Here is a 115,343-nt window from a genome sequence, read left to right as displayed (position 1 = left end):
TTGATGGATATGACAAAAACGCCAACCTTCAGCAATGGGACAGGCGCAATGTTTTTCGGGCCATGGCGGAAGGCATAGCGCAGGGTGTTACTGGCCACCGTCCGAAATGGAACGAAAAACACTCCGCATGGAACAAGGTCTTCATTACTTTCCACCCTGATGGGGACGCCCCGGATAATTCTTCCAAATGGTTTCATTCAGATGAATGGCTTACGGCAAATGGCGTTGAAGTGTGGCGCGAACTTGATCAGGTCTATCCAACAATGTTAGGTGATTACCAATTGAACAAACCGGTTAAACCAAGTCTTTTTTTAGAAGGCTCATACGAATACGGTTCCTATCGCCATGTATGTGGTTGGGTTACACCGGTAAAAATTAGACGCCAATTTTATCAAACCTTCTTTGCAGGGGGCGCGGGACATACTTATGGCGCAGGCCCCATCTGGTCCATGCGGGGAAATGAGGGGGATTACAATTGCGGTTATACCTGGCAGCAAGCGTTGGATTTTCCTGGTGCTATACAAATAACCAATGTGGCCAAAAGATTTTTAATGGACCACAAGTGGCACCAATGGATACCCAATGGGAATAGTATCTTAGGAATCGGCGAAGGGGAAAACCTAAAAACTGCCGTGACCACGGAATCGAACGATATGGTAATCGTCTATTTCTCGAACAACTCAAATTGTGAGGTAACCAATATATTAAAAAAGGATGCCGAAGCTTATTGGTTCTATCCTAGAGATGGCCAAAAGGAAAACATAGCCCACTTTAAAGTAAATGAGTCCCGTGATATGATTCCGCCCGACGGGTGGGAAGATGCCATTTTAGTTCTTCGGGTTGATTAGTAAAATATAAAATGAGGAACATGAAACAAATAGTTTTAGCAATAGGGTTTGTATTAATTGGACTTAATGCATGTGCACAACAGCTGGCTTTCCCCACCGCTGAAGGGTACGGAAAGTATACCGTTGGCGGCCGCGGAGGAGATGTATATGAAGTTACTAATCTTAAAGATAGTGGTGAAGGAAGCTTACGTTCCGCCATTGAGGCCAAAGGACCAAGAACCGTAGTATTCAAGGTTTCAGGAACCATAAAACTGGAAAGTGATCTTCGAATTGAAAATCCCAACATTACCATAGCAGGCCAAACAGCACCTGGAGATGGAATTACCTTAAGGGGACGCCCACTGCTGATAGATGCTGATGAGGTTATCATCCGCTATATTAGAGTACGTCTTGGGGATGAATCAGGTGACGAAACAGATGCCATCTCAAGTAGATATACCAATAATCTCATTTTAGATCATGTTTCCGCAAGTTGGAGTATTGATGAAACCATGTCTATCTACCATGGCAAGAACGTTACGGTGCAATGGTGCATAATTGCTGAAAGTCTTTATAAATCCAATCACCAAAAAGGCAATCATGGCTTTGGAGGCATCTGGGGATCCGATTATAGCACCTACCACCACAATTTAATTGCCAATCATTCCAATCGCAACCCGCGTTTTGCTTCGGGATGTGGAAATGTTGACTACAGGAACAATGTAATATACAACTGGGGTTATGAGTCAGCCTACGGGGGGGAAGTGGCCCAAGTGGGCAATACCAAATTCAACTTTTCCAATATTAATATGGTGGCAAATTATTATAAGGCCGGGCCAGCCACAGTACCGGGCGAAATTAGACACCGTATAGTAGCACCATGGTCACGCAACAAGGCGGACGATTACGGGAAATGGTATGTTTCGGGCAATGTGGTTGAGGGCAACCAGTGGGTGTCAGAGAACAATTGGCTTGGAGGTGTTCAGCCACAGGACGGCAGCGAATACATCAAGGGGCTTAAACTAGAACAACCATGGCCGGCAATAGCAATTCAGCAGCAGCTGCCCGAAGAAGCTTATGCGTCGGTTCTACAAAACGCCGGAACAACCTTGCCAAAACGTGATGCAGTAGATCTCCGTATTATTAACGAAGTAAAAAATGGCGCTGCTACTTTTGAAGGATCGACCTATAAAAAAGATCATAAAATTGCAGATCTATTAAATAAAAGTGGCATTATTGATTCCCAAAATGATGTTGGGGGTTGGCCAGAATTAAAAAGTCTGCCTGCCCCAACAGATACCGATCATGATGGTATGCCAGATGTTTGGGAAAAAGAAAACAATCTTGATTACAATAATGCCACTGACAGAAACACCATGACCTCCGATGGTTATACTATGCTGGAAAAATATTTAAATTCCATTAAGTAGAAATTGCACTACCCCAATTTTAAAAATTACAATCAAACAACAATCTATATATTAAAAAAATCAAGTTCTACAAACAGGAGATGTATAGAGCCATCCAAAAAAAGTAGCCCTTATTTTCAAAAAGTTGCCTAAGGACATTGAACTTTTTTAAAACTATTCCTTCTTTTCCTAACTATAAGAAAATCCTTGACTGTAAAAGCCATTCATGATAACGCATTAAATATAAACTTCTAAATTCTTATGTTGACTTTCATTATGATTTTTGACTAGCTGAATTTCAGGGCCAAAATCAAGAACTAAAAGCAAACTAAATTCTATTATGAATAGTTTTTTTTATCTGTTAGGGTTTGAGTTGAAAAATCCTTTTAAGTCTGATATCCTCGGAACTAGCCCCGATCAATACTTCAAATTCTCCCGGTTCCACCGTCCAGTTCATATCCCTGTCAAGCAGTTGTAAGTCTTCTGGTCTTAAGGTAAAATTTACAGTTTTGGTATCACCCGGATTTAAGCTAATACGCTCAAAACCCCTGAGTTGTAGTTCATACACGATCACACTACTCACCAAATCCTTGAAATAGAGTTGTACGACCTCATCGCCCTTTACTTTTCCGGTGTTCGTTACGTCAACGGAAACCGTGATCTGCTGCTGCGTTTTGCCTATCTCTGGGGTTATCTTTAAGTTTTTGTAGTCAAACTGCGTGTAACTCAATCCGAAACCAAATGGGTAAAGCTCACCAACCACTGAGGTATTACCGGTGCCGTTAGGACCCGATGAAGGCTGACCAACTTGCGAACTTGGTTTGTATGGAAAATTTAACTCTAATTGCCCCACAGATCTCGGAAAGGTTATCGGTAACTTTCCTCCCGGGTTGTAATCGCCGAATAAGGTCTGGGCGATCGCATTTGGGCCTTCCACATTTGGGAACCATGCTTCTAGTATGGCCGGGATGTATTGATTCTCCCAATTGATGGTCAAGGGTCTTCCATTTATAAGGACAAGTACTATGGGTTTACCTGTTGCTTTAAGGGCTTGCAACAATTGAAACTGTCTTCCCGGTAGCCCCAGACTTGTTCTGGATCGGCTTTCCCCACAGCGTTTTTCATCCTCGCCCATTACGGCTATAATTACATCAGATAGGTTGGCTTTGGCTACTGCAGCATCTATCATTTGTTGCTCCTTATTAGAAAGTGGGATGGGGATGATTTCACTCTCAGGCCAAGCCTCATCGACTACTTCGCAGCCCAGCGAGAAGTCCACATTAGCTTTACTACCAACATAATTCTGAATGCCTTCCAACACACTTTTTACTTCTAAATTTTGAGGACCATATCGACTCACATAGACAGACTTGTCAACAGCCAAAGGACCTGTGACCAAAATATTGTCCAATTTATTAAGGTTGAGGGGCAAAGCATTATTCTCGTTCTTAAGAAGTACCAATGACTCTTTTGCCATTTGTAGCACAAAGTCTTTGGTATCATTGGCTACAATCTTATCTGCAGCTTTGGTATCCTTTACATAGGGCTCATCAAAAAGTCCCAGTTCAAATTTCACCCTTAAAACATCTTTTACATTACGATCAAGGGTTGCCATTGAAAGTTCCCCATCATTGACCAGTTCCCTTAATGGCAGAATATAATCTTGCGGTGGGGTAAAGTGGGTCCGCACATTTAAGCCTGCTTCTGCAACCTGTCTTACACCTTCTTTATAATCCTCGGCCACATGATGTTTTCTATGAAGAAACTCAACGGCCTCGCTATCAGAAACCACATACCCATTGAAGCCGTACTCCTGACGCAGCAGTTCAGTAAGGAAGTAATAGCTTCCACTTACCGGAATTCCATCCCAGTCGTTGTAGCTACTCATCACTCCTTTCGGATGGGCTATACCAATTAAGCGTTTGTAAGGATATAAATGCATTTGGTGCAGTTCTCTGGGAGCTACATGTGGATCCGTTCGAACCCTACCATCTCTTCCACCTTTTGGTACGCTGTATACCGCATAATGCTTTAATGTAGAAGCCACACCCTGTGACTGAATACCTTTGACCATTTGGATACCGAGTTCGGAAACCAAAAAAGGATCTTCTCCATAACACTCGACTACTCTACCCCATCTTGGGTCTCTGGCTAAATCTAATATTGGAGCATATATATTGGTGTACCCCAAAGCTTTTCCTTCCTTTCCTACTATCCCACCTGCCTGTCTGACCAAATTTTTATTCCAGGTACTACCAATGGCTATTGGGGATGGAAGCGGGGTTGCTTTATCATGGTTGAGTCCGTGAATACCTTCGTTGGTAAAGTCTACTGGTATGCCCAAACGTGTTTCTTCAATAAACCACTTTTGAATGGTATTAATGGCCTCTGCATGTTTGCTGTACGGATAGGAATACTGCGTGGGCTTCAAACCATTGAGCTGTTCGTCTATGTTGGCAATACCATCTTTCCACACCTCGTTTTTCCATCCGGGAGTTGGCAATTCATCTTTTAAAACCCGCTTGTAGCCATAAAGCGTAGCACATTGAGCTGTTTTTTCGTCCACATTCATCTGACTCAATAAGTCCTCGACTCTGGCATCAATTTCAGCTTCCGGATCCTCGAAAATATCTTTCTGACCGTTCTTATTAAAGTCAATCCAGCCTTTTTGGTAAATCGACTTCTTTTGGGCAAGGGACAAGCAGCTTACTAGCAAGCAAATCCCAAAAACAAATAATCTCTTTTGCATTATCATGGGCTTCATATTCTATGTCTATATTTTCATTAAATGAATTGTATTTCCCTCCCAATAGGTCGGCTCTTGATCGCGTAAACGCGTTTGTGCAATGACCTTGGAACAGCTGTATAGGGTTACAAAGAAAGATATCAGTATTTTACTCATAGTTTTTGACCGATTTTTTAGTTTTTAAAAGACAAGGTCCTGGTCTCTAGAGACTGGATATTTATCAATTCACTTTTATCACCAGCAAATACCTCAACTTCACCTGCAACCAGTGAAGTGATTCTTGCAACGGTGACTATTCCATCTTCCCATTCCATATCTACTTCAAAATTACCTCGGGCTTTCAGTCCCTCAACTTTGCCGTTTTTCCATTGCTCGGGCAAGGCAGGTAAAAGGTATATCTTTCCAGGTACGTGAGATTGGATTAGCATCTCAGCGATACCAGCAGTACCCCCAAAATTTCCATCGATCTGAAAAATACCAGGTGGATGTAGGTCGAAGAGGTTTGGGCCCAACTGTTCCCCGATAAGCCCTCTCAAATGGTCGTGTGCCTTTTCCCCGTTGCCAAGTCTGGCATAGAAATTAACGATCCAGGCCCGACTCCAGCCGGTTTGCCCTCCGCCGTCAGATAATCTACGCTCAATAGTTTTCTCGGCTGCTTCAAACAAATCTGGTGTTTCTGGAGAAATTTCTGCCGAAGGATACAGCCCGAATAGGTGTGAAATATGCCGGTGTCCTGGCTCAACTTCTTCATAATCTTCATACCATTCTTGTATGGTTCCGTTTGAACCGACCTTTGTGCGTGGCAGTCGCTTCATTGCAGCACTAATCTGGTCAGAGATTTCATTTATTCCCAATTGTTTCTCCGACTCCAGACATGCTTCAAAAACGCTCCTAATTATTTGCATATCCATCGTTGCAGCTACAGTATTCATCTGTGATTTTCCGGTAGCTGGATTTATGTAGGAGTTTTCAGGAGAGTATGAAGGCGCTGTGACCAATTCACCTTTTTCGTTTTCCTTTAAAAAATCTAAGATAAATCTTGAAGCCCCTGAAAGAATTGGATAAACAGATTCCCTAAGATATTCTTCATCTTTAGTAAACTCATAATGTCTCCAAAGTGATAGTGACATCCATGCGCCTGCAAGTGGAAAGCAGTATCCATTTGCCACCTGCGATTTTTTATGTGAGCCTTTAGGTGTTACCCTACCAAATGGATTTGTTGCATGGTGTGCCATCCACCCCTCTGAGCCAATAAATTTTTTAGCAGGAACTTTACCTCTTTCAGCAATACCCCGCATAAAATTTGAAAGTGGAATTGTGGCTTCAGAAAGGTTACAGGTCTCAACCGGCCAATAATTCATTTGTAAATTGATATTGAGATGAAAATCAGACTCCCAGGGCGCCCACATCTTTTCACTCCATATCCCCTGCAGGCTGGAAGGTAAGACAGCCCGTCGCATCCCGCTCGACATCATCAAATAGCGACCGTATTGAAAGAAAAGTTGCTCTAGCCCCACATCCTCCTTTCCTTGCGATAGTCTTTCTAATCTTTCTTTAGTTGAAAGGCTGTCTGGGGATTTGGCTTCAATCTCTAGTTTTACCCGATTGAAAATCCCAGCATGCTCTGTGATATGGTCTGTTTTAATTTGATCATATGAATCCTGTAGTGCTGACTTGAGTTTGTTGATAGAATTTTTCTTTGCATCAATACTTCTATCAAAATTCATCTCTGCTAAATTATAGTCTGTTGCTGCGCTTGAAATAAGCGTGAAGGAAGTACTATTTTCAATATTTAGCTTATTACCCAAAACCTTCATCTCACCATCCTGTGTAAGCACCCCGATATGACTGGAAAATTTCATGTGATGTCCCCCTTGACCAGACCCTCCTTTATTATCCTCATAACCATTTGGATCATCAAATATTTGACCGGTCACTTCAATAATCTGATCATCAATTACACTAATAGTAACATCCTTTTCTCTCTGAAAATCAATCTGTGTAGAAAGTGGCTCGCCATCAAGACTTTCAAACCGGTAAATCAAGACATCATAATCAGCAGAAATGAAAGACTCCCGTTTAAAACGCTTACCGTCAACTACATATTCAATAGTCAAAATCCCGGTTTCTAGATTAAGGCCTCGTTTATAGGATTCAGATGTCCCGTTATGGTCGAATGTCAATAATAACTTACCCAATGGTTCGTAAGATCTAAAAGCCGTAGGTGAAACAGCTAGATTCTTCATAGCATAATCAAAGGCGTCATCATAGTTCCCCTCAAGGTTTAACTCTTGAAATTTCTGGTAGTGTAAGCCCACATTATCAGGATACGGGTCTTCAGGAATTCCTGCCCATAGGCTTTCTTCATTAAGATATAGTTTCTCATCCTTTACCCCACCAAAAACCATAGCGCCCAATCTACCATTACCCAGAGGAAGTGCTTCAAGCCATTCTGTGGCTGGTTCATTGTACCAAAGTGAGTGCGTATAAACTGCACTGTCGTCTTTTTGATTGGAACATGATGCTAAAAAATAGCAAAATGCCATCAGCGAAGGTTTAAAATATTTTGTAATCATCTTTTTATTCTAGAATATTAATTCTCAATTTCACAGCTGTACATTCAGCCATCTTCAGTGCAGATGTAGTTTAGATCTGCACTCATTAAACAATTCATATCTCAGGGATATTTGCCTGCAAATTATTTTACAACATCTTCCCAGTTGTCAGTTCTAAATGAAGAAGCGGGTATACCATATCGATTATACAAATCCCCTACAACAAAATCCTTAAATGCATATCGCACCGCAACAGGCTTCTTTACCTCTGGACTTGATAGCAGCATTGTTTTTGTTTTCCAATCGTATCTGGCAGATGCCGGGTAAAATTTCCTATTCGCTCCTGCCATTTCAAAAAGGTGAAAACCTTTACCATAATTGGTAATGCCTCCATCGTCATTTTTAAACGTTAGGTGTACTTCAGATCCGTCAATGTTCATTTCATCTAATTCAGGCCCTCTACAAACTATTCCTTTTATACCATACGTTTCCTTTAAAGCGTAATAAGCAAGACGTTGACCCGCCTCAACTTTGTTGGCAGGATGGATGTCTTTTTCTTCGCCAGTATCCATTAATGATACCATTCCCGAATTGGGTATTCGTTTGGAGGCCTTATATTGGGCTTCTCTTAAAAAAGCAGAATTTATTTCCGGTTCCTTATAATCAAAAGGTGCTATCTGGCAGTAATAAAATGGGAACTCACCTATATTCCAACGCTCCCTCCAACGTTTAACCATAAGCTCCATTAAATCCCCATAAATTTCAGGTTCCTTTCTGTTGCTCTCTCCCTGATACCAAATAACTCCTTGTATTTTAAACTGGAGCATTGGGTTTATCATGGCATTGAATAATGCGGATGATCTGTTTTGACTGATTTTCTTATTATGATCTTCCAATATTGAAGGATCGAAGGATTTTAAACCAGCTTCATCAATCCATGCTTGAATACGAGTTCCTCCCCAATTAGATGAAATTAAGCCAATGGGAACATGAAGTGTTTCATACAGCATTTTACCGAAATAATATCCTACGGCACTAAATTCTCCGGCTGATTCAGAACTACATTCCTTCCAGTCTGCCTCGAAATCATCTTCTGGTTCATAGCTCATAGCCTGTTCTACGTTGAATAATCGAATAGAAGGTTGGTTTGCTTGAAGCAACAAATTATTTGGGTTTGGAGAGGTAGGACTTCCTGTCCTAATAAGGTCCCACTCCATATTAGACTGCCCGGAACATACCCAAACTTCCCCTATCAAAACATTTTCAAGACTTACGGTTTCTGTACCATCTGTAATAGTTAGCTGATAAGGCCCTCCGGCTTCCGGGGTTTTAACCTTGAGTTTCCAGTTACCTTCCTTATCTGATTTGGTCGTATACCTGCTTCCATTCCATGAAGTCTTAATAACTATGTCTTTTGTAGCTGGTCCTGTACCCCAAATGGAAACATCACTATTGCGCTGGAGCACCATATTGCTTCCAAAGATTGATGGCAAGTGTACTTGAGCCTGAATCTGGCAGGATATCAATACGTATAAAATGAAGCCCAAGTTTAGCCTTATTTTTAATCGCTTTCCCATGAATCAATTGTTATTATTTTTAATTGTGCTGCGCATCACCTTTGCATATCGCTTTCCCAATATACGCTGTGCTGCAGCATTGAAATGAGAATTATCGCCTTTATGATTCAATCCTTTCGAGGAAATCCAATACGTGTTTTTATCATTTTCAGCCACGTATCTGATTATTTGATTAATTGCCTGAAACCTGAGGGCTTTCTCTTCTGGCTGTGCAAACCGACCCAATTCTCCCATCACGATGGGAAGGTCGGCATCACCTACTTCTGCTCTAAAAATCTCAAATAAGCTATTGACTGCTTTGTTGTAAACGGGTATATCCTTCTCATTAGCATTGCCTTCGCCTTGATGCCATAAAATACCTTTAATCTCACCTCTTGCTTTGGCAAGCTCAACTTTCTGTTTAAAATTGCTCAACAGTTTTACCCCACGATGTTCTGAATCCTCTAGCCATTGATAAATGGAACTTCCGCCAACAGCACAGGGAACTAAACCTATGGTAACGGAATCAGGAACGTGCTTCAACATTTCCTGAGCAAAGCTTAACCCACAGTCCAGGCCGCTATTTTCATAAAAATGAAGCGGTTCTTTAGCTAAAACCCAATTGTCTTGACCGTCTATACTCCAAATTCGAGGATTGCTTATGGTATCCTGAGCCTCAATAGCACCACGACCCGCCATATTGGATTGACCTGCCATTAGGTAGATCCAAACCGTTTGAGCTGGATTTTTTTCCAGGGGCCCCTGTTCTTCCTGGAGGGTGTTCTTTGAAACATTGCACGAACTCAACATCAAGATGAACAAATAAAATGGTATGAGGATTGGGCCAGATTTACACCAATTCCCAGCTTCAATATCGCAAATAACAGGTTTATTTATCCCCATTACTTCAAGCCTGTAAGATCAGAATTTATAGAAATGATGCCTCCTTCATTTTTGATGATTGCTTTAAAATCTTCTGAAATTTCAATGTTATTATCCATTTTCAGAATGATCTCTTTTCCCTCTACTCGATTTTCGATAAGCGTCATTTCCCCTTTCTTATTCAAAGTGTTGCCATAAAAATTGACGAATGTTTTTCCATAATCCGGCACATAGCCTTTCTTCCCGTGAAAGAGAATTCCGGAATTTCTTAAACTACAGTTGGTAATGGTAAATACATCTACGGGCGTGTTGACTTTCACAAAAGGTAATTCACCATCGTGTAACACTTTTACATTATCAAATAATAATTGCTCTTGCTGAGGAATGGTTGCTCCTGGATAATAGGATCTGCTCCAACTGCTATTATCAAAATGTATGGAAAATGAAGATCGGGGTTTTTCCAGAAAAATATCACGATAAACCACGTTTCGTACTCCTGCGGTGTACTGCACATCATCTTGCATCATCACCCATTTGATGCCATCCAGAACCACTGTGCCTTCTTTATGAGTAGGTTGGGTTTTGGTTTTCCAGGTACCTTTAATTATCTTACCATCGTCTCCCAGCGCATCTACACGGTAGATTCTGCCATTAGAGACGACCGCATCAGCATTTTGCAGTTCTAATCCTTCTTCCCAGTCTATCCACGCCCCGGCTAGTATTCGGCAGAAGTAACCCACTATAGGTTGCCCATCTAAAGAAAGGTCATTACAATTTTCTATCACACCATTTTCTATCCAACCGACTTCCGGATTGGAGTTGGCATAATCGTGAGCATTGAGCGCCAGTGCATCGTCCAGGGTTTTAAAGGTAGCGTTGGATATTTTGAAACGATTACCTCTTCCCAGATGAATCCCGTCTTTATCACCTTCCATAATGGTATCATCTATCAGTAGGTCCTCAAAGGTACAAACGTGGATACTGAACTGAACTCCCTCAATATCATAACATCGGAAGCCCTCGATCTTCAGATCTTTTACATAGAAGAAAGCAAGCTGTCCTCTAAGTCCGAAAACTTCATTGTACCGCTTTACCACACCGTTTACACTTATGTGAAGTCCTTTGACCGATATATGTTCGTCCCAGGTTCGAGTAAGCGCACCCTTGTTCAAAAGCACGTGGGAGAATAGTCCTACTTCGTTCACTTTCTGGAGTATGACCCCTTTCCCGAACTCAATCGCAGTATTGCTGCCAATGTAAGTAGTTCCCGCCACTTTATAGACTCCGGGTTGACTTACAATGATCGTTCCTGTTTGGTCAATTGCTTTTTGCAAGGCCTTTACATTTTCCACTCCCGTTGCATTGGGAGAAAAACCAAATTCGGCTGCATCTACAAATCCCCTATTATTAGCAATTAAGGGCAATGTTGTAATAAAAAATAAGCCCAATAGTATTAATTTATGTATTATTTTGATTCGCATTTTCTTTTTTTAATTTCAACTATTCTAATTTTATTGTTTCAAATCCTAATGATTCGATAGGTAGAACTACCCCACTTCTTCGTTTAAGCAGGCTTAGTTTGCCATTGAACATCTTAAGGAGTATCAGGAATTGTGTGGTACGGTCATTTAGATCAACATTATTTTTATACTAATGCCACCCCAAGTCACTTGTGATGGCATTATAAAAAACTAACCCAAATAACTCAAACTAATTTAATACCCGGGATTCTGTGTTAATTCCACTCCCGTATTTAAGTCAATTTCACGTTGTGGAATAGGCCATAGATTATTATGTTGGCCAATTGTGGGTCCTGCCCATGGGTTGAGGTCACGTGTTCTTTCAAACATCAGGTCAAGCCTCATCAAGGTCAATGTTCTAAATTCTTCCATTGTTAGTTCCCTTGCGCGTTCATCCAATATGAAATTAATATCTACATCCCCCTCTGAGATTGGGTCGGCATTAGCTCTTTCCCTTACCTTATTAATATCGGCAGCTGCCAGAGTCCTATTTCCAGAGCCCAAATATGCTTCAGCTCGCAGTAAATATGTTTCAGCCAAGCGCATTACATAACAATCTCGCCAAATTCTGCCTGTGTTGATAACACCTCCGGGATGGTTGAAAGGGGTTGTATTCTTCATGAAATATGGAAACCAGTACCGCAGTTCCTGTGATTCCACTGTTTCCAATTCAGCTGGTTGTCCAAAATAGGCTGAGTTAGGATTGTTATAAATAAAATCTCCCCTTTCAAAACGGTGAATGTTGTTTGAAGAATTTCTCATATCAACATCATAATTTCCATCATTATCTATATCCCAAATATCGTAAGCCACATAATCTGTTAGGGTACACCAACCCACGGGCCTTCCGTACTGATCACTAAGTTCAAATCCATTAACTCCATCAGGGTCTTTCAATGAATGGTACCTGGATCCCCAGGCTCTTTCCATTGTAAATCCACTTGCTCCAGTTTCTATGCCTCCACCTGGTGTTTCATATTCTATCTGAAGAGCCCATATGGTCTCCTTGTTTCCGCTCGACCTATTTTGATTGCCGATCCTAAATAAATCCCAATACACATCACCAGGCTCATCTGATCTTGACCCAAAACGATTGGTCATCAATTCGTAATTAGGATTATCAATGACTGCTGAGGCTGCGTCAATAGAATTCTGCCATTGTTCAACCGCAATATAAGCTTCGGCCAAAAGGTGATAAGCAGCACCTTTCGTTATTCTTCCAGGTTTTAGTTCTGTTTCTCTGAGATTTTCTATTGCAGATAATAAATCATCGATTATAAAATCATACACTTCCTCTTTAGACGCTCGAACAAGATCATTTACATTAGCTTCCACTTCGTAGTCAACAATAGGTACGCCACCGAATAGTTGTACCAGTATTCGATAAGCATATGCTCTAAAAAATTTGGCTTCCGCTATCAATTCGTCTTTCTGAGCATCGTATTCCCAAACAATTTCCGGGTTTTCAGCGCGAGTAATTATAACATTGGCATTCTTTATTATCTTATACATATTGCTCCAAAAAATTCCCGAAAGGCCATCTGTTGAACTTATTGCTTCGTAGTTCATTCTAGCCCCACTAACAAAATTTTCCCCAAAACCTGCCAAATCTGCACCTAATCCTAACAAAACGTGAGGTCTTGTTCCATCGGCTGCAGTATAAATATCCCTTACATTCTTATGAAGATTGGTTACTGCATATTCCACTCCAATAGGTTCCAGAAAAGCATTGCTCGAAGTCAGAAAATCTTTTGGTTCTTCCTCAAGAAACTCATCACTACAACCTATTTGCACACCTGTTATCAGTATAGCAATTACTATTTTTATATATACCTTTTTAATCATTGTCTTAATATTTAGCGTTATTTTTTGGTAATTCACAGTCCAATTTCCAATCCTAGTATAACTGAACTAATTATTGGTGTACCACTAATGGTGGTCCCCAATTCTGGATCGTATCCTGTCCATTTCGTCCATGTTGCCAAATTCTTTCCACTTGCGTAGAGGCGAAACTTATTTAATCCCCACTGTTGTATAAAGTCACTTTTAGAAAAATCATAAGCTATAGTTACATCTTGTAGGCGAACAAAACTTCTGTCTTGGTCGAATCTGTGTCTTATTCTTGGATTATAATCAATTCTTGGGTACTCATTAGTGGGGTTGGTTGGAGTCCAATAAGGTATATTGACCATATTAGCCCTACCTGGAAAAAATGTGTTGGGGTTAAGCATTCTATTATCGGCCAAATACCAATTATTGCCACCCTGAATCGAATTGACAAAAGCGGAGAAAGTAAGTTTTTTATAACTTATTGAGTTGGTTACACCAAACCTATAATTCGGATTTTCATTACCATATATAACTCTATCATCTGGGGTTATACCTTCTTCACCGTCGGTATCCAAGAGCCTAAAATCACCTTCACGATAACGATTTGGTATATTTGGATCCCCAACTTGATAAATACCGTCTGTCTTATAATTATAAATTGCCCCTAGTGATTCGCCAATAAACCATCCTCGGGAAATATCATCATCTTCTTGGCCGTCACCATTCGCATCCTCTCCATACAGCGATACTATCTCATTTCTATTCAAAGAAAATGAAATTCCTGTTTCCCATTTAAAATCTCCCGATTCAACATTCACAGAATTCAAAAATACTTCGACTCCTTTGTTCTGAACTTCACCAAGATTGGTCCAAGTAGTTTGATAGCCAGTATATGATGGCAAAGATCTTTGAACAAGCAAATCAACAGTTTTTGATTTATAAAAATCCAAATCTCCTGAAAATCTACCATCGAATAATTCAAAATTTAATCCTAAATTGAGAGACTTTGTAGACTCCCATTTCAGATCATTATTTGCTATCGAAGTAATTTCGTAGCCATTCTCTGTGTTGGCCCCATCTCCAAAGATATATTGAGTGGTACCAACACGAGCGAGGCTGCTATACGCACCCAACCCTTGATTACCATTTTGACCATAGGACAACCTTAGTTTAAGAAATGATATCCAATCAGCGGAGTCCATAAATTTTTCTTGGGAAAGTACCCAAGCCAATGATGATGAAAAGAAATTTGCGTATTTGTGGTTTGCTGCAAAACCAGAAAACCCATCCCTTCTAAAAGTTCCTGTAAGGAGATACTTGTTATCATACCCATAATTAATACGAGCCATTGCCCCTTCACTTGACTGCTCACTAAACCCGGAATCCACCGTTTGGGAGCCTCCCAACTCCACTGCATGGTACCCGAGTATTTTAGATCCAAAATTAGTAGAGCTAATGTTGGATATTTCAAACATCTGACTATCGCGGGTGTATACCAATGTGGCTCCGACCTGATGAATATTATTGATATCGTTTGAATAACTTAGAATATTATTCATAAGCCAACTGTCCCTAAATTCATTGGACTTGGTGGCAACGCCATTTACTTCTTGAGCCCTTCTATCCCTATCAAAACTCGCTTGTCTCATCCACGTTAGATTTTTAGAATAGCTATGTTTAAAGCTCAACCCCTTTATAGGAAGTTTAATATCTACATTTAATATGGCAAATAAATTATCCTGAGTATCCAAGTTATCATTAAGCAAAGGCAGGAAAGGGTTGGCGATTAATTGATCCGTTTGGGGAAAATTTTCATATAGACCCGGATTATCAACCTGATAAATGGTACCATAAGGACTAGACAGTACACTATTACCAAAATCAACTGCATCGCCGGAATAATCCCTATTGGAATAAGAAGAGTTGAGTCCTATAGTTAGCCAATCCGTAACATCTGTAGAAAAATTGGCCCTAAGGGTCGTTCTATTAAAATCATCTCCTTGTATGATGCCCTCTTGATCAGTAAAAGTTCCCGATAAATAATATTTTGTGCGCTCAGTTCTACCCGAAATACCAAGTTCGTAGTTTTGAATAGTTGCCGTTCTTAAAAGTAAATCATACCAATCAAGCTCACGCCCATTTAGATAATTGTCTACTTCATTGGGCTGCATATAATCGGCTATTGAGTTGGGATCGGCTACTTGTCCAGTGGCCTCTCTAAAATCCAATATTTTTTGCACATATTGATCACCGTCCATTAAATCAAGAAGGTTCCCAGCTTTCTGAATTCCACCATATGTATTTAAAGTGATGCTAGGCTTACCTACCTCACCGGTACCGCTTTTCGTGCTAATCAGGACTACTCCATTGGCAGCCCGAGAGCCATAAACGGCAGCAGCACTAGCATCCTTAAGAAAATCAATATTCTTAATATCCGTAGCACTAAAATCCAACAGTGAGCCTGAATAAATAATACCATCTACCACAATTAATGGACTATTGCTACCTGAAAGTGAATTTTGACCTCTAATGGACAAACTGGGTTCTTCCCCAGCAGCACTTACAGCTCCAATATTAATCCCAGGTACTTTTCCCTGTACCGCTTGCAACACATTTGTATTGGGTGCTATGTTTGCATCTTCAAAATCTACAGAAACAACAGCCCCTGTCAAATCTCTTTTTTTTACAGTTCCATAACCTACAACCACCACTTCGTCAAGCCCAGCGGCACTTTCCTCTAAGGTAACACTTAGGTTAGATTGTCCGTTTAAAGAGATTTCCTTGCTAGCAAAACCTATATAGGAGACCACCAGTATGGCATTTGAATTGGCAACCTCTATTATAAAATTTCCATCAAAATCGGATTGGGTTCCGTTATCGGTTCCTTTTACAACAACGCTTGCCCCTGGCAAGGGCTGGCCGTCCCTATCCTTAACCGTACCTCTTATTTCTGTTTCCTGAGAAGTATGTGCAGTGTTTACCTTTTGTGTCAGAACAATCTGATTCCCATTTATTCTAAAATCAAAATTTGTCTTAACGGATAGTTTATTTAAAACTTCCCTAATTGTTTCCTTCTCTACGTTCAATGAAGTTTTTTGGGTATCGTCTATTTCCTTAACATTATAAAAGAACCGATAGCCCGTCTGGGTCTTAATTTCATTCAGGATACGTTTTAAAGGAACATCGCTATAGTTAAATTCCATTTTTTTCTGCGACATAACCGAATTTGCCGACAACTGAAATAGCATAATGGAAGCAACAAGAAAGCAAAACTTCATTTTAAAATTTAATTTTTTGCAACGCCTTTTTTCAAAAGCGTTATCCACATCACTTTTTTTCATAATTTTGAATGCATTTGATTGTTAATTTATATTAATGGTCTACTAGATAAGGGGAGTGCTGGAACACTTCCCTTTCTTTTTTTTATTTTGTTATAGTGATTATATTTTGGTTTACTTCATAAGAGAATGGTGTACTTAGGGAAATCGTTTTAAGAACAGATTCGATATCCTCGTCCAAAAATTCCCCATTATAGATTTCATTGTCCAAACTTTCCGAATTGTTCACGAATTTCACGGAATATTTTCTTTCGAGTTTGACCAATATTTCAGAAAACTTTAGATGGTCTATTACCAAACGGTTCTGCATCCATGCCGTAAATATGCCCGTATCTACTTTTGCCTTCTTGAATTCGTTACCAAATTTGTTATAATTGGCCTGAAAACTTGGGGTCAAGTTCATGCCATTTTCCGGTGTTCTTGTTTCAAAAACGTTTACCGACCCTTCTATTAAAGTAGTAACAATCTCATCATCCGTATCATAGGAGGAAATATTGAACTTGGTGCCCAGAACCTTAACATCCACTTCTTGTGTATTGACAATGAATGGCTTTTTCTTATTTTTGGCAACATCAAAGTATGCCTCTCCTTCCAAGTAGACAATCCTTTTGTTGTCCGAATTCACGAAACTTTGGGGAAAACGAAGTTTTGAACCCGCATTGAGCCATACCAAAGTACCATCTGAGAGCTTTAGCCTAAAAGTTTGCCCATGTGGAATAAAAACCTCATTATAACGCAGGGTTCTATCCGACACTTCCTTAGCTTCATCAAATGTTAGGGAATTTTCTTCTTTATTGGCAACAATGTTGCCTATGGCATCCGTTATTGTCGTATCCCCTTCTGAGTTCAGAACCCTGGTTGTTCCATCGGACATTTTTAATACGATATTATTCCCTAAGGAAGTTTTTGTTCCATTTTTAACAACTTTTATTGAGGTTTGGGAAGTATTGGGGAGCAATTGCCGTTTGGCCAAGAAACCAATGCCAATTACAAAAGCCAGCACTGCAGCATACTTCCATATTGGCCGCAAAGGACTGGAGATCTTCTGTTTTGAATTGAGGTTTTCCAAAAACCTATGATACGCCAGGTCAGTATCGAAGTCCAGCGACATATTTCGCCTCGATGCTTTAATTTGATTTTTAAAATAGGACATATTAATGTCACTTTCCAGAATCCACTTCTCCAAAATTTCCCGTTCCTCTGGTGATATGGAGCGGTCAATAAATTTATCGATCAACAATTGATATTTAGACATTCGGCATTCCTTTTACCCTAAAGATGCAATAATTGTAAAAAACCCCTATGCATTTTAAATTTTTCTTAAGTTTGTGTTAAAATAGGTTCCTCCATATGAACGAACATGAAATCATTCGAAAACTGCGCAAAGGGAAAACAAAGGCATATCAGTATTTATTTTCCGAATATTATGAATGGCTATGTAATTACGTTTTCAACCTATGCAACGATCGCGTATTGGCTGAAGATCTTGTACAAGAAGCTATTGTAGGTCTATGGGAAAAAAGAAAGACCATAGTTATAACCACATCGCTTAAAAACTACCTCTTTAAAACATGCCACAATCAATTTTTACAACATATCCGCAGCCGAAAAATCCAATTCGACACCTTGGATAAAATAAGATGGGACGTTATCTCAGAGGCAACCTTGGAAGAGGACCTCTATGAACTAAAAATGGAAAAATTAAATACCCTGATAAATCAGTTGCCTCCCCGTTGTAAGGAAATATTTATTCAAAATAAGTTGGAAAAAAGGAAGTATCAAGATATCGCATTAGACATGGGAATATCCGTAAAAACGGTAGAAAACCAAATGTCAAAGGCCCTTCATTTCTTACGGGCCAACGCCCATACTTTTTTATTGTAGGGGTTAATGACATCCGTATAAAGGGTGACTTTTCCTATTTCAACAATTCAATGATGCGGGTTTAAAATCGGGATTAGATTTAATAAGTATGGGTTCCCCAATTGACTTTTACTTTTTATAGTCCTTCTCCGTGAGGCTTAACAACACGGATTGTTGCCATACCCTCATCTGCTTCTCCAAATCGAGGGCAATGTCAGGGTATTCCTCAATAAGGTTTTTGGTTTCCCCTGGATCTTTGTGCACATTATAAAGTGCTTTGACCTCTTTCCCGCTGCGGTCTTCCATAATAAGTTTATATTCATTGTCCAGTATGGAACGGTTTCCCTGATAATCCCTTTCATCGATTTTGGGATGATGAAAGTTCTTAAAGGACCGAGTAAACTTACCTTCCGAAATCTTGGCCAAGGGTGTGGTACCTTCCTGTAATTCTGGAGAGATGTATGGATCTTTATCGTCCAAATGTCCCGTATCAAAATTCCAAAATTGGATTGGTTTTGAGCGTTCCCTCGCTTCACCCCTGATTACGGGCATAAGACTGATACCGTCCATAGGTCTTTTTGGGGGGGCTACGCCTGCCACTTCACAAACCGTCAAGAAAATATCCGTGGTCACTGCATTCAACCCGGATATAAACCCGTTTTTTATTTCTTGGGGCCACTCAATAATTCCCGGCACTTTTGTCCCCCCTTCATAAATGGTGCCCTTTAAACCCTTTAATTGGGAGTTATAGAGCCCACTGGCAGGAATTCCGTTATCGCCACAATACCAAATCAGGGTATTCTCTTTGATCCCTTCCTTCTCCAGATAGGACCTTAGCTTTCCTATGGCCCGATCCATCGCCGTTATTTCCGCATACCGGGCAGAGAGTACCGAATCCAAAGGTCTTTTAACCTGTTTTCCCGTTTTCAATGAAGTGATTTGCACATAGGTATTGCCCAAACTATCCGGAAGTTCTTGATAGCGGGCCAAATCTTCCGGTAAGGCCTCATAAGGTTCGTGGGGAGAGCCAAACCACACTACGGAAAAAAAAGGTTTCCTGCCCTCCTTTGCCGTATCAATAAAGGAAATCGTTTCGTCTATGATAACTTCCGAGCCTTCACCTAATATTTGAATGGGGGGAGCTCCATTTCTAGAAAGTACCGGGTTCATCTCAAAGAAATTATCATGCGATGCCCAAGTATCGAACCCCATGGCTCCTGGATTGGTGGGGGACTCTTTCTTTACCGGCCCAAGATGCCATTTGCCAAAGTGAGCTGTTGTATAGCCTGCATCTTTAAGCAATTGCGCAACGGAAATTTCCTCTGGCCGAATGGACCATCCCGGAGTGTACGTGCCATATCGATTTGGATGTCGACCCGTAATGATGCTGCCCCGCGTTGGGGAACATGTGGGATGTGCAGAATAAAACCGATCCAACACCAATCCATTTTTTGCCATATCGTCCAATACAGGTGTTTGGACAAAAGGGTGATGGTTGTAACCCGTTTCTTCCCATCCATGGTCGTCCCCCATCAACAAGATGATATTGGTCGGCAGTTGTGGACTTTCTTCTTTTACAGTTTTTGACTGTTTTGAGGCGCAACCCACCCCACAAAAAGTTATGCCAAGTAAAAAAAGGAGGATATGTGTTGTCTTTTTCATCGTAAAATCAATTAGCACTATAAATGTGGTTAACCTGAAAATTATTCAATTGAGCCATTCGTGTGCAAAGGCCTAATTTTAATATTTGTGAACCACACTGGGTCGTTGTAATCCTGTAAAACTATGTAATCTTCAGCAGCTTTTGCAAAATCTTCTTTACCGTAAAATTTAGAACCGGTTATCAAAGCTGCCCATTCCATTGTTCCTGTATCGATCTCTTCGATTTTTTTCTTTTCCGCAGACGAAGCGGAAAGAAGTAGGACACGGACCATGAAGAATGGGAATAGCAGTGTTCTAAACAATTTCATCATGCATTATTGTTATAGATTGGGCATTTTACTGATCGGCCCGATTCGAATATTTCTATAGAAAATCTCTGCCCCTTCCGATTGTAACTGAATCTTCCCCTTGGTCAATGGTGTGGATTTATCAGCTTCATAATACCTTATATCTTTCAGGTGCATGTTTTTTATACCGTTCACTACATGAATGCTTTCATCCCCAAAGGCATAAATATCCAAAGTGTTCCATTCGCCATAAGGTTTTTCATAATCAAATGATCGTTGGCAATACCTACTACCTCTCCAGTCAAACTCTTGCAGTGGCCCGGATGGGTTGTATTTAAATTTTCCATCCCCGTCCGTTTCTACATTGACTTTGGCCGTAGTAGCCTGTACACACCATAAATCGCCAGTATCGCCCTCCTGGATCTGGCATTCCACAGAGCTCATCCATACACCGCCCCGGGCGGCTTCCTTGCCAAAAGAATGATAAAGGATTCCACTATCGCGTTTGGCATTTTCCCTGGGCGGATATCTTTTCTCCCCATATTTAAATTCCAGTGTAAGGTGATAATCCTCAAATTCTTCTTCAGTTACCAATATCCCGAATACTTCTCCAGAAATTCGGATGACCTTCCCGCCATCCAATTCTACTACGGTGAACACCCCGAGCGGATCTTTGTTCAACCCAATGGGTTCCACATATTTACCATCTTCCATTTTAAGTCCGACCACTTTAGAGGTTGGCTCCGGTTGTCGCTGATAAGTATACCATCCGGACAGGTCTTTACCGTTAAACAGTTCCTTGTACCCTGATTCGGTTGAATTTTTCTGGGACCATCCATATGGAACCATAAGCATGCTTAACATTGCGAATGCCCAATTCACGGGATTACGGATAAAGTTCATTTTGATCATTTTATGGTGTTTCGTTCCCTTATTCAGAAATCAATTGTTGTATCATGACCTCTGCATATCTCTTGCCCAGTTCCCTTTGCGCGGCCGAATTAAAATGGAGGTTATCCCCCCTATGGTCCAACCCTTCGGAAGAAACAAGGAACAAGCTATCATCCCCTTCTTCAATCTGGGCTAGAATAGTGTTGATATCATCAAAATACGCTGCTTTCTCCTCCGGCCTGGCAAACCTTCCCAATTCTCCCATAACAATCGGAAGATCATCATTTGTAACGGCCACTCTGAATTTTGTGAACAGACCCAGCAGGGCATCTGAATAATTCGGCAGATCCCCGGCATTGGCATTACTTTCCCCCTGATGCCATATTATGCCTTTGATTACACCCTTCTTTCTGGCCAAAGCTACCTTCTGATAGAAGTTGGACAATAGGGCGACCCCTCTGTGTTCTTCATTGTCCACCCATTGAAAAACAGAGCTACCCCCTACTGCACACGGTACCAAGGCAATGGTGACCGAATCCGGGACTTTTGCCAGCAACTCTTGGGCAAAGCTCATCCCGCAATCCAATCCGGCAGCATTGGGCTCGTAAAAATGCAAGGGCTCCTTGGCCCCGACCCATTGATTCCTGCTGTTTATGGCAATGATCCGCTCATAGGAAACCAAGTCTTGTAGTTCTACCCCTCCCCTACCGGCCATATTGGACTGACCGGCCATCAGAAATATCCAAATGTTCGGGTCTTCGGATTTGGTCTCTTTTTCCCCTGTGTCCACAGGGTCTATTTGTTCTGCCCTGCACGAAAGCGTTACCAACAAAAGCAATACGAGCAAAGGCCAATTGTATTTGTTTCTTCTATTTATCATTGCCTGGAAATTGTAATTTCATTAAAACCTGATCCAACATATTGTCCATAATAAAAACCATTGCCAATACTCTTAAAATCGAATTCACTGCTTTTTAGTGATCGATTACCAGAATACAGTACAATGCTGCCAGGTTCTTCCATCCAGATTACCAGTTCCTCTTGGGACGATTTAACAATATCGACCGTGGAAGGACCTAGGTATTTGTCGTTCCGGCCTATTACCGACCATCCTTTCTCTATTGGACTTACAAGAAACAATTTATGGCCAAATCCGCCAATTTCAAAATCGATCCCATCATTGCCGAGTACTTGACCTCTTTGCTCTTTCCAATCATAAATAACCAATCCTTCTTCCGGGAGTTCCCAAAATCCCGGAAAGGGTTGGATCATGGCCGAGGCCTGGGTATAATCTTCCGGGCTTATAGTGCCTCTTAAAGCTCCATCGGTAACGATGCTTAAATTATAGGCCACAATAGCACAAGATTTGTTTTTTAAGGGAGCAATGGTTTGGTAGGCGGCACCGGATTCGTACAGAGCATCGTTAAAGACAGATTTTGGTAGGGGAACCCCGGGTGCCTCTGGCCGAATGAGTTTGCCATTGGCAAAACACAAAGGATCTATTACACCGGACATAAACTCCGCTGGGTCGTCGGACAAGTAAATCGGCCCACCGGATAATGCCTTGGTCACGGACATCGTTTCTCCCACCTGGGTGTCGGAAGAATGAAACATATCATGGTCTGGCCATAGGGTTTGCCCCAACCACAACACATTAAAAACCGACTGTAGAATCTGCGATTTGGAGGTCTTTAAATCGTTCTTTATATAATCGGGGCTTGTACGCATAGTAGCACTATTGCTGGCATTAAGCATATCTATGGTGTTTTGTGCACTACAATTCATTAAACCGATCCCTTCTTCAAGGCAAGCCTTTTCGAGTGCCAGAACATTTTCGCTTTGTGCCCTGACCGCATTTTCGCTCCCATAGTATTCCTCAGTAGACCTTGAAACATTGTCCGTTTTCATAAAATCGAACCCCTGGGCCTTGATCATAGATACGAGATAATCGTAAAAGGCCGTACTGGACTCCATATCATCTTTGGGCAAAAGCCCATCTTCCCTATTGGGGTTCGGCATGAGGTAAGGGGTGAGTTCCTTCATTTTATGGTCTACATGGACTCCCTGCCAATGGGAAAGGAACCCGTGCCAAATACCCATCCACTTAATTCCTTCCTCGGTTTTTCGGGAAACGATGGGATCCCATCCGTTCGGGAATTTTTGTTGGTCGGGCTTAAAGGAAAGCAATTTGAGGTTATTATCGTCCTGATGACCATCATCGATCAAGAACCACCGCACCGGCACTTCTGATTTTTCAATGTTATCAATAGCCTTTACCAGCGTGGGTTCATCTATTTTTTTCTTGTATTGTTCCCAGGTACACCAGCCCAGATACCCCAATGGTTCTGGATATTTCTTTGAATATCGCAAGCTGGCGGTGGCCCCTACGGCCGCATCCTTTAGGGCCAATTCCCAAGTTTTTGCAAGGGACTCATAGAGGTTTTCAGATTCGTACCAGGCCAATAATGGCACTTTGGCATCCAAAGGGACCTTAGCCGTACCAAGGGTGCCATAATCAACTGTGAGTTTACCGTCCTTGGCAACCTCTAACCAGCTTACACTTGCGGCACCTGACAATGGCAAAAGGGTAAGGTAGTTTCCATTTTTTAGTTTGAAAAGCATGGTAAGTGCACGTCTATTGGCATTTGCTATCCTTGGCGGCGCCGGTGACCTGGGCTCGAATATTGACCTTAAATCGTTTGACCCCACCCAGGGAAACATACGATTACTGGCCCCTATCCAACGAAAATGAACGGAATCCGCGGCAACATGACAAAACTTTTCAAACTCCGGCAAAATAATTTGTCGTTGTGAGGTCACATTCGAAGGATCCGGTACTTCGAGCACGATTACATTTTTTTCGACTCCTTGCGCTATATCAATACTTTTTCCCACGGAAGTATCCCTGCCCGGTTCTTCTGAACAGGAAACAAAAATCAACACCATAGATATCATGGTGCAACATGCCTTATATAATGAAATTTTCATATGAATTTTAGTTTAAGGTAGTAAACCTCGATTTTAACCCATCTTGAATTCATCAACTCAAGATGGGTTATTGAAGTGATTTAGTCCATTCCATCCGGTTTGTCCTGTTCCGTATCCGTAAGGGGGAGAATATTCGTCTCCGATCCAGGATATCCAGGTGTCTGATTTAGATGGCCCAAAGAATTTTCCCGGATATGCACTTCCTTTATCGGCCAATATACATGGTACGGCAACATTCTATAAATATTGGCCCCTTGTAAAATCTCTTCAACATAGAAATGGTTCCTGCGCATTACCCGATCATAAAACCAATTGTTGGTGGTCATGTTCTCCAAAGTATACCCATCCCTGTTAAGGGATGCCATTATGTAGGCCACACGGGTAAGTTCTGTTTTTCTAGGGGATTCAAAATACAGTTCGCGTGCCCTTTCGTCAAAAATATAATCCAGATCCACTGCGTCCACCAGTGATGCCTGGGCCCGGGCCCGAACCACATTTACGTCGGCAGTGGCACGGGGAATATCACCTTTCCACCAATATGCTTCCGCCCTCAACAAATAAAGTTCTGCAAGACGATAAATATACTCATCGCTAGTGGACCGATCCGCTTGATTATTCCCTGACTCATCAATGTAGATCAATTTGTTGTACGCTATAGGGTACCACTGTCGAATATCGGTTACCGAAGCCGGATCAAAAGGTTGGCCGTAATATGCCGAACTGGGATCGTTATACACATATCTTTCCATACCAAACCAGTTATTATGCGAATACCTTAGGTCATCGGGATCTTCCCACCTCATATCCCGAAAATACTGGGAGGGTACCATACGTCCTACACCCCTACCCAATTGTTGGATCATGTTCAACCCTTTCCCATAATCAAGATCGGTACATGCACGTGTACCATTTGGATCCCTGGCCTGCCACCAAGTTGGGCTTGTATCCCTACTTTTAGCTGTATTTTGAGACCCAATAGTATTGAATTGATTCTGGGAAACCAGAATCTTCTCCGTGTTTTCAGCCAAACTCTTGTTATTTTTTTGGTGCAGATCCCATAGCACGTCAAAATCATTTGAATCCAAAAATGAGAAGGTAAGAAATTCCGGCTCCGTAGTTCCAAATCGTTCCGTCATTAAAGCATATTTTCCATCATTGATCACCTTTGAAGCTTCTGCAATGGCCTTGTCAAACTCACGAATGGACAGATAACACTTTGTCAACAAAAAGGAACCTGCCGCCTGGTTAACATCCCCGGGCTGTACATCTACAGGTAAATACTGCACCGCAAATTCCATGTCCTTGGTAATTCGTTGAAGAACGGCTTCCCTGGAATGGGTGTAAAAATCCAATTTAGGGGAGGTAACTTCCTCTGCAACAAAGGGAACATCCCCAAATTGGTGTACCAAACGGTAATACCAATAAGATCTGTGGAACAAAGCCTTGGCCATTACTTCATTGAGTTCGGAAGCCGTAAGTTCAATTTCAGGTGCCCTTGAAATAATAACATTGGCATTCTTTATACTCCTAAAAGCCAAATTCCAATAGACAATACATTCATTGTCCTCAGTTGAATTTGGGGTCATTTGCAGTTCAAAGTTATGAAGTACATCTCCAGGAGGGGCTCCATTTACCGTAAAATCCGAATAATTCCATTCCCCCAAAAGAAGATTGCCGTCATTCTGCCCCTTTTCCTCCCTGAGGCTGCTATTTAAGGTTACAATAAGGCCATCCATTCCCGCTTTATCGATAAGGGTGTTTTCTGGGGAAAAGAACGACAGCGGATCCGGTTCCAACCTATCTATGGAACAGCCGGAGACCATAAGTATTGCTATAATTAATAGATATTTATAATTTTTCATCTTGTTGATTTTAAATTAAAAAGTTAGATCAAATCCGATTGCCGTTATGAGCGGGGTTGCCTGGCCGGTTTCTACATCCCAACCGTATTCCCAACCTCCGAGGGAAAAGGCCGGAAGATTTTGAACATTGGCATATAGCCTTAGGGATTGGATCTTGAGCTTATCAGCTAATTTCTGGGGAAAAGTATAGCCCATGGATATATTTTGTATCCTGATAAAGGACTTATCATCATACCAATCGGTAGCCGGTGAAGAATTCTTCGAAGACAATCTTGCCCACTCATTTGTGGGGTTATCGGGCGTCCAATATGGCGTTACTATCTTATTAAGCCTTTGCTGTTGAACCCTAAAATTAAAATGTTCATTATTAGATCCTTTATGGCCCAATAAGGCATTTGCGAAAATGGAGAAATCGAAATTCTTGTAGACAAAATCATTTCTCAAACTCGCACGGTACCTAGGCGTTTTATTCCCTTGAAAGACCTGATCATCAAAATTGATAACGCCGTCGTCATTCACATCCATAAGCTTTACATCCCCTGGTTGGCGGCCATAAACAGTAGCTTCATCCTCTTCCCCCAACTGCCATATCCCTAAAATCTTATAATCGAATATTTCATCAATAGCATGTCCTATATACCAATCGTTGCCGATATCATCCTTTTCTTTTTGGCCGATCACATTGCCTTCGCCATCCAGTACATCTTCCATATCCCCATAAAGGCTTTTGATTTTGTTGCGGTTATGTGATAATACCAGGCCCGATCTCCAGGAGAAATTCCCACTTTCTATATTTACAGTGTTCAATGAAATCTCGAATCCTTTATTTTCAACCTCACCTAGGTTCGCGAACACACCGGTATATCCGGTAAGAATGGGCAAAGACCTGTTGAGCAATAGATCATTGGTTACACCTTGGTAATATTCCAAGGTTCCCGATACCCGTGAACCGAACAAACTAAACTCCAAGGCCACATCATAGGTTTCCGTGGTTTCCCATTTTAGCCCGAGATTGGCCAGATCTGTAGCATTTATACCTACCACCGTGGATCGGTCATAGATATAATTGGTGCCTTCCAATCTTGACAGGGCGGAATATATCCCTATCTCCCTATTGCCATTTTTTCCCCATGAAGCTCTAAGGCTTAAATCGTTCATCGATTCGCTCTTCAGGAAATTTTCATCTGAAAGTCTCCACCTAAGCCCTATGGACGGGAAGGTAGCATATGGGTTATTGGCACCAAAAGCCGAATAGCCATCCCTTCTCACAGCAGCGGTTACATAATAACGGTTGTGGAAATTGTATGCCAATCTCGCCATCATGGCATCTGCAGTAGCGCGTGTATCGTTGGAACCTACAACCGGGTTTTCCCCAATTCCCAAATTATGATATGAAAGATTGTCATTAGGGCTAAAGATGGAGTTGGACTGTGTACTTTCATAGGTTTTGGCCTCTTCAATATTATATAACAAGGTTAGATCAAAGTTATGGTCGTCAAAACTTTTTTTCCAATTAACGATGTTGTCTACCATCCACCGATTTTCAAATTGGTCGCTCCTAGATCCCAGGTCACCACCATCCCCCAGTGTTGCTATGGCAGGCCTAAATCGGTAATCCTGAACGAAATTGGATCGATTGGACCAGTTAACACGGTATGAAAACCCTAAGGGCAATGATAATTTTGCATAGAGATTGGTAAAATACTCGCGTTGTCTAAAATAATTATCCCTATAAGTATACAAGAACGGGTTGGACGACAGCGCATCATCATAGGGCAAATGTTTAATTTCACCATCATCATAGAACAAGCTCCCGAAAGGGCTCTGAACTTCATAACTCCCACTACCCGGTATACCGGTAGGTTGTTTTAAGTGAAGGGTCTGCATATTGAGTCCAATTGTCAATGCATTGCTGATTTTGGACTCTATATTAAGTCTTCCCCTAAGTGATTCACTTTCCTGAAAAAGTATAATTCCTTCGTTTTTCACATGGCCCAGGGATCCATAATAACTTACACGATCCGATTTCCCAGAAACACTAATGGTATTGTTCAACCGAAGACCCGTTTGATAAACAAGATCTTTCCAATCCAATGTATTACCTGCCGCAATATTATCTTTTTCTACCTGGTTCAACTCCAACCTATCGTACCATATTAGATTGGGATCGGTAGAGGTTCCGCCAAGCCCATCATATTCCAACCAATCATTGATGGTAACACCGGAGGGAAGATTGTTCGGGTTACTATAATAACCATTCTCCTTAGGAACCATCTGATCGAACACATCGCCTTTATAATCCAAGAAATTATCGGGACCATACACTTCCTGCATTAGGCCCGCATGTGCAAATCCTGTTGAACTTCTAAGGTTTATGATCGGTTTTCCCTCTTTACCTTTTTTTGTGGTGATAATAATTACCCCGGACGCTGCCCTAGAACCATATATAGATGATGCACTGGCATCTTTCAGCACGTTTACACTCTCAATATCCGCCGGATTGATACTGGAAATATTTCCTTGATAAATTACGTCGTCAACGACCAATAATGGAGAATTATCGGCACCAAGGGATGTGATACCCCTTACCACAATACTGGATTCCCCTGAAGGACCGGTACTGGTACCAACGTTCAATCCTGGCAATGAACCGCGCATAAGCTCTGTTAGATTAGTGGCACTCGGCTGCCTGTCTACGGCTTTTTGATCAAAAGAAGATACGGCCCCGGTCAAATCTTTTTTAACAGCCGTACCGTACCCGATCACTATAACCTCTTCCAAAGAGGCAGTATCTTCGAGCAACTGTACTTTTATGGTTTCATCTTGGGTAATGGTGATGCGTTGGGTCAAAAAACCCACGTAAGAGATCTCCAAAATTCCACCATGGGAAACTGTTATCCCAAAAACACCATCAAAATCGGATTGCGTTCCGTTATCGGTTCCTTTTTCAACAACGCTCGCACCGGGCAACGGCTGGCCGTCCTGATCTGTTATGGTACCGGAAACTTGGTATTCTGCCTGCTCTTCTTCTATAATTTTTTGGGGGTTTTTCTTTATGAGTATGGCATCGTTTGCTGTTACGGTAATATTAAGGTTGCTCTGGGACAGACTTTCCTTTAACAGCTTGTTCGTTCTTATTACGCCTTTTCGCAAATGTACTTTGGGATAGTCCTTAAATATGCCTTCCTCATAAAAGAACCTGTATTCTGTCTGCTCCATAATAAGATCGAATACTTGATCCACACTTAGTATCTTGTCTTCTTCAATTTTTATTTTGGAATTTTGGGAGACAACATCTACGGGTGTTAAAGCAAAAAGGGTAGCGCAAAATAAGAAAATGAATGTACGCATAATGAATATAAAGAGCATTTTCCCATAAGGGAAACCAGCCCTATTAAGATTATTTTTCATAAATTGGTCGCTTATTTATTAGTTAATTATTTTAATTAATTGATAATGATACTAGGGGATAGAGCTTTATACTTTAGTCGGTTAAACTTTATCTCCTTTTTTTGTTTTTTTTTATTTCATTGGCTACATTGTTTTATAGTTAATCCGGGTCTATCCTATTTGGTCTCCTTGGACCAATGATCAATTCCTCTGTTTTGTTCAATGCTATTTGATAATTATGGTCTTATTTTTTATTTCATAATTATTAATGGTACTGGACGTCATAATATTGAGAATCTCCTCAATAGATTGATATTTATCCAAGACTCCTTTGAATTTTAAAGATTCCAGTTCCTTATTTTCAAATACGACATCTACATCGTACCATCTGGATATTACTTTCATTATATTTTTTAAAGGCATGCCTTTAAAGCTGAAAATTCCATTCTTCCATGAAGTCTCCACATTTACATCAACAACTGTTACTTTAATACGATTATTCTCCAGATTTAAGTGCGACTGTTGGTTTGGAGTTAAATATTGTTTTAAGTCCCCACTGCCCACTACCACTTTTCCTTCCACCAAGGTGGTATACACATTGGTATCATCCTTGTATGCCTTTATATTAAATTCGGTTCCCAAAACTTCAACCTCCTGGGCCTTGTTCATCACCCTGAATTTTGAACCTCCATGCTCCGTGCTTGGGGAGACATCAAAATAAGCCTCTCCATAAACCAGCTCCACTTCCCGGACCTTACCTTCCTCAAAATGTACAGGATACTTCAACTGGGTCTCGGAATTTAACCAAACCTCTGTACCATCGGATAGAACAACATTAAATTGTCCTCCCCTTGGTATGGTCAAATAGTTGTAAACCATCTCTTTGGGTTTTCCCCCAACAGCTTTGTAAACTATTTTTTCCCCATCACTGTTTGCATTTTGGGTTTTAACCGCATTCCCCTTTTGCAATGCTACCACAGAACCGTCCCCTAAGGTCAAGGTAGCTTTATCCGTACCAGGTACGACAGTGTTGACCACATTGTTCGGGGTGTTCTCCTGGGGAGTATTGTACTTATTGTCACTTAAAAAATAAGATGTTGCAAGAATGCCGATTAAAACTGCCGCTGCAGCATATTTCAAGATGGAATAGGTCTTTTTGGCCTTAACGGGCAGATGTTCGTCTTTATTCGCTTCCAATATATTATTATAAATACGTTTGGCGACTTCCTCTTCCAGATCCGGATAGTCCTCCAGTAATTTTGAGACCTCTTCATAAGTAGGAACACTGGAAAAATCTTTGGAATTTTTGAAATAAGCAATAATTTGGCGCAGTTCTTCTTCTGAACACTCGCGTCTTATATATTTATTGAACAACTCTTTATTTTCAATTGATTTCATGATAATTATATCAACGTTAACAGATATAATACCCTTGAAACCTTATGGAATACTATTGAAGTTGTATTTTTTTATGGTTATTTTTAATGATATGATAAAAAATGAAATGGCAAATTATCAAAAAACCATTGTTAATGCGCTTATAATGATGATTTTAGCTTATACCCAATCTGTATAAAACAATAAAAGTCCAAGCCCGATTTCCTTATTTTTTAATATAAAATCGCGAAGAATCTCTAAGGAAGTACTCATTTGATTCCGCACCGTACTAATTGAAATACCCAATTCTTCGGCTATTTCTTCATAGCTTTTATTTTCATTTCTGGACATTTCGAAAATTTTCCTCCTTCTCGGCGATAATTTGTCCAACGCCTTTTGCTTTAGGGATTCCAACTCCAATTCCCGCACATAAAGATCTGTAGAGTCGACAAATTTTTGTTTCCCATAAAAAACCGCTTCCCTAAGCTTTCTGTTATTGGCCGCCTTTTTCAGAAATTTTATGGTTTTGTTTCGGGTAATGGTAAAAAGGTAGGACTTGAATGACATTTCAGGCTTTAAGGATCTTCGCTTGATCCAAATTTTCATAAAAACATCCTGAACTATTTCCTCGGCATATTCTTCTGAACAAACCATACTTAAACTGAATTTGTAAAGGTCATTCCGATAAGAATCAAAGAGTTTACGAAAGGCCTTTTCATTGCCTTTAATAAGCTCATTAACTAATAATCTATCGCCTTCTACCCTATTCTTCGTCACTCCTTTTCTTAGTAAAATTTAAATTATTCATGCAAAAAAACCTAATGTCGTAAAGTCAAACTTTGATCAATTAAATCGCTCAATATTAAACAAATTTTATTTATTCCTGACAACATAATGTTGTTAGTATATGTTTTAGTGTTCATTTTTACTTTAGAGGCATTAACGATAAAATTGAAGAAATAAAAAACAAAAACAATGAAAAATCAATTGATTAACAGTGTTTTTACCTACCTATTTCTAGGTGTTTCGCTATGACAGCATACGATGTATTGTTTCAAATAGATGATTACCAGGATTTTGATTATGCCTATCAAAATCCAACCCCTTTATGGACACTCGATTTATAAATAGCTCAAGAACGTACTTATTGTGTGTAATTAACGGGCCGAATTTACAAAGAAAACAAAACGATTTAATGTGATTCAAATTCTAGGATGTCTGGTGTATTTTTATGTTTAACCATTGTAGTCAAAAATAAAAGTGTTCAGCTCAAAATAAAGTGCCCTAAAACGTACTTTTAAGAATACCATTATCTTTCTAAGTAATCCCAAAATCATTCGCCCAATAAATTGTGCCGATCAATTAGCTTAAGGAATTCGTCCCGTTTATTTTTGCTTACTACGGCAGTATGATCTTTCAATTTTACCATATTACCATCAATACTTTCTATATGATTGATATTGACAATGTGCGAACGATGTATCCTGTGAAAATTGGCAGGAAGTAGTTCTTCTAATTTACTCATGGACTGCAACGTCATAATTTTACGATTATGAACGGTAATTAGCTGTACATAGGGACCTTGTCCATTAATGACAATGATGTCCTTAAATGCGACGCTGATGATTTTACTGTTGGCTTTAATAAATAGTTTGTCCGTAGGCTGGGCTTGTGATGTAGTTAAGGGATAATCCACTTTTGGACCTTTAAAGGATATGACTTTCGTAACCGCTTTATAAAACCTATCAAAATCTATTGGTTTTAACAAATAATCTACAACATCCAGTTCATAACTCTGAACTGCATACTCGGAATAAGCAGTAGTAAGTATGGCAGCTGGCCTGTTCGGCAAGATTTTTAGAAAATCAAGACCTGTAAGATCGGGCATTTGTATATCGAGAAACAAAATATCTATTCTATCATTTTTAATATGGTTGAGCGCTTGCAGTGCAGAACTACAGGAAGCCACCAATTCCAACTCCGGAACTTTACCAATATAATCCGAAAGAATTTTTCGCGCGATATGTTCATCATCGACAATTAGACATTTTATTTTCATAAGTTTATCTTTAGGTCTAATTGATACACATTATTTTCCTTGGTGATATTAATTTCATGTTTCCCAGGGTAATTAGCCTCTAAAAGTTTTAATGAATTTCTAAGCCCTATTCCCATATGATCCCTTGCAACATCCTTAACTTCATCCTTGAAGGTATTTTCTGTTCTAAAACTAAGTTCGTTTTTGTCCACTTCCAAACCAATCTTGATCCAACCTAGGGGATTGGTTTCCAAATCAGAGTGTTTAAAACAGTTTTCAATAAAATTGATTAGGATCATAGGCGCAATTTTATTGTTATCCATAATTCCTGCATGATAAAAATCCACATTTCGGGAATCTTCATGCTTTAGTAATTGTATGCTCAAATAGTGTTCTATAAGTTCCTTTTCCTTGGTCAAAAAGACTTTGGGCCGATCACAATCATACAGTAAATACCGTAACAGCTTGGACAGTTTTGAAATCATTTCAGCAGCCCTTTCATCTCTCAGATATGCAAGGCCGTATATGTTATTCAATGTATTGAACAGAAAATGTGGGCTTATCTGACTTTTTAACAATCTAAGTTCGGCCTCTGCTCTTTCCGCTTTATGTTCAACTTTTTGCACTGCATTAAGATAATATACATGTGCTACTCGAATACTGGCCACAAAAATTATCCCTAACAAAACCATTAAAAGCCACAAAGCTATTCGAACGGATTTAGGGGCATATTGGTCACTGATCTGGTTTAACCCCAATATTTCTGCCATCATGGTATGCGCATAGATTCCGATACCAATAAGAATGATATTGGTGGTAATCAACAATCCCAATCTTCGATTGATATTCCCTTCCCTAGCCAAGTATTCGGGAAAGAGTTTATATCCAAAAAGCCAAATAATCAAGGAGCCCAAAAATATATAGGTTACCAAATAGTAAATAGTATCTGCAAGACTTCTTTGATATGCAAGTACCAAACTGATGGCGATATGTATCCCGAACCATAGGATGTAGGGGCCTACTTTAAAAAATCGCTCTGTTTTAGACAATGCGCTGCTCATAGGGACAATATTAGCATCATCTTCTAATTTTTCATAATCAAATGAATGAAATAATGATTTCATGGTACGAATTGTTCATTTTGATAATTAAAAGGCTTGGTTGCCCTCAAAATCCATTTGGTTCATTTATACCGTCATTTGGTAAATTTTTTTTGCTACTGGCCCGCTGTCAAAATAGTTTCGCCGCGTAATTAAAAAATACAATCATGAGAAATATGAATCACTTAATCACAATTGCCTTTTTTGTGCTATCGACCAAGTTCTATGCACAAGATAAGAAAGATCCACAAGATGAAATAGTTGCCGTTTGGATTACAGCAGATGAAACAAAAGTAGAAATCTACAAAGAAGGTAATGTATACCTTGGCAACCTTATAAATTCGGAGGGAGTGCGAAATACGAAAATCGAAGTACTCAACTTGGAGTATAAAAAAGGTAAATGGGTGGGCAAGATTTATTCCAAAAAAAGAGGAAAGTTGTTGGATGTAGAATGTCAAGTGGAAGGTTACAAACTTATTCTTGAGGTAACTGCACGATTTATATCCGCAGATCTAGAATGGAGCAGAGCTAAATTTTAAAACCCGTTACAGATTTCAGTTTCACTTAATCAAGTTCTCAAAACCAACTTTTAATGAAAAAATACATTTTTATATTTATTTTCTCCATAGTCACGACCGTTGTTGGACAAGAAAGCAAGTATTATTTTGGAATTTCCTATGGAAAAAGTTTTCCAATTGGAGATTTTGCGGCCGATGATATCAATAATTCCAAGTCTGGTTTTGCAGAAGGCGGAAACAAGTTGGATTTCTTTGCAGGTAGTACTTTAAGCCTAAAGCTGAATTTTACAATAACTTTTCGTTATCAGCATTTTGCCCCCGATATTGACCAATTGGCCACAGAATTGGAAACATCCGATGAAGCCACTTATTCTGTTGAAACTTCCGATGCATGGAAAATCTATTCCCTTCTTACAGGAATTGAATACAAAATAAATTTGGGCAGAAAATTCAGTATCTATCCACGTATTGGAATGGGTCCTATGCTGGTTACCAACCCTGGGGTTTCAATAACGGATACGGATGAGGATTCCAATACTAGAATGCATCGCCACAGTGAGACAGGTTTAGGGTTAGGCTATGAATTGGGTATTGGCCTTAAGCGTGATTTGGGGAAAAACTTTTGCCTTATGCCCACTTTTACTTTCAGTGGTGGTTTTGTAACAATTTCCGACGTTGATACAACTATTGACCATGTGGGTACCACTTCAGATTACATACCCAAAATCATCACATTCAATTTAGGGCTCTCACTAGCCTATAAATTTTAAACTAACAATAAAATGAAGTCAATGATTACAATTAAACTGCCCATCTTTCTTGCGGTATTATCCTTTACAGTAGGTATTGCCAGTGCCCAAGATATAGCATCCCTTTACAAACAAGTAAATTCATCTGTTGTTACCATTCTGACCGAATCCAGATTATTTGAAGACAGCCATCAAATGAATATTGATGAGGGTATAGGTTCAGGTGTTCTTATTTCCGAGAATGGAGAAATTCTAACTGCCGCCCACGTCGTCAATGATGCGGAAAAAGTGAGCGTTAAATTTATAAATGGGGAAGAAATTCCCGCTAAAGTAATTAGGTCTGCACCCGTAGCAGACATAGCTTTATTGAAACTATCTTGGATGCCCAAAGTGTATAAAGTAGCAAAAATAGGAGATTCGGATACCGTTTCCGTAGGAGAGCAGATTATTATTCTAGGTGCTCCCTACGGTTTGGAACAATCACTTTCTTCCGGCTACATTAGCGGTAAACAAAAGCAAAAAACGAGGACCTCTGGCTTTGTTATCAATGAATACTTTCAAACGGATGCATCGATAAATCAGGGGAATTCCGGTGGACCAATGTTTAATATGCAAGGAGAGGTCATCGGAATTTCAAGCTACATCATTTCAGAATCTGGTGGTTTCCAAGGGTTGGGTTTTGCAGCTACTTCTAATTTAGCCAAAAAATTGGTTGTTGATGGCAATAGAAGATGGAACGGTATTAATGGTTTTATTCTGGATAAAGAATTGGCATGGATGTTAAATGTCCCCATTAATGGCGGCTTGCTGGTTGAATCTGTAGTTCGGTTTTCACCTGCTTATTTTGCCGGAATCAAAGGCGGATTTGAAACTATTACCATAGAAGATGAGCATTTAATTTTAGGAGGGGATATTATACTATCGGTAAATGGATTTCCATTGACCCAAGAGGCTTTTGAAAATGTTAATAATGAAATGGTCAATAAATCGGATTTCTACAAAAAGAAAGAATTCGTGCTAAAAGTACTGAGAGGTGGTAAGGTAGAAGAGCTCACAATCAACTTTAAAATCTAGGTGCTGTGATTTAGAACCTTGAAACACCTATTGGACTATTACTATATATATTCTGAAACTATAACATTCAATAACTTAAATCATACAAAACATGGAATTAAATTCAAATCAATTAAAGTTTTTAAAAATTTACCAATTCAGCGAATCATACAGTGTGTCTTTAGTGGACAATCAAGAATTTGAAATAACAAAAGGGTATGGTACTACGTTAGTTGAAGCTTTGAATGATATGCATGAAAATTTAATCTAGCCGATGCCTCGAATGAAATACCTGTCCTATACACTTGAATCCATACTATTTTGGACGTTGGCTTTTGTGTTTTATATATTCATTAAATTCAATGGCATCGACAACCTTGAGTTAGAAGTAAACAATCACATCACCTTTAAAAAACTTCTATTACACGCCATATATATAGGTGTTTTTTTAGGTTTATTTTTTGCTTTAATTGAAATTGTTTTTCAAAAAACTGTCCTTAATAGGTTGGTGCTTTGGTTACAGCTCCTCATCAAGTCCTCGGCATATTTTGTTATCCTTGTTGTGCTACTCACCATGGCTAGAATGCTTATTTTAAATGATGGCAATGTGCCTTTTTCCTGTGAACGATGGTGGTGGTTCCAAAATAAATTTTTCAGAACTTCCATTGTTTACTTTTTGTTTGCGCTCATTGTATTCTTAATGATACAAATGGCCAACGGAAAGTTTGGGAAAGGAATTTTTATGAAGATGCTTTTAGGTATCTATAAAAAACCTCAGCAAGTAGAACGTATATTTATGTTTTTAGACTTAAAATCATCGACTACCATTGCCGAAAACCTAGGAAATTACAAATACAGTCAGTTTATTCAAGATGCATTTATTGAACTTAACGAAGTGGTAGCGAAACACAGTGCCACCATTTACCAATATGTGGGTGATGAAGCCGTGCTTGAGTGGTCGATGAAAAATGGACTTTATAACAATAACTGTGTAGAAGTCTTTTTCAAGTTCAAAGAACAATTAACAAGCAAGAAAGACTATTTCCAAGAAAAGTATGGGTTTCATCCTGAATTTAAGGCTAGCCTCCATGGTGGAAAAGTCATATTTGCAGAAATAGGCACAATAAAAAAAGAACTGGCATATCATGGCGATGTGATTAATACAACAGCAAGAATCCAATCACTTTGTAATCAATATCAACAACAATTGCTGGTTTCTGAAACTATATGGAATTTAATACATAGTAAGAATCGATATGATAGTCAGGTATACAGGAATGCTTTCTTAAAAGGGAAGGACGAAACACTTACGCTATTTGGGGTTCAAAAAGTTGCCGATTTGGTTTCGTAATCTACTTTTTTTTAATCAAGTGAACTGCCAAAGGTCAGACTAAAATAATAGGACTTACATATAATAGTAGCCCGATAAAAATACCGCTTGCGGGACTACTTTACTATTTAGTCAATGCATTAGCTATGGTGTCCCATTCCTGGTCTTTTTTTAATTGTAGACTTACCCTTTTTGATATCAAATAAAATTGCTAAAAACATAAAACACTGAAAATCAAATGATTAACAGTGTTTTTGATACTACCTATTTCTAGTTTCTAGGTTCGTCGGGATGACAGGATTTACAGAATCCCAATAAACCCTCAGTGCAAATAGAAAAGTGAAGGCTTACGCCTTCCTACTTTTTTGTTCCCCATGTTCACACAAACTGCGTTTGGTCAAATTCTCAAAACAGGATTTACAGAATCCCAATAAACCCTCAGTGCAAATAGAAAAGTGAAGGCTAACGCCTTCCTACTTTTTTGTTCCCCATGTTCACACAAACTGCGTTTGGTCAAATTCTCAAAACAGGATTTACAGAATCCCAATAAACCCTCAGTGCAAATAGAAAAGTGAAGGGCATATTTCTTGTTCCCCATGTACACACAAACTGTGTTTGGCTCCATGGGAAACAAAAAAAGTGATTTGCTATTGCAAATCACTTTTCTGCTTGGTCGGGATGACAGACTTAACCACTTCCTAACAAAGCACTGTATACAAGTGTTTTCTATTGTTTTCTTCAGTAATGCACACCTAATTGCACACTAACAATTAAAAAAGAACTCTAAAGATATTAATTGCTATTCTTTATAACCATAAAAGTACAAATAATTATAAACTTGAATAATTTACATCTTAATATCCTTTCTACAGGTATTATCAGATTTTTCTAGATTATCTACCTGTTAAATTAGTTGGGCATTAATCTTTAGATACAAAAACATATGCAAACCGTAAATTTGGTATCCATTGTCCAAGAATCTTCCTTCAATTTTTTTATAGGCATATTAACTAATAAAAATACCGGAATGGAGAATATGATAGAATTGGGATTTGTGTAGCTACTAATCTCGTAAAAAGCGGTTCAGAGGGCATTATTTCTGTTGTTATGCACATCACCTAAACTATATAAAACATCATGACTTTAACTTCACATTTCTAATTTTCCCTTATGAAAAATATTTACGAAATATAGAACAAGCAACAAAGTTAGATCCTAATTAAGAGTAAAGCTAGATCTTTAACTAATACAAACCAGGTCTCTTAATCAATACTATTTTTTCCATTATTCAAATACTTCTGAACTTCTTTATACGCCTCATCGGCTTCTGCCCTCGTCCTAGTAAGTGGACTTTTGTCCCCAGCTACCACCAGTATTTTCATATCTTCCCAAGGCAAAACATTGGATTTTAAAGCCCAGTTATTGTAAATCCTTTCCAATTTTATTACTTTTTCTGAGTAGATATTAGCCAGGTCGTTTGTTTCAGTTCTATCATCTTTTAGGTTATAAAGTTCCCATTCTCCTTTTTCCAAATTAGAGACCAGCTTCCAATCACCCAATCGGACCGCTTTATTGCCTTGATGCTCCCAAAATAATGTATCCCTTATCTTTTCATCTTTGTATATTATAGGAAGTAAACTTTTACCATCCAAAGGCTTAATTTCGTTATTATTGAACGATGTCGGATAGTCTGTTTCAGCCAATTCTAAACTTGTTGCCATGATATCTATAATATGTGCTGGCTGTCTTCTTAATTCGTTTTTAGCACGGATTCCTTTTGGCCAATGAACTATGAAAGGGGTGGCAATACCTCCCTCATGCATATAGGTTTTGAATTTTTTAAATGGTGTATTACTCAGATTAGCCCACTTTAAACCATATCCCCCATAAGTATTTTCAGGCCCCAAGTGAACACCAGGATAATCACCAGACACAATTATATCACCTTTTTTCGTGTAAAGCGGAACGTAATTCATTACACTCCATGGTTTACCTGAATTTCCGATCATCCCATTGATATGCTCCGTTTTATCACCCCCATTATCTGAAAGGAAAAATATAATTGTATTATCCAATTTACCTTGGTCTTTAAGTGCAGCTACCAACGCCCCCACGCCTTGATCTAAATGCTCGATGCTACCAGCATAGGCTTCCATCCTAGATTGCTCCCAAAGTTTATGCTCCGCTTTGTCCCAGGCTACATTTTGTTCGTCAATCACTGGTAGTTTCCATAAGGGATCGATGATTCCTTGGTTAACTAAACTTCTATAACGCTCTTTTCTCAGTATGTCCCAGCCTTTTTCAAATTTCCCTTTATGCTTTGCAATAGCCTCTTTTCTTGCATGTAACGGCCAATGTGGAGCTGTATAGGCCATGTAAAGAAAAAAAGGCTTATCTGCATCATTAGAACTAATATATTCTATAGACTTTTTTGTTATGGCTTCAGTATAATAAAAATCATTATAGGGCTCCACATAGGAATTCCCTTCCACCAAAGTTAAAGGGTCCCAATAGCTACCCGCGGCAATAAGTGTCCCATAAAATTGATCAAAACCCCTTTGAAGAGGCCAATTATGCTTGGATTCATCTGGTTTAAAGTTATGATTAAGATGCCATTTACCAGCCATATAAGTTTTATAACCAGCCTGTTTCAATACTTCTGCGATAGTTACACATTCATTATTAAGATCGGCACGGTAACCAGGTTTACCATAATCTTGGGCTGTCATATAACCAAGCCCCGTTTTATGTGCATACAGCCCTGTTAGTAAACTTGCCCTACTCGGCACACATCTGCCTGCATTATAGAATTGGGTAAACCTTAATCCGTTGTTTGCCAAATCATCAATATTCGGAGTGTCAATCTCTCCACCATAAGAACTTAAATCGGAAAAACCCATATCATCTGCCATGATGACTATAATGTTGGGCCTAACCTCTTTTTCCGCCTCAGTTCTACTTTTACAAGCACTAAGCGCTAGTGAAAGTGCAACAAGGGTAATGAACTTTTTAATCACAGTCAAAATGCATTATGTTAAACATAATGTAAATATAGTATAAAATTGACACAAATTAAAAATTGCATCTCTTCTGCTAGAATAATTTTACTCTAGAATGAAAAAATTCCAATGACTCAACTAGGCTCTTAAATGTATTCTGCAGACCGTTCTGCTGTATATACCACGTACCTATGGAATACCCCATTTTGAATTATACCATCGTACAACTTTATATTACACCTATAACACTATTCTTCATCATCAACATAATCAAAACGAAATAGAGGAGATTATAAGTCCTCTATATTAGACAGATATTGAAGCCCCATCATTTCTATTTAATATTGAAGGAAGTGCATACATCAACCATGAGAAATTTATATCCATCAATATATATAAGGGAAGAGTAACTAAAAAAGGCAGTGAAAAAATTGGGACAATTTGCATCAACACAAAAAGATCAGTTAATACCAATTAAATAACTGGTATAAACCTGTTAAATTTACCATCAAATTATTCAAAACACGTCGTAAGGATTCTTTGCCCTCACTATTCATTACTAAAAATCGCATCGAAAAGGAGCAAGATAAACACTAACTTTCCCACAACCGTCTCTCACCCCTTTTAGTCACACAAATTTACTAAGTACAAGAAATTTTTCGGCCTTAATTTTTACAAAAAAATCAATATCTACCTTATTTTCAATATGATAACCTAAAACACAACTATTCTTAAAGTATAAAATGGAATATTAATAAAAATAAAATTGTTCGGCTTTATATTTTTACATATCTTCGCCTTATGTAATACATAATACTATAGAAACAAAATGAAAGGACTTATAGCAGCAACCTATGCACCTATGCACCATGATACTTCAATTAATTTAGAAGTAATTCCACAATACGCTGAATTCTTAAAGGGCAATGGAGTTAAAGGAGCGTTTATCAACGGTTCAACAGGAGACTTTGCATCCTTGTCCGTAGCAGAAAGAAAACAGATTACAAGTGCTTGGGGAGAAAATAAATCCTCCGATCTTTTTATAGTGGATCATGTTGGGCATACCAGTCTAAATGAGGCCAAGGAATTGGCCAGAAATGCTGCCGATAAGGTAGATGGTATTGCTGCCTTGGCCCCCTATTACTTCAGACTATCCAATATTGATAAATTGGTGGAATATTGTAAAGAAGTTGCTGCATGTGCCCCTAATATTCCATTTTATTATTACCACATACCCGTTTTGACTGGGGCCAATTTTAATATGGTGGAATTTTTGGAACTGGCAACCCCACAGATTCCAAATCTTGCGGGTATAAAATTTACCAACAATAATCTTGTGGACTATAAGTACTCCAAGGAACTTAACAATGGCTCGGCCAATATTCTATTCGGATTCGATGAAATTTTTCTTGCCAGCCTTCCCTTTGGCGCCGAAGGCTGGGTGGGGAGCACCTACAATCATTTAGCGCCGTTATATTTGGCTATAGTTGAGGCCTTCAACAAAAATGATAATAAGCTGGCTGCTGACCTTCAGCAGAAATCAATGAAATTTGTGGATGTGTTAAATGCCAAAGGTGGTTTTAACGGTGCGGCGAAATCGTTTATGAAGGCGTTGGGCGTAGATCTTGGTCCTAGTAGGTTTCCACATACCACACTTACCAAAGCGCAAATAGAGGAAGCCAAAACGGAACTGGATACATTGGGCATTACCCCATATTTTAGTCAATCCAAACAGGCTTAAGGTAATGTCACGTATAGTTGTGATTGAGCGAAAAATAAAATTATGGTTATGCAATTCCAAATGATTAAGAAAATTTTATTTCTGGCACTTGTATTCACTTTTTCCACACAGGCACAAAAAACAAAAGTAGCTTGTGTCGGCAATAGCGTTACTTATGGGACTGCAATAGAGCAAAGAGAGGTTAATTCCTATCCTTCACAATTGCAAGAGCTTTTAGGAAACCGATTTGAAGTAACCAATTTTGGACATCCTGGCGCTACTGTTTTGAAAAATGGTCACAAACCTTATTGGAATACACTTCATTTCGAGGAATCCAAATCCTTCTTACCTGACCTGGTGATAATACATTTGGGCCTTAATGACCAAGGTAACAATAATTGGCCCATGCATAAAGGGGAATTTGTTTCCGATTATCTAGACTTGATCCAAGAGTACAGAAGCCTACCCTCTTCACCTAAAATCATTATCTGCAAAATGTCACCTTCTTTTTCCGGCCATCATTGGTTTCAAGAAGGCATGCGGGAAAATTATCTGGAAATTCAGGCAAAAATAGACATCATAGGGGAAAAGGCCGGTGTAGACATCATGAACCTACAGGATCCCTTGTACCGCTTCCCCGAATACTATGCCGATGACCTTCATCCCACCAAGGAAGGCGCCAATATCATTGCCGATAAGATTTACCGTTTTGTCAGCGGTAATTACGGAGGGTTAACACTTCCCACTCTGTATGGCGAGAACATGGTATTTCAAAGAAATGTTCCCATAGTCATTAAGGGATCGGCAAATGCCTTGGATGAAATAACCGTCCATTTTAATGGAGAAGCAAAACGAACAAAAGTATCTAAGCATGGACAATGGCAGGTTACCTATCCAGCAAAAGAGGCTGGTGGACCTTATAAATTAAACATAAAGTCAAAGAAATCAGGAGATATCAATATCTTTAAAGTCTATGTTGGGGAAGTATGGCTAGCGTCCGGACAGTCTAACATGGATTTTACATTAAGCAAGGAGTTACACGGATCTACCATTTTAAAGGACTCCATAAATACTAATATCTTTCTGTTTTCAATGGATGGGAAAGCTCACCCGTCAAACCATACTTTTTCAAAGGAAGAGTTGTTAAATTGTAATGCCAAGGATTATTTTAGGTCATCTGGCTGGAGTAACAAGCCTGATTCAATATTGGAAAGTTTCTCCGCTATTGCATATTCTTTTGCTTATAACCTTGAAAAAGAATTAAAAGTGCCAATAGGAATTGTTTGCAACGCCGTAGGCGGCTCTACCACCCAAAGTTGGATCAGTAGAGAAGCAATGGAAGCAACAAACGAAACTATAAGTCTATTAAACGACACCCATTTAAACCCTTTGGTACAACCCTGGGTTTCGGAGCGAAAAGCAAAAAACTTAAGCAATATGACGGACTTTGGAGTTACAGCCAGACATCCCTTTGATCCAACCATGTTGTTTGACGCCGGTATTTATCCAATAAAGGATTTCCCAATAAAGGGAGTGCTATGGTATCAAGGAGAATCGAACGCGGACCGGGAGGAATTACATTCCAAATTGTTCAAAATGCTTGTAGCCGATTGGCGCAATCAATGGAACAACCCCGATCTAGCATTTAACTTTGTCCAATTGAGTAGTATTGAAAGACCTAATTGGGGCGTCTTTAGAGATTCCCAACGGAGATTGTTGTCCATTCCCAATACAGGGATGGCAGTGTCCTCGGATGTGGGCCATCCTACAGATGTACATCCCAATGGGAAGTGGATAATTGGCAAGCGTTTGTCCAACATCGCCTTGGCAAAAAACTATGGCAACAACGTCCCGTACTCAGGACCTTTATTGGATTTCGTCAATGTTAAGAATAATGCTCTGGAAGTGCATTTTTCGCATGCGGAGGGCTTACGGACCAGTGACGGGAAGGCTGTTCTGGATATTGAAATTGCCGGTAAGGATAAAGTGTTTGTAAAGGCCGAAGCCCAAATTGATAACCACGTATTAAGGATTTGGAGCGAACAGATTAAGAATCCTAGATATGTTAGGTACGGATATAGCCCATACACAAATGGGAACTTAATTAATAAGCATGGGTTCCCTGCATCTACATTTTCAAACCTAGGGATGATAGATTAATTCTACCAGTAATTAATGGCGACATCTTCACTCTCCTTGAACTAGAACATCATAAGCCAATAGTCTTATAAACGATAAAAAAATAAAATTGACACATAAATTAATAATTATTTTTGGGTTTTTTGCAATGGCATTTTCGGCCAATTGTCAAAAGTATTCTGATCATTATTATCAACGAAAGAAGCAATTTGAAGCGACGCCCGACACCGAAGATGAAATAATCTTTTTAGGGAACAGTATTACCGAAGGTGGCGATTGGGGAGCTATGTTTCCTAATAAAAATGTATTGAATAGAGGCATAAGTGGAGATGTTACAGCAGGAATCCTTAATCGGTTATCGGAAGTTACCTCCTCCCAACCGACAAAAATATTTATACTCATCGGGACCAATGATCTTGCCAGGGGGAAGACAAAATCGTATGTGATCAACCACCTGACATCAATTTTGCTTGAAATAAAAAAGGAATCGGAGACCACGGAAATAATTTTGCAAAGTATCCTTCCGGTAAATCCGGCAGTAGGCGATAAATTCTCAGGACATAAAAAAAATCAAGAATTGATAGTCTCTGTAAATTGGGAATTAAAAGCGCTTTCCAAAAAAATGAATATAGCTTTTATAGATCTCCATAGAAAATTTAGGAATCCCAAAGGAGTATTAAAACCAATATATACTGATGACGGATTGCATTTGAACATGAAGGGATATCAGAAATGGAAAAAAATATTAACCCCATACGTTGGGTAGGAGTAAAATAATGCAGTTGTTATCAAATCATTGAACAATAGTAAATTTATAAACATGAAAAAAAAAGTTAGTTTATTTGCGGTCTATTCCATTGTGGCAATAGTTATTTTGTCTTGTGGAGAAAAAAAGAATTTGGTGGTTTCGGATTTTACCTATGAAGCTAGTCAACCAGTACTTCCCATACTTACCTTAAAAGATAAGAATAAGGTTATTCAAATGAAATTGACCATCCCACAGGAATCATCCGACATTGTTGTAACCTCTCTGGATTTTAATTTGAAAGGAACTACTGACCTGAATGATATTACCGATATCGAAATATATTCTTCATTTAAAGAACCTCGATTTGAAACTGGGACCAAATTTGGAATAAGTAAAGAAATAGCTTCCCAAGTTCAGATTGAGGGACATCAACCTTTGCAAGCCGGGGATAATTTTTTTTGGTTGTCGATGGCTTTAAAGGACAGCGTTAATTTGACCAATAAAATTATCGCAAACAGTGTATCTATCACCTTGTCCAATGGTCAAGTTCTTAAACCAATTGTATCAGGCACCCAAACCGCACAAAGAATTGGTGTTGCTTTAAGACAGCACAATCAGGACAATATTGATACGTATAGAATTCCGGGCTTGGTAACAACCAATACCGGAACCTTAATCGCTGTTTACGACAACCGTTATGAAAGCAGTGTCGATCTTCAAGCGGACGTGGATGTTGGCATGAGCCGCAGTACGGACGGTGGAACTACTTGGGAACCTATGAAAGTAATAATGGATATGGGTGAATATGGAGGTAAACCACAGAACGAAAATGGTATTGGTGACCCTTCAATTCTTGTAGATAGAAATACCGGTACAATATGGGTTGCAGCAGTTTGGGCCCATGGACATGGAGGAGAGCGGAATTGGCATGCATCTAAGCCAGGGATGACTCCTGAAGAAACAAGTCAGTTTGTATTAGTAAAAAGCGAAGATGATGGGATTACCTGGTCCGACCCTATAAATATTACCTCACAAATAAAAAAGCCAGAATGGCAATTATTATTGCAAGGACCTGGAAAAGGAATTACCCTTAAGGACGGAACATTGGTATTTCCTGCCCAATTTAAAGACAAGGATAGGATGCCACACTCCACCATTATCTATAGTAAAGATAAAGGACTTACATGGAAAATTGGCACAGGCGCGAGATCCAATACTACGGAAGCACAGGTGGTACAATTGGAGGATGAAAGTTTAATGCTAAATATGCGTGATAATCGTGGAGGTTCCAGGGCAGTTGCTATTACCAAAGATTTGGGACAAACTTGGGAAGATCATGTTTCCTCAAGAAAGGCCCTTATAGAACCTGTGTGTATGGCCAGTTTGATTAGTTTTGATCATAGGGAAAAAGGGAAGATACTTTTATTTTTCAACCCTAATAATGAAAAGCGTAGGTCTAACATGACCATAAAAACAAGTTTTGATCAAGGAATTACCTGGCCAACAAAAAATCAATTGGAACTTTACGAGGAGTCCTGCTACGGCTATTCTTGTATGACTGTAATAGATGAAAATCATATTGGAATTCTGTACGAAGGAATTAAAGAACTGTACTTTGAAAGGGTAAACATAAACGAGATGTTTTAAGATGAAAATAATACGAATAGCATCCGTTATATTTATATCCCTTTTTGGGTTCAATTCCTGCAAAACCGCTACTGAAAGTGAACCTAAACAACCTGAGGAGTTACCAAATATCATATTGGTAATGGCCGATGATTTAGGTTGGGGCGATGTCGCTTACAACGGTAATAAAACGGTAAAAACACCTCATTTAGATCAAATGGCCGCTGAAGGTCTAAAATTGAACAGGTTTTATGCTGCTGCTCCGGTATGTTCCCCTACAAGAGCCAGTGCACTTACGGGAAGACATCCTTATAGGGTAAGGATACCTTGGGCTGGAGACGGGTTTATTCATCCAAATGAAGTTACCATCGCTGAAATGTTAAAAATAAAGGGATATGCCACTGGCCATTTTGGCAAATGGCATGTGGGCGGATTGAGCAAGAGTTTTAAACAAAGTTATTTCCCCGGCCCCATAACTACATACTCACCACCATGGGAAAACGGTTTCGATGTCTCATTTTCTACAGAGTCAATGATGCCCACTTACAATCCATATTATCATGTTGGAGGAAACTATGGCGAAGAAGATTATAGAATGATTCAAACAGAGGCCGTAGGCCAATGTCAAATAACTGGAGGACATAAGTGGAGAGACGTCTATTGGACCGGTCCAGGTGAATTTGTGGACAGTAACCCTGGGGGTGACGATGCCGAACTTGTAATGCACCAGGCATTGGAATTCATAAAAGAAAAAACTGTAAAACAAGAAAAATTCTTATCCCTAATTTGGTTTCATAATGTTCATACACCAGTAGTAGCTGGTGATAAGCATCGAGAACTATATAAAGATCTAACCCCTGAAGAACAACATTGGTATGGCGGGATATCCGCTATGGATGAGCAAATAGGCCGATTGAGGGCTGAATTGAAAAAATTAGGAATCAGTGAAAATACCATTATTTGGTTTTGCAGTGACAATGGTCCTTCCTATGTTCACGACCTTAATTCCGCAGGGCCATATAGAGGTAAAAAGTCGGAATTATTGGAAGGAGGAATTATAGTTCCCTCCATTGTGGAATGGCCTGCAAAATTTAAAACTCCTGAGACTGTAAACACCCCAATCGTAACGAGCGATTTCTTTCCTACTATTATGGAGATAAGCGGTGTAGATTGGAAAAATCAAGTGCATTTAGACGGAGAAGATGTATTAGCCATTCTTGAGGGCAAAAAAACGCGTAGAGAACGTCCAATTGGATTTAGGTCCCCATTACCTTCTAGATTAAACCAAGAAAAAACGCTTAATGCGGAACAATGGGCCTATATCGACCATAATTACAAACTTATATCCATGGATAACGGCAAATCCTATCAATTGTACGATCTGTCCACAGATGAGCGGGAAATCAATGATATTTCTAAACAACTCCCAGACATAAAACAAATGTTGTTAGAAGGGTTATTAACCTGGTCACGTTCGATCGACACAGAATTAATAATGCAAAATGACACCTATGAGTAATAAGATAAAACCATACGTTCTAGCTGAAAATAATTGGAAATCTGTAAAGGAAATAAAATACACCGTAGCGGTATTACCTTGGGGGGCTACTGAAGCACACAACTACCATTTACCCTACGCTACAGACAACATATTGTCTGAGAATGCAGCAATTGAAAGTGCTAAATTGGCTTGGGAAAATGGGGCGAAGGTGGTGGTTCTCCCAACCATTCCATTCGGCGTAAACACAGGACAGATGGATTTAAATCTATGTATAAACATGAATCCGAGCACTCAGTACGCTATTCTAAAGGACACCGTGCAGGTATTGGATACGCACGGAATAAACAAATTAGTTATTGTAAATGGCCACGGGGGAAACGATTTTAAACATATCATCAGAGAGTTAAGCTTGCATTTCCCTAAGGTATTTGTATGTGCACTAAATTGGTGGGGCAGTCTGGATTCCAAAGCTTATTTTAATGAACCTGGGGATCATGCTGGCGAATTAGAAACCGCAGTTATGATGCACTTGACCCCTGAATTGGTCTTGCCACTTTCTGAAGCGGGACAAGGATCAGCCAAATCCTTTAAAATAAAAGGACTTAAGCAAGGCTGGGTCAAGGCACAACGTAAATGGAGCCAAGTAACCGAGGATACGGGTGTTGGCAACCCTAAACACGCCAACAAAAACAAGGGAAAGATATTTTTTGAACATTCCGTAAAGAACATAGGGGTGTTTTTAGAAGAACTTCATGAAATAGATTTAGAGGATATTTACGAATAACAAATAATATGAATATTAAGCAATTAAATTATAAAACATGAAAAAAGCTATTATTGCACTATTTTTGATTAACGGGCATTTCGCATTGGCCCAAAACAAGGCACATCAAATGGCCGAAGGCATTAAGGTCCATCAAGACTTATTCAATTCATCCATGGTGGAAGGTGTAGCCTGTTACAGAATACCAGCACTTGTAACCGCCCCTAATGGCGATGTCATTGCGGCCATAGATGAAAGAGTGCCTTCCTGTGGCGATCTTAAATGGAGCAAAGATATCAATATCGTAATAAGAAGAAGTAGTGATAATGGCAACACATGGACACCAATAGAAACGGTAGTGGATTTACCATTTGGGCAATCGGTATCCGATCCCTCAATGATTGTTGATGAGACGACCAAAGAGATATTTATGTTTTACAATTATATGGATTTGGATAAAGAGCGTGATATCTATTACTTTCATGTCATAAAAAGCTCGGATAATGGAAAAACCTGGAGTCAGCCGCAAGACATCACAGATCAGATAGCCAAATCTGATTGGAAGACTGATTTTAAATTCATAACATCCGGACGTGGAATTCAAACCCGGTCGGGGAAATTATTGCATACCATGGTAAATCTCAGTAATGGCCTACATCTGTTTGGAAGTGACGATCATGGAAAATCCTGGTATTTGATCGACACGCCCATACAACCTGCCAATGAATCAAAAGTGGTGGAATTAGTGGATGGGCGTTGGATGATCAATTCTAGGGTGAATAAAAGCGGAATGCGTTATACCCATATCTCCAATGATGAAGGAAAAACATGGACCACTTCCCCTGAACCAGAACTTATGGATCCTGGATGCAATGGCAGCATTATAAGATATACGTCCATTGAGCAAGGATTTAAAAAAAATAGATTACTTTTTTCCAACGCAAAAATGGAAAAAGGAAGAGAGAACATGACTGTTCGAATCAGTTATGATGAAGGTGTAACCTGGTCTGAAGGTAAAACTATCTACACCGGAGGTTCGGCTTATTCCTCTTTAACAGTTTTAGAAAATGGAGATATCGGATTATTTTTTGAAAAAGATGGTTATAAGGAGAATCCATTTATAAGTTTCTCATTAAAATGGCTGACCGATGGTGATGATAAATGGAAAAAACCTTCATCCAAACGAAAACTGTAATAAAAGAAATATTAATTGGGCTTGTATAATGGTTATCAACCACTACAAGCCTGTTTCTTTTTATCATCTTAATTGATTTATATAATCTCTAGGACTACAGCCAACAACCAATTTGAATTGTTTATTAAAGTTGGAAATACTCTGAAATCCACTCTGAAAACCTACTTCGGTGATATTAAACTGGCCCTCACTCAAAAGCCTACAAGCATGGCCTGTACGGTACTCATTTAAATAAACAAAGAAGGTCCGTCTCGTAATTTTTTTAAAATACCTGCAAAATCCCTGATTAGTCATATTTACAAGGTTGGCTACCTCTGATAAGGAAATTGCTCTGTTAAAATTTAAATGGACAAAGTTATAGATCAAATTGATTTTTAAGTAATCATTTTCCCGATAGCTAGGCAAATAGGCAGGACTCGCAATATATTCATAAGATTGACTTCTTCCCAAAGTCTCAAAAACAGATAATAATTCAATGATATTTTTCATGGGGTTTGAACCCCTGGAAATTTGAAACATCTTGTCTGCAACAGCTAAATTGTTCTTATCTCTAAATTTTAGACCTCGTAAAGATTTTTTAAAAAGTACTTTCAATTCCTCAAGTTCCTCTCCTTCCAACCAAGCGCCCTTCCATAAAGCGCTGTTCAATTGTATCACTAATGATTGAGAAGGTTGGTTGATATTAAACATACTTTCCCATGAATGAGGGAGATTGGGCCCCAAAAAGAAAAGATCCCCGCTATTAAAAGTAACCATCCGATCGCCAATAAAGCTTCGTCCGCTACCACTATGTATATAGGTTAGTTCGTATTCGGGATGAAAGTGAAACAGACCATCGAATTGTGGAACCTTGTTGTTTTTCACTATAAACAACCGTTCCTTTTGTATTTCAATCTTTTGATATAAAGGCTTCATAATGCTACAAAAATAACATAGTTTAACCAAAATTTATATCTTAAATGTTCATATAGTAGCATTATATTATCATATTGATGTAGTATAATCCTCCTATTCTGGGCAATTTTACAAACGCAACTTTAATCATAATTTTATGAAACGTATAGATGATTTAAATGATAAAGTCTTTTGTAACAAGCTAAGACAAGATTTTATAAGGGATGGGTATATTCTATTCCCAAATTTCCTTCAGCAAGATGAAACTGACATAGTCAACCAAAAAATTCAAGAATTTATAACTACCAAGGTCCAGGAGATGCCCTCAAAAGAAGTGTATTATGAGGATATAGCAAATAAAGATACACTTAAGCAACTACAGCAATTATTTGCATATGACCCTTTCTTTTTTGATATGATGTTTGGCAGTCGGTTTCAGAAATTGGCAACCATTCTATTGGACGACAATGTAGTCGGTAAAAACATACAGTATTTTAACAAGCCGGCGAAAATCGGAAAACCCACCCCTCCCCATCAAGACGGCTATTATTTTATGCTTTCCCCAAATGAAGCTGTTACCATGTGGATGGCATTGGAACCAGTAGACCAGGAAAATGGCTGTGTCAGATACATTAAAGGTTCGCATAGATATGGTATCCGTAGTCATGGTAGAACGGGTACCTTAGGATTTTCACAGGGAATAACGGATTTTGGTTGTCCCAATGATATTGAAAATGAAGTTTTTTTCCCAACGCGCGCTGGCGACTTACTGGTTCATCATTCATTAACAATCCATTGGGCTGATGGCAACTTAAGTGAACGTTCCAGAAAGGCTATGGGCTTCATTTACTACGCGGAGAAAGCACAAGAAGATAAAGCCGCTCATGAAGAATATGCCAAGAATTTAGCAAATGAATTGGCCAAGGACAAAAAAATATAAGGAACGATCCATTTATAGTTTAGTGATTATATGGAATACAGAACATTTGGAAGGTCGGATTGGAAGGTAAGTGAAATAGGCTTTGGTGGCTGGCAATTGGGAGGCACATGGGGAAAGGTAGACGATAACAACTCAGTAGAAACCCTGTTATATGCCTTTGAAAACGGAGTTAATTTTGTAGACACGGCCTTTGCCTACGGGAATGGACACAGTGAAAGAGTTATAGGAAAAGCACTCAATGAGTGGGGTTCAGGGAAGATCTATGTGGCAACCAAAATTACCCCTATAATGGATAAGGGTAAATCATTAAACCTAGATAATAATCCTTCCATTAAAGACTCCTATCCAAATTGGCATATCCGCGAAATTGTTGAAGGAAGTTTAAAAAGATTAGGAGTTGAACAAATAGATTTAATACAATTACACCTATGGTTTGAAGACGGGATTATAAACCAAGAATGGTTAGAAACGCTTAATGAACTTAAAAAAGAAGGTAAAATAAATAAGATAGGAGTATCATTGGCGGATATTAGGCCTAATCAAGGTTTGGAACTAGCAAAAAAAGGTTTAGTAGACAGCATACAAGTTCTGTTTAACATGTTTGAACAAGAACCTGTCGATTCATTATTTCCCGAAAGTTATAAAACCGGGACTGCCATCATAACCAGAGTACCATTGGATTCTGGAGCATTGACAGGAACTTGGGCCGAAAATACTATTACGCAATGGGCTGAAAACGATAAACGCCGTTTAATGTATAGAGGCAATAGATTTAAAGAAACTTTGGAGAGGGTTGAGAAATTAAAAAGCCTTTGCAAACCATTTTACCCTACACTGGCAGAAGCAGCATTAAGATATTCCCTATACCCAAAGGAAGTAGCCGTAGTCATTCCTGGTATGCGCAATAAACGTGAAGTTGAACTTAATTTAGCCATTTCTGATGGAAATAATTTCAATAATGAACTTGCGGAAATATTAAGGCCATATAGGTGGAAACACGAATTTTACAATTAAGATATTATGGCAAGTAATTCTTTGAAACATTTACAAATTGAAAGGTTGAATCCGTTGGAAATTGACAAAGCATTGGCTCAAAATTCGTTGGTATTTATCCCACTTGGAGCTATCGAATGGCATGGACTACATTTACCGATAGGGCTGGACAGTTTAACTTCCCATGGCATATGCCTAAAGGTTGCCGATAAAAAAGGAGGGCTTGTGATGCCTCCTTTTCATTACGGAATGTCGGGCAGTATATGGCATCACCCCTATACTATACTTATCGAGGAAGAAGAAGTATTCCTAGGGATTCTAAAAACTACTATAACACGGTTAGAAACAATAGGTGTGAAAAAAGTCGTCATTTTCACAGGACATTTTTCTTTAAGACAGTTGAATGCACTGGTTACCTTAAGGAAAGAATGGTTAACTAACCAAAATTCCATGGAATTGTCCATATTTTCTATTAACGATTGTCCAAATATAGAAATGGAAGCTGATCATGGTGCCATTTTTGAAACTTCAGTTTTAGCAGAATTACATCCGGACCTAGTGAAATTGGAAAATTTACTGCAGAAAGACATTTTTCCTGCAAATGATGTTAACGGAAATAGCAAAGGAGACCACAGGCGCGACCCTGACAATGTACTTTTTGGAATATTTGGTGATGACCCTAGGGACTATGATCAACCAAAAGCAGAAATTCTCACTCAAAAAATAATTGACTGGTTGGTGCAATCCATATAAATTGTTAATGTAATTTCTTGAAAATTCTATCAAAATGAGGTTCAAGATGCCTTCTCATAGCTGTTCTAAAGGTTTCTGGGGTGCCGACCTTTAAATTATCCATCAGCATTCTATGAGTTATAAACTGCCCACTTGAGTATTCATAATCTTTTAACATAGAGTGGTTCAAATAAACATATTCAAATATAGGAAGAAGAAGGTCCTGAAATTTCTTTAATGTATTGTTGTTTGACATTTCATAAAGCTTTCCATGAAATGCAATTTCCTTATCCAGCGAGAATACAGCCTTTTTAAAAGAGGTTTCTTCCTCCAAGATTACAATTTCTTCCAATTCCAACATATCCTTCTCAGTTTTGTGCTCAAAAAGAAAGTCAGCCATTCCCATCTCCATAATTAGGCGAAGCTCAAATAAATTCTTGAGGGTAGACGTTGCAAGAAGAGTAGGATCCAACATGCGCTGTATATTGTTCATTATGTCCGGATTGGTCAGAATCATCCCCCTATGTTTTTTGGACTCTATAATACCAATAGTCCTCAGCCTCAACAGTGCCTCCCTAACAACCGTTCTGCTAACCCCGAGGGATTGTGCAAAATCAAGTTCTTTGGGGATTGAATCACCTGCCTGGAGTTTATTCTCCTTTATATATTCCAATAAGCGCGCCTCAACCTTATCAACCAATGAAGATGTTTCAACAGGTTCAATTTTAGTAAGTTTTTTCATAAATTTTAATGTCCCGATTTATTTCTTGCACAACAAGTCACAAATGTAATGATGTTATAAGTTATGTTATACTTTTTTAGAGAAATTGATAATGTTTAGTTTAAAAAACATTCTAATATAATAAAAAAATTCTATATTCGTATTATGTATAACATATATGTATTTTAAATGAAATATTCTGAACTCTATAAAAACACGTTGCTGAACGATGTGATACCCTTTTGGCAAAAACACTCCATAGATACAGAAAACGGAGGATACTTTACTTGCCTGGATATTAAAGGGCAAGTTTACGATAAGGACAAATTTATATGGCTCCAGGGGCGACAGGCTTGGACATTTTCGATGCTTTATAATAAAGTAGACAATAATAAAAATTGGTTAGAAATAGCAAAATCTGGTGTTGATTTTATAAGACAACACGGTATGGACAAGGATGGAAACTTTTATTTTTCCACGACAGAAAATGGAAAACCACTTATTCAGCCCTATAATATTTTCTCTGATTGTTTTGCTGCCATGGCTTTCAGTCAGTATTCAAAGGCTACCGAGGACGAAGAAATAAAATCTCTCGCAAAACAAACCTATTACAACATACTTAAAAAAAAGGACGCACCTAAAGGCCATTACGAAAAACAAACCAACACCAGACCTTTAAAAGGATTTGCATTACCTATGATATTATCCAACTTGGTCTTGGAACTTGAAGATGTTCTTGACCCAATAGAAGTGCAAAGAACCATCGATTATAGTGTACATGAGGTTATGGAGGTATTTCTCCAAAAAGAACTCGGAATTATATATGAATTTGTTACGCCGGACGGTAAGCTCGAAGATAGTTTCAATGGTCGCTTACTAAATCCAGGTCATGGCATAGAAGCTATGTGGTTTATGATAGATATCGGGGTAAGAAACAAAAATAAAGACTTGGTAAAAAAAGCTACACAGGTTATTCTCAACATATTGGAATACAGCTGGGATGAACAACATGGAGGTATTTTCTATTTTATTGATGCAAAGGGCAAACCTATGCAACAATTGGAATGGGATCAAAAGCTCTGGTGGGTACATTTAGAATCATTGGTGGCCTTAGCAAAAGCATACGAGCATACCCAAGATGAAAAAACATGGGAATGGTACCAAAAGGTGCACAAATATGCCTGGAGTCATTTCTCTGACCCTGAGAATGGGGAATGGTTGGGGTACCTAAATAGACAGGGAAAACCTTTGAGTACACTTAAAGGTGGGAAATGGAAGGGATGTTTTCACGTACCAAGGGCAATGTATCAATGTTGGAAAAGCTTAGAACAAATTGAACGTTTCCAAATCACCAAGAAAGTAAAATGAGTTTTAATTAAAGACCATAAATTATTTAAGTGAATTGAATTCATTCTGATGGGACAATTACAGTTACCTATTAATTAAGCCAAAATGACGTTTGCTAATATTTACAATGCGACACTTATTTATACTATAAAATGTAATTAACAATTTACTCAATTAAATTGTATTTCTTTAAATCAAATTAAAAAACTTTTAATGAAAATATATAAGTTATTTTATTGCTCATTTTTCTTTTTACTCCTTTCCTCATTGCTGTTCTCGCAAAACTCCACAAGCATACACGTTACTTATGAGCCCGAAATACCTCCAGTGGCCAATGGCATAGTATCCTTGGGATATGCCGGTATGATGGGTGGTATTCAGGATAACATTGTGATAGCGGCTGGCGGGGCTAATTTCCCAGCCGGAAAACCCTGGGAAGGAGGTTCTAAAGAATGGTATGACTCTATATATTACTTGGAAAATGGAATTTGGACTCTATCAAAAAAAACTTTACCAATACCATTGGCATATGGAGCATCTGTTTCTATCCCTGGGGGAGTACTTATTATTGGAGGCAACAACAAAGACCACATCAGCGACGAGGTGTTTCAAATCTCATTTGACACAACCAAAAAAGAACTAGAACTGGAAAATTATCCCAATTTGCCCGAACCCTTGGCCTATACCAACGCAGTCTATACAGATGGTTATGTATATGTTGCCGGGGGAATGAATGCGCAGACAAGTTCAAATTCCTTCTATCGGATTAATCTAGAGAACAAAGATTACTGGGAACAGCTACATGATTTCCCAGGAGAACCCCGGGCCGTACATTCCATGGCGGTACAGGAAACTTCCACCTCCAAGAGCATTTTCTTAATAGGTGGAAGAAATCAAAAAAAAGGCGAAGTATCTAACCATTTGACCAATTTCCTTTCCTATGATATTAAGAAAGGGCAATGGAAAAATGAAGGAGATTTGGTACTTAATGGCTCTAAAAAAGTAATCATGGGTGCCTCTGCAGAACCATCCGGATCCATGCATATCCTAGTCTATGGAGGATCGGATGAAGTGTTGTTCAAGCAATTGGAATCATTGACTATAGAGATTGAAACAGCAAAAAATGACAGTATTGCGCAATACTTAACTCAGAAAAAAAATCAAATCCTCATAAATCACCCAGGTTTTAGTAATGAAGTATTGGCTTATAATACGATGACCAACAAATGGTTCGTTTTTGATACCTTAAATTTTAAACTTCCTGTTACTTCCCTAGGCATTAAAAAAGAGGACAGTTTTTTGTTAGTATCAGGAGAAGTTTCCCCTGGAATAAGGACTCCAAAAGTTTTTAAATTTCAAGATACCGAGGCAACCCACGTTTTTGGATTTCTTAATTATTTAGTGTTAATTTTATACCTATTAATTTCCTTATTCATAGGGATTTATTTCTCACGTAAACAAAAATCAACCGATGATTACTTTGTTGGCGGCGGTAGAATTCCATGGTGGGCTTCGGGATTAAGTGTATTTGGCACACTTTTGAGCGCAATAACTTTTATGGCCATTCCAGCGAAATCTTTCACAACGGATTGGTCTTTCTTTATGCTGAATATTGCCGCTATTGCAATAACTCCACTTATAGCTTTCATTTTTATTCCATTTTTTAATCAGTTACATATATCAACAGCATACGAATATTTGGAGAAAAGATTCAACTATTTTGCCCGGGCATTTGGCAGTATTTCATTTATCATTTTCCAATTGGGAAGAATAGGAATTGTACTTTTGTTGCCTTCACTGGCCATCTCGATAGTTACAGGTATCTCCGTAGAAACCTGTATTTTACTAATGGGGGTATTATGTATTCTATACACCACTTTTGGTGGTATAGAAGCAGTAATTTGGACCGATGTATTGCAAGTAATTGTACTGTTGGGCGGAAGTATTGTCGCAATAATCTGGATTCTAGTGCATACGGATTCCTCCATCACTGAGATAATAGCCTATGCCTCTGAAAAGGAAAAGTTCAATGTTATCAATTTCGACATTAATTTTACCGAATCCACCTTTTGGGTAGTCTTTATAGGAGGATTAGCTTCTGCAATGGTCACCCAAGGAACCGATCAAACTGTAGTTCAACGATTTTTGACTAGTAGCAATATCAAGGACTCCCAAAAGACACTTTATACCAATGCGTTACTTACGCTTCCCGCAACCATCATATTTTTTGGAATAGGTACATTATTGTATATTTTTTACTCTGAAATGCCTGAAAAGCTTTCTCCAGCTATTTCCAATAATGATTCGCTATTTCCATGGTATATAGTAAAGGAACTGCCTAAGGGCGTATCGGGCCTACTAATTGCAGGTATCTTTTCAGCAGCAATGTCCAGTATCAGCAGCAGTTTAAATTCAGTTTCCACAGCATTTTGCAACGATTTATTCAAACGGTACAATCCAAATATACCGGATATAAAACTATTAAAGGTCGCTAGGATCATAACCGTTATTATAGGGATATTAGGAGTTTTGTTGGCCTTATGGATGGCAAATTCGAGTATTAAATCCTTGTGGGACCAGTTTTATAGATTTCTAGGATTGTTTACTGGAGGATTGGGTGGTATGTTCTTATTAGGGATGCTTACAAAACGAGCTAATTCCACAGGAACAATAATAGGCTTGGTACTAAGTGCCGTATTGCTATGGTATGTGAGTGTCTATACCCCAATAAATTTTCTCTTATACTCTTTAATAGGGGTCGGCTCTTGCTTTATTTTTGGCTATGTATTCAGTTTAATCTTTAAAGATACAAAGTAGTAAATCACCCATTACATTAGACCACACACCCAGATAAAACAACACAACGAGAGAGCCAAAAGTAAAATCTAAATCAAACCCCAAAAGTACCCAATAATAATCAATGAAATCAATCGTAGTAGCAGAAATTCCAGTCATAAAAGGCCTTAACGGTTGCTTTAGTGGCATCCATAATGATGTTATGCTAATCGCCGGAGGAACAAACTTTCCAGATAAAAAACTTTGGGAAGGCGGGAATAAAAAATGGTACAACACCATATTTGCACTCAAGAAACGAAATTTAGAGTTGACATACGAATGGTCTGCCAATCAGACCTCACAATTGCCTGAACCATTAGCCAATGGAGCTTCAGTTTCAACAAAATTGGGTGTCCTATGCATCGGTGGCGAAAACGGCAAGGTTGTTGTCAATACTGTGTTTCTCATGGAATGGGACAAGTCCGTAAGACAGGTATGTCTAAAAGAAATGCCTTTTCTCCCTGTCCCCTTGTGCAATTTGTCCGCATGCGAAATAAATGATGTGGTGTATGTAGTAGGTGGTCAAACTACTATAGGAGGGGAAGCTACAGATTATATATTTTCATTGGATCTTAACGCAGACCCTAGAAGTCAAAAATGGGAGTCCCTAGAAGGTTTTCCTGGTCAAGGCAGAATCCAAGCCGTGATAAGCGGACACAAAAAAGGATCCTGTTCATATTTATATGTTATGAGCGGAACATATTATAACACTATGCTTTGCCCAAGTACAAAAATGCTGTCGGATGTATATGAGTACAACATAACCAATAGTAAGTGGACGCAAAAACAAGATATTCCAAACAATGACACACCATTGATTTCAAACGGCTTTATCGCCGCCGCGCCTGTATTATCTATTGGGAAGGCCAATATATTAATTTTTGGCGGTGCTGGCGGAGAGAACCAGCCCCTAGCAATAAGATTAGAATTGGAACATCAAATTAAAGAAATAAAAAGTGGCCGTGCTGCTAACCAAGCAAATGTGCTTGAAAAAATAAAAACCATGGAAAAAGAGTGTATGTCACTTTTAAGGGAAACTACCTTCTCAAGAATTTTGTGGTCCTATAATTCAATAGAGGATAGCTGGACTAAATTGGCAACACTACCAAAAAATCCACAAATTGTAACGAATGCCTTATTTTGGGATAATGCCATTTTTATTCCAGGTGGAGAAATAAGCCCTGGAGTAAGAACCGCAGGAATTTTAAAATTATCACTCAATAATATAGTTTTAGGTAAAGGTTTTAAAATATAGCTATGGGCAGTTATCATAAACCTACACCCTTCATAAAATAAATTGTATTATTAGAATATTTATCCCAATACCTTCTCTTTCGTCGGTTGAAAATGCTAGAGAAGGTGGGGCAAACTTAGTAGGCTAACGACATTGCTCATGGCATAGGTTTTTCAATCTCAATTAGGTATGAAATAGTCTGGGTAATGCCATTTGAAATCCTTATTCTTGGAATAAGAATGATTTGGTAAATAGATGTTTATTGAATCCATTTCCTTATTAAATCTGGCAAATTTTATAGGATCGGCTAAGGGATCGTTGGTCTCGGCCCGCCAAGTGTCCAAGGCAACAATCATGTTTCCCAAAATATCTTGATACTGCATATCCTCTGCGAGATTATTGAATTCGTAGGGGTCGTTTTGCAAGTCGTACAACTCATATTTTGGAGGATTTTTCCATACTTTATACGCAGCAATTACTTCTGTTGATGAATTATTAATTTCCTCCTCTTCAGTCCCTGCATCAAAATGATCATTTACATGTGTTTCATAAAAGGCATAATGTGGATTTTCCTTACCGTGGAGGATGTTTAATATTAGCTTGTATCTGTCGTCCCTAACGCTTCTTCGCGGATAGTACAATAAACTTGTGGATCCGTTTCCGCCTGCAAATATATATTTCCTATTATTTTTCATATGAGCTCCTTTCAATAAAGGCAATAACGACATACCTGGAAGATTTTTCGGGAAATCCACTTTTGCGATATCAAGGAAGGTCGGTAATAAATCGATGGTATTAACTAATTCGTTTTGACGAATACCCTTTGCTTTTGTGTCAGGATTTTTAATTATGAGAGGAATTCGCAATCCAGCCTCGTAGTTGCTACATTTTCCTCTTGAGAATTGTGCCCCGTGATCACCTAAATATATAATAATTGTATTATCTGCTTTCCCAGAGGCTTGGAGTTCTTTTAACAGCATCCCTACTGATTCATCCAATCTGTTCATACTGTTATAATAGTTAGCCGTATACTCCCTTAACCGTTCACTATCAGCCCCTATAAACGGTAAGGAACCATTCAAATCACTACCATCCAATGGATCTTTGGGCATCCCTTCAACTTGTTTTTGTAACGGGAAATGGGCATCTGGATAATTCACCATTAAAAAAAAAGGTTTATCCGAACCATTAATGAAATTATAGGCTTCCACCGCATATTGCTTAAGATCCTTCTTCCCAAAATTACTGCCTGGAATTGCACTAAAATCAAAAGGAATTTCCTTCTCCGGATTTACATGAAGCTTACCTATAATACCAGTGGAATATCCCGCTTCATTCAAATATTTTGGTAAAGTTTTTATGTTATCGTACATTTTAAACTTATGGGTAGCCAACCCTATCTGTCCATTTTGATGTGGATATAACCCTGTAAAAATCACAGCCCGAGAAGGACTACATACACTATAAGGAACGAATGCCCGTTCGAACAACACTCCTTCCTTAGCCAAATTATCCAAATTGGGCGTGCTTACCTCCTTAATACCATAGCAGCCAAGGTCTGGACCATTGTCCTCGGAAACAATCAATAAAATATTAGGTCTTTGCTTATTTATTTCCTCGCCTGATTTACACCCGAATATAAATAATGAAAAAAAGGATAAAATCAAAATAGTCATTACTGATGTCTTCATCGGTTTATATTTAATGTATTTTAATATAAGGAGCTTCTTCCATAACCTCTTTGTGATAAGTAATCAACGCTTTTTTTAATTTTTTAAATACCCTTGGTTCAGATTTTGAAATATCCATAACTTGATATTGATCATGTTTGATATTGTACAAGCTAAAATCTGTAAGTACTGTACTTTTAATAACACTTACCTCTTTTGGGTGGAACCTCCCACCTTTATGAAAGTCACCGGCATCCCATTGTGCTCCTAAAACAAAATCACCTTCCCGTAATAAAGATTGTGGCCCTCCCCATGGATCATAGAAATGCCAATGCAAAGACTTAATTCTTTTTACTTCCTCATTATGAAAAATTGGACTTATATCCGTACCATCAAGAACGAGTTCTTTAGGTATTTCAATTCCAGCCAATTGGGAAAGTGTTGGAAAAATATCAGTGTTAGAGATTGGTGTTGCGCTGATTTGTCCTGGCGCAATCTTCCCCTTCCACCTAAATATTCCAGGCACTCTTAGACCTCCTTCAAACATATGACGTTTATAGCCCTTGAAAGGACCTGCGGAGCCATGAGACTTATTAAAATAGCCATCGGGAGTATATTGCGCCGGACCATTATCCGAGGTAAATATAATCAAGGTGCTTTCTGACAACCCCAATTCATCCAATTTGTTTAATATTCTTCCAATCGCTCGATCCAAGTTAGTCACATTTGCATAATACTCAGCTTTCTTCCCCTGATCCAAATATTGTTCTATCAGATCTACCGGTGACATTATTGGTTCGTGTGGCTCAAGAAAGGCGATATACTGAAAAAAAGGGCGATCTGGGTCTCTTCTTTGTTCGAGCCAACCTATTGCTTCATTTGCGACAATATCGGCCGCATAACCCTTTGATGTAACAGCTTTCCCATTTCTAAAGAATCCTACCGGGTCAAGGTGCTCTAGACTATACTGGCAACCAAACCAGTAATCAAAACCATGATCATCCGGTTGTGGTTGATTTGGGACATTGAACGTCCCGTTTAAATGCCACTTACCAATACTTGCCGTCTGGTATCCCTTCGTCTTCAAAATTGAAGCAATGGTCGTTTCCTCTATTGGTAAATACATAGTTGAGTCCGGGGCTATCCAATCATATACCCCGGTCCTGTAAGGTACCCTTCCTGTTAGCAATCCTGCCCTTGAAGGAGAACACATTGGAGATGAGGCATAGCAGTCTGTCATTCTTATACCTTCTTCAGCCAATTTATCTAGATTGGGCGTCTTTATCCATGGGTGACCGTAAATTCCAAGATCGCCGTACCCTAAATCATCAGCTAAAATAATCACAAAATTCGGTAAATCGAGAGTTTGAGTGTGAACATTTTGACTGGAAAGACAACAACAAAGAATAATGAATAATATTTTCAAATTTTTCATAAGATGCAAAAAGATATGCATTAAAATTTAAAAAAAAGGAAGGCCATAAACCTTCCTCTTTAACTAACTCAACAACTAAACTAACTCAATATTATTAACTGATTTATTAATAGCCTGGATTTTGTTCAATCAATCCATTCAAACTAATAGTTTCTTGTGATATAGGAAATAACATTTTATGTTCTGGTTCTCCAACCAAACTTGGCACCAATTCGAAGGCCTTACCAAACCTTAACAAATCGTACCATCTTTTACCTTCAAAGGACAATTCAAATAAACGTTCTTGTAATATGGCCGCATCGTTGGCGTCCATTGTTCCACTAACAAATTCATGACCAGGATAGTTTACCCCATAAGCCCTTTGTCTAATCAATGTCATTTCCAGAGTAGGATCTTGACCTAAAGCATTTTTGGCCTCGGCAATCATCAAGAGCACGTCCGCGTAACGGTATAGGATAATATCATCCATATATTTTCTTGTCCCTGCATCAACAAAACCTCTATACTTCAATGCTGCCGATGCGTAAAATTGGTCATAAACACCAGGGTTATTAGGGTTTTCCGTGTTCATCAGAACAAATGTGGCATTCTTTCTCGAATCATCATCAGTCCATTGACTTCTAAAACCTGCTGCCGGAGCCCATCTGTTCAATCCACCGCCTTCTCCTAACAAAGCCTTGGCAGCTGGGTCACCATTGGATGGAATTTGGTCGCCCCGTATATAAATACCATCATTAAAATTATTACCAGATTCCAAATCTTCATAATGAATAGCCATTATAACCTCTTTGTTTTCCTTATTGTCATACCTAAAAATGTCATCATAATTGGATAATAATTCCACGTCGGCGGTCCTAACACTTTCCAATGCAGTCAAAGCCGTAGTTATATCGGAAGTTCCGCCTCCCATAAGCTTCCCTGTCCATAAATATACATCACCTTTAAGTGCATTTACTGCTGGTTTGGACCACTGGGACCTTCCATTGGAAAATGTATTGTCGGGGAATAGTCCCAGAGCTGCATCAATATCAGATTTCACCAAGCTCATAACCTCTGAAACATTGTCCCTTGCTTTAAAACTATTCACAGGATCAAACCCCTCTGTAGGTTCAGTATTTACAGGAGCGTCTCCCCATACCTTAGCAATAATAAAATAACAATATGCTCTCATGGCATGCGCCTGTGCCAAGGCTATATTTTTCTTAGCATCAGAATCAAAGTCAATATCTGGACTATATTTTAAAATTAAATTTGCGTCATGAATGACCGTATAAAGGTTCTTCCAATCCGGTCCGGCAGCATCGGGATCTAAAGTATTTTCAAAATATCTTTCCCTACCCTCAGAAGCTTGTAAACCATAGCTCAAAACTTCTGAACGGGCTTCTCCCCATGAAAATAAATTATTATTTGCATCGGAACGGAATCTAACATACATTCCGTTCACATAAGAATCAACGTCCCCTTGATTTTTCCAATAAGAATTGGCGCCAATAACACTTTCAGGAATGAGGTTAAGGTCCTTTTCGCAAGATGTAGCTACCAACATAAATGGAAGTATTATCATTGCTATTACTCTAAATGTCTTCATAATATTTAAGTTTTTATATTTTCTGTTCATTTTTATAATGACACATTCAACCCTAATAAGAAGGTTTGTGGATTTGGATATCTACCATTATCAATTCCTCCGTCCTCAGGTAATAATCCTCTATAATTGGTGAGGTAACCTAAATTGCTTCCTGTAGCATATAATCTAAGATTGGATATACCCAACTTTGCAACTCCTGGTGTGATAGGTAGATTGTAACTCAATGTAATTTCCCTTAAGGCCAAGTAATCACCTTTTTCATAGAAATCAGAATTCATTGCCTGATTTTGACCTCCTCCAGTTCTAAAATTATTATTTTGTGCCAGCTGATCTGCCCAGTAGTACCTTGGAATATCTGTAACATCTCCTTCGTTTTCCCATGACCTCAACACTTCCTTGGTTATACCTATATCCCCTTGCCATTGTCCCAAAAACACTCCATGCATTTGATTCGCTATAGTGTGGCCTACAGAGAAATCAGTACGAACGGTTAAACTAAGATTTTTATAATTGAAGGTATTGGTAAACCCACCGGTCCAATCTGGATATTCATTACCAACGTATACCCTATCCAAGGTATTGATAATTCCATCATTGTTAACATCTCGAAATATGATATCGCCTCCTTGTTTCCGTTTGTCAGATCCAGCAACCAATTCATCAATAGGTCCGGCCTCTGCTTCAGCGGTGGTTGCATAAACCCCTAAAACTTCATAGGTATAGAGATCCCCAATTGCATGACCCTCTTGTAGTCCGGCCACCCATCTAGTTCCTCCATTTACTGGATCCGCTACTTCATAGCCACCAATTCTATTGTTCTCATTACCATTTTCAGGTAATTTGGTAATGGTGTTTTTATTATGAGATAGGTTTAGTGCAGATGTCCATCCGAAATTTTCACCCTCGATGATATTGGCATTCAATTCCAATTCCACCCCTTCATTGTTCAAGTCTCCCAAATTCGTCAAAATACTTGAAAATCCTGTCACTTTTGGCAAAGTAAAACTGGTTATCAAATTGTGAGTATCCCGATTGTAATAATCGAACAATAAGGTTACTCTATTATTAAAAAGACCTAGATCAAATCCTGCACCAATAGCTTCTGTTTCCTCCCATTGAAGAGCATCATTGGAAAGAGATGAGTTAAGTACCGCAGCCTGTCCATTGTATCTACTACCAACCGCATATTCTCCTTGATATTTATAATCTTCCAATTCACCAATATTTCCTGTCACACCATAACTAACTCTAAACTTTAGAGAACTAAAGGTTGGGGAATTATCACCCCAGAAATCTTCCCTATGCACATTCCAACCTGCCGAAACACCCGGAAACGTTCCCCATTTGAAATCAGCCCCTAGATTTGACGCTCCGTCATGTCTAATACTGGCAGTTATAAGATACTTTCTCTTATAGTCATAATTTAGCCTTCCAAAGAATCCGATAATATTCCTTGAAGAAAACGAACTGGTAACGTTCGTGGGTTCAGCCGAGGCATTTAATGTTGATATAAGATCTGACGATGCTCCCCTGCCGTCTGCACCTAAAATGTAAGCCTCTCTACTAACCCTTGAAAAGCCCGCTTTAGCGTTCATGGAGTGATCATCTCCAATGTTCTTTGCATAGGTAAACACCCCCTCAATCTGGGTTGATATGTCCTGTGCGAAATCTGCACTTGCACCTCTGGAATCATTGAAAGAAGTTGCAGTATTAAAATATGACTTTTGGAATGAATTGTCTAAATCTTGCTCTTGAGAATAAGAAAAAAACGGAGAGAATGTTAAATCAGAGAAAATTTGATAATCTGCACCAATAGAAAGTGCCAATCTATAATCCCTGCGCTCCTTGTCAAACCTACCCAGGTGGTATACTGGATTTCCGATACTTCTATTCTGGCCAGGAGCCAAGGTACCGTCCTCAAAAGTGAATTTGGCAGTTGGAGGCAAACCTAGGGAGCGTTGAAAAATTTGATTGGAACTATAGACTTGATTATTGTTTGAGGTACTGTAGTTTACGCGACCCCATACTTTGAAGTTATCCCTAATGTTGAACCCACCGTACATTTTGGCAGTATATCGCTCATAATCCGTCCTAAGCGCCACCCCCTCACTATTAAGGTACCCAACACTTACGTCGTATTCCGCCCCTTCAGTACTACCAGAAAATGAAAGATGATGGTTAGTGGTAATTCCCGTTCTAAATAATTTTTCTTGCCAATCAGTGCCCTGAAAAATAATTGTTCTGGAGGGGTCTATGGGATCTGGCATACTTTCCCAACCTTCATTCAGCTTATGATCATTAACTCCAGGTTGCAAATATTGCGTTGTAAAACTCGTATTATTCGTTAAATCATTACCAATACCTGCGCCAACTGGTAAGTCTAACCTTGAAAGGCGCTCCGGATGCTTTTCTCCAGTGGCCGCTAAGCCCAATCTTCCATAATAAATGTAGTCTCGCGCAGAAACCAAATCGTAGGTCTTCCCAATCTGCGACATGCCCGTGGTCATATTGTAGCTTATTTTAGGTTTACCTTTACCAGTTTTGGTAGTGACAATGACAACACCATTAGATGCCCTAGACCCATAAATCGATGCTGCAGCAGCATCCTTCAACACCTGTACAGAAGCAATGTCAGCCGAGTTAAGGTCGTCCATATTATCCCTAATTATACCATCAATTACATATAAAGGACCAGCACCATCTGGATTATTGATAGAAGTACCTCCACGTATAATAATACGTGTACCGGCACCAGGCTGTCCAGAAGTCTGCTGAGCCCTGATTCCTGCAACTGATCCCTGCAAGGCTTGTGTTGCGTTGGCAAAAGGAACGTTTTCCAAGACTTTCGTATCTAATTTTGATATAGAGGAGGTAAGTGTTTCCCGAGATTGAGACCCATAGCCCACAACAACTACTTCATCCAATTGCGAAGCATCTTCTGAAAGTGAAATATTTATTAATGTCTGATCACCTACGGAAATTTCTTTTTTGGTAAAACCAAGGTAACTAAATATCAATACATCAGATGATGTTGCATTGATTGAGAAATTACCATCAAAATCACTCTGAACCCCATTTGAGGTGTTTTTCACTAAGACATTGGCCCCAGGCAGAGGCTGCCCAGAATCATCAGAAATGGTTCCAGTTACAGTTTTTTCTTGCGAATAAACCCCTGTAAATAATAGAAGAGCCACAAAAGTGAGCAAAGAACTTAAAAATTTGTTTTTTCGTATCATACTAGTTAGTTATTATGTATTACATAATCCAATATTAAACATTAATTTAATTTTAAACAAATTTTAAGAAAGTTTTTAATGTTAAATCTTTTTCGATAACCAATTTGAACTTTAAATAAACACCAAATCTATTTGGATTTTATTTCTTATAATCTTACAACCCCCGTTAAGATTGAATCTTACAAATACATGATCGTGTATATTAGGAAGTCGGTATTTGTAAAAAATCTACTAAGCCTTCAATTGAATTGGATTAACATCATGATTCAATTGATCTAATTAACACCAGTAATTAATCCCAGTATCATAGAAAATTGTTTTGATTATCCAAATACTTAATGTAAAATTGCATTATGTATAACATTAAATATTATTTATTTCAAATATCATTAGATAAAGGGAAAATTCTAGTTACAGATTAACTAAATTTCGAATTGGCCAAAAGCCAATTAAAAAGCACTCTAATTAATAAGGGTTTTGTTGCTCTTATAGGATAAATCAAAATGTTTCAATAGATGTTCAAAGGAGTTTTGTATATATTTTTATTCCTTATGCTTGGGGAGTTAATAGTTTACCTAGTAAATATTCCTATAGCTGGAAACATTTTTGGCATGATAAGTATTTTTATCGCCTTAAGGTTAAAGGTCATTAAATTGCATGAGGTTAAAACAACTTCCGATCTGTTTATAAAATATATGGTTTTATTTTTTGTGCCCTATGGAGTTGGTTTGATGACCTTATTTGATATTCTGAAGATTCATTGGTTAGCAATTGTTGCGAGTACAATTATAAGCACTGTTCTAACCTTATATATAACCGGTATAATACTACAAAAATTCAAAAAGAATGCGTGAGATCTATCAACAACCTCTATTTGGTATATTTTTAACACTGGTAGTTTTTTACTTGACACAAATAATTAGTCGTAAATGGAAATTTGTACTATGTAATCCAGTTTTACTATCGGTTGTTACTATAATTTGCTTTTTAATATTTTTTAAAATTGATTTTGAAGATTATAATATTGGCGGCCAATATCTAGGTTTTTTATTAGGGCCTGTGGTCGTGTCCTTAGGGGTACTGTTCTATGAAAAATATGAACAGATAAAAGAAAATATAATACCTTTTACATCTGCCGTTTTTATCGGAGGGGTTTTGAGTATTCTTTCTGTTTGCAGCATAGCGGTAGTTTTAAATGCTTCGGAACCAGTTTTAAGATCCTTGGCACCAAAATCGGTCACCACCCCAATAGCACTGGAAATTGTCAAATCCATTGACGGGATACCTTATATTGCTGCTGGTATGGTAATAGCCGTTGGAATATTTGGTAACGCCTTCGGACCTTCCATTTTACGCAGTCTTGGAATAACCGATAAAAAAGCTATTGGTGCGGCCCTTGGAACAGCCGCCCATGGTATTGGCACGGCAAGAGCACTTGAAGAAGGAAAACTATCTGGTGCCTATGGAGGATTGGCCATGTGCATAAATGGGTTATTGACAGCCATTATTACACCTTATATAATAAAATTATTCTTGTAATACACCCATTAATTTATATAAACATGAAAAATTACATTTTAAAAGTGGCTATTCTCTTTTTATATATCTTCTCAACGTACCTTTGGGGACAACAAAACTCATCGGCAAAACAATCTCCGGTTTTTGAAATCAATACAGTATTTAATCCACAGACCGATAATATGGGCTATCATAATTATCGCATCCCTTCCCTTTTCGTTACAAAAAAAGAGTCAGTCTTAGCTATTATGGAAGGCCGTAAAGATATGAACCACGATCATGCCAATACGATATAGCTCTAAAACGAAGCACCGACAGTGGACCTTCGTGGTCTTCTCCTGCTATAATAGTTTCAGCGGGTGATAATGTAATAATGAACCCAGTATTAGTACAATCGGCAAAAGGAACTATTATTTTAACCTAATTTCAATATCAGTGAAAGAATAAAATGAAATTCCCATTAATTATGTTTAGTAATTTAAACATATTTATAATTAGTCAACAAGATATCAGCTATTGTAGTGAATAACAATGTTTGCATATTATGTTTGATTTGCAAACTAATATGTAAAGCAAGAGGGTAACACGCTAAAGCGGTGTTACAGCTTATAAATCATTGATTTTCACCACTGTATTGCCTTATCAATTTTGAGACACTGTCCTATTTTAGTGTAAAGCCGATCGAAACCCCTATAATCATTGAAGTTTTTACAGTAAATAATATCCTAGTAATATTTACTAGACTTAAATGACTTGGCTCCTAATAGTATACAGAGAATTTTAGTCATTCGGTCAAAATCATTGAAAGTTCCTATTAAATCTGGATCATTATGACCCAGTCATCCTATTTGGACACAACAGCTGCTACTTAAATTTAGTAAATTGTCGAATGGAGATTAGTCGTTTATAAACGCTTATTATCGGATATTAGACCAAAATTCTGGTATTGGCATTGTGCTCCTGAACATAAGCACAATGCGCCCTAATTCGATTTTATTAAACGCTTATCCACCCGAACGCTATAAAATCGAATCAGGATCCATGCGCAGTTAAGTTATGGTAAGATTTGGGGTCGATCGTTCCACCCCTTTTTCCACTTTTGTTCTCTTTTTTTTCAATAGCACTTCTATTTTCTTTAGCCTGGAACCGCTCCAATAGATTATCGATATCCTCACTTATTTTTGACTCTACTACTTTAGCATAAATTTGGGTGGTGGTTAATTTTGTATGGCCAAGAAGTTTTGAGACCGTTTCAATAGGTACCCCGTTGGATAGCATTACCGTGGTAGCAAAAGTATGACGTGCCACATGGAAGGTAATGTTCTTATATATTCCACAAGCGCTTGCAATTTCCTTGAGATAGACGTTGACCTTTTGATTGGAACAGATTGGAAGTAAACTATTATAGGTAGGGCAATTTTTATACCTTTCCAGAATTTCCCAAGCTTGGGGCAGAATTGGTATCCTTACCAATTCGTTTGTTTTTTCCCGTTTGGTGTATATCCATTTGCGATTGTCCAGTCCTCTTGTAATCTTCTCTGCGGTGAGTCCTTTTATGTCAATGTATGAAAGACCTGTATAACAAGAAAATAAGAAACAATCCTTAACCTGTTGCAGTCTTTCCTGTTTGAATTCGATGTCCTCTATTAACTGTAATTCCCTTTCCGTTAGGAATACCCTATCAAATTTATTGAACCTTAATTGAAAGCGGTCGAATGGGTTCTTTTTCATCCATTCCAATTTTACTGCAAGATTCACCATCTTCTTGAACCGTTCAAGATGTTTCATTACCCCATTATTGCCAAGACTCCGTTGTTTCTTGCTGTTCAAACTTCTCCTTAAAAACTGTTCAAAATCCAAAATGAAACCATAATTGAGTTGCTTCAGAAAAATATCACCGCGTTTGAGTTTAGTTTTTAAAAATCGCTTTAGGTATTTCTCAGTCGTGTAATAATTCTTCATGGTACCGGGTTTTAAGACATGGACCATGTTCTCATTGTGATATTCGATTAGATCCAATAAACTCTTAGTTACACTATCCTCCCCTAAAAACCTTAATTTTATGGCATTCGAGGATATTATCTTATCTTCCTGGATAAGTTGGTTATGGCATTGCATTAGTTTGCTTCTCACTTGATCCAAATAGGAGTTGAGGATTCGGATTTCCTCGGAATTGCCTTTACCCCTGCCTTTATCCGCGTCCCATTTCACGGTTTCGATATTTCTCTTTAAACTTATTTCTGCTCGTTTGCCCAAAATGGTGATGCGAACATAAATGGATAGCAGGTTTTGAATACTTCTCGATTTCCTAGTAAAGAAAATAACAGTAAAAGTCTGATTTGTTCTCATTTGTAAAAACTTTAGTTAAACAATAATTTGTAAAGACGAAAGTCAAATCTTACTCTAAAGTTCTTTCAATTTACTACAATTCCTGTGAACAGTTGCACACCGATTTGCACACCGAATTAGGTGTGCACATTTGATATCATTTGATATCAAATAAAATTGCTAAAAACAAAAAAACACTGAAAATCAAGTGATTAACAGTGTTTTTGATACTACCTATTTCTAGGTTCGTCGGGATGACAGAATACAACTACTTGTTACAAATGATTGATTATCAGTATTTTGCATGTACTTATCAAAATCAAATCCCTTTAAGGACACTCGATTTATAAATAGCTCAAGAACGTATTGATTATGTGTTATTTACGAGTTAAAATTACAAAGAAAATCAGATATCATCAAATATAGAAAACTCCAAGATTAGCTAGGTGTCTTCATTTTTAGCAAAGATACCCACCAATAGTAATGCTCAAATTAAAAAATGATCCCAATTAAAGTTCTTTTTACAGAACCAGGAAAAGGAATTAAGAACTACCCTAACTATTAAGCTATTAAAAATCATGACACTAGTGTCTTATCTTTAACCATGGTTATCTATCGGCCTTCTCTTTCCTATTATCCTTCATAGCTACAACCGTCACTTTGCCTTTATTGAAAATGTAATAAACAGTTGTGTTTTTGTGAATGACCGCTCGCCTTAAAAGTTTTTGACTTTTTGATTCAGGATATAATGTAGGGAAATTAGATACCGTTAATTCAAATTGCCGAAGCAATCTTTCAAATTTAACGACCTCCTTGACAGTGAACTTTTGAATAAGGTAATTTTTAATGGCAATGGCGTTTATCAGAGACCTTTTTGTCCATTCTACCCTGTAAGGTTTATCCATTGGTCAAACCGTTCCAGAATTCATTGGATTTCATGGTTTCACCTTGTTGATAATCTCTGATACCACTTAGAATATTAACCCTATCACTTTCTGTAAGTTCTTCCCACCAGTCGATGGATTTGCCCTCACTGGATAATTTAACGGAACTAAGCAGACTTAAAATAGAATCATCGGTTAAAGATTGGATCCATCCAACAAGCTCCTTTTTAGTATTGTTCAATTCTGCTGTGCCCATATTATCATTTTAAAGTAAAGTTACAAAAACCGTACAATTATGAATTAATTCAAAGACGAACTTTTTTTTCACCGGGTATGTCCTTGTATTTGAACTTTCAAATTTGCTTTATGAAGATAGAGATAAAATATTTGTGCTATAAATCGTTCATTTATTAAAACTAGGTAAAATTTAGTAGTTTGGTTAATTGAGCTTTTATGGGACACTTTTGGCCATGTATGTAATACGGCGAGATGTCCATACCAACGACATATATGCTGCATATGTCAAAATATTTGAGTTTTATCGACATACTTAACTTGTACAACAACTAGCCATCCATAAATGCCGCTGCCATTAATTGTTGTTCTGATTTTATCCAACCTTTATCATATTCGAAGCTAACGTCTTTTTTTCGCTTGGCATAATGGGCCACAAGAACACCTATCATCTTAGCTTCTGGCATTCCCCGCCAATGTGCATAAACGGATATATCAAATTTACCTTGTGCCATTCTTCCCTGTTATAATAAATCTAAGTCCTGAAGTTTTCTTCCGAATACATCATCTGTTGCCAACTTTAAAAAATCATCTTGCAAACCAAGTGCAATCAGAACATTAAAGTATGAACCAATCGCTACCTTTGAATTCCCCTTTTCTATCTGATACAAAGTCTTTCTATCTATACCTGCCCGTTCGGATACCTGAATAGTGGTAAGCTTTCTTCGTTTACGCGCAAGCTTTATATTCTCTCCTAATTGCCCCATTGTCCTCTGGTATTTTGGAAAAAGGACAGCTCTCTTATTTTTCATAATGGGTAATATTTTCCCCAAATATGGCAATTATGGGGATATTAATACTCTTTTTTAAATAGAATTATTTTCAAGAATCAATGAGTAATCATATCATAAATTGAGCTTACAGGAAAAATTCCACTATTATTTATAACAGTGAAAGCGTAACCCTTTCAATTTATTGTAACAAAGTCAGGGTAATTTTTTTAATTTTTTGTAACAAAGTAAGGGTAAATCGTATTCTAAAGCTCAGATTGAAATGACGTTTTAAAATTATGTTAGCAAGTAGCTCCATTATTATGACTGAATATAAATCATAGAAAAGGAAGGCCAATACACAAAAATTGAATAGTTTTCTTCCTTCCCCTTACTTTCAAAAAATATCCGTTATGACACAAATTGATATTGATAAAACCAGCTTGTTCATCTCTATTTCGATAGTACGTTTTTTATGGTAAGTTAGTCACTATTATAAATTCTTGTAGGCAATATTTAATGTATATGCATGAGTTAATTAATTAAAGGTTTCATAGAGAGGACTTTTGATGATTTTTACTATACCACTAGCCTTCGTAAAAGGCCCTTTAATTTATTTGGATATTCCCGAGGCCTATTAATTCAAAAGTAGCTCTTAAGCCGATTTTATAATGTGGCTAAAAAAAATCAATTTTTAATAATATCTGGTTTAAAAAAAACATATTACATAAACCAATGGTTTACATACAGTTTAAAAAATAAACTATATATTTACTTTGGTTTAAAAAAAATCAATTTTATCAACCATGAGTTTAAAAAAAGAACAAAAAATAAACTCTCTTCTAAAATCAAAGCCATCTTCAATAGTTTATCTGACCGCATGGCTAACTCAAAGAGGGTTTTCTAATCAGCTACTTGACAAGTATAAAAAAAGCAACTGGTTTACCTCAATCGGAACCGGTGCCATGATACGTTCGGGCGATAAGGTCGGTTATGAAGGTGCAATCTATGCACTTCAAGTACAAGCTGGGATGTATATTCATCCTGCGGGCAAGACAGCCCTATCCATACTTGGTAAATCCCATTATTTGGAACTATCACCAAATAAGGTAACACTTTTTGGTGGGCAACAAGAAAAGCTGCCCACCTGGTGTATACAACATGACTGGGGTGTAAAATTGGATTATCACAGTTCTTCATTTCTACCATCTAATATAGGCCTTGTTGAAGTAGAACTAAAAACCTACTCAATAAAAGTGTCCAGTGCCGCAAGGGCCATGTTAGAGTGCCTATTTTTAGCGCCAGAACATCAAGAATTAGTAGAGTGTTACCAACTAATGGAGGGATTAAACAATCTAAGACCCAATCTTGTTCAAGATTTACTGGAAAACTGTACCTCCATCAAGGTAAACCGCCTATTTATGTATCTAGCTGAAAAAGCCAACCATAGTTGGGTAAAACACTTGAATATGGATAAAATAAATTTGGGAAGTGGAAAACGAAGTATTGTAAAGAATGGTGTTTATGACCCAAAATATAAAATAACTGTTCCAGTTGAACTAGCCAATGGAGAATTATAAATCCCAAGTTTCATTGCTGTTAAGTGTACTACCCGAAGTAGCAAAAGAAAATAACTTTGCTCTTCACGGTGGTACTGCTATCAATCTCTTTCTTCGAGAAATGCCTCGACTTTCAGTGGATATTGATTTAACATATATTCCAGTTGAGGATAGGAATACTTCCTTAGTCCATATTTCAGAAGCACTCGCGCGAATCAAATCCAATATTGAAACTATTATACCAAATGCTCGAATATCACATAAAGAAAAAGAACTCAAGCTTTTAATTACCAATAATCAGGCCCAAATAAAACTGGAAGTAAGCCAAGCGATGCGAGGCATAATAGCACCGGTAACAGAAATAGGATTGTGTCATAAAGCACAAACGGCTTTTGATGCGTTTTGCTCCATTCATGTGGTACCTATAGGACAACTCTACGGAGGAAAAATATGCGCCGCACTGGACCGTCAGCACCCGAGGGATTTGTTCGATGTTAAATATCTTTTAGAAAATGAGGGGTTTGCTGATGAAATAAAAAAAGGATTTCTTTTTTGCCTTTTAGCAAGTAAGAGACCTATATATGAAATGTTGTTCCCAAACCTATTGGATCAGCGTTCCGCAATGACCAATCAATTCGACGGAATGAGCAATGAACCATTTACCTATGATGATTTTGAAACCACCCGGAATTTACTAATTCAAAACATCCATAAAAGTTTAACTACTGCCGATAAAGATTTTCTGTTGAATTTTGAAAATGTTACTCCAGATTGGAGTTTATACAATTTTAAAGGATTTCCTGCTGTGCAATGGAAATTGCAAAACTTACAAAAGCTAAAGGAAACAAACCCTGAAAAACACAGCAAGCTAATCAATATATTAAAGGATAGATTATAATTGCCTCCTATACAATTCAAATTATTCAATTGTTACAAGCCACTTAAAATTATATTTTAGCAGAATGCATATGCTGTACGTTGAATATATGAAGTATCTAGTATATCTCTAAAACTCTGATTCCGCATACTTATATTGGTTTAAAACAATTAAAATATATGCCAACAGTCTTTACTCTTTAGGTAGTTTAAGTCCTTTAAATACTTCCTTTAATAATTCACAAGGATCAATGTCTATTGCCAAGGCAATCAAATAGAGCTCATCCGCCCGAAGTTTAGTAGATTCATTAGAACTTAATTGGGAAAGCCTAGCCTGACTAATACCTGTTCGTCTTGAGACCATGGCGCGATTTACCGATTTTTTGGTTAAAAATAATCCTAACGGAGTCATAAATCTATTGAATTTGATTACATAAATATACTTTTCTTAATGAAAAATATAGAATATCTAAAATTTTGTTTGGAATTTCAATAGATTATCTATAGATTTGATTAGATAATCTAAAGATATATTAATGATTCTAACACACTATGTATTATGGGCCACGAAATCAGTAAATCAGAACAAAACATAATTAATACAGAATGCCGAAAGTATTTGGAAAATCGAGATCCAATCAAAGAAAACACGTTTGTTAAGGAGAGTACTTCTCAAGTGGAAAGTCGGGAATCGGAGGAAAAAAGCATCTTGGATAAAATAAGCGAATTGGCCAAAGAACATTTCCATACTTTAAAACGCTACCCCTCCAAAAAGGAACTCTATACCATAAACCTTATCACCGATGGCTATCTGGAAACCTCCTTTATGATTTCCAGTTTATTAAAGGTATGCATCACGGCATTGGATGCGGAACGCACCCCAAATAGTGTCGTTCCAGAACCCGAACAGAACATTCGTGAAGTACTCGGGTATATACTCAATATGATACCCTATGAGGAAATGGAATTCCTTGATAAGATCCGGCATATTTTACCGAATATGGAAACTAAATGACAACCCTAAAAATACAGCCTATGAAAAAGAAAAAATTAAAGACCCTGAACGACATTCACAAACTGCACCAAAATCTAGTTGGTTTATTAAAACAGGATTCTGGTTATTCATCTGAAAATTTTAAGGTATCCATAGAGGTAAGGGACAACAATGATCTGCTGTTGAACATAGCGAGCCTTCTTGAAGTATGTGTATTTGCTCTGGACGGGAACGGAATGCTATTGTCTCCAAACAATCAAAATGTAACCAAACATGACAGCGTTAGCAGGGTGCTGGAATTGGTCCTAAATATACTTCCGCATAGTCAAATGGATTTTATGGACTACGTAACCGAAAAGCTGAACCGTTTGAACAATGCCAAAACAAAATCATCTGAATAAATATGAACTATGAACCCAAACGAAGAAAAACTGATCAATAGCTTAAAACATCAGGCACTGGACCACCACCCTACCTTAAGGCCCCACCCGTTCTTTAATAATAAATATGAAGTAAGTCTCTTTTATGTAGATAATCATGTAGATTTGATGTTGACCGTCCGAGCCATGCTCTACCTGGCCATGAAGACAATCGACCCGGAATTGTACGATAACATCAATGACAGATATGAAAAGGAATATATTCGTCAGGCACTTACAATTGCCAATAGGTTATTACCGCAAGGGGAAGAGGCACTTTTGGACGACCTCAATCTTTATTATAGAGAGGAAAAATTGAGGGAGGGATTAAAATAATACCTTGAGCATGGTCCCTAAATCTTACCATAACTTAACTGCGCGGGGATCCTAATTCGATTTTATAGCGTTCGGGATGATAAGCGTAAAGTAAAATCGAATTAGGGCGCAACCTTACTCCGGATTTAGAACACTATCCTGCTTTTGGACCCACTTTTCAAAATCCTTATAGATGATCGGATGGTCTTCAAAATAGCCTCTTGCCCTACCCAAACTTTCCTTTTTTACTTTTAAAACCTCAGCCTTTTTTTTCCGTTCATAGTTGATAAAATAATAGCCCATGTAGCCAAATGCCGAAGTGTTCATTATTATGAAAAGGTATAGTATCAACATCTCCCATTTTGGTGTCCATCTAGATTTTTCTATATTTTTCAAGACTTCATCCATCCGCTTATTATAAAATTCCAAGTTGATCTTTTGCAGCCTTAAAAAATCTTTTAGTTGAAACTCCAAATGAGAAGTGTCCGCTGTTATTTTTAAGTCGTCAAATTTTGTGGATAGTTCTTCCAGTTTACCAATGGAGTTGTTGAACCCGGATATTTCTTGGGTAAGCACTTCCATAATTTCGTCCAGTTTTGCCATGATATTATATTTCCATTCCCAGTCCAATTGATTTCTTAATCGCAATAGTTACCACCTTTTTGGCAATAGTTGCCGCCAGGTTAGGTGATAGCCCAACGGGCTTGCCCAGTAGTTTTATCCTATTTTCTTTAGCCATCTTTTGGGCTACATTTTTATCCCATCCCATATTTCCAGCTATGTTTCCCATGGACATGGAGCGATGTACTTCGCTCCCCTTTAAATTATGCCCCTTGTATTCAAATCGGAAACCTTGGAGTTGGTTTTGCTTATTGATACTGGGAATCACCTCCACACCGTTCTTGGCCATATCGTTGATGTACTTATCAAAGTTTTTTGGTTTGTCCTTTTCCATAACCTTATCGTGTATCCGTTTGATTTCCGCTCTGACCTGTTGAATCTGGTTCAGTTTTTCCTGCTGCACTTCTTTTACCGTGGTCAGGCCCATTTGCTTGGCCACTTTTTCCGCCGCCTGTTGGCTCCGTTTTCCTATAAAACTATCCTTGTAGGCATTCCCATTGAAATCGATACGGTTTACATATACGTGTACATGGGTATGTTCCTTATCCCTATGCACAAAGCCGATGGCCTGGTGTTCCTGTAGTTTCATTTCCTTAAGGAACCTTTCAACAATTTCATTCAGATTTTCGTTGATCATTCCCTGCCCATCTTCAATTGTTGGGCTGAGTACAAAACTCAAGGTATTCTTTTGGCAAAGATGGTTTTGCTGCTGGATGACCTTGAACTCCTGAGTGATGTCCCTAGGATTGTCTCCCGACAAATGTTCGCGGTAGACGACTTCCGCCTCCTTCTCCCCGTTCCAACCATAACCCATGGAAGCTCCGGTATGCGATATGGATTTTCCCATGCCTATCATTTCCTAAAGGATAAAAGATGTCGTCGTATCTCACTGGCCAATTGAACTACTTCATCTGCCAATTTCGGATTGCGTTTCCGGAACATATTCCCGATTAGCTTAAAATTTGTTTCATACCTAGACAGCATCTTGAACATCTCTATTTGTTCTTGGGTCAAACGTTCTATTATCCGGTCATCAAAAGCCGCACGACGACAATATTCACTTATGGAAAGTCCACTCCTATCGGCCTTGACCCTTAGCAATTTCTTCTCATAAATAGAACATCTAAACTGTACAAACTCGTTCTTCATTTTTGCATTTCTGAATCCTTACCCTCTAACCCTTTATAAAATACCCATTGAAACTCCATCCATCATCTTATATCGAAAATCAAGTTATTGGTTCCTATTCTTTTGCGACCCATCGGGAGCAAAAGCAAGATTTGTCATGACAATGACACATCTTGAATTCTCACTCAATCGGATTTTTTACGGCTACATTCCGTTTCATCATTTTCTACCTATCCACATACTTCTTACTTATTAGCGCTACTACTAATTAGCGTGTATTTACAGAACTACTACTTCTTTTTTCGTGGTAAGTGCTTATTAAATTCCCGATCCAAATAGTCATCTGATAAATTAGGTTCGCCCATTAACCAAGCATCAATAATATCCTTATCAAAGAATTTTTGGCGGATGTGTTTGTTACCTCCCATGGGGATTAATCGTAACTGGGTCAGTTTGTAAATCTTGCTTTTGGAGAGTCCCGTGTAGGCAACAAGATCATCTACGTTCATCACTTTTTTTTGATGCGAAAGAAGTCCCTTGATATCCCTTAAGAGATCTACCATGTCATTTTCTATTTCCATAATTCTCGCTTTAAAATAGCCGCAGTGCGGTCTACCTGTGTTACAAATGTTCGAAGCAAAGAAAGGAGATGCAAGCGGGTGAAAAGAAAAAAAAGGGGAAATCTACCCCATAAAATATTCAAATATCCCCCAAGAAATGGAAGAATGAATCTATCTGTTGTTCAAATTCATGATTGGGAGGAAACTCATTGTACTTTTTTGAAAGTATCTCCGCTGATATCAAGTTACCCTTATGGTAAATTTTTTGGGATCTCTCAAAGGATTTTAAGCTAATCCCCTTTTTAAGTTGTTTGAACTTATCCAGAATATATTTTAATTGCGGTTGGGTACAGTTAAAATGCAGCACCGAATCGTGGTCCTCAAAATCCAGAACCATAACTTCATAAAAATTGGAGAAGCTTGTTAAGTTCTCGTCCAGATATTCATATTGGGTCAAGGAACCATAGATCCTTCTAAGGACACGCTCATTGAAATCCATATTGAAACCGACTAGTTTCATTCGTGAACTTCGGCTTTGGTACTTCACTTTCTCTTTATAAGCATCAGATACCAAAATACCAAATATTAAAATCACGAAAAACCATATCGGAAGCAATGCCAACCAAAGGTTTTCGTAGGTTTCATAAAGATCGAACGAAAAGTAGACCATAAGTATTCCAAAAAGAATAAGCCCAAAAATCAGTCCATTATAACCTCTTCTCATAAAGGCATTAAAGTTCTGGTGAATTTTGTCTTTTCTCACCTTCAAGGCGACCAACCAATTGGCGATATTTTCGATTATCTTTTCCATTTTACAAAAAGCTGATTTCAAGATAATTAAAAGAATTTAGACCTTTTTACATTTTCGATGTTATGGTTCAAAAAATGGATAGCGATTTACCAGATTTTGTGGGTAGGGAGAAGAAAGGTCAAGCGGCCCTTCGCCGTTTGTTCTTTCGTGCGCCAGAGGAGGTCGAAAAAACCTACCTATGGCGGCAGGCCAGAACGGAAAAACTTCCCATGCGGACTGTCGTAGTATGTCCGCGTAGGGAGGATTGGATCGGAAGGGATTTTCGACTTCCGCAGGCTTGGAAAATAAAAAGTTACAGAAACACTGATTTCTCAATTCATGATAAGAAAAATTATGGACCAAATGTATTGTGCGCAATTTCCGTATATCTGAGAAAATTAAACTACTAGCTTTCCATTTTGTTAATCCTATCTCTTAAACCTCTCAATTTATTCATTAGTTCGTCGAATGGTTCTGTTTTTCCATAAAACATACTTTCTTGCATTGCCACATAATCCCTTTCCCAATCCTTCATTGCCCGATCAGGCGGTATAAAATCCAATGTTCTTTTAGCGTGTTTGGAATAATCTACCCAAGATACTTTAGTAAAAATTTTGCGATGTTGAATGATATTGGAGTATAAATGACTGTCAATTAAAGCACTTTCTCCAAATGGAGTATCCATCAACCTAGAAATATCATATAGATGCCTTGTCATTCGTTCACTAAATATTTCTCTATTTTCAGGCTTTTGAAACTCTTCATGTAAAAGAAAAAGTTTTTCTAAAAATGTTCTTGTGGGGAGGACTGTTGGTATATAAATTATTTCATCAGCAAAAGGTTGTCCATTGTACTTTGCACCAATGAAAGAGATGATACCCTTCTTTTCAAATGGGTCTCTTAACGACCTTGAACTAATTTCCACTAGAATTCTCGGTGCCAAATAGTCTATATGCTCAACAAGCGATTTGTAATGTATTTCTATTGCTAAGGGATCAGTATCAGATAGTACAAATTCACGAACTTCTATTGAAAATTCTCCCACATTTTGTGCATGAAGAGTTTTGGCTAATTCCTTGGGAAACACTTCGCTTGCAAATTTACAAGAAGCCTTTCTCAGGTGAGAAACTTTAGTGCGATTAAGTGTACCACTAAAGCCAAAAAATGATCTGTCCATCGCCAAATCAATATCTTCAGAGAACCTTTCAATTACACCCCAGGCCTTACTTAAAGATGTCCCGCCTTTAAAGACAAGGTGTTCAGTATAGACAGTACTGAAAATGGCACGTAAAACCGTTACAACCCACCAATCCTTTTCAATGGCTGCGGCCGGTAGACCTTTATCTATACTCGTTTGTATTATAGCTTCTCTCCGGTCGCTTACTGACAGGCTAAACCACTCCTTCATTTATTCTTTATTTTTTAGTATCTCTTCCATTATTTTTGAAATCCATACAGGTGCCAATTTCATGTCATGTTTGATAAGATCTTTATCGACCGTTTTTAGTATGTTCTTAATTTTTTCAAGCTGATTTCCATCCAAGTTTTTTTGCCCTATTTCTCGCAATGCCTGTATCACCAAAATATTTGTCTCACTTTTGGCCGAAAGAATTTTAGGAGATGCGATTTTATACTTTATAGTGTTATTTTTAATTTTAACAGTTCTAGGAGATCCATCGGTTAAGTATACAAGATTCATAGGAACTTGTGTAGATAATCCCAGTTTATTAAGGGCTTGGATTCCCGTTGGAATTATTCTTGCTTTATCCCTTTTTGAAATCGCCAAAGCAATTTCCTCTAATGATGGGTAAAGCAGCCCCAATTGCTTATGCTCCTTGGGATATAAGTAAATACCTTGTGCCAGTCGAACCAAAAGCCCTTTTTCCTCTAAACGTATTAAAGCTTGCCTGATTGCTGTAGAAGACCCAAATTTAACAAAATTATTCGGGAAAAATATTTTTCCACGCTTGTGATTTAAAATTGCATTTTTTATAAATTTTTCAGTAGGTACAAGCATTTTAAAATATATATTTCGTCACAAATTTAATGAATATTTGTGACGAAATTACATTGAGATAATAAATAAGATTTTATGAGTACAAAAAGGCATTATACTGATGAGTCGACAGGGGCAGTAATTACTGCCCCTGTCGACTCATCAAAAGTTTTTACCTTACTGCTTCTACACGGAATACCAAAAAATAATTAAAAATAAAAAATTCCGTGTAGAAGCAGTAAGGCGTAAAGTTAGTTTTTCAAAAACTGAAAGTCAATAATTTTCGTGGTATTCAAAGCTATGATATGAACAAAATAATTAACAACTTAATATCGGAACCTTCCTGGAAAAAAAGTACCATCAGAAATTAAAGACATCACAGATGAGCTAAATTATCACGAGTCTGCAATAAAATAGGAATGACATACCATTATCAAACTTCCGAAATATATCACTTAATAGTTAACTTAAAATACCAAGTATAATAATATGTTTAAAGAAAAAAAATATTATGGAGAAGTGTGGTTTCCAAAAGAAGAAACTAGGTGTTTTTGTGTTTTGTTGATAAATGATAACGACATTCTACTTGAAACAAACCTCCTAACCACAAAACCAGTTCATAAGGAGCCGCTAATTAATGGCATTTTTACTGGTTTAGGACATCTTACTTTTGTGGATTGTAAAATAAGAAAATCAGAGTCCGGCATTTCTCAAATGAAAATTTATGCCCCCAAGTATTCATTTATCAGCGCCCACCACCCAATAAATGCATTAAATTTAAAATTTCAAGAATTTAATGTCACCAATGATGCTATAGTCAGCTGGGTTAATCACGGAACATGGTACAATTCTACAGATCAAAAATTGATCAAGGAGGACGATATCTCTCAAGAAATCAGAATTGATGATGCAGGTCTTACAGTTACGATAAATCACTCTTTGAATATTAATTCTAAACGAACAGAACTACTAATTCGAAATTTTGGTTATGTTAAATTCAAATTGGACAATCCAGTAGATACTCTCGAAGCAAGTATCCATCCGAGCAACTACATTAGCTATTGATCTTCATATTCTGTAGTGAATTCAATATCTTTTCCTTCCGCTCTTGCCTGGAGCACCATTTGTTGTATGTTTTCGGGAAGGTTGCCCAGGGGCAGTATTAGTCCGTCAACCATTACCATATTATTAAAAGGGCTGTTCTCCTGCATGGCGTTTGTAGAAAATTCAGGGCTATAATACCATAGGTCGAACATATCCTTTATGGCCCGGGCCTTATTCGAGACCGTAGTCCCCTTGGTCCCGAAGTATTCGTTGACCTGTTTGGAACTCATATAAGGTTGGAACGATCTGTCGAACAAAAAATTTATCGAACCTATGGCATGGACCACGGCTGCCGCCCATATCTCCAATTTTCCCCTTGCGAAGGGGACATCCCTTTTTCTCCCCATCTTTTTGATGAGCTTTTCGCAAAGCCCGAAGTATTCATCGTTAAGTTTCTGCGCGCAGAAGGCCCCTGTTATTTCCAATAGTTGTTTTTCCTTTTCTTTTATCAGCTCTTTGGTCATATGCTGTTCTGTTTTTGATATCCGGGCAGGAGATCTTCGAGTTTTTGTATGCTATGATCAGGTATCCGCTCTAGTGTGCTGGCCAGCCATTCCCTTGGATTGATATTCTGCATCTTGCAGCTACCGAAGAATGAATATAGCATGGCGGCATTTTGCGCTGCATCGTGCGATCCGCAGAAAAGATAGTTTTTTCTGCCAATGGCCATGGGCCGGATGGCATTTTCGATCAGGTTGTTGTCGAGTTCTATACGTCCATCTTCAAAGATCGCTTCCAGTTTTGGGTATTGATTGATGTAATAGGTCATCGCCTTGCCGATGGGGCTTTGTGGCAGCACCTTGAACTGTTGTCCTTCGATCCACGTTTTTATCTGTGCCAATAACGGCCTGATCCTTATGTCGCGCTGTGTTTTCCTCGCTTTAAGGTCATCTTGGGCCTCTTCCTTGATCTTGCGTTCTTCCAAATAGATCTCCCTAAAGATGGCCAATGCTTTTTGTCACTGTCCAGCGCATCATGGAACTTGCGCCTGGCATGTACCAGGCATCCGGCAAGGGTGATCTTGGGATCGGTCCCTATTTTGTCGTACACGGTATAGCCATCGCATTGCAGATAGCCATGATAATCGGCAAGCAATTCTTTGGGTCCGTTCTGTCCACGGCCTTTGCGGTAATTAAAAAGTACGAGCTTTTGAACGGGATCGTGATAGACCCATTGATATCCCTGGTGCGTACTGCCCTTTTTGTCGGAATCCAATACCTTGATCGGACTCTCATCGGCCTGGATATAATCAGAGGCCAGTATTTTCTGTTTCAGTGTATTGTAGAGCGGTTCCAGCAACTGGCAACAACTGGCCATCCAGTCGCCCATAGTGCTCTGGGCAGGTTCCCACCCAAAATCCCGTTTGAACATCTGGATCTGGCGGAAGAACGGGAGATGATCGATATATTTGCCAACCAGGATGTGCGCCAGCAAACAGGCTTCGGCTATCGATTTGTCGATGGGGCGGGTCGGGAGCGGTGCGATCAGCACGCCCTGTCCGTCCGCCTTGGCGTACTTGGGCCGGATCGTCCTTCTTTTGATAAGGCTTGCGGGAGTGTATTCCAGGGTCTCTGTCACTTCTTCCCCGATCTTCTTCAGTCCCGCGGTATCCTCTTCGGGCTCGATGATTATTTCCCTGACCGGTAGATGTTCCGGTAGCGCATTGCGCCCATTGTGCTTTTTCTTGTCCCTGGTATAGGTAATGGTCTCTTGCGGGGCTTCTTCTACGGTTTCCGACGGATCCCCTGAAAAGAGCGATAACTGATCGACCATGGTTTGGGAAACGAAACTCTCGGACCTGAACCCGCCAATGAGCTTGTAGAGCTGTGGACTTGCTATATTTAACTGGACTTAAAGTTAAGAGCGTGTTCGTTGTTTAAATTAACTTTGAAAAATGTCAAGAGAAAAAAGAAATTACACCGTAGAGTTTAAGGAAAAAGCTGTGGAACTTAGCTACGCACGTGGGAGCGTTGTGGAAATATGCAGGGAATTGGATATACCTACATCCGTATTGAGCCGCTGGCGCAGAGAATCGGATGCTTATGGCAAGAACAGTTTTCCGGGCAAGGGAAATCCGAAACTGACGGACGAGCAACGTGAGATTGCCGAGTTGAAGAAAAGATTAAGGGATGCCGAGCTGGAACGTGATATCCTAAAAAAGGCGATAGCCATCTTCTCCTAGGGCGACAGGAAAAATATAGGTTCATAAAACACCACAAATTTAAATTTCCAGTTGAGAAGATGTGCAAAATGTTCAAGTTAAGTAAAAGTAGCTATTATCATTGGTTGGGTAGGGGACCATCCAAAAGATGGTTGGAAAACCAAACAATATCCTCGGTCATTCGGGATATTTTCAAAGATAGCTTTGAGAGTTATGGGGCACCAAGGATCAAAGAGGAGCTCTCAAAAAAGGGATATCATGTTTCCAGACCAAGAGTTGCCAGGATAATGAGGGCCAATAATCTGTTTGCCAGAAGAAAGCGTAGGTTCAAGATTACAACGGATAGTGAACACAACTATCCATTGGCCCGTAATATTTTGAACCAGAACTTTACGGTCTTCAGAAAGAACCAGGTCTGGGTGTCCGATATTACCTATATAGAGACTAAACAGGGATGGATGTATCTGACCGTAATCATCGATCTGTTCCATAGAAAGGTCGTGGGGTGGTCGATGAGCGAAACCTTAAATACAAGCGATACTATAATACCTGCTTGGAATATGGCTGTTAAATCAAACGATATCACAAAAGAACTCATATTTCATTCCGATAGAGGATCTCAATATGCCAGTTATGGATTTGCCGATATCCTGAAAAATCACAATGCCCTTATAAAACAAAGTATGAGCAGAAAAGGTAATTGTTGGGATAATGCGGTGGCAGAATCATTTTTTAAGAGCTTAAAGGTAGAATGGGTCTACAAACATAGCTATACCCTTAGATCGGAAGCCGAGCTATCCGTCTTTCAATGGATAGAAACTTGGTACAACAGAAGAAGAATGCACTCCACTTTGGGGTATAAAACTATAGAGGAATTTGAAATAGAAATGTACAATCAAAAAACAGCAGCATGACTCTTATCTAATTGTCCACTTTTTTGTTGCAAGTCCAATAATTTTGAGATCCAATAATGGAATTTGCCCTCCTTGATCCCATGGGCGGAAGCAAACTCTTTTTGGCTCCGGCCGGAGAGCCGAAACTCCTTTACCAATTTACGCATCCGCAAAGCATTATCCTTTTTTGTCATAACTCAAATAGTTTATGCCAAAGGTAAAAAGCCACATCACGTCATAAAAGACGCAGTTGCTCGGAGGGATACCAAAAAACGCACATAGCCGTAGCTACGTAAGGATTTTTGCAACGCAGGAGCGGCTCAAGAGACACATTAAATTACCCGTAGGTTTAGGCTTGACTGGACACTAACTATTTATTATGGATCCTTTTTATTTCTTACCAATTTAGGGAATTTTGGTTTGTGCAAGGAGTTTTTTTCTTTTTTACCTTAAGTGGTACAGGTTAAAAGGGAATGACTGGCACTAACCACCAAGAAATATTATGAATTGGCGGGCCACATGGTGTATATGTTGGACCTTGCAGACCACCTGAACGCTTCTTAGTTACTTGGCACAGCTTTTTTTTACGGCTGTAACCAATCTCTATCAGGTCTAGCAATTTGCCGCGCATTATTAATTGCCATATCTAAAGTCAGACAAGTTGAAGCTCTATACATCAATCCATAATCTTCAACGACCAACGCTAAATCCGCAATTTTGGGATCATTTAAGCAAAGCGGAACTAAAAGCTGAATATTATTCCGATAATATTGAGGTACGGCAGTTTTGTAACTTCTTTTTACACGTTCTTTTGCGCTATTTATTGAACCGTGAATTGAATTTTGAAGTTGATAATTATTCATTGAACAATATGGTTCGGGAAATCGGTTTTTATTGTCTTCAATAATGTGCTCTACGTTTGCAACTAATTCTTTTTTTACATCATAAACTAATTTAGCTGGGTCATCAAAATAAAATGCCATTTCAGGTAGCTTGGGAAATTTGCTCAATTCATATTCACCTTTCCTTAAAAATTTGTAAAAATGCCAATAAGGTTCAACATCCTCGATTTTGTTTTCATCAAATACCATAAATATGGCTTCTTGATTTCTTGTTACAAGTCCCGTATTTATACAGCAATGTGTTCCTTCCCTTGAGTAACTTATTTTCTTCTCCTCTGCAAGTCGTCTGTAAGTATATTTTATATAGTTTTCCAAAATCGGGAAATCCGATTCTGATTCTGTATGATGATATTTCCAATCTTCATCTTCGGACAAATTTGCTAAAAATTCAATATTTTCAGAAAACCGTGGTAAAAAAGCAAATTGGTGTAAATTTTCGGGAAGATCAAGTTTGTCGTTTCTCATTGCTCATGGGTTTGTTTAAGTTTAATTTCTATAATGAATTATGTTGTGTAAGTTTTGCGCTATCCTTGTTATTTGTTTTGTATCCTTTTTATTTCATACCAATTTAGGGATTTTTACTTTTTGCATGGGGAAGAAATAGCTTGGAAACTGCCTGTCAAACCGTTACGCAGTTTTTAATTTAGTTGATATAATATAGCTTAAAATTGGTCGTTTTGTATCCTCTTCATTTTCTAAACGAATCAATCCGCCTTCAAAGTTCCAGTCAAATATTGTCTTCGTATCTTCATGTATAAATTCATATTTCTTAGATTTTAATTCTTCTTTATTTTCGTATCCAAAATAATTACATACAGAATCGATTAAAGTTTCTGACTCTGTAAAATAAACAAATCGTGAAAAATTCTTAAACACCTTGCGAAAAGTCATGACGAATCCACCTTGTTCAGGATAATTAGTATAGACCACGTAATTAAAAAAGTTGAAATAAAACCGTGGTAACTTATATGCAATTGATTCAACACCATCACCATTCTCATCCACATAAGATTCAATGATACTTTCTTTTTTGCAGAAGTCTATTTCTTCTTCTATAAAATTGATGTTGTTTGTTAAAGGGTCAATTACTTTACTCAATTCTGAAATAAAGTCTTTTGGTTCAATTATTTTAGTGTCAATGTTAAATTCATTATATAACACCTTAGATTTCACTCCTAGCTTTTTATCCATTGACACAAAATAATCACAATGACCTCCATAAAATGAGTGTTCACCATCTGCTTGAATATTTTGCAAATTATCGGTTGCCTTTGGTAACTTATCAGTTTTATAACCAATCATGTCAAGCATTAGATATGCCGTTGTATAGAATTCAAATTGTGTAATAGGGGACTTTTTATATTTTAATGATGTCTCAACGTACTCTAAATATGACATTTTCACACCAAGCTTTAATAAAAATTCATCAATGTTCTTTATTACTGCATCATAACTCCAATTAGCAGAATTTGCTTCTAATTTAAACCCCTGTTCTGCTAATAAGTTTCTAAAATCTTTGTAATATTCTCTGTCCTTGAGCAACTTAGAAGAGAAGGGACCAATGTCTTTCATTAAATCCCACATTGAAGAACCTGGCTTAATATTTGGGAACATTTTCTTCAAAACATCTCTGTTCTCTTCAGTTATTTCAATACCAGATGGTTGAAGTTCAAACAATGACTTCATTAAAATTCCTACTTTAGATAATCCGATGTCATTTAAAGACTCGTCAAGGTTCATAAATATTTTCTCCATATCCATTAAATCAGATATGTCTTCGTTATCTTTTACACCTTCAAAAAATTCTTTTGGTTGGCCAAACAATGGTTTAACTCTATCTTTTTCCCATCTGATATGATGCTTTCCCGATAAGTTCTCTAATGTTTCTAAATCTGAATTGAAGAATGTATTGTCTGGATTATAGCTTTTCATCAAATCGGTAAAATGAGCTGGCGAATATGGAAATTGCATATATTGCTTATACTTATCAATAAACTCATTAATCTCTTGAAAATCAGATCTTTTAAGACTACTTATTACATTCCAATCCAAGTATATTCTAATCATTGTTATAATGATATTTTTAAATTACAACTAGGGGTTTCGGCTTCGAGTAGTCAAGGGGAATTCCATCCAATACCTTTCTTCAAGATTTTTTTTATGAAATCACAGAATCTATTTCTCTTCAACTCGATAATAAATTACCACATACGAAGGGGATAATGCCAAAAGTTCATTGGTATCCTTTCCATTGTCCGTTAGATACAAAACTCCACAAAATCGATCAAAACCATATTCTTCATCTTTCCAAGAGGACGCAAATACCATTAATGGAATTTTTTTATCCAATTCCCATTCCGTCTTCTTGTATCGTCTCCAATTGAAAAAGGAATTTATGCTTGTCCGTTTCAATTCAACTTTTGCCTCGCTGCTAAAGGAATATGATTTGATAAACAACTTGCTTTCAGTATCGTTATCTTTAGTGATAATCTTTATTTTGTCGATAAAGTCAAAGTAAGGCTTACCCTTCTTGTAGTAGTGATAGGTACTCTCAAATTGGCTTAATGTATCTGTTTTTATAAAATCTCCGTTTTCATATTGATCCGAAAGTAGTATTATATTATATTGCTTGTTGAATTTCCCAAATTCAAATTTATTTATAGTTATGCCCTGAATTTCAATAACCTCAAGCAGGTCTAACATAGAGGTTTTTTCTGGATGAAATCTATTCATTGGGTTTTCCTTCTCCAATTGGGTACGATGGTCAACCTTAAATTCCTGCCCAAATGAGACCCTAATTGTTAGTAGACAAATGAAAAGAATTAAATAATATTTCTTCATGATTCATTTTTAGTTTGCTCAGAGCCAGGGTATATTTTCGAAACCTTAGTCCACATATTATTCATTACATTGATTGTCAACCGTTAACTACTAATATAGTTTAAATTTTAAATTGGCGATGATAACTTACAGCAAGCTTACTTGAAAGTACCACATGAGTACGTTATAGTAAAGGTTTGGTGTTATGACTATGTAGCTTTCCCAATAAAAGGAAAAATTTCAACTACACCTCCTTACTATATCATTTACGAGTTTATACCATTGAGCTTTTTGTATTTATCCACTCCTTACTGATTCTAATAATCGTATTAGAAATGCCTGTCATTCGTTCATAAAATGCATTTTTTTCATCTTTATTTAAAATATCAGAATCTCCTACAACAATTCGAAAATTTGCCTTTTGATTAAGAGGAGCTGATTTTGTTGCTTCAAAATGATTTTCGCTAAAATGAACAAATTTGCACAAATATTCATATAAATCTAGAGTACCGGGTACATCTTTGTTTAACTTACTTGCTAAGAATTTATCACTAAACTTTTCTTTTCCTTCCTTGTAACTGTTTATTCCTTTTCCCTGAAAAAAATGACTCAAGAAATCATCCCTATTTTGAACAATTTTAATTGCATTTAACCTTAAAGCGTTATCAAGCTGCATCCTTACTAAAGAAATTGCAGTTAGTGAATTTCTATCCCTTAATAAATGGGTAAACGCCTTATTTAAGGAAATAGCCCTGTTAAGTATTGATAAAATGTAAAAATCTAATTCATAGACTTTAGAGTCTCCTGCCTTTATTATACCCTCGGCCATATTTAGAAAACACTTGTTAATCTTGTCTAATTTATCTTTTTTGTTTATTGTAAGTCTCATTATAATCTTCCTTAAATGCTATAAAAAATCTGATTTATCATATTCTTTCTTTTGTGGTCTTCAATTTTTAATATTTCCCGATCTTTTTCCCGCAGAAAATCATAAAAAATTATGCCAACGGGAACAATTATAACAAGGATTACTTCTTACCAATATAGTTGTTTTTGTTTAATATATAGATTAAAGGGGAATGGGTGGCAATGACCACCGAAAGAGCTTTTGAGGGGTCAGCATGCACCAGAATATCCAAACGGTTCTAAAAGGCCGCTTTTATCATAGATAATTTTTAATTTATAAGGTTGTGCAGCGGTTACCATTGTTGTGCAACGTATTTTATTCATTCTTCTCATTAAGTCCAACAATGTCTTTTCGAATTTTTTTCCTCCATTTCTTTCCGTATTTTTTATCCAAATACTCAAAAACTGTTCTGTTATATTCATAGAGACTTTCCTCTGCAATTGCTTCACAACCATATTCAACAAAATTGACGTTATATTTTTCCGCAAATTTTGAGTCTGATTTATAAAATATAGGTGCGATTCCACTTGATTCCAATATATTTATTTCTCCATTTTTGATGTCGGCAAGTGCTTTTTCTTGGTTAAGTCCAAATCTTGGTTTCATAACAAATTCAAACACATATTCTTTTGGCTTGTCAACTCGGATTATTGTATCAAGGTTTTCATATCCTAAAGCTGTTAATTCAATCGTTTCCAAACTGTCTCTTTCTCGAATTTTGTATCGATATTCAAATTCTCCTTTTTCGTTTGTCATTGAATACCTATATCTCGATTTATAACTTACATAAGCATTCTCAAGAGGTTTTCCGTTGACTTCAGACATTACAATTCCTTTAATCAAAACTTCCTTTTTTTCTTGAGAAAATCCGATTATAGAATAAAGAAATAATATTGTCAGTATGAGTTTTTTCATATGTTGCACAACGTTTCTTGGCTATTGTTTGTTGCTAGCCAAGAACTAAAGAAAATAAATTATTAATTAGCACAACAAGTTATTAGTAGTTATTCCAAAAGGTAAACTACCACGCAATAAATAATAGCCGGTGTTGAACTAAACCTAAAGGTAGCTTCAAGCAAGAGTTACCTTACCGTTCACTACCTTTAGGATAGGTTTAATCATAAAATTTAAAGTTATGAAAAAAAAGTAGTACCCTCATTGAGAGGGCCTGTAATTCTGTATCCGGGTTCAACGAACTCTACCATAAATTAAAACGGTCGGTAGAACTGGCCGGCAAAAGCCAAAGTACCCTTACCAACTACGCCAGATGTCTGGCGCACATTGCGATCCACTTCAAATGCAGTCCTTTGGACCTTTACGAGGAACAGATCCTTGATTACCTTCATATCTTAAAATCGCAGCACAGGACCCCATCGGACAGTTTCTTCAAGCATACCGTCTATGGTCTGAGATATGCCTACCGTATCTCGGGAATGAAGGAGATGCGCGTGGTGCTGCCTTCGATCGAACGGCCCAAGAAACTACCGGTTGTATTGGGCCGCAACGAGGTAAGGCGGCTTCTCAGGGCCCCGAAACTGCTGAAGCACCGTTTGGTCCTGGCCATGCTCTATGGCTGCGGCCTTCGCAACTTTGAACTCTGCAACCTACAGCTGAAGGATCTGGATCTTGAGAGGATGATGCTGCACATCCGCCAGGGGAAGGGGAGGAAGGACCGCTATGTCCCATTGTGCGCGATGCAGGTCCGGGGCCTAAGGAAATACATCTCGGCGGAAAGGCCCGTTACCTGGTGCTTTAACGGCAATGACAGCAAGGGCGGTCCTGTCGCGCTCTCCGCCAGGGGAGTGCAATGGATCGTTAAGGAAGCACGGAAACACAGCGGTATCCAAAAAGAGGTCACCACCCATAGCCTGCGCCACAGTTATGCCACCCATCTGTTGGAAATGGGGCTGGACATCATGAGCGTAAAGGACCTGTTGGGACATGCGGATATACAGACCACGCTTACCTACCTGCACGTGGCACAATTGGGCAGGCAAAGGCCGTTCAGTCCGTTGGAGCGGCTTTACGATAAATAGGCATGGAACGCGCCGCTTACGAAGTGGCCCAGGTATTGGAACGCAACAGGGAACACCTGGCCGGCCTTTGTGCCAATAGCTGGCCGCTAAGGACCCTGCACGCCCTGCGCAAATGCCGTACCGCAGCATTGGGCGGGCATATCGACCGTTGCGACAACCCGGACTGCCATAGGCTGCACCTTAGCTACAACAGTTGCCGGAACCGCCACTGTCCCAAGTGCCAGGGACACAAACGGGAACAATGGATCAGGGCAAGGGAGGCCGAACTGCTGAACGTCCCTTACTTCCATGTGGTCTTTACCCTTCCATCGGAACTTAACAGGATATGCCTTTATGACCCCAAAACGATCTATAACCTTTTGTTCGCGACGGCCTGGCAGGTGATCAAGGGGTTTTCGTCCAACCCCAATTTTCTGGGGGCCGACCCGGGAATGGTCGCCATCCTGCATACCTGGGGCCAAAATCTGTCCCTTCACCCGCACCTGCACTGCATTGTACCGGGAGGTGGGATCTCAAGATCGGGCAAATGGAAACCCGCTAGGAACAAAGGGAAATATCTGTTCCCTGTAAAGGCAATGAGCAATGTATTTAGAGCCCGGTTCGTGGCAGGGCTGCGAAAAAGTCTGAAAAAAGAACTGCCCTGCGGATTTTGTGAAAGCCTTTTTAGAAATGAATGGGTAGTCTATTGCAAGCGTCCATTTTTAGGGCCGGCACAAGTGGTAGAATATCTTGGCCGATATACCCACAAGATTGCCATCGGTAACCATCGGATAAAGAATTTGGACGGTCAGGGCATTACTTTTTCCGTAAAGGATTACCGCCATGCAGGAAAGAAGTCCCTAATGCTGTTATCCGACAAAGAGTTCATCAGGCGGTTTGCAATGCATGTGCTCCCGAAAGGGTTCGTGCGGATACGGCATTATGGGATCCTGAGCAGTTCCAAGAAAAAAGAGTTGCTCCCAATACTGCAAAAGGTCCTGGGCGGTCAGGTGCCCAATGGACGGCCTCCCTTGAAACATCGCCGATGTCCTTACTGCCAGATCGGGATTATGGCGACCGTAGCGGTCTTCGACAGCCGTGGCCCGCCCAAAGCATGGTCGGACCGTTTGAAAAAAAGTGCCCCAAGGACAACGCTACAAGAAGCGTAAGGGGAGGCCCATGGCCAAAATTAAAATAACAGGAGGGAAAGGCCGCTCCGGAGAGTAAAATGGGCCAAGGAAATTAAAAAAGGCACCAGGACAGACCAGGAAAAGGGGCGACCACCAAATTATGGGAACCGCTCCGGCCTCAAGATCCATCTGAAAAACTCCATCAAACCATAGCAATCCCCATAGTAAGGGACAAACGGACCCGGTTCAGTCAACACTGCGTTCATGTTTGGCCGTACCGGCCACACGAACGCTTAGTTATTGTACCCAGTTTTTATTTTAAATATTCTATTAATAAATTCAGTTCTTTTTCTGTGTAATTAAATTTATGCATTGTTCCGTTATTGCCCCAAAAACCTTTAAGTTTTAATGCGTATTCATCTTTTGCTTTGAGTAAAGAATCTTGTTTGGTCAAATAAGTTTTTAAGTAAGTGGTTCCGACTTTTTCCACAACTCCAGCTAGATAGTTATGTCTCATTTCTTTTGACACGTGACATTTTCGACAATCTTCCATAAAAATTTTTTTTCCGAGTTCAAATTCAGGCGTTGTCTTTTCGGCTTGGACTACTGTTGGCTCATAATCAATTGTCTTTTGGTAAAATTCCGTAATTCCGGTTTTTTTAACCACAAAAATGAAAAGTCCGATGAGTAAAATCAGAATTATACTTGAAGCAATTAAAATCCGAAGTATAAGTTTTTTCGGGTTTTTCATTCAGATTACGGTTTTTCTCAAATTGGGTACAACTTGTTTATATAACTGTATGATACATCTTTATACCTCCAAAATGGAATAAAACTGAAGTAATAGTTCATTGTTTATTAACAGTATATAGGGTTATCCTTAAATGAATATATACCAAGTAGTGGGGGGAAGTACTTGTAGATCAAGTCCCTAAAATAGGTGTTAATTATCGTATTTTCTACGCTTTTCCATAAGATTTAGGCCCAAGCCTTATCATTTCTACGAAGTGCTATAATAATCCGATAAAATACGCAACTATTATGAGAATGGTTAATGGGTTATCTTATGAAGTTATTTGGCGGTGTTACCCACAATCATTTAAATATAGTTGATGGCTACTGATAGGTAAACCTCCTTGGGCTAACATCGAAACCTTGGTCACGGATATAAAGAAATCGCTTGCAACAGTTGCTTTAAAGATTGGTCCCCACTTGTGCAAACCGGCTACATTTTTTCATCACAAGCTACATGTTCCCACAACAATTAGGGTATAGCAACCGTTCTATACATGGTTTGCCATAACGTATAAAAAAGGGCGTGGGGATCCATTCGGCAAGCAGCATTGCATAACCATCCACACGCTACTGTCGGTAATTTACTTGTCATGACGGTCATCCACGGGCAAATAGGGACTTTAAAACAGATCAGGAAAACATTGGACGTCCATGGGATCAGTAGGTTCAATTCTACTGCCGACATCAATAGGTTCCTTAAAAACTTCGACAATGAAAGAGAGGAACTCTTCTTTAAGATCGAGCGCGATTTTGATCTGGAACTGGACAAAATGCAGGCCCAGGGGTACCACCTGGAAAAAGATTTTGATCTTTTAAAGACCACTGCCAAAGCTAATCTCAAAAACTATATAAGACGGCTGCATTCCAAATGTGACGTCTTAAGAAAACCTGCCAAGAATGCAGTTATGGAACTGCTATATTGGTATGGGTTACAATTCCTCCTCCTTATAAAGTACATCCTAGAAAAAAACTTTGACCGCATTGTAGGTCTGCGGGTACGTGGGAGTAAAAAACGGCTGGAAGTGGTCCTAAAGGCCATCAATGGGTATAGTGCCGATCGGCATGCCCTGATTTCCACACGTTGCGATGATCAATTTAGGAAGCTTCTCCATATGCGTTCGGTGGCCACCGATCTATTGCCCATGATTGCAGGGGCCGTTGGGGAAGATATGGTGGTAGGGGAACTGAAAAAATTATCCGGCAACCAGGTGTTGATCAATGATTTTTCCATTGTATTTGAAAACCCCCGCTATCATAAACAAACTAATTCGCGCATTCGTAGTATCCAAATAGACCACTTACTGATCAATACTTCCGGTATCTTTATCATCGAGACCAAAAATTGGAGCAAGGCATCCATTGCAAGCTTGGACCTTTGGTCCCCTTTACAACAGGTGCAAAGGGCAAATTTTGCGCTCTAAACCATGCTCCATGGTCATAGTACAAACACGGATCGTCTTCTAAGGGAGCACCATTGGGGAACCAAAAAAGTTCCCATTAGGAATATTTTGGCGATGATCCGTCACAGGCCCAGGGAAAAGTTCAGCAATGTCGCCGTAAAAACCCTCCAGGAACTCAATGCCTATATTGGGTATCATGAGCCCATTTTTGCGCCCGATGAGGTCCACCGGATTGCCGAATACCTACTAAAGATCAACAATAAAGGGTGTTTCACTTTCCCCGCGGGCAACCGAAAGTGATGTGTGCCCACCTAAATATGACATCGAACTCCATGCCTAAAAAGCCGCCGCCAAGCCTACTTGGAAGCGCAGCCTATAATCATGCAAAGAGGATCGGTAAGGACGATTGTTAAAACGCTAGTGCCCATGGGGGAAACTGGGGGATGGGTTTAGTTAACTGGGTGTTTTATTTCCATTCCTGTTTTAAGATACTATACACATAAGTTCCTGCACTTTCTCCATAGGATTGAACATTATAATTTCTCAACAATCCTTCTTTGACAGCTCCGAGTTGGTCTTTTCCATTTCGTTTTTTAATTCCACCCTAGTAAAAAATCCGGCAACGCAACAGTTGCATCCGAGTAAAAAGTCCATCGTACGGTTTGCATTATTTCAGCTGATTCTTCTTGTATTTTTGGATAAGTTTTTCCGCCCCTTTTAGCATAATCATATGTGAACTCGGATTTATTGTAGGTAAATTTTTATCATCAGGAAAAATAGGGTCTTGATGTTCCGTCTTTCCATAAACCTGAGAAGAAGAGATTAAAATTTGTGAATTTAAGTCATATATTGAAATTGAAACAGAAGCGCTATTACTGGAATTTTCTATTTGATTCGGGAAAGATATAGAACCAGCACCGTCACTAATAACATTTCCTCCAATATTGATAATGTAATCACAACCAGTGTCTCTTTTTAATTCTTTCAAATCCGAGTCCGATAAATCAAATTTAATTTTTGGTGCCACCAGTTTGGTACTTCGCAAATCGTTCATTTCAATCAAAGAGTCCCCAAGAATTTTTTTGAAATCTTTAAGTGAATGGTGATAGAGTTCAGTATCGAATATTTTCGAGTTTGATTGTGTTCTGTTGAGAATCCATTTCCCATTGCTAAAGTCCAATTGCTTTCCGGTATCGAAGAAATAATTGTATTTCGCACCGGCACAAGAATAAAGGGTAGAAATTATGAGTATTAAGTATATTTTTTTCATTGAAAATTTATATGCCATAATAGTTGGCAACATTATAGGATTAAATAATGTAAGACAAGGGCGCAGTTTTTTTGGTTCGCCGTTGAATTTTGAGATTTCGGTTTTGCGCTATCCTAGTGTCAAGTCAACGTTTAAATGACGGGTAAGGAATGATGGATCTTGAGTTGGGCCAAGGCGCAAAAAACGCACATAGCCGCCCGCGTGTCGCAGAAGCTTTAGCGGAGGCACTAGCTACGTAAGGATTTTTGCAACGCAGGAGCGGCTCAAGAGACACTTTAAATTACCCGTAGGTTTAGGCTTGACTGGACACTAACTATTGATTTGGATCCTTTTTATTTCTTACCAATTTAGGGAATTTTGGTTTGTGTATGGAGGATTTTTCTTTGCTTTCCTTAAGTGGTAATGATTAAATAGGAATGGCTGGCATTAATAACCGGGATATATTATTAACTGGCAGGCCACTTGGTAAGGGGAAACTAGGCTAAGGTTCAGTCAACACGGCGTTCATGTTTGGCTCCCGCAAATTTCGCGGGACAGGCCGTACCGACCACACGAACGCTTAGATATCAGCTGTAGTTATTTATTTTTCTTTGATATTGCTATTATAGTTTTCAATAATCAGTTTTGCTACCAATTCTGGATTTTGATAATATATGCCGTGGCTGTATTTTGGCAACAAAATAATTCTACTGTTATCATTGTCCTTTATCAAATCCGTGAAATGCTGTATTCTCAAATTATCGTATTCTTTCCACCAAGGCTTGAAATTAATTCCTAGATTAAGGTTCTTATTTAATTCTTCGTCTGGTTGTTCGATAGGTTTGTTATATGAAATAATTACCGTTGCAGCAATATTCCTATTCAATTCAGGTAAGTGTTGATATTCTTGAAAGTAACCCGATACACTAGATTTCAAAGCCCTTGTGGCATCATTCCTTGCTCCTTGGCCAAAACTATCATTTTCGGACATCATTTTCTGAATTAACAAAGACGTTTCCCGATAACCAGTAGCACTTTTAGATTTTATTCTTGCTTCTTCATCCTCTTCAACAGTCAACATAAAGTCGGTTGGGTCCGAAAAAACGAGCCCACAAACTTCGTTTGGGAACTTAGATGCGAATAATCTTATGTACGGTCCACCTATGGAATGCCCAACCAATAAATATGGTGGTTCAATGTTCAAGGTTGTTAATAAATTATGTAGTCGATCGGCAAGTTGAGAATCAGATGTTATTTCAGTATCTAGCTCTGATTTTCCAACTCCATTTCTAGCGTATTGAATACCCGAAATATTACTAGGTAGAAAAGGAAGAATAGGGCCAAAAGTTCCGCCACCTAATCCCGTTTCGAAAACAAGAATTGGTTCCCCTTTTTTTCTGTTTTCAATATTGAAGGATTTGTACGCTATTCTTTTGCCATCGACAACAACTAATTCGTTATCGTTATTTTGAGCATGATTTGACGGATTTAAGGCAATTACAAATAAAATGCTCAGAATTATTTTAAGTTCACTTCTCATATTTAGTGATTCAGATGTTTGTATTTTCTCCTGATGCAAAATTATTGGAGTAAATAGGAGAGAATTGAAAAAGACGTATGTCATTTTTACGCCATCTGTATGACAATGTAGGATTTAAAGAACATTTGGGACGAAGCTTAATACTTCCTTTTCTTTATTTATCTGAACTGATATATGTATTGTAATGATGATATTTGCTAACCCATAAGTTAAATAAGAGACTATTAAAATTATAGGAAATCCTCCATACCCTTTTCCTGCTAACAGGAATAGAATAACTAGGAAAAAAGGTAGTGCTAACATACTTAAAATTTGAAAATTCAAAATTTTCTTTCCAATAGTATTCATCTTTCTATCATTTCTATTCTTGAAAAATATAATTGATGGGAAAATAATATTACCAAATGGGATTACCAACATTGTTAAAACACTAAAATTCATAAGTTTCAATGTTTTTATGTTGTTTTTTACAAATAATTTGGGGTTACCTTCATCATGAAATATATCTGAGCTTTCAATGGATAAAGTTTTCGCTAAAGTTTTGAGGGTATGAGAACTTCCCGTTGACAATCCTTTTTCGATTCGCTGAATAGTTCTAATGGATATTCCAGAAGACTTTGATAACTCTTCTTGAGTCAGGTTTTTAAGTCTTCTATGCTCCTTTAAGCTATTCTTCATTGTGGTTTTCAAATTACCGTTAACATTATAGGATTAAATCAGGTAAGCCAAGGGCGCAGTTCTTTAATGTAACTATGCGGTCTCGGTTTTGCGCTATCCTTGCTACAGGGATTGGATCCTTTTTATTTTTTCCAATTTAGGGATTTTTAGTCAATAATATGCAAAGAGGTTGGACAGGAGCGGTGTTTGGCCAGCCAATTTAAGGGAAGGCACGAGCCAGTGGGGAATTTTATTTGTTTTCTTTAAAGTGGTACAATTTAAAACGGGATGGCTGGCACTGATGCATTAAAGAAAGCCTGTAAAGCGGTTTAAATAAGCTGGATTTTCTAAAAATTAGGACTTGTACAACGGCTGCCCGTGTTGGTTTTGTTGAAAGCTGGTTTGCAAAGGCCTCCAAAAATATCCGGTTACTTGCTGACCTAAAAAGAGAAACTGCCTTAAAAGGGAGTTATAGAAGTTTGTTTTTTTTATAATTTATTTGCTTGTGCAACGGTTACGTTCGTTTTATGGGACTTTAAAAAACTAGAATTTAACGTCTCACCAAACGCAGTTTCTTTTAACGAGGTGATGTACTTCATTTATTTGAACTCACTTTTCTGATACAACATAATGCTTCTTTCCATAACCGACGCGCCCGTCCCTTGAAATAGCCTCTACAACAATTATATAGTCGCCCGGAACGTCTCCATTATAAAAACGAGCCGATGCGCTTCCTGACTTATCAGTGCTCAGATGGGGTTGCCAGTGGATAAGTGCCCTAAGATCCGGCTTTTGTTCTTTGGTGGGAATCGGACTGTCGTATTTTGGGGTGTAGAATTCCATGACCGGGGAAAAGACCTCGACAGACGTATTAAAGGTGCCAGGTGTCGGCCTTATGGAAGTATTGATACCTAAACCGCCTTTGGTAACCACAGAAATGATATGTCCAAGAGATGGCGTATTCATGGGACTTACCTCTGGAAAAACACTCTGGTACAAGCTCCTAAAGGAACTGGCGTACTGGATAAGTTCTACCCGCTCTATAATTTCGGGGGACATATTGGACACCTGACCATATTGGTGTTTGTCAAGCGGTTTACCGTCGACGATCAATAAAGTCCCCTCCTTTTTTGGATTTCCCGGTACGATACCGCGTCCGGATTGATATCTTACGGCTCCATACTGTCCCGCTCTGACATGCGCAAGCATAAACCCGTCGCTATATTTTTCAATAAATACCTGATCTCCGTAATTGAAAAGAAGGATACTGTATAGCCCATAGGACCATTTTTTCTCCTTTGCCCTTAAATCATCTCCATTGACGATCCCATCTGGTTCTCCGTATTTGTCGTAAAGTTTTTTGCGCTCGGGACTTAAGAGGTTGTCGGTAACAATCACCTCGTCCAGTTGCGTAACCCCATAGAGGGAATCTAATATGGCTTCTGTTCGGACACGTTCCATTCCCGCCACGGCCACACTTCTGATCAGGGTATCCAGTTGACGAAAGGCCGGCCTACGATCATAGGTTACTTTTGGAGGCTTTGGGTTATTCAAATTGATCCTATAATCAAGTTTATTCCCCTTTTTTCCATCATCTACCGTAAGTAGGACCCGCATGGGTGGGCCATAGGTATCCTCCATCATGAACCTGAAGTTACCCAGACTATCGGTGGTTCCTGAGTAGAAGACCGGTGACTTTGAGAAGGAAGATAAGGTAAGCCCCACGCCTTCCTTAGAGAGTTTGCTCCTTCCGGGGGCCTGTACCGAGCCCCTGACCTCGAGGCGAGACTGAGGCCAATAAAGGGTCTTCTCGATGCGTTTTGCAGGATATTTGTAACGGCGCCAGCCCTGGGAGAGCATAAGGGCGTCGAGGTCCTGGGCACGTCCGGTATTCTGGGAATTAAAGTAGTAATCGGGATCCTCGATCGTTCCCCGCAGTTCCGAACTTAAAAGAAAGTAGGATTTAATGTTCCCAAACGTATGCTGGCCCTGTACTGAATTGATGGCCAAAACGGACAATTCTACGGGGCCCTGAACGGAATCTTGTCCCGTGATAAGGATATCCAATTGGGTAGGTTGGCGCCGTGCATACGTTTCCCTGTCCGTAGCCAGGTCCACCTTCAAATGGTCTTCGGTCTTTTCATTGAAGAACAGCCGCTCCGCAACGGTATTTTTGTTCTGGTCCATCAGGGTAAAGACGAGTATGCCCTCTGGCAATGCCTCCGATAAAAGGCTCTTGGACAGATATCCGTCTCGCAACGGACCCTCTATCATAATAAGATCCTGCCCCCGGCAAGAGACCTTGATATACACATTGCCGGAAAGGACATTTGAGTATACCCCCGCCCAAATATTTTTGCCAGTTCGTTGAACAGAGATAATACTTCCATTGGATGCCGATTTGGGCAAAGGGAATTTTACGATGGTTTTCGGTCCGTTCGTGGAACGAATTTCGGCATGGTAGGTACGGGAACTTTCGGCGTAAATTGAAAAATAGCCCATTCCCAAACGGTTTGACACAAAATCAATGATATGTTTCCCCCTGTCGTCGAAAACGGTTCCCTGGACCCTGCTTCCCTTGCCGTCGATGCCTATGGCCTTGTACGCTATCTTGTTGCTGTACCCCTCAATTAACGTACCGCTTTCAGGAAAGAATTGCAGGTCTACCTCGTTTTGATCCAGGACGACCGTTTCGGATAGCCCCTCTACTGTCACGGTCACCCAGCTAGGGTCTTCCAGCATCTCGTATTCAAATGCATAAGCTCCATGGCCATTTCTTTTTATAAGCAGGGTGTCGCTCCCCTTATCTCTTTCTATGGCGACCTGTACCTGCTTGGCCCCGGTCGATTCTATGGCGTCTGACCTAACCTTAGCGCTCAAAAGGAACCGCCCGTCACCTACTTTCTCCAGTTTTAGGGAATCCAATAATTTCGGGTTGTTTGAGGGCCAAGGAGCTACAATGTCCACGTAGCGCTTATAAATGAAATCATCCCCAAAGTTTCTGTTCCATTGGGTATAGGCCTGTACCAGATAGCGGCCCTCCGGCAAGCCCTTTTCGGGTTCAAAAGACCCCCTCCCTACCCCTTTGGACAACTTGACCAATTTACGCGACACGATTTTCCCGTCTGGACCAATCAATTCAACATGAAGTACACCGCTAATTTCCGTGAAACGGTGGGAAATTGCATCGGTTACGATGGCCTTGAACCAGATAGTTTGGTCGGTAGCGAACACTTCGGAGGCAAGCTGCAAATAGATCTTTTCGGGCGACCACCTATCTTGTGAAAAAACGGAGGTTGAAATCGACAATAATAGCAGAATGATAAACTTTCTTGACATTTTTATTTCGAATAGTAAACTTCTAACCAAACGCACACTTTAATATCTAGATATCTAGAGTTTGTACTTAAGTTAGTCATTTGAATTTATTTAAAATGAAATACCATCCTATTGGAAGGTATTAATGCTTTAAAAAATTTACTCTTTAAACATTAGCGACCTAAATACTTAAAGAAGAGAAAGCTTGTTTTATATTTTGAATATTACTTTTCCGATAATATTCTTTTGGGCAACAGGGCCAAATGACCTAGAGTCAATAGACTTGTTTCTGTTGTCCCCAATCATAAAATAGTAATCGTTTTTGAAAATATAAAATTCACTTTCTTTATTATCATAATAAAAAGAACATTCTTCTCCAATTTCACCCCCTTCTTCCCATTCCATAATATCACGATAATCCTTTATTTTGTTTGACTCAAAGCTAATCTTTAATCCTTTGTAGGGAATTACAAATTTATCCATGTTGTTTTCCGAATAGGGTGGGAATTGAATCATTGAGTTATTATGTTTGGCGTCTGGCTCGATTGCCCCGATCGAATCGACGCTTTTACAACCCATAAGCAATTTTTCCTGGTTCAAATCAAGATTGATTATAACGTAACCGGAATATTTCTGTATAATACTGCTTGAGTCCTTATTCATACACTCTTTTAAGTCATTAAAATTTCGGTACCAAACCTTTCGAAAATGACACGAGGTACGGGGAGGGTGTGCGTATCGCCCATTAATAAAAATATCCGTGTCTTTTATTTCAATTATGTCACCTGGCAGACCAACACATCTCTTCACGTATATCGTTGATTCTTTACCTACGCTGAAGACTAAAAGATCGTTTATTTTTGGTTTTTGCTTAAATTTCAGCTCTTTTAAGATTTTTGCTAGGGGGCTGCCGTAAAAAATCTTGCTAACAATTATAAAATCGTTTTTTTGTAAGGTGTTCTCCATCGAAGAACTTGGTATATGGAAAACATCAAAAAAAAATAACCTTAAAACAATCGTACTCAAAAAAAACCAAAATAAGACATTTAATAGCTTAAGAAAAAAAAAGCGAGCTATCTTTAGTCGTAAATTCAAACGCTTTTCCATAATTACAGTTATAATGATTTCATTTTTAATTGATTGTGCCTGCCGCAACCATAAACAACAGGTATTGTCGAATCAATCAACATAGTTCACACCTTGAAGTTTTAGAAAATTTTTTGCTCCATTTATTATTTCAAACGTTGTCTCGGAAGGAACTGTAACCTTTAAATTCAATATTCTATTAGCAACATTCACAGCATTTTCCATTTGATTGTTGTCGGAATACATTTTAAGCAATAAGTAATGGCTCCTAAAACTTCCTGGAACCATATTAATGGAACGTTGATAACATATTTCAGCATTTTTGTAATCTTCTATTTCCTTATAGCAATTCCCCAACACATTTTCTATTACGGAATTATTAGAATAATTCTTGGCTTTGCTCAATATATTAATGGCAGCATATGTATCCTTTGCACTATATAAAGCCAGACCATAGTCGGTAAGGAACTTCCCGTCGGTATCAAAAAACGGGTATATTAACCTGTAACCCTTAACTGCCAAATTAAAATCTTTATCCAAATAATTTTCGTGGGAATTATTCCAAACATAATAAGCTTTTGCTAGTTTCAGTGTCTTATAAAACAGTAAGCAAGAGATAGATAGACTAATCAATAGTATGTAAAATGATCTTGATTTTGATTTATTTTGGGGTTTAAAACGGTTGCAAAAGGAACTAGCCTGGTTTGCAGATAAAATTGCCACGTAAAGGATTAACACCAATTTAATAGGCAGAATTTTAGAAGGATACGAGAATAGTGAGAAGATAATTATCGACAAAATTCCGGCCATTGCCATCTCGTACAATGGTTCATTTTCTTTTAAAGTCCCTCTTCTAATAATTAAAAAATATAGCACTAGCAACAAAATTGACAATCCTAATATTCCATTTTCTACGGAAAACTGTAATGGTTCGTTAAAGGCATAAGCTGTATTCCCTGCCCTTAGCGCCATTTTTATGTTATTGTGTTTTTCAAAATATTCTGACTGATAAAGCATATAGTTACTATGGAACCTGTCATAGCCAAAACCCATAACAGGCCTATCTTTCAACATTTCCACAGTAGTTTTCAATATCAACAACCTCCCTTCAGTTGACCCTTTTTTAAAATTATATATAAAAATAATGGAAGTAATCATGCAACATATTGCCCCCAAAACCAACAAAACCTTTACAACCCTTTTCTTTGTGTTTTTTTCAAAAAAGGACTGAATATTCTTGCGATAGATATATCCTACAGTAAAGAAAATAACAATAAAGGCGGCTCTCGATCTTAATGCAGGAATTATTGTCACACACCCAATAATGTTTAAAACAACAGCAAAGTGAACGATTGCTTTTCGTATATTAATATATTTTTTCCCATCTTCAATTAGGAAATTACCATTCTTTAAGAACTGTAGGCCAATTGGAAAAACGGCTACCAAGTAACCACTGTAGGGGCCACTGTTAAAAAAACCACCTGTTACCTTTAAAACCGAACTGTTAGATTCTATCAAGCCGTATAATTGTAACCATCCTATAATGATTTGGATATTGGCACCGATAATGGCCGCAATAAGTAGCCAAGAATGATGTTTAGGTGTAAGCGATTTTATCACAAAATACAATGCCAGCAACCCCAGCAATTCGTAGAACCTTATTGAAAAACCGTAAGTGGGTTGAAAAAAATATCTATTGAACGTTATATAAACCACGAGTAGAAGAATTGAAATATCTATCCGGCCAATAGAAAAGGATTCATCAGAAACTTTCAGCTTTCCCAAAAATAAGCAGACGATTAATAGGGTTGCGAGTAAGAATATAATAAATTTTCCGGTCACTGGGGAGCGTCGAAATGGCAAGAAATCAATCGATGGCAAAAATACGTATAGAGAGAATAACAACAGCACTATCAATAAGTTAATACTATGTTCTAATCTTAATATTCTAATTTTGGTACAATCTATCTTAAGTGTCATTTCAATGTCCTTTTGCAAAATAACTTTCAGGATTCAAGGGGCTAAGGCTTTTTCAAATTTTATAGAAAGTGAGTATTACAATAATCGGAAATTATCCACATCTCCATATAGTCCATGTAAAATGAAAAAAATATTCACAAACTCCGAAACCTGTTAAACTAACGTTCGTTTACGAATATTTGCTTACCGTCCCTATAAACAAAGGGTAATTCTTCCTTACCGTGGTCCTTGTTTCTTAACCAGTATATCGTATTCTCGGGTACATTCTCAAATTTTAAAAAGTTATACTCTGCAATTTTGGAGCCTCCACTTTTCCATCTCTTATCGTAATATAAAAGCTCGTAATTATCCCCAATCACTATTCCATTGTTGGCATTTCTGGGGGCAAACCTTACTTGTGAAATGTGCTGAGGGCTTCCAAAATCGATACCTATGGAAAAAGTTGTAACGTATGTTTCTAGGTTGCCATCCAAGGCCCGCTCTACATCTTGGCTTGAAGGTAAAAGGTTACCATTCAATTTTGTATAAAGACCAACATCCACGTTTCTTAATTTTTCCTCAGACAAGATAGAAGGTTCCGACCCTTTGACAATATTCATGTTTTGATTTACTGAAGAGAACACCTCAAAAGTTGCAATATTAAGCGGTTTACCATTACTAATACACCTCACATACCTAAATTTCTTTTTTGTCGAAATAGGTAAGGCTTTCACTGAAAAATCCAAAATGTCTGATGAGCCAATGGAATAGAGGTCTATTGCATCCGAAAAATCCGCGCTGTTGGCCCCTTGTATTTTGGAGCCAATCATATCCTTCATGAACTCAATTAAATGGTATTTCAAGGGAAATTTACGAGTAAGTCGTAAGGTAATCGGATTGTTGTTGGGAGCTATTTCCATAACCTTTCTGTCGAAATCGATATGTAATGGGTTGGAGATTGGAATGAACCCATTGGAATCATAGATACCAACAATATAAGTTGCATTTACAGGAACTTTTTCAAAATTGATTTTTTTACGGTCATAATCAATCTCTCCCCAGGCAATGGGCTTCCAGCCTCTAGGGCTAAATATCGCCAAATAGCCCAATTTTCTATTGGTACTATCCTTCTTAAACTTGTAGGGAACTGAAAAGGTGGTAACCTTGTGGTATTCCTCGGTTACATCCTTCATATATGGGTTTTTGAATGTATTCGGGACGTATTCATTAATGCTGGCCAATGTTCTTGGGCACCTCTGTTTGACATACATATTTCTGTACATTTTGGATAATTCGTTTTGATGCCTGTAATCACCTAACTGTTGCCATTTAGGGGAATAATGGTGATAAATTCCTGAAGTATCCCGTACCGATACCCCATAATGTATTTTGTCCCTGTTAAAGTAACCCGAAGTATAGTCCAAATAAGCGGGAACGCCACATGCGTTTAATACCCTTACTGTCCATTCGGAATGTCGGTCGCAATCGAACTTATAAAACTGTAAAATATCGTAAAACCCTAAATTTCCGATTTTATGGCCATTGTCCTCGAAAACATCGAGACAATAGGTGGCAAAATTTAAGCGTCTCACGGTATTAGCAAGGTTTAAAGAATCATTAGAATGAACAATACCGTAAAAATAATTATTAATATAACTGGAATATGTATCCACAGATTCATTCATGCTCCTATATGTCAACAAGGTGTTCTTGAACTCGTTATAACTCAAATCCCTTGCAAAAGGGGACTTCTTCCAACAGGAAAACGCATTATCAATATGGTCAATCAACCAGTTGCAGGAGATATTTTTCAAATCGGGATAAATTCCGTTGGTTTGATTTTCCGTTTGGATATTGAATAGCAATTCCTTGCCAATACTATCTACAAAGTGCTCAAAATGTACAACTTTTTTTCTATGGAATTTTACGTCAACAGTATCAGGGTAAGTTCTTTTTATCAGGGAATCTACAAAGCCCTTTGTCGGAGCGAAATCCTTTGTGTCTAGAATATTATGAAGATAATCTGCAAACCGGAAAAGTGAAGTATCTGCCTCATGAAAGAAGATTACTTTGGTAAGCGAGTCAATTTTTTTAAATGATTCTTTTACTAAATCTGGGTAGGACTCAATCCTTTTTGATGAAAAATGACCCTTCATATTAGATATAAGAAAACAGGCCGCCCTATATTTTAAACTGTCTTGTGGATACTTTTTATAATGATCTAGCACTTTAATCAATTCCATTTTATTTTCCCCCGCTTTTTCTAAAGAGGAAAGCACACCTTTCGGATATGGATATCTTCTTAAATCCACACAATTATAGAATAGGAGAAGAAAAAATACCAATATTTGTAGATTTACCAAAAGAACAAATAATCTTTTACTCATTGGAAACAAAATAGAATATGAAGTGGAATAGCCCTTATGCTTAATAAATGTAACAAGCCAACAATCATTGGTTCTATAGTACTGTAAAGAGCCAAAGTTTCATTCCACCCTACCATAAAATGTCAATAAAAATGGGGATAATGGTGAATTACTGTTAACAGTCACTACTTTGTTTACAAAACCTTTCATGTGTTCATCACTTACAAAGATGCCAATTATCGAATCAGTCTTTCCAACAGGTAAAGGGCTATCATTAAAATAAGCTACCGTACAGCCACAAGTAGCCTCTGCGTTATAAATTAAAAATGGGTGTTGCCCTACATTCTTATATTTAAAAACCCTTTTAATTGTATCGCCTATCTTAACGGAACCTATATTGATAGTAGTATTTGTAATAAACTCAATCTTAACACTATCGTTTTGCACATTCTTAAATTCCAAATTATATTCATTATTCTTGTCTTTGTGTTTTTGATTACATCCAGTCAATCCAATAAAAAGTAATATTGTCCATAGCAATATTTTGTATTCATTTTCCATTTTCTAAAATAATTAAGTCACTAACTTTTACTGACTAGTTTTCAGATAATACATATTTAATTAATTTGTTAGAGTCCATCATTCCATATAAATGTGTGAAATTTTCTCTGTCGATAGCTATTGTATTCACTTTTCTGTCCAATTTAATTCTATTTACTGGATTCCCTTCCCAATCATAAACCAAGACAATATCGGATATATTGAAGTTTTCATCACTGTCGTTCAACAAAGGGCCACTGTAAAGGGCGAAGATATTTTTATCACTAACCGCAATATTGCGAAAGCCTTTTTTACTGTCCTTCCCTGCAACAATTTTCTTTGAATTTGGTCCTACAAGAAGATTAAAAGTAGGCAGATAGTATACTTTTTGATATTTTTTCTTTAAACGATAATTTTTGTCAACCGATATTATTTGAATTACTGCTCCTTTACCAGAAAAACAAGCAAATTCATGGAAGCTTCCTGGTCTATAGGCTACTCTATTATCCATTCTCATATTTAAATATTTGAAGTACAAAGAATCCTTTTCGCTTTGGGTTTTATTATTTTCATTTCCGGGTACTTCAATACCCGTTGTTAATTTGTTTGTATAGAGGTTCAAAACGCCAAAGGTTTTGTTATCCATATTTGAAGTTAAAAACTTACCGAATAGAATTGAATCGTTCAAGAAATAAGTATTCGAAAAAGTAATTTTTGTTGAATAAAAAATAGGTTTCGGCCTGTATTCAGATTTATTTAATAAACTGTCCCAATTATAGCGAAAGATTTTATGCGGAGAGTTTACCTGGGTAATACTAAAAACTGAATCATTGTTTGCGACACCATTTTCCATTGAAACTGCATTAATATTCATTTCGGATTCTCCATTGCCCGCAAAACCAAACTTCTCTACTAAACGGCCATCTTTTAAATTGACAATACTAAAACCCGCCTCACCTGTATTATCATTAAAAATGGCCAAGGTGTCATAAACTTCGAATTTACGGGGCCGAAATAGTATTGTGTCGCTTTGAAATCGGATTTCCTCACCTACCAGTACAATCTCATTATCTTTAGAAAAATCGTTTAACGGATTATTGTAGTTGTTAGCACAACCCAACAGAACACACGTTGCTAGTATTTTTAAACAGTATATATGTAGAGGCGGATGTATCTTATAAAATCCTTTATAAATATTCCTATAACATGTTCGTAAAATACGTATCATAAAAACAAAGCGCAACTTAAAATAATTAATCATCACAAGGTCGATTATACTAGCATATGTATGTTTTGATTTTTTGTGAATACATCCAAAAAATACTTTTTAGGGTGTTCCGTATCCAATTTTTTCCTTGATCTGTCATCAAGTAATTTAACTACATGACCAATTTGGTTGTTTTGCACGTTGCCCAAAGGTGAATCCTTGGAAAAATACTTTCTCAATAATTTGTTGGTATACTCATTGATGCCCGTTCCCAAGATACTTATGGATATATGAAAAATACATTACAACCGATTTCTTGGCGATTTTCATATGCCCAGAGATCTCCTTACCTTTGTCATTGGATTAATATGGATTCATTCCTTATAAAGTTCTTGTGCATTTACTGTGATCTTGAAGAACTTATCGATTGCATTTCCACCGACATTTTCGACTAACAGTAAGCTGGAGCACCTGTCCAAAATGCACCCTTATGCCCCTTTTCGATGATAAGGTCTTCCTTGAAGTTCCCGACAGTTTTCTTGTTTTCCACAATCGAGAGGAACTTATCTATGGCGACCCTTCCCAGTATGCCCACTATTGTCTTTTCTCAGTATCGTTTATATTTTACGTAAGAATTCCTCAAACTCTTGTAAAGTTTACCTCCAATAGCCTTGTCCTCCCATATCCTTATTTAGATGCGCTCACGACAGACCATATCTATATCCCTCAGACGTGCACTACTTGTTATCACTTAGAGGGACCATTAGTAATTCCAGAGCTTGTCCCATTCATAAAGCTACATCTTGGGCGTAAAACGCTTTTTCACATGTCCTTCCCTCATTCGCTCGTCTACAATTATTTCGGTATCTTTGGTATTGTTAACGCCCCGTCTTCCCTAGTTCCTTTCCTGCTCTTGGGAAAGGGACGACTCGGCAATGGATGCTTTATGAATATATCTATCTTCTTAAGGCCGTTTTTCAACTTCCACTCAACAACAGACCTTTGTTCCAAGGTCATTTGTTTGTAGCTCTTAACACAACTATTTGACTTTTTTGGGGAATTTTTCCTTCGGGGATACCCCCGAAGGAAAACTCCCATCAAAAACTTTCAATAGCAATTGAATCTAAGCCAAATTCCCCTTCTATGATATAATAAATCCAAGAGGCAAAATAACATATCTCCAAAACGTTAAAGCAAATCATACTTGGATACACTTTGAACTACAGTCTATTCATCTGAGATAAATCAATAAAATTTAGCAGAACCCCCTTAACTTGACAACAAATATGATAGTACAAAGTAAAACAATGAATAATCCATGAGACTTTTATATTTCTTCAAAATCATAAAGTGTATACCATTCACCACCACCCTCTTCAATACATGTATCCCAATCACTGTAAACACAAAAGCCAGATGCCTTGGCATCTTTAACCTCTATAACAGAAAAAGAATTTGCCGAACTACTATTAATGTTAACATAATTAACCGCCATCACAACAGCTACTAATAAACCACCTAATAATTTTAAATAATTTTTTGTTTTCATAATTAAAAATTTTTAAAAGATTAATAAAAATTACTTATGTATATACACATTAATAAAATTAGTAGATTATTTATTTAATATACACTATTTCTTACTTTTTTGTAATAAAATATTAACTATAAAAGAAAAAAAAACTTAGGTAATAGCTCAGGGCAAACTCACACTTTCCAATAAATACATCTTCAATAAAATTTCATCCAAATAGATGTAATTCAAGTAAATAAGTGTTGTTTTTTAGGTCGATTATTTGTATATTGTACTGATAATTGATTGTTGTTGAAAACAATCCACAATTTCAAGTCCATTTTCAGCAAGATGGACGACCCCAGGAGCGATATAAACAAGCTTCACAGATTGGACGATATCCTTCTTATTGGTATAATTTCGGTGATCTGTGCCGCGGATACATGGAAAGATATGGAAACATACGCCAGGGCAAAAGAGGATTTTTTACGTTCGTTCCTGGATCTTCCCAATGGCATACCTTCCGATGACACCTTCAACCGTGTATTCTCATCAATAGATCCAGAACAGTTCGAATCCTGCTTTATGGGCTGGGTATCGGGATTGGCCGATCTTACCGATGGCGAGGTTATCCCCATTGATGGCAAAACGCTAAGAGGATCCAGATCCAATGGAAAGAAGTCCCCTTTTCATATGGTAAGTGCCTGGGCCAGTGACAACAACATGGTTTTGGGCCAGGTCAAGGTCTGCGAGAAGTCCAACGAAATTACCGCCATCCCAAAACTCTTGGAGCTTATTGCCATAAAAGACTGTGTAATCACCATAGATGCCATGGGTTGCCAAGAACATATTGCCAAGACCAATGTTGGGCAAGGGGCCGATTACATCTTGGCCGTAAAGGACAATCAAAAGCGGTTGCACCGGGATATCGAAGATGAATTTAGATTTGGCAAAGCTATCGGGACCCATATCCATGACGACCTGGGCCATGGTAGAATAGAGACACGTAGCTGTAGTGTCATCAATACTTTTGACTTTATAGAAAACACGGATAAATGGACCAAATTAAAGAGCATCATAAAAATTGAAAGCATCAGGGAGTTTAAAAATAGTGCAAGATCCAAAGAAACGGCTACCCGATATTATATCTCAAGCTTGGAGAACAGTGCGGAGGCCTTCCAGAAAATGATACGCCTACATTGGGGAATTGAAAATAAATTACATTGGGTATTGGATGTCGCCTTCTCGGAAGATGCATCAAGAAAAAGAGCGGGAAATGCCGCCCAAAACTTCTCGATACTGAGCAAAATTGCCTTAAACCTGTTGAGACAGGACAAACAGACCAAGCAAGGCTTAAAAGGCAAAAGACTTAAAGCGGCCTATGACAATAACTATATGACCAAAATATTAGGAATAAAAGTGTGAGTTTGCCCTGGGTAATAGCTTACATTTAATATGTGCCTAGCAAAAGCTGGAGTATTTTTTCTTTTTTACCTTAAGTGGCACAGATTGAAACGGAATGGGTGGCACTGATAAACGGTTCTTCCCCAAATTTGAGGAAGAACCCATCACTCCGAAATAGCCATATCGCTATTAATTTCAAATTCTTCATATAAATGTTCTTCAATCTCTTTAGAAATAAGACTTAAATAGTTCTTAATACGCTCTATCATTAAACTAGTGGTAATTGATGTTTTGTGTTGAATGGTCTAAATCAAATATATCAAAATTTAACAAGTAATCGTTTACGGAAAACCGTAACATATTTTGGAGAAAATAGTAAAAATAACATTCCACACATATTACACTCCCCTCCTATTGTCGGCTAGCATAAAAAGTGTTCCATTAATTTTTTAGAAGAAACTTTTAGAAGACCACATAATTTTTGAAGATTGATAATCTTAAAAAATTTGTACGAGATGCAGCGAGGGCCTGAGAAAACAAATACCAAATACGCCAGCACACCTCCCGATAGCCATATCGGGACACTCAAAAAAGTAAAGAATCTCAATCTTTACTTTTTATGCCGCACCCAAAGCAAAGTTACATAACCTGCCTGAATGAATTCGTTCAAACAGCCGCAAAACATTATTTTATAGCTTAATAAATTTCCTCAGCTCTAACCTTTTTTAGCTTCATCGTAGCCATCAAATTCTGCATATCCTCCCCTACCTTCTTTTCAACCACTCTAGCATAGATTTGAGTAGTTGAAAGCTTGGTATGCCCCAAAAGTTTGGAAACGGTTTCAATTGGCACCCCATTGGAAAGTGTAATCGCCGTGGCAAAGGTATGTCGGGCTACATGAAAGGTTATCTTTTTACGAATACCGCAGGCGGTTGTGATATCCCGAAGGGTGCGGTTGATCATTTGGTTGCTGTATATAGGTAATAATCTTCCATTTTCAAGCAGACTAGCATGGCTTTTATATTTATCAATGATTTCCATGGCCTTGGGTAGCAAAGGAATCTTCAAAGGTTCATCTGTCTTTGTTCTTTTAGTATATAACCAATCGTTACCGTCCATTCCTTTTACCAAATGGTCAATTTTTAGCCCACTAACATCAATAAAAGACAAACCCGTATAACAGGCAAAAATGAACAGGTCTTTTATGTGTTGGGTACTTGGAATATTAAACGTGGTATCCTCAATGAGCTGCAGTTCCCTTTCCGTCAGAAATTGACGTTCTGTTTTTTCAAAACGTA

General features: G+C 38.3%; 95 protein-coding genes and 1 pseudogene (2 of these 96 running past the window's edge). 36 read left to right on the top strand and 60 right to left on the bottom strand.

Going from position 1 to position 115,343, the window contains the following annotated elements; translation table 11 throughout:
* Positions 1–848: the 3' portion of a glycoside hydrolase family 140 protein gene (locus tag B9Y87_RS04230; protein WP_176225585.1), read on the top strand. 652 nt of this gene lie to the left of the window's left edge; 848 of the gene's 1,500 nt are visible here — the last part of the coding sequence; its start codon lies beyond the left edge, outside the window; its stop codon occupies positions 846–848.
* Positions 849–868: 20 nt separating this feature from the next.
* Complete coding sequence (locus B9Y87_RS04225) at positions 869–2,257, top strand: pectate lyase family protein (RefSeq protein WP_085496667.1); 1,389 nt, start codon at positions 869–871, stop codon at positions 2,255–2,257.
* Positions 2,258–2,597: 340 nt separating this feature from the next.
* Here B9Y87_RS04225 and B9Y87_RS04220 read toward each other — a convergent pair whose 3' ends face one another.
* From B9Y87_RS04220 to B9Y87_RS04185, 9 genes are all read right to left on the bottom strand, one after another.
* Positions 2,598–4,985, bottom strand: a complete 2,388-nt coding sequence (locus B9Y87_RS04220) for a glycoside hydrolase family 3 N-terminal domain-containing protein (protein WP_085496665.1) — start codon at positions 4,983–4,985, stop codon at positions 2,598–2,600.
* Between the two features lie 24 nt (positions 4,986–5,009).
* The gene (locus tag B9Y87_RS22285; RefSeq protein WP_262483170.1) at positions 5,010–5,138 is read right to left on the bottom strand and encodes a hypothetical protein; all 129 of its coding nucleotides are present in this window, start codon (positions 5,136–5,138) and stop codon (positions 5,010–5,012) included.
* Positions 5,139–5,155: 17 nt separating this feature from the next.
* The gene (locus B9Y87_RS04215) at positions 5,156–7,558 is read right to left on the bottom strand and encodes a glycoside hydrolase family 95 protein (protein ID WP_085496429.1); all 2,403 of its coding nucleotides are present in this window, start codon (positions 7,556–7,558) and stop codon (positions 5,156–5,158) included.
* Positions 7,559–7,680: 122 nt separating this feature from the next.
* The gene (locus B9Y87_RS04210) at positions 7,681–9,114 is read right to left on the bottom strand and encodes a sialate O-acetylesterase (RefSeq protein WP_085496428.1); all 1,434 of its coding nucleotides are present in this window, start codon (positions 9,112–9,114) and stop codon (positions 7,681–7,683) included.
* 3 nt (positions 9,115–9,117) lie between these two features.
* Complete coding sequence (locus B9Y87_RS04205) at positions 9,118–9,903, bottom strand: sialate O-acetylesterase (RefSeq protein WP_217807480.1); 786 nt, start codon at positions 9,901–9,903, stop codon at positions 9,118–9,120.
* 92 nt (positions 9,904–9,995) lie between these two features.
* On the bottom strand, positions 9,996–11,456 hold the full coding sequence (locus B9Y87_RS04200; protein ID WP_085496424.1) for a hypothetical protein: 1,461 nt from the start codon (positions 11,454–11,456) through the stop codon (positions 9,996–9,998).
* A gap of 234 nt (positions 11,457–11,690) precedes the next feature.
* Complete coding sequence (locus B9Y87_RS04195; protein WP_085496422.1) at positions 11,691–13,340, bottom strand: RagB/SusD family nutrient uptake outer membrane protein; 1,650 nt, start codon at positions 13,338–13,340, stop codon at positions 11,691–11,693.
* A gap of 32 nt (positions 13,341–13,372) precedes the next feature.
* The gene (locus tag B9Y87_RS04190; RefSeq protein ID WP_085496420.1) at positions 13,373–16,666 is read right to left on the bottom strand and encodes a TonB-dependent receptor; all 3,294 of its coding nucleotides are present in this window, start codon (positions 16,664–16,666) and stop codon (positions 13,373–13,375) included.
* 82 nt (positions 16,667–16,748) lie between these two features.
* Entirely contained in the window at positions 16,749–17,918 is a 1,170-nt protein-coding gene (locus tag B9Y87_RS04185) for a FecR family protein (RefSeq protein ID WP_085496418.1), read from the bottom strand.
* 95 nt (positions 17,919–18,013) lie between these two features.
* Between B9Y87_RS04185 and B9Y87_RS04180 the strand changes: the two genes are divergently transcribed.
* Positions 18,014–18,547 (top strand): RNA polymerase sigma factor, encoded by a 534-nt coding sequence (locus B9Y87_RS04180; protein ID WP_085496415.1) that lies wholly within the window; start codon positions 18,014–18,016, stop codon positions 18,545–18,547.
* A 108-nt stretch (positions 18,548–18,655) separates the two neighbouring features.
* On the opposite strand, the gene B9Y87_RS04175 is transcribed toward B9Y87_RS04180, so the two are convergent.
* From B9Y87_RS04175 to B9Y87_RS04120, 11 genes are all read right to left on the bottom strand, one after another.
* On the bottom strand, positions 18,656–20,188 hold the full coding sequence (locus tag B9Y87_RS04175) for a sulfatase family protein (protein ID WP_085496413.1): 1,533 nt from the start codon (positions 20,186–20,188) through the stop codon (positions 18,656–18,658).
* A gap of 41 nt (positions 20,189–20,229) precedes the next feature.
* On the bottom strand, positions 20,230–20,499 hold the full coding sequence (locus B9Y87_RS04170) for a hypothetical protein (protein ID WP_139827135.1): 270 nt from the start codon (positions 20,497–20,499) through the stop codon (positions 20,230–20,232).
* A 9-nt stretch (positions 20,500–20,508) separates the two neighbouring features.
* On the bottom strand, positions 20,509–21,378 hold the full coding sequence (locus tag B9Y87_RS04165; RefSeq protein WP_176225584.1) for a 3-keto-disaccharide hydrolase: 870 nt from the start codon (positions 21,376–21,378) through the stop codon (positions 20,509–20,511).
* Between the two features lie 28 nt (positions 21,379–21,406).
* Positions 21,407–22,246: a sialate O-acetylesterase gene (locus tag B9Y87_RS04160; RefSeq protein WP_085496407.1), complete on the bottom strand. Its 840-nt coding sequence runs from the start codon at positions 22,244–22,246 to the stop codon at positions 21,407–21,409.
* The gene (locus B9Y87_RS04155) at positions 22,243–24,354 is read right to left on the bottom strand and encodes a Sip1-related alpha-galactosidase (protein WP_085496405.1); all 2,112 of its coding nucleotides are present in this window, start codon (positions 24,352–24,354) and stop codon (positions 22,243–22,245) included. The genes B9Y87_RS04160 and B9Y87_RS04155 overlap by 4 nt, the downstream gene beginning before the upstream one ends.
* Before the next feature lie 80 nt (positions 24,355–24,434).
* Positions 24,435–26,216, bottom strand: a complete 1,782-nt coding sequence (locus B9Y87_RS04150; protein ID WP_085496403.1) for a RagB/SusD family nutrient uptake outer membrane protein — start codon at positions 26,214–26,216, stop codon at positions 24,435–24,437.
* A gap of 15 nt (positions 26,217–26,231) precedes the next feature.
* Positions 26,232–29,627: a SusC/RagA family TonB-linked outer membrane protein gene (locus B9Y87_RS04145; RefSeq protein WP_085496401.1), complete on the bottom strand. Its 3,396-nt coding sequence runs from the start codon at positions 29,625–29,627 to the stop codon at positions 26,232–26,234.
* Between the two features lie 204 nt (positions 29,628–29,831).
* Complete coding sequence (locus B9Y87_RS04140) at positions 29,832–31,004, bottom strand: FecR family protein (protein ID WP_085496399.1); 1,173 nt, start codon at positions 31,002–31,004, stop codon at positions 29,832–29,834.
* Between the two features lie 159 nt (positions 31,005–31,163).
* Positions 31,164–31,760: an RNA polymerase sigma-70 factor gene (locus tag B9Y87_RS04130; protein ID WP_085496395.1), complete on the bottom strand. Its 597-nt coding sequence runs from the start codon at positions 31,758–31,760 to the stop codon at positions 31,164–31,166.
* A gap of 556 nt (positions 31,761–32,316) precedes the next feature.
* The gene (locus B9Y87_RS04125) at positions 32,317–33,042 is read right to left on the bottom strand and encodes a LytR/AlgR family response regulator transcription factor (RefSeq protein ID WP_139827134.1); all 726 of its coding nucleotides are present in this window, start codon (positions 33,040–33,042) and stop codon (positions 32,317–32,319) included.
* Positions 33,039–34,145 carry a sensor histidine kinase gene (locus B9Y87_RS04120; RefSeq protein ID WP_085496393.1) on the bottom strand — a complete coding sequence of 369 codons (1,107 nt, stop codon included), beginning with the start codon at positions 34,143–34,145 and terminating at the stop codon, positions 33,039–33,041. Before B9Y87_RS04120 ends, B9Y87_RS04125 begins: the two co-directional genes overlap by 4 nt.
* 143 nt (positions 34,146–34,288) lie before the next feature.
* Between B9Y87_RS04120 and B9Y87_RS04115 the strand changes: the two genes are divergently transcribed.
* The 4 genes from B9Y87_RS04115 (at position 34,289) to B9Y87_RS21895 (ending at position 37,792) form a co-directional block, all read left to right on the top strand.
* Positions 34,289–34,660 (top strand): hypothetical protein, encoded by a 372-nt coding sequence (locus B9Y87_RS04115; protein ID WP_139827133.1) that lies wholly within the window; start codon positions 34,289–34,291, stop codon positions 34,658–34,660.
* A gap of 53 nt (positions 34,661–34,713) precedes the next feature.
* Positions 34,714–35,409 carry an outer membrane beta-barrel protein gene (locus tag B9Y87_RS04110; protein WP_085496387.1) on the top strand — a complete coding sequence of 232 codons (696 nt, stop codon included), beginning with the start codon at positions 34,714–34,716 and terminating at the stop codon, positions 35,407–35,409.
* Between the two features lie 21 nt (positions 35,410–35,430).
* Positions 35,431–36,462 (top strand): S1C family serine protease, encoded by a 1,032-nt coding sequence (locus B9Y87_RS04105; protein ID WP_085496385.1) that lies wholly within the window; start codon positions 35,431–35,433, stop codon positions 36,460–36,462.
* A 688-nt stretch (positions 36,463–37,150) separates the two neighbouring features.
* Positions 37,151–37,792: an adenylate/guanylate cyclase domain-containing protein gene (locus B9Y87_RS21895; RefSeq protein WP_176225583.1), complete on the top strand. Its 642-nt coding sequence runs from the start codon at positions 37,151–37,153 to the stop codon at positions 37,790–37,792.
* 1,241 nt (positions 37,793–39,033) lie between these two features.
* Here B9Y87_RS21895 and B9Y87_RS04090 read toward each other — a convergent pair.
* Entirely contained in the window at positions 39,034–40,788 is a 1,755-nt protein-coding gene (locus B9Y87_RS04090; protein ID WP_085496380.1) for an arylsulfatase, read from the bottom strand.
* An 811-nt stretch (positions 40,789–41,599) separates the two neighbouring features.
* Here B9Y87_RS04090 and B9Y87_RS04085 point away from each other — a divergent pair.
* The 7 genes from B9Y87_RS04085 to B9Y87_RS04055 all read left to right on the top strand — a co-directional run bounded on the left by B9Y87_RS04085 (position 41,600) and on the right by B9Y87_RS04055 (position 50,462).
* Positions 41,600–42,511 carry a dihydrodipicolinate synthase family protein gene (locus B9Y87_RS04085; RefSeq protein ID WP_085496378.1) on the top strand — a complete coding sequence of 304 codons (912 nt, stop codon included), beginning with the start codon at positions 41,600–41,602 and terminating at the stop codon, positions 42,509–42,511.
* Between the two features lie 60 nt (positions 42,512–42,571).
* The gene (locus B9Y87_RS04080) at positions 42,572–44,650 is read left to right on the top strand and encodes a GDSL-type esterase/lipase family protein (protein ID WP_176225582.1); all 2,079 of its coding nucleotides are present in this window, start codon (positions 42,572–42,574) and stop codon (positions 44,648–44,650) included.
* An 88-nt stretch (positions 44,651–44,738) separates the two neighbouring features.
* The gene (locus B9Y87_RS04075; protein WP_139827132.1) at positions 44,739–45,395 is read left to right on the top strand and encodes a GDSL-type esterase/lipase family protein; all 657 of its coding nucleotides are present in this window, start codon (positions 44,739–44,741) and stop codon (positions 45,393–45,395) included.
* A gap of 54 nt (positions 45,396–45,449) precedes the next feature.
* Positions 45,450–47,024, top strand: a complete 1,575-nt coding sequence (locus tag B9Y87_RS04070) for a sialidase family protein (protein ID WP_085496372.1) — start codon at positions 45,450–45,452, stop codon at positions 47,022–47,024.
* Between the two features lies 1 nt (position 47,025).
* Complete coding sequence (locus B9Y87_RS04065) at positions 47,026–48,522, top strand: sulfatase-like hydrolase/transferase (protein WP_085496370.1); 1,497 nt, start codon at positions 47,026–47,028, stop codon at positions 48,520–48,522.
* Entirely contained in the window at positions 48,515–49,288 is a 774-nt protein-coding gene (locus B9Y87_RS04060; RefSeq protein WP_245808634.1) for a creatininase family protein, read from the top strand. The genes B9Y87_RS04065 and B9Y87_RS04060 overlap by 8 nt, the downstream gene beginning before the upstream one ends.
* Before the next feature lie 37 nt (positions 49,289–49,325).
* Positions 49,326–50,462: a sialidase family protein gene (locus tag B9Y87_RS04055; RefSeq protein WP_085496368.1), complete on the top strand. Its 1,137-nt coding sequence runs from the start codon at positions 49,326–49,328 to the stop codon at positions 50,460–50,462.
* A gap of 63 nt (positions 50,463–50,525) precedes the next feature.
* On the opposite strand, the gene B9Y87_RS04050 is transcribed toward B9Y87_RS04055, so the two are convergent.
* Positions 50,526–51,377, bottom strand: coding sequence for an AraC family transcriptional regulator (locus B9Y87_RS04050; RefSeq protein WP_085496366.1), 852 nt, complete (start codon positions 51,375–51,377; stop codon positions 50,526–50,528).
* Between the two features lie 136 nt (positions 51,378–51,513).
* On the opposite strand from B9Y87_RS04050, the gene B9Y87_RS04045 reads away from it, so the two are divergent.
* Genes B9Y87_RS04045 through B9Y87_RS04035 form a run of 3 tightly spaced genes read left to right on the top strand, consistent with a single transcriptional unit; the run spans position 51,514 to position 54,042 of the window.
* Positions 51,514–52,296, top strand: coding sequence for a phytanoyl-CoA dioxygenase family protein (locus tag B9Y87_RS04045; RefSeq protein ID WP_085496365.1), 783 nt, complete (start codon positions 51,514–51,516; stop codon positions 52,294–52,296).
* Between the two features lie 30 nt (positions 52,297–52,326).
* Entirely contained in the window at positions 52,327–53,310 is a 984-nt protein-coding gene (locus B9Y87_RS04040) for an aldo/keto reductase (RefSeq protein ID WP_085496363.1), read from the top strand.
* 6 nt (positions 53,311–53,316) lie between these two features.
* Positions 53,317–54,042 (top strand): creatininase family protein, encoded by a 726-nt coding sequence (locus B9Y87_RS04035; protein WP_085496361.1) that lies wholly within the window; start codon positions 53,317–53,319, stop codon positions 54,040–54,042.
* Between the two features lie 4 nt (positions 54,043–54,046).
* Here B9Y87_RS04035 and B9Y87_RS04030 read toward each other — a convergent pair whose 3' ends face one another.
* Entirely contained in the window at positions 54,047–54,763 is a 717-nt protein-coding gene (locus B9Y87_RS04030; RefSeq protein WP_085496359.1) for a FadR/GntR family transcriptional regulator, read from the bottom strand.
* A 168-nt stretch (positions 54,764–54,931) separates the two neighbouring features.
* Here B9Y87_RS04030 and B9Y87_RS04025 point away from each other — a divergent pair, with 168 nt between their 5' ends.
* The 3 genes from B9Y87_RS04025 to B9Y87_RS04010 all read left to right on the top strand — a co-directional run bounded on the left by B9Y87_RS04025 (position 54,932) and on the right by B9Y87_RS04010 (position 60,179).
* A complete protein-coding gene (locus B9Y87_RS04025) occupies positions 54,932–56,110 on the top strand; it encodes a n-acyl-d-glucosamine 2-epimerase (RefSeq protein WP_085496357.1) in 1,179 nt (392 codons plus the stop codon).
* Positions 56,111–56,302: 192 nt separating this feature from the next.
* Complete coding sequence (locus tag B9Y87_RS04020; protein WP_085496355.1) at positions 56,303–58,906, top strand: sodium:solute symporter family protein; 2,604 nt, start codon at positions 56,303–56,305, stop codon at positions 58,904–58,906.
* Positions 58,907–59,009: 103 nt separating this feature from the next.
* Complete coding sequence (locus B9Y87_RS04010; RefSeq protein WP_139827131.1) at positions 59,010–60,179, top strand: hypothetical protein; 1,170 nt, start codon at positions 59,010–59,012, stop codon at positions 60,177–60,179.
* A gap of 158 nt (positions 60,180–60,337) precedes the next feature.
* On the opposite strand, the gene B9Y87_RS04005 is transcribed toward B9Y87_RS04010, so the two are convergent.
* The 4 genes from B9Y87_RS04005 to B9Y87_RS03990 form a co-directional block, all read right to left on the bottom strand.
* The gene (locus B9Y87_RS04005) at positions 60,338–61,849 is read right to left on the bottom strand and encodes a sulfatase family protein (RefSeq protein WP_085496350.1); all 1,512 of its coding nucleotides are present in this window, start codon (positions 61,847–61,849) and stop codon (positions 60,338–60,340) included.
* 10 nt (positions 61,850–61,859) lie between these two features.
* Positions 61,860–63,263, bottom strand: coding sequence for a sulfatase family protein (locus B9Y87_RS04000; RefSeq protein ID WP_176225581.1), 1,404 nt, complete (start codon positions 63,261–63,263; stop codon positions 61,860–61,862).
* Positions 63,264–63,369: 106 nt separating this feature from the next.
* Positions 63,370–64,851: a RagB/SusD family nutrient uptake outer membrane protein gene (locus tag B9Y87_RS03995; protein WP_085496659.1), complete on the bottom strand. Its 1,482-nt coding sequence runs from the start codon at positions 64,849–64,851 to the stop codon at positions 63,370–63,372.
* Between the two features lie 32 nt (positions 64,852–64,883).
* On the bottom strand, positions 64,884–68,087 hold the full coding sequence (locus B9Y87_RS03990) for a SusC/RagA family TonB-linked outer membrane protein (protein ID WP_085496346.1): 3,204 nt from the start codon (positions 68,085–68,087) through the stop codon (positions 64,884–64,886).
* 515 nt (positions 68,088–68,602) lie between these two features.
* Here B9Y87_RS03990 and B9Y87_RS03985 point away from each other — a divergent pair.
* The 3 genes from B9Y87_RS03985 to B9Y87_RS03975 are packed head-to-tail and all read left to right on the top strand — an operon-like array spanning position 68,603 to position 69,901.
* The gene (locus B9Y87_RS03985; RefSeq protein ID WP_085496344.1) at positions 68,603–68,941 is read left to right on the top strand and encodes a CidA/LrgA family protein; all 339 of its coding nucleotides are present in this window, start codon (positions 68,603–68,605) and stop codon (positions 68,939–68,941) included.
* Positions 68,934–69,626 carry an LrgB family protein gene (locus B9Y87_RS03980; protein WP_085496341.1) on the top strand — a complete coding sequence of 231 codons (693 nt, stop codon included), beginning with the start codon at positions 68,934–68,936 and terminating at the stop codon, positions 69,624–69,626. The genes B9Y87_RS03985 and B9Y87_RS03980 overlap by 8 nt, the downstream gene beginning before the upstream one ends.
* Positions 69,627–69,649: 23 nt before the next feature.
* Complete coding sequence (locus tag B9Y87_RS03975; RefSeq protein ID WP_085496339.1) at positions 69,650–69,901, top strand: sialidase family protein; 252 nt, start codon at positions 69,650–69,652, stop codon at positions 69,899–69,901.
* Between the two features lie 736 nt (positions 69,902–70,637).
* Here the strand turns inward: B9Y87_RS03975 and B9Y87_RS03970 are convergent.
* The 4 genes from B9Y87_RS03970 to B9Y87_RS03950 form a co-directional block, all read right to left on the bottom strand.
* A complete protein-coding gene (locus B9Y87_RS03970; RefSeq protein ID WP_085496336.1) occupies positions 70,638–71,954 on the bottom strand; it encodes a site-specific integrase in 1,317 nt (438 codons plus the stop codon).
* Between the two features lie 876 nt (positions 71,955–72,830).
* Positions 72,831–73,073, bottom strand: coding sequence for a hypothetical protein (locus B9Y87_RS03960; RefSeq protein WP_085496332.1), 243 nt, complete (start codon positions 73,071–73,073; stop codon positions 72,831–72,833).
* Positions 73,074–73,383: 310 nt separating this feature from the next.
* The gene (locus B9Y87_RS03955; protein ID WP_085496331.1) at positions 73,384–73,566 is read right to left on the bottom strand and encodes a hypothetical protein; all 183 of its coding nucleotides are present in this window, start codon (positions 73,564–73,566) and stop codon (positions 73,384–73,386) included.
* A 9-nt stretch (positions 73,567–73,575) separates the two neighbouring features.
* On the bottom strand, positions 73,576–73,863 hold the full coding sequence (locus B9Y87_RS03950) for a helix-turn-helix domain-containing protein (protein WP_085496329.1): 288 nt from the start codon (positions 73,861–73,863) through the stop codon (positions 73,576–73,578).
* Positions 73,864–74,627: 764 nt separating this feature from the next.
* On the opposite strand from B9Y87_RS03950, the gene B9Y87_RS03945 reads away from it, so the two are divergent.
* Positions 74,628–75,401, top strand: coding sequence for a type IV toxin-antitoxin system AbiEi family antitoxin (locus B9Y87_RS03945; RefSeq protein WP_085496327.1), 774 nt, complete (start codon positions 74,628–74,630; stop codon positions 75,399–75,401).
* Positions 75,388–76,278, top strand: coding sequence for a nucleotidyl transferase AbiEii/AbiGii toxin family protein (locus B9Y87_RS03940; RefSeq protein WP_085496325.1), 891 nt, complete (start codon positions 75,388–75,390; stop codon positions 76,276–76,278). The genes B9Y87_RS03945 and B9Y87_RS03940 overlap by 14 nt, the downstream gene beginning before the upstream one ends.
* Before the next feature lie 171 nt (positions 76,279–76,449).
* Here B9Y87_RS03940 and B9Y87_RS03935 read toward each other — a convergent pair whose 3' ends face one another.
* Positions 76,450–76,668, bottom strand: coding sequence for a helix-turn-helix domain-containing protein (locus tag B9Y87_RS03935; protein WP_085496324.1), 219 nt, complete (start codon positions 76,666–76,668; stop codon positions 76,450–76,452).
* Positions 76,669–76,815: 147 nt separating this feature from the next.
* Here B9Y87_RS03935 and B9Y87_RS03930 point away from each other — a divergent pair, with 147 nt between their 5' ends.
* Genes B9Y87_RS03930 through B9Y87_RS03920 form a run of 3 tightly spaced genes read left to right on the top strand, consistent with a single transcriptional unit; the run spans position 76,816 to position 78,005 of the window.
* Positions 76,816–77,271 carry a hypothetical protein gene (locus tag B9Y87_RS03930; RefSeq protein ID WP_085496322.1) on the top strand — a complete coding sequence of 152 codons (456 nt, stop codon included), beginning with the start codon at positions 76,816–76,818 and terminating at the stop codon, positions 77,269–77,271.
* A gap of 20 nt (positions 77,272–77,291) precedes the next feature.
* On the top strand, positions 77,292–77,651 hold the full coding sequence (locus B9Y87_RS03925) for a hypothetical protein (protein ID WP_139827130.1): 360 nt from the start codon (positions 77,292–77,294) through the stop codon (positions 77,649–77,651).
* A gap of 9 nt (positions 77,652–77,660) precedes the next feature.
* Positions 77,661–78,005, top strand: a complete 345-nt coding sequence (locus B9Y87_RS03920) for a hypothetical protein (protein WP_085496318.1) — start codon at positions 77,661–77,663, stop codon at positions 78,003–78,005.
* A 114-nt stretch (positions 78,006–78,119) separates the two neighbouring features.
* On the opposite strand, the gene B9Y87_RS03915 is transcribed toward B9Y87_RS03920, so the two are convergent.
* From B9Y87_RS03915 to B9Y87_RS03895, 5 genes are all read right to left on the bottom strand, one after another.
* Complete coding sequence (locus tag B9Y87_RS03915; RefSeq protein ID WP_085496316.1) at positions 78,120–78,587, bottom strand: DUF6730 family protein; 468 nt, start codon at positions 78,585–78,587, stop codon at positions 78,120–78,122.
* A gap of 4 nt (positions 78,588–78,591) precedes the next feature.
* Positions 78,592–79,452, bottom strand: coding sequence for a relaxase/mobilization nuclease domain-containing protein (locus tag B9Y87_RS03910; RefSeq protein ID WP_317045108.1), 861 nt, complete (start codon positions 79,450–79,452; stop codon positions 78,592–78,594).
* Positions 79,453–79,457: 5 nt separating this feature from the next.
* Positions 79,458–79,754: a mobilization protein MbpA gene (gene mbpA, locus B9Y87_RS03905; protein ID WP_085496312.1), complete on the bottom strand. Its 297-nt coding sequence runs from the start codon at positions 79,752–79,754 to the stop codon at positions 79,458–79,460.
* Positions 79,755–80,023: 269 nt separating this feature from the next.
* On the bottom strand, positions 80,024–80,314 hold the full coding sequence (locus tag B9Y87_RS03900; RefSeq protein ID WP_085496309.1) for a helix-turn-helix transcriptional regulator: 291 nt from the start codon (positions 80,312–80,314) through the stop codon (positions 80,024–80,026).
* Between the two features lie 118 nt (positions 80,315–80,432).
* Complete coding sequence (locus B9Y87_RS03895; RefSeq protein WP_085496308.1) at positions 80,433–81,104, bottom strand: hypothetical protein; 672 nt, start codon at positions 81,102–81,104, stop codon at positions 80,433–80,435.
* Positions 81,105–81,178: 74 nt separating this feature from the next.
* Here B9Y87_RS03895 and B9Y87_RS03890 point away from each other — a divergent pair, with 74 nt between their 5' ends.
* Entirely contained in the window at positions 81,179–81,493 is a 315-nt protein-coding gene (locus B9Y87_RS03890; RefSeq protein WP_139827129.1) for a hypothetical protein, read from the top strand.
* Here the strand turns inward: B9Y87_RS03890 and B9Y87_RS03885 are convergent.
* Both B9Y87_RS03885 and B9Y87_RS03880 read right to left on the bottom strand, forming a co-directional pair.
* A complete protein-coding gene (locus B9Y87_RS03885; RefSeq protein WP_085496304.1) occupies positions 81,490–82,491 on the bottom strand; it encodes a nucleotidyl transferase AbiEii/AbiGii toxin family protein in 1,002 nt (333 codons plus the stop codon). The two genes, B9Y87_RS03890 and B9Y87_RS03885, sit on opposite strands and share 4 nt — an antisense overlap.
* Positions 82,492–83,100, bottom strand: coding sequence for a DUF6088 family protein (locus B9Y87_RS03880; protein WP_085496302.1), 609 nt, complete (start codon positions 83,098–83,100; stop codon positions 82,492–82,494). It lies immediately after the preceding gene.
* Between the two features lie 468 nt (positions 83,101–83,568).
* Between B9Y87_RS03880 and B9Y87_RS03875 the strand changes: the two genes are divergently transcribed.
* Positions 83,569–84,144, top strand: a complete 576-nt coding sequence (locus B9Y87_RS03875) for an ApeA N-terminal domain 1-containing protein (RefSeq protein ID WP_085496300.1) — start codon at positions 83,569–83,571, stop codon at positions 84,142–84,144.
* Here the strand turns inward: B9Y87_RS03875 and B9Y87_RS03870 are convergent.
* The 3 genes and pseudogenes from B9Y87_RS03870 to tnpC form a co-directional block, all read right to left on the bottom strand.
* Positions 84,138–84,647, bottom strand: a complete 510-nt coding sequence (locus tag B9Y87_RS03870; protein ID WP_085496298.1) for a DUF6398 domain-containing protein — start codon at positions 84,645–84,647, stop codon at positions 84,138–84,140. The genes B9Y87_RS03875 and B9Y87_RS03870 overlap by 7 nt on opposite strands.
* The gene (locus tag B9Y87_RS22120) at positions 84,644–84,760 is read right to left on the bottom strand and encodes a transposase domain-containing protein (protein ID WP_245808644.1); all 117 of its coding nucleotides are present in this window, start codon (positions 84,758–84,760) and stop codon (positions 84,644–84,646) included. The genes B9Y87_RS03870 and B9Y87_RS22120 overlap by 4 nt, the downstream gene beginning before the upstream one ends.
* A 99-nt stretch (positions 84,761–84,859) precedes the next feature.
* A pseudogene (gene tnpC, locus B9Y87_RS03865) lies at positions 84,860–85,956 on the bottom strand (IS66 family transposase); the annotation flags it as partial.
* Positions 85,957–86,077: 121 nt separating this feature from the next.
* Here tnpC and B9Y87_RS03860 point away from each other — a divergent pair.
* Positions 86,078–87,258 (top strand): IS3 family transposase gene (locus B9Y87_RS03860; RefSeq protein ID WP_245808633.1). Its coding sequence is split into 2 segments (ribosomal slippage): positions 86,078–86,336 and positions 86,336–87,258, totalling 1,182 coding nucleotides; the frame shifts between segments, so codons are not numbered across the junction.
* On the opposite strand, the gene tnpA is transcribed toward B9Y87_RS03860, so the two are convergent.
* The 6 genes from tnpA to B9Y87_RS03830 all read right to left on the bottom strand — a co-directional run bounded on the left by tnpA (position 87,240) and on the right by B9Y87_RS03830 (position 92,781).
* Entirely contained in the window at positions 87,240–87,431 is a 192-nt protein-coding gene (gene tnpA / locus B9Y87_RS03855; protein ID WP_085496296.1) for an IS66 family insertion sequence element accessory protein TnpA, read from the bottom strand. The genes B9Y87_RS03860 and tnpA overlap by 19 nt on opposite strands.
* A gap of 390 nt (positions 87,432–87,821) precedes the next feature.
* A complete protein-coding gene (locus B9Y87_RS03850; protein ID WP_085496294.1) occupies positions 87,822–88,604 on the bottom strand; it encodes a DUF3825 domain-containing protein in 783 nt (260 codons plus the stop codon).
* Positions 88,605–88,766: 162 nt separating this feature from the next.
* Complete coding sequence (locus tag B9Y87_RS03845; protein WP_085496291.1) at positions 88,767–90,206, bottom strand: hypothetical protein; 1,440 nt, start codon at positions 90,204–90,206, stop codon at positions 88,767–88,769.
* 108 nt (positions 90,207–90,314) lie between these two features.
* The gene (locus tag B9Y87_RS03840) at positions 90,315–90,980 is read right to left on the bottom strand and encodes a DUF5041 domain-containing protein (RefSeq protein ID WP_085496289.1); all 666 of its coding nucleotides are present in this window, start codon (positions 90,978–90,980) and stop codon (positions 90,315–90,317) included.
* 253 nt (positions 90,981–91,233) lie between these two features.
* Positions 91,234–91,848 (bottom strand): hypothetical protein, encoded by a 615-nt coding sequence (locus B9Y87_RS03835; protein ID WP_085496287.1) that lies wholly within the window; start codon positions 91,846–91,848, stop codon positions 91,234–91,236.
* 333 nt (positions 91,849–92,181) lie between these two features.
* Positions 92,182–92,781, bottom strand: coding sequence for an FEKKY domain-containing protein (locus tag B9Y87_RS03830; RefSeq protein WP_085496286.1), 600 nt, complete (start codon positions 92,779–92,781; stop codon positions 92,182–92,184).
* Between the two features lie 392 nt (positions 92,782–93,173).
* On the opposite strand from B9Y87_RS03830, the gene B9Y87_RS03825 reads away from it, so the two are divergent.
* A complete protein-coding gene (locus B9Y87_RS03825; RefSeq protein WP_245808632.1) occupies positions 93,174–93,902 on the top strand; it encodes a tyrosine-type recombinase/integrase in 729 nt (242 codons plus the stop codon).
* A gap of 2 nt (positions 93,903–93,904) precedes the next feature.
* Positions 93,905–95,050 carry an IS91 family transposase gene (locus tag B9Y87_RS03820; RefSeq protein ID WP_085496283.1) on the top strand — a complete coding sequence of 382 codons (1,146 nt, stop codon included), beginning with the start codon at positions 93,905–93,907 and terminating at the stop codon, positions 95,048–95,050.
* A 274-nt stretch (positions 95,051–95,324) separates the two neighbouring features.
* Here B9Y87_RS03820 and B9Y87_RS03815 read toward each other — a convergent pair whose 3' ends face one another.
* Positions 95,325–95,762, bottom strand: coding sequence for a c-type cytochrome (locus B9Y87_RS03815; protein ID WP_085496281.1), 438 nt, complete (start codon positions 95,760–95,762; stop codon positions 95,325–95,327).
* 634 nt (positions 95,763–96,396) lie between these two features.
* On the opposite strand from B9Y87_RS03815, the gene B9Y87_RS03810 reads away from it, so the two are divergent.
* Positions 96,397–97,227, top strand: a complete 831-nt coding sequence (locus B9Y87_RS03810) for a nuclease-related domain-containing protein (protein ID WP_085496279.1) — start codon at positions 96,397–96,399, stop codon at positions 97,225–97,227.
* A gap of 3 nt (positions 97,228–97,230) precedes the next feature.
* A complete protein-coding gene (locus tag B9Y87_RS03805; RefSeq protein ID WP_085496277.1) occupies positions 97,231–97,506 on the top strand; it encodes a hypothetical protein in 276 nt (91 codons plus the stop codon).
* Between the two features lie 367 nt (positions 97,507–97,873).
* Here B9Y87_RS03805 and B9Y87_RS03800 read toward each other — a convergent pair whose 3' ends face one another.
* The 10 genes from B9Y87_RS03800 to B9Y87_RS03745 form a co-directional block, all read right to left on the bottom strand.
* Positions 97,874–98,476: a hypothetical protein gene (locus B9Y87_RS03800; RefSeq protein ID WP_139827128.1), complete on the bottom strand. Its 603-nt coding sequence runs from the start codon at positions 98,474–98,476 to the stop codon at positions 97,874–97,876.
* Positions 98,477–99,056: 580 nt separating this feature from the next.
* The gene (locus B9Y87_RS03795; RefSeq protein WP_111622090.1) at positions 99,057–99,995 is read right to left on the bottom strand and encodes an alpha/beta hydrolase; all 939 of its coding nucleotides are present in this window, start codon (positions 99,993–99,995) and stop codon (positions 99,057–99,059) included.
* 114 nt (positions 99,996–100,109) lie between these two features.
* On the bottom strand, positions 100,110–100,673 hold the full coding sequence (locus B9Y87_RS03790; protein WP_085496272.1) for a helix-turn-helix domain-containing protein: 564 nt from the start codon (positions 100,671–100,673) through the stop codon (positions 100,110–100,112).
* A 588-nt stretch (positions 100,674–101,261) separates the two neighbouring features.
* Positions 101,262–103,991, bottom strand: a complete 2,730-nt coding sequence (locus B9Y87_RS03785) for a hypothetical protein (protein ID WP_085496271.1) — start codon at positions 103,989–103,991, stop codon at positions 101,262–101,264.
* A gap of 189 nt (positions 103,992–104,180) precedes the next feature.
* Positions 104,181–105,077, bottom strand: a complete 897-nt coding sequence (lepB, locus tag B9Y87_RS03780; RefSeq protein WP_085496269.1) for a signal peptidase I — start codon at positions 105,075–105,077, stop codon at positions 104,181–104,183.
* Between the two features lie 72 nt (positions 105,078–105,149).
* The gene (locus B9Y87_RS03775) at positions 105,150–106,841 is read right to left on the bottom strand and encodes an O-antigen ligase family protein (RefSeq protein ID WP_085496267.1); all 1,692 of its coding nucleotides are present in this window, start codon (positions 106,839–106,841) and stop codon (positions 105,150–105,152) included.
* A 353-nt stretch (positions 106,842–107,194) separates the two neighbouring features.
* A complete protein-coding gene (locus B9Y87_RS03770) occupies positions 107,195–109,402 on the bottom strand; it encodes a hypothetical protein (RefSeq protein ID WP_085496264.1) in 2,208 nt (735 codons plus the stop codon).
* 99 nt (positions 109,403–109,501) lie between these two features.
* Positions 109,502–109,942, bottom strand: coding sequence for a DUF1573 domain-containing protein (locus tag B9Y87_RS03765; protein WP_085496262.1), 441 nt, complete (start codon positions 109,940–109,942; stop codon positions 109,502–109,504).
* Between the two features lie 34 nt (positions 109,943–109,976).
* The gene (locus B9Y87_RS03760; RefSeq protein WP_176225580.1) at positions 109,977–111,149 is read right to left on the bottom strand and encodes a BF3164 family lipoprotein; all 1,173 of its coding nucleotides are present in this window, start codon (positions 111,147–111,149) and stop codon (positions 109,977–109,979) included.
* Between the two features lie 1,306 nt (positions 111,150–112,455).
* The gene (locus B9Y87_RS03745; RefSeq protein ID WP_085496254.1) at positions 112,456–112,677 is read right to left on the bottom strand and encodes a hypothetical protein; all 222 of its coding nucleotides are present in this window, start codon (positions 112,675–112,677) and stop codon (positions 112,456–112,458) included.
* Between the two features lie 276 nt (positions 112,678–112,953).
* On the opposite strand from B9Y87_RS03745, the gene B9Y87_RS03740 reads away from it, so the two are divergent.
* The gene (locus tag B9Y87_RS03740; protein ID WP_085496657.1) at positions 112,954–114,066 is read left to right on the top strand and encodes an ISAs1 family transposase; all 1,113 of its coding nucleotides are present in this window, start codon (positions 112,954–112,956) and stop codon (positions 114,064–114,066) included.
* 675 nt (positions 114,067–114,741) lie between these two features.
* Here B9Y87_RS03740 and B9Y87_RS03735 read toward each other — a convergent pair.
* Positions 114,742–115,343, bottom strand: partial view of a site-specific integrase gene (locus tag B9Y87_RS03735; RefSeq protein WP_085496253.1) — the 3' end only. It continues 646 nt past the right edge of the window; only the last 602 of its 1,248 coding nucleotides appear in the window; the start codon falls outside the window, past its right edge; the stop codon is at positions 114,742–114,744.

The sequence above is a fragment of the Arenibacter troitsensis genome (genome assembly GCF_900177645.1).
Lineage (GTDB): Bacteria > Bacteroidota > Bacteroidia > Flavobacteriales > Flavobacteriaceae > Arenibacter > Arenibacter troitsensis.
The sequence above is the reverse complement of the archived record's forward strand: the minus strand, read 5'-3'. Positions and strand labels throughout refer to the sequence as shown.

What these genes read in the sequence shown, in the direction of transcription:
- B9Y87_RS03785 (WP_085496271.1), bottom strand. Translation starts at nt 103,991, where the DNA reads ATGTCAAGAAAGTTTATCATTCTGCTATTATTGTCGATTTCAACCTCC.
- B9Y87_RS03815 (WP_085496281.1), bottom strand. Translation starts at nt 95,762, where the DNA reads ATGAAAAACCCGAAAAAACTTATACTTCGGATTTTAATTGCTTCAAGT.
- B9Y87_RS04025 (WP_085496357.1), top strand. Translation starts at nt 54,932, where the DNA reads ATGAAATATTCTGAACTCTATAAAAACACGTTGCTGAACGATGTGATA.
- B9Y87_RS03975 (WP_085496339.1), top strand. Translation starts at nt 69,650, where the DNA reads ATGAAAAATTACATTTTAAAAGTGGCTATTCTCTTTTTATATATCTTC.
- B9Y87_RS04180 (WP_085496415.1), top strand. Translation starts at nt 18,014, where the DNA reads ATGAACGAACATGAAATCATTCGAAAACTGCGCAAAGGGAAAACAAAG.
- B9Y87_RS03845 (WP_085496291.1), bottom strand. Translation starts at nt 90,206, where the DNA reads ATGATTAGAATATACTTGGATTGGAATGTAATAAGTAGTCTTAAAAGA.
- B9Y87_RS04065 (WP_085496370.1), top strand. Translation starts at nt 47,026, where the DNA reads ATGAAAATAATACGAATAGCATCCGTTATATTTATATCCCTTTTTGGG.
- B9Y87_RS04155 (WP_085496405.1), bottom strand. Translation starts at nt 24,354, where the DNA reads ATGAAAATTTCATTATATAAGGCATGTTGCACCATGATATCTATGGTG.
- lepB (WP_085496269.1), bottom strand. Translation starts at nt 105,077, where the DNA reads ATGGAAAAGCGTTTGAATTTACGACTAAAGATAGCTCGCTTTTTTTTT.
- B9Y87_RS03950 (WP_085496329.1), bottom strand. Translation starts at nt 73,863, where the DNA reads ATGAAAAATAAGAGAGCTGTCCTTTTTCCAAAATACCAGAGGACAATG.
- B9Y87_RS03810 (WP_085496279.1), top strand. Translation starts at nt 96,397, where the DNA reads ATGACGGTCATCCACGGGCAAATAGGGACTTTAAAACAGATCAGGAAA.
- B9Y87_RS04120 (WP_085496393.1), bottom strand. Translation starts at nt 34,145, where the DNA reads ATGAAATCATTATTTCATTCATTTGATTATGAAAAATTAGAAGATGAT.
- B9Y87_RS03890 (WP_139827129.1), top strand. Translation starts at nt 81,179, where the DNA reads ATGGATAGCGATTTACCAGATTTTGTGGGTAGGGAGAAGAAAGGTCAA.
- B9Y87_RS03840 (WP_085496289.1), bottom strand. Translation starts at nt 90,980, where the DNA reads ATGAAGAAATATTATTTAATTCTTTTCATTTGTCTACTAACAATTAGG.
- B9Y87_RS04010 (WP_139827131.1), top strand. Translation starts at nt 59,010, where the DNA reads ATGAAATCAATCGTAGTAGCAGAAATTCCAGTCATAAAAGGCCTTAAC.
- B9Y87_RS03885 (WP_085496304.1), bottom strand. Translation starts at nt 82,491, where the DNA reads ATGAAGGAGTGGTTTAGCCTGTCAGTAAGCGACCGGAGAGAAGCTATA.
- B9Y87_RS04160 (WP_085496407.1), bottom strand. Translation starts at nt 22,246, where the DNA reads ATGATAAATAGAAGAAACAAATACAATTGGCCTTTGCTCGTATTGCTT.
- B9Y87_RS03940 (WP_085496325.1), top strand. Translation starts at nt 75,388, where the DNA reads ATGGAGAATTATAAATCCCAAGTTTCATTGCTGTTAAGTGTACTACCC.
- B9Y87_RS22285 (WP_262483170.1), bottom strand. Translation starts at nt 5,138, where the DNA reads ATGAGTAAAATACTGATATCTTTCTTTGTAACCCTATACAGCTGTTCC.
- tnpA (WP_085496296.1), bottom strand. Translation starts at nt 87,431, where the DNA reads ATGACAAAAAAGGATAATGCTTTGCGGATGCGTAAATTGGTAAAGGAG.
- B9Y87_RS03880 (WP_085496302.1), bottom strand. Translation starts at nt 83,100, where the DNA reads ATGCTTGTACCTACTGAAAAATTTATAAAAAATGCAATTTTAAATCAC.
- B9Y87_RS04150 (WP_085496403.1), bottom strand. Translation starts at nt 26,216, where the DNA reads ATGAAAAATTATAAATATCTATTAATTATAGCAATACTTATGGTCTCC.
- B9Y87_RS04220 (WP_085496665.1), bottom strand. Translation starts at nt 4,985, where the DNA reads ATGCAAAAGAGATTATTTGTTTTTGGGATTTGCTTGCTAGTAAGCTGC.
- B9Y87_RS04195 (WP_085496422.1), bottom strand. Translation starts at nt 13,340, where the DNA reads ATGATTAAAAAGGTATATATAAAAATAGTAATTGCTATACTGATAACA.
- B9Y87_RS04205 (WP_217807480.1), bottom strand. Translation starts at nt 9,903, where the DNA reads ATGTTGAGTTCGTGCAATGTTTCAAAGAACACCCTCCAGGAAGAACAG.
- B9Y87_RS22120 (WP_245808644.1), bottom strand. Translation starts at nt 84,760, where the DNA reads ATGCAGAATATCAATCCAAGGGAATGGCTGGCCAGCACACTAGAGCGG.
- B9Y87_RS03760 (WP_176225580.1), bottom strand. Translation starts at nt 111,149, where the DNA reads ATGATACGTATTTTACGAACATGTTATAGGAATATTTATAAAGGATTT.
- B9Y87_RS03990 (WP_085496346.1), bottom strand. Translation starts at nt 68,087, where the DNA reads ATGATACGAAAAAACAAATTTTTAAGTTCTTTGCTCACTTTTGTGGCT.
- B9Y87_RS04000 (WP_176225581.1), bottom strand. Translation starts at nt 63,263, where the DNA reads ATGAAAAATTTGAAAATATTATTCATTATTCTTTGTTGTTGTCTTTCC.
- B9Y87_RS03900 (WP_085496309.1), bottom strand. Translation starts at nt 80,314, where the DNA reads ATGGAAATAGAAAATGACATGGTAGATCTCTTAAGGGATATCAAGGGA.
- B9Y87_RS04125 (WP_139827134.1), bottom strand. Translation starts at nt 33,042, where the DNA reads ATGAAAATAAAATGTCTAATTGTCGATGATGAACATATCGCGCGAAAA.
- B9Y87_RS04105 (WP_085496385.1), top strand. Translation starts at nt 35,431, where the DNA reads ATGATTACAATTAAACTGCCCATCTTTCTTGCGGTATTATCCTTTACA.
- B9Y87_RS03930 (WP_085496322.1), top strand. Translation starts at nt 76,816, where the DNA reads ATGGGCCACGAAATCAGTAAATCAGAACAAAACATAATTAATACAGAA.
- B9Y87_RS03835 (WP_085496287.1), bottom strand. Translation starts at nt 91,848, where the DNA reads ATGAGACTTACAATAAACAAAAAAGATAAATTAGACAAGATTAACAAG.
- B9Y87_RS04190 (WP_085496420.1), bottom strand. Translation starts at nt 16,666, where the DNA reads ATGAAAAAAAGTGATGTGGATAACGCTTTTGAAAAAAGGCGTTGCAAA.
- B9Y87_RS04050 (WP_085496366.1), bottom strand. Translation starts at nt 51,377, where the DNA reads ATGAAGCCTTTATATCAAAAGATTGAAATACAAAAGGAACGGTTGTTT.
- B9Y87_RS03790 (WP_085496272.1), bottom strand. Translation starts at nt 100,673, where the DNA reads ATGAAGAATAGCTTAAAGGAGCATAGAAGACTTAAAAACCTGACTCAA.
- B9Y87_RS03960 (WP_085496332.1), bottom strand. Translation starts at nt 73,073, where the DNA reads ATGGGCACAGCAGAATTGAACAATACTAAAAAGGAGCTTGTTGGATGG.
- B9Y87_RS03910 (WP_317045108.1), bottom strand. Translation starts at nt 79,452, where the DNA reads ATGGGAAAATCCATATCGCATACCGGAGCTTCCATGGGTTATGGTTGG.
- B9Y87_RS04070 (WP_085496372.1), top strand. Translation starts at nt 45,450, where the DNA reads ATGAAAAAAAAAGTTAGTTTATTTGCGGTCTATTCCATTGTGGCAATA.
- B9Y87_RS03830 (WP_085496286.1), bottom strand. Translation starts at nt 92,781, where the DNA reads ATGAAAAAACTCATACTGACAATATTATTTCTTTATTCTATAATCGGA.
- B9Y87_RS03800 (WP_139827128.1), bottom strand. Translation starts at nt 98,476, where the DNA reads ATGAAAAAAATATACTTAATACTCATAATTTCTACCCTTTATTCTTGT.
- mbpA (WP_085496312.1), bottom strand. Translation starts at nt 79,754, where the DNA reads ATGAAGAACGAGTTTGTACAGTTTAGATGTTCTATTTATGAGAAGAAA.
- B9Y87_RS04215 (WP_085496429.1), bottom strand. Translation starts at nt 7,558, where the DNA reads ATGATTACAAAATATTTTAAACCTTCGCTGATGGCATTTTGCTATTTT.
- B9Y87_RS04175 (WP_085496413.1), bottom strand. Translation starts at nt 20,188, where the DNA reads ATGAAAAAGACAACACATATCCTCCTTTTTTTACTTGGCATAACTTTT.
- B9Y87_RS04165 (WP_176225584.1), bottom strand. Translation starts at nt 21,378, where the DNA reads ATGAACTTTATCCGTAATCCCGTGAATTGGGCATTCGCAATGTTAAGC.
- B9Y87_RS03850 (WP_085496294.1), bottom strand. Translation starts at nt 88,604, where the DNA reads ATGAGAAACGACAAACTTGATCTTCCCGAAAATTTACACCAATTTGCT.
- B9Y87_RS03820 (WP_085496283.1), top strand. Translation starts at nt 93,905, where the DNA reads ATGGAACGCGCCGCTTACGAAGTGGCCCAGGTATTGGAACGCAACAGG.
- B9Y87_RS03985 (WP_085496344.1), top strand. Translation starts at nt 68,603, where the DNA reads ATGTTCAAAGGAGTTTTGTATATATTTTTATTCCTTATGCTTGGGGAG.
- B9Y87_RS03945 (WP_085496327.1), top strand. Translation starts at nt 74,628, where the DNA reads ATGAGTTTAAAAAAAGAACAAAAAATAAACTCTCTTCTAAAATCAAAG.
- B9Y87_RS04085 (WP_085496378.1), top strand. Translation starts at nt 41,600, where the DNA reads ATGAAAGGACTTATAGCAGCAACCTATGCACCTATGCACCATGATACT.
- B9Y87_RS04145 (WP_085496401.1), bottom strand. Translation starts at nt 29,627, where the DNA reads ATGAAAAATAATCTTAATAGGGCTGGTTTCCCTTATGGGAAAATGCTC.
- B9Y87_RS04040 (WP_085496363.1), top strand. Translation starts at nt 52,327, where the DNA reads ATGGAATACAGAACATTTGGAAGGTCGGATTGGAAGGTAAGTGAAATA.
- B9Y87_RS03770 (WP_085496264.1), bottom strand. Translation starts at nt 109,402, where the DNA reads ATGAGTAAAAGATTATTTGTTCTTTTGGTAAATCTACAAATATTGGTA.
- B9Y87_RS03765 (WP_085496262.1), bottom strand. Translation starts at nt 109,942, where the DNA reads ATGGAAAATGAATACAAAATATTGCTATGGACAATATTACTTTTTATT.
- B9Y87_RS03870 (WP_085496298.1), bottom strand. Translation starts at nt 84,647, where the DNA reads ATGACCAAAGAGCTGATAAAAGAAAAGGAAAAACAACTATTGGAAATA.
- B9Y87_RS04225 (WP_085496667.1), top strand. Translation starts at nt 869, where the DNA reads ATGAAACAAATAGTTTTAGCAATAGGGTTTGTATTAATTGGACTTAAT.
- B9Y87_RS04185 (WP_085496418.1), bottom strand. Translation starts at nt 17,918, where the DNA reads ATGTCTAAATATCAATTGTTGATCGATAAATTTATTGACCGCTCCATA.
- B9Y87_RS03745 (WP_085496254.1), bottom strand. Translation starts at nt 112,677, where the DNA reads ATGAAAACAAAAAATTATTTAAAATTATTAGGTGGTTTATTAGTAGCT.
- B9Y87_RS04035 (WP_085496361.1), top strand. Translation starts at nt 53,317, where the DNA reads ATGGCAAGTAATTCTTTGAAACATTTACAAATTGAAAGGTTGAATCCG.
- B9Y87_RS21895 (WP_176225583.1), top strand. Translation starts at nt 37,151, where the DNA reads ATGGCCAACGGAAAGTTTGGGAAAGGAATTTTTATGAAGATGCTTTTA.
- B9Y87_RS03955 (WP_085496331.1), bottom strand. Translation starts at nt 73,566, where the DNA reads ATGGCACAAGGTAAATTTGATATATCCGTTTATGCACATTGGCGGGGA.
- B9Y87_RS04005 (WP_085496350.1), bottom strand. Translation starts at nt 61,849, where the DNA reads ATGAAGACATCAGTAATGACTATTTTGATTTTATCCTTTTTTTCATTA.
- B9Y87_RS03795 (WP_111622090.1), bottom strand. Translation starts at nt 99,995, where the DNA reads ATGAGAAGTGAACTTAAAATAATTCTGAGCATTTTATTTGTAATTGCC.
- B9Y87_RS03805 (WP_085496277.1), top strand. Translation starts at nt 97,231, where the DNA reads ATGCTCCATGGTCATAGTACAAACACGGATCGTCTTCTAAGGGAGCAC.
- B9Y87_RS03915 (WP_085496316.1), bottom strand. Translation starts at nt 78,587, where the DNA reads ATGGCAAAACTGGACGAAATTATGGAAGTGCTTACCCAAGAAATATCC.
- B9Y87_RS04110 (WP_085496387.1), top strand. Translation starts at nt 34,714, where the DNA reads ATGAAAAAATACATTTTTATATTTATTTTCTCCATAGTCACGACCGTT.
- B9Y87_RS04030 (WP_085496359.1), bottom strand. Translation starts at nt 54,763, where the DNA reads ATGAAAAAACTTACTAAAATTGAACCTGTTGAAACATCTTCATTGGTT.
- B9Y87_RS04200 (WP_085496424.1), bottom strand. Translation starts at nt 11,456, where the DNA reads ATGCGAATCAAAATAATACATAAATTAATACTATTGGGCTTATTTTTT.
- B9Y87_RS04140 (WP_085496399.1), bottom strand. Translation starts at nt 31,004, where the DNA reads ATGAAATCAATTGAAAATAAAGAGTTGTTCAATAAATATATAAGACGC.
- B9Y87_RS03875 (WP_085496300.1), top strand. Translation starts at nt 83,569, where the DNA reads ATGTTTAAAGAAAAAAAATATTATGGAGAAGTGTGGTTTCCAAAAGAA.
- B9Y87_RS04055 (WP_085496368.1), top strand. Translation starts at nt 49,326, where the DNA reads ATGAAAAAAGCTATTATTGCACTATTTTTGATTAACGGGCATTTCGCA.
- B9Y87_RS03895 (WP_085496308.1), bottom strand. Translation starts at nt 81,104, where the DNA reads ATGGAAAAGATAATCGAAAATATCGCCAATTGGTTGGTCGCCTTGAAG.
- B9Y87_RS04080 (WP_176225582.1), top strand. Translation starts at nt 42,572, where the DNA reads ATGATTAAGAAAATTTTATTTCTGGCACTTGTATTCACTTTTTCCACA.
- B9Y87_RS04060 (WP_245808634.1), top strand. Translation starts at nt 48,515, where the DNA reads ATGAGTAATAAGATAAAACCATACGTTCTAGCTGAAAATAATTGGAAA.
- B9Y87_RS03980 (WP_085496341.1), top strand. Translation starts at nt 68,934, where the DNA reads ATGCGTGAGATCTATCAACAACCTCTATTTGGTATATTTTTAACACTG.
- B9Y87_RS04170 (WP_139827135.1), bottom strand. Translation starts at nt 20,499, where the DNA reads ATGATGAAATTGTTTAGAACACTGCTATTCCCATTCTTCATGGTCCGT.
- B9Y87_RS04045 (WP_085496365.1), top strand. Translation starts at nt 51,514, where the DNA reads ATGAAACGTATAGATGATTTAAATGATAAAGTCTTTTGTAACAAGCTA.
- B9Y87_RS04115 (WP_139827133.1), top strand. Translation starts at nt 34,289, where the DNA reads ATGAGAAATATGAATCACTTAATCACAATTGCCTTTTTTGTGCTATCG.
- B9Y87_RS03935 (WP_085496324.1), bottom strand. Translation starts at nt 76,668, where the DNA reads ATGACTCCGTTAGGATTATTTTTAACCAAAAAATCGGTAAATCGCGCC.
- B9Y87_RS04020 (WP_085496355.1), top strand. Translation starts at nt 56,303, where the DNA reads ATGAAAATATATAAGTTATTTTATTGCTCATTTTTCTTTTTACTCCTT.
- B9Y87_RS03920 (WP_085496318.1), top strand. Translation starts at nt 77,661, where the DNA reads ATGAACCCAAACGAAGAAAAACTGATCAATAGCTTAAAACATCAGGCA.
- B9Y87_RS04210 (WP_085496428.1), bottom strand. Translation starts at nt 9,114, where the DNA reads ATGGGAAAGCGATTAAAAATAAGGCTAAACTTGGGCTTCATTTTATAC.
- B9Y87_RS03995 (WP_085496659.1), bottom strand. Translation starts at nt 64,851, where the DNA reads ATGAAGACATTTAGAGTAATAGCAATGATAATACTTCCATTTATGTTG.
- B9Y87_RS03925 (WP_139827130.1), top strand. Translation starts at nt 77,292, where the DNA reads ATGAAAAAGAAAAAATTAAAGACCCTGAACGACATTCACAAACTGCAC.
- B9Y87_RS03970 (WP_085496336.1), bottom strand. Translation starts at nt 71,954, where the DNA reads ATGAGAACAAATCAGACTTTTACTGTTATTTTCTTTACTAGGAAATCG.